This window comes from Photobacterium sp. GB-210 (genome assembly GCF_003026075.1).
GTDB lineage: Bacteria > Pseudomonadota > Gammaproteobacteria > Enterobacterales > Vibrionaceae > Photobacterium.
Genome location: NZ_PYNU01000013.1, coordinates 1 through 103839 on the forward strand (window position 1 = coordinate 1; position 103839 = coordinate 103839).

The window sequence follows — 103839 nt, forward strand, 5'->3', positions numbered from 1 at the left end:
ATTCATCATAAAATGATGAATGAATTGACTGTGCTGATACTTACGTATCAATTGGTCACTAGTATCATTGATAAATCTTTCGACTTAACTTTTCAACGAGTGCCCACACAGATTGCATGGTCAAATTATTAAAGAACAATACTGATTTGGTTGCTAGCCAATGGCTTGCTCCGTGTCAGTGAGGTCGCATTATAGGGAGATTTTATGTCCTGACAAGCCCCTGAAATAAAAAAAATACACGACTGGTCAACATTCAACCAAAAAAATATTAATTCGTATAAAAAACAAAAAAGCACGTAGTGTAATACGTGCTTTTATTTATCCTACGAACCTTAAATACGTTTAATTTGGCTTATATTTGTCATCGATTACGGTTTTAGAACCGAAACTATGATCTTTTTTAACTGCTGATTTCGTTTCTTTTTTTACGTCATTGTCGATCCAATACACGCCTAAATCGCGTAGGCCACCATGCGTAAATAACATTTGTGTTTTTTTCTGCATTGGCTGTTCTGGATATTTCATCCAACGCCAGTACGCTTCGCGTGTATAGGGAGCCATTAATCCAGGTATTACGACTGTTGCATCGTGAACAACGGCTTGTATCTGACGGGAGTACCTTTCTTTATCTTGAGTTGATAGCGCATTACGAAAGTTCATAATTAACTGATCCAATTCAGGAGTACTAAAATTAGTAAAGTTATTATTTTGGACTTTCCCTGCATTAGCACTATGAAAATACTCCCAATATTGAGGTTGCGGTGCTGTTCCCATTGAATGGAAAGACACATCATGTTTTTTCTCTAACGCATACTTAAATGCAGAAGAGCCATCAATTAAATTCATTTTAATTTCTAGCCCAGCTAATTTTGCTTGTTCTTTCAAATAAGCCAAACGAGGGGTTACCACTTGGTGGCTATAGGTAAAAGCAAAACTCAACCTTTGCTTTTGGTCATTGAGACGAATGCCATCAGAACCAATAGTTGTAAACCCAGCTTTTTCAAATTCTGCGATCGCTTTGTTTGGTTCAAAAGGTAATGGTTTTAGCTCTTGATTACTAAAGTTACCCTGCCCGACCCCTAATCCATGAGGTTTACGTACAAAATCACCACGCAATACGTTTTTATTTAATCCATCAATATCTAAAGCATATGCAATACCAGTACGAACGTGGATATTATCAAGCATGGGTTTATCGGTATTTAACCAAAAACTTCCAGCCCCAAGTTCAGGCTCGCTGTATCCCCAAAATTTATGAATATAGCCATTTTTAAAAGGCTTGGTATCTGACTTTTCATGCCATAGCTCAGGACGTCCTAAATAAAATATATCTAGGTCACCTTTTTGAAAGTGCTTAAAGGCAATATCGCTATCACGAATGACTTTGATCCTGATTTTTTCTACATTATATCGGCCTTTATAATAGCGATTACCGTATCCCCACCAGTCTTCACCAACATGCTCCATGGTAATGGATTTACCTTTTTTGATCTTACCTACATGATAAGCACCCAGTGTCGGTTCCGCTTTAAAGTTAAAACGGCGCACGAAGTTATCATCAACACCATCGTTATTTTCATCTTTGGTTGGCGTATAAAAATGCTCAGGTCGAGGCTTTAAGCGATGAATACCATATAGCAGATCGGCTTCATCCTTCTCAGTAGCGAAAACAATCTCCAAAGTATGCTCATCCAGCGCAGTGATACGTTCAAAATATTCAGAATAAAATGTGTTGTACCAAGGATCGACAATATCTTTTGAAAGATAAAACGTTAGCATGTAAATATAATCAGATGCTTTGAGAGGCTTCCCATCTGACCATTTGGCTGCTGGATTTAACTTTACATAAATAGTCTTTTTGTCTTCACCAAAGGCCCAATGCGTTGCAAGATCAGGAATATATTTTTGTGTGTCAGGGTGGCGCTGAAGTAATTGCGGTTGCCCATCTAATAGCCAAACACGAAACTCACCGTTACCATCAGGTCCTACGGTTCGAAATGTTTGCGGAAAACTAGAGATATGGGTGCGCAACGTCCCTCCGAATTTTGCATCAGATGACGCAAAAAGAGGCTCGTTATTATTTGTAATCCACTCAACGTTTGAAGGTAACTCCGCCCACGATAAAGTAGGTAATAAGACTGCTGTGGCAGTTAAAATCTGTCTAATCATCGTTCATCCTTGAGCATTGCTTTCAATCACACTTTATTCGACATCATAACGATTAAGCGACGTCAGCTTTTTTTTCGTTATGCCTTTTTCTTTTCCTGTATTTTGGATGGGTGATTGGAATCGCTGATAGTAACGTTTTGGTGTAATCAGCCTGAGGATTCGCATAAATATCTTTTGCTTTCCCCATTTCAACAACTTTTCCGAAATACATCACGACAAGGTTATCTGATATATGTTTAACAACGGATAAATCGTGAGAGATAAAGATCATGGCTAGATTCATCTCTTTTTGTAATTGCAGTAATAAGTTTAAAATTTGCGCCTGTACTGATACATCAAGAGCTGACACGGATTCATCACAAATGAGTAATTTAGGTTTGAGTGCTATCGCCCGTGCAATACCAATGCGTTGACGCTGACCACCAGAAAATTCATGAGGATAGCGATTAACTGAAGATTCCGGTAACCCTACTTTAATCAGCAATTCTTTAACCCACTTTTTTCGCTCTTCAGGGGTGCCTATTTTATGGATAACAAAAGGCTCTTCTAAGATCATGCCAATGGTATGGCGCTGGTTTAGTGACTCCATTGGATCTTGAAAGACAATCTGCATGTCTTTTCGAAGCGGTCTCATTGCCTTAGTAGATAGATCAGTAATGTCTTTACCTTCAAAAAAAATTCGTCCTTCTGTCGGTTCAAACAACTTGAGAATAGTTCGACCTAATGTACTTTTCCCACAACCCGACTCCCCTACAAGGCCAAGTGTTTCACCCTGTGAAACTGAAAAGGAAACGCCATCTACCGCTTTTATAGTGTAGCCTTTTTTGAAAATACCTTTACCTGAAACAAAGTGCTGCTTGAGGTTTTCAATCCTTAAAATCTCTGACATAACATCACCTTAATATTAGACTATGAACGCTGGCTTAACCCTTAAACTCTGGAAACAAGGTGATATCAATCGGTTTGATTTCTATCGGTTGTTTGGGCTCACTATCCAGACTTGGCATCAATCCCATTAAGCGTTCGGTATAAGGGTGTTGAGGGTTATCAAATAGATCAAATATCTCGGCATATTCGACAACCTTTCCCCCATACATAACAGCAACTTCATCACAAATCTCAGCCACAACACCTAAGTCATGCGTAATAAAAATCATGGCCATACCCGTTTCTTCTTGAAGTTCATTCATTAATTCAAGAATAGACGCTTGTACCGTTACATCGAGTGCGGTTGTCGGCTCATCACAAATAAGTATGTCAGGTTTACAGGCCAGCGCCATGGCTATCATGACTCGCTGGCGCATCCCTCCAGATAAATTATGTGGATACTCGTTAAAACGTTTTTCTGGATAAGGGATCTTTACCTTATTTAGCATTTCAACTGAATAGGCAGTCCGCTGCGATTTATCGAGATCAGGACGATGCAGTTCCAACACTTCATTGAGCTGTCGTCCAATGGTATGAACAGGGTTTAACGCCGTCATTGGATCTTGAAAGATGATCGAGATTTTATTGCCACGCATGGCATACATTTCTTCTGCCGGCAAAGTGACCAAATCAGTACCACGGTACAAGATCTGGCCGTTGGTTATTTGCCCATACGGTTTGGGTAATAAACCCATTATGGACATAGAAGTGACACTTTTACCGCAACCAGATTCTCCAACTAACCCTAGCGTTCGGCCTTTATAAACATCAAAATTCACGCCATGAAGAATTTTTACCACGCCATCATCTGTCGAGAACTCAGTCTCTAAATCACGTACGCTTAAAATGATCTCATCTTGCATCATTCACTCCTACGTTATGGCTTATAGCTATCATCGATAATGACTACAGGATCAAAAGATTCCCCTTTTTTCATTGCTGTTTTGGTTTCTTTTTTCACATCAGAATTAATCCAGAATGTTCCCAATGTTAGATACCCACCATTAGAGAAAACATAATCCGTATCTTTCGTCATGACTGGCGAAGGGAATTGCATCCAACGCCAATAAGCTTCACGTGTGAAAGGAGCCATGTAGCCCGGTACTATTACATAGGCATCTGAAACCATTTTCTGAATATCATGGGAAATACTTTGTTTTTTCTTAGTATCAAATTCGGCAATAAAGGCAGCGATCTTTTTATCCATTTCAGGAGAACGATAATTAGTATGGTTATTGGTTTGAGGCTTTGCGTTTACCGAGTGTAAATATTCCCAGTAAGCAGGAATTTTACCGCCCCCCATCGTCAGATAAGCCAATTCATGTTTCTTTTCTAAGATATATTTGAACGCAGATGAACCATCAATTAGATTCAGTGTTAACTCTAACCCTGCCTGTTTTGCCTGCTCTTTTAAATATGCGAGACGAGGCGTTCGTGCTGGGCGACTATAAGTAACAGCAAACGACAAACGTTGACCTTCATCATTCATACGAATGCCATCAGCACCTACTGTTGAAAAACCGGCCTTTTCAAAGTAAATAATGGCTTTTTCTGGTTCAAACGTCGGTGGAGTTCGGGTAGGACTGTCGAAACCACCATGCCCCGTACCTAGACCATGCGGCTTACGAAGGTAATCACCACGTAATACATTTTTGATCAAACCATCATAGTCGGTTGCATAGGTAATTCCCTTACGGATATTCAAATCATCCAGTAAAGGCTTCGCAGTATTCATCCACAACCCACCAGCGCCCTGAACCGCTTCGTTGTAACCCCATAACTTATGGACGTAACCATTTTGATAAGCTTTTGTATTAGACTTTTCATGCCATAATTCAGGCTGAGCAAGAATGAATGAGTCTAAATCCCCTTTTTCGAAGTGTTTTTTAGCAATATCTTGATCGCGGATCACTTTAATACGGATCTTATCGACGTTATAACGATTTTTATAATAGCGATTGTTGTATCCCCACCACTCATCACCGACATGTTTAAAGGTAATGCTTTTCCCTTTTTTAACTTTATCTACGTAATAAGGCCCTGTTGTTGGCTCTGTCTTAAAGTTGTATTTACGAACAAAGTTATCGTCCATACCATCATTATTTTCATCCTTTACTGATGCAAAATAATGAGCCGGACGGGGCTGTACACCATTACTTGGAAGAGACAACATGTAAAGTAATTCATCATCACTCTTCGCTACTTTTGAGGTAATAACAATGGTGTAATCATCAATTTTTTCAACATTTTCTATATGGTTGATAAAAAAATCATTATACCAAGGGTCAATGATATCTTTCGAACGGTAGTACTTAAGCATGAAGAGGTAATCCTCTGCTGTTACTTTTTTTCCGTCACTCCAACGTGCATTAGGATCTAGTTTGAAATACACCGATTTATGATCATCACCAAATGCCCATTCAGTTGCTAATTGCGGGATCCACTCACCAGTGGTCGGATGAAGTTGGACTAACTTTGGTGCTTCATCCATAAAATATTGGCGAAGTCCTGAGTTAGCATCAGGCCCAACACTACGTAAAGTTTGAGGGAAGCTACGCATAAACGTACGGTATGTACCGCCACGCTGAGCATCTGGAGAGGCAAATAAAGGCTCATCAAGATTAGTTACCCATGTCATATCCGACGGTAACTGAGCCGCAAATGTATTGGGACTGATTGCTGCCATTGAAAGCGCTATCAAAGTAAGCGCACTGTATTTATTATTTTTCATATAACATCCTTGTTTCGCTATGCGACTAAACGTAACGAGTAAATCGTTTTGGGTCAAAAGCGGCACGAATGGCTTCGCCAATAAAGGTAACCATCACTAACACCAACACGATTGATGTTACAACTGAGGTCACAATCCATGGAGAGTCAAGGTTAGATTTTCCTTGCTGTAGTAACTCTCCCCAGCTTGGGGTTGGGGGCATTAAACCTAACCCTAAATAATCTAATGCCGTTAACGCGGTGATGTTTGCCGCAATGGTAAACGGAGCTAATGTCACGATCATTACCATCGTATTAGGTAGTATGTGGTTAAATAAAATCCTACCCGTTGAAGCGCCTAAAGCTTTAGCTGCCATAACATATTCACGTGCAGACTCTTTATAAGTCATGGTACGCATATACCAGGTCATCCCCATCCAACCAAATAAAACGTTGATGGCAACAAACAAAGTAAAGGTTGGCTGAGTGATCGAAACTAAAATCATAATCACATAAAGGAAAGGCACCATTGACCAGATTTCAATTAAACGTTGGACGAATAAATCGAACTTTCCACCAAAAAAACCCATCGCGCATCCTACTGCAGTGCCAATCGCATAAGAAATGGCCATGGTTAATAATGCAAATCCCATAGCGATACGAAAGCCGTATACCAAACGCGCTAAGATATCTCGACCAATAATGTCAGTACCTAAATAGTGTTTATTCTCGAAGTTTGGTGGGTTTGGCGGATAGTCGCCGGAAAAGTCCTGCTCATAGGCATTCCATGGTACTAAAGGCATAATGACAAAATTGTCTCCGCCCTCTTCTTCAAACGTTTTTTGAAGTAAACGGTAATCCGCCTCACTTGCTGTACCTTGACCAAAGTCCTGACCCAGTCGTACATCGGAAAACACAGGGAAACTATAATTCCCATTGTATTTCACGATCAGCGCTTTATTGTTAATGAGTAGCTCGGCAAATAATGACAGCGTGAGTAATACTGCTAAAATAATGAATGACCAATAACCTCGTTTAATCTCTTTAAAACGTTTGATCTTCTTTTGTGTTAATGGATTAATTTTCAACATATTAGGCTCCAAACTTCACGCGAGGGTCGACCAAAGCAACACAGATATCTGACAAGATATTTCCAACCAATAACATTGCAGCATTAACAGCAACAATCCCCATAACGACGGGGTAATCACGCTCCATGATCGACTCGTAGCCTAATAAACCAATACCATCAATATTGAAAATAACTTCAATAAGAAAAGATCCCGTCATAAAAAATAATAAGGAATTACCAAAGTGACTCGCAATCGGAATTAAACTGTTGCGTAAAGCATGCTTTCTTACCGCACGCTTAAAAGGTAATCCTTTCGCGATCGCTGTTCGGATATAATCTGACGACAAATTCTCCATTAGATTATTTTTCATCGTCATCGTTAACGTTGCAAAATCACCAATCAAATAACAAATTAATGGTAGAATCGCGTGCCACATGATGTCTTTAAAACGCTCGAAAAAGGTTTCATAATCTTCATAGTCATCACTAACAAAGCCCCCCATTGGTGTCCATTCCAAGTGATAACTAAATAAAGTGATGAGTAGTACACCAACAACATAACCGGGTAAGGCATAGCCGACGAAGATGAGAATAGAAGAGGAGGAATCAAACACCGAACCATGTTTCAGTGCTTTGTAGTAGCCAAGAGGAATAGAAATAAAGTAACTAATAAAGAACGTCATACCGCCATAAAATAATGAAACAGGTAATCGCTCTGCAATCATTTCAGAAACTGGTTCGTAATATCGGGTAGACTCACCTAAGTCTAACTGCACGAGGCGAAACAACCATTCTGAATACGCTTCCATCACGGGTTTATCTAGCCCATAAAACGCATTAAGTTCAGCCATTTGCTCTTCCGATAAAGCAGAATTTCCGCCAGCAGAAGACATAGCTGCACCACCATCACCTTGTGCTTGCATATTTGCCAACATACGCTCGACAGGACCTCCTGGCACAAAGCGAGTAATAGCAAAAATTAAAACCGTAATACCAAGAAAAGTAGGGATCACAAGCGCCATTCGGCGTAAAAAGTACGAAAACATGTCTTAACTGACTCCCTGTTAATTCATGCTGGTGATGATATACCAGCGATAATAATTTACATTTTAGTAACTTCACATTTAATGCACTGGTTCATCCTGAACAAGCAACATCACTCACCAACAGCATGTCTTACTATAAATATCCAACATAAATACAATGAATTACGAATAGCTTCAACCCAACGCTATAATCTTGTGCCATAAATGCCCCGAAAAGCACAAAACACAAAATGGAAACAAAAAAACAACATTTATCTGCTATTTAATCCATTTACATTCAGGATTAGGCACTTCTTCCCTTGTGAATATTACAAAAATATTGCATTTTTATGCATTTATTCTTATTCCTTAATCGGTCACATAGAGCATTAACCTAAAGAGTGGTCTAACCACAGCCCTATTATTCCGGCAACAACAGATCCTCTCGCTAAGAATCAACTAACTAACAAATGCATAAATAATCATTTAGCCAATATTGGTAACTTGTGCTACCTAAAAAATAAAAAGCAGTTCATTTAACTGGCTTTACTTGATATAGAAGGATATTGAGTCAATATTAAAATAACCACAATCAGGCAAATAAAATAGCACTAAAAGCCAGCTACTGATCTAATAATTAGAATTAAACACCAAATAAAATAAAAAATATGGATTTTATACCGTTTTGGGGTTTGGTGAATAATTCATCCTACTGGTTTGACTTCATATTTTCGCTTCGGTTATACCATTAATAACGTTAACAACCAGTTAACAGAAAAATAATTTATACCTAGGAAGATAATGGAGCGCATGGATGTATAAAAAAAATACAGCGTTGTCGGTTGCCGTCAGCCTAGCGCTAGGCTCATTGAGCGTAGCCCCTATGGTCGCCTATGCCGAAGAAGAAGTTGAAAAGCTTCAAAAAATGAAAGTAACGGGTTCACGTATTTCTCGTGTTGATATGGAAGAAGCGGAACCGGTTCAAGTACTTTCCTCTGATTATATTGAAAATACGGGATTAGTTTCACTTGGCGATGTCTTAAACCAAATACCAGGAGTTGGTGGCACAGTTCAGAGCTCTTCTGTCAACAATGGTAGTAATGGTGCAGCAACAGTTAACCTAAGAGGACTAGAAGCTAAACGTACTTTAGTTCTTGTTAACGGTCGTCGTATGGTAAATGGTGGTACAGGTGCAAATGCTTCTGTTGACCTTAATATGATCCCAACCGCGATGGTTGAACGTATCGAAGTGCTAAAAAATGGTGCATCGTCTGTTTACGGTTCTGATGCTGTTGCTGGTGTTGTTAACATTATCACTAAGCAAGACTACGAAGGCTTTGAAGTTAATGTAAAGCAAGGGGCAACCTCAAAAGGTGATGGTCAAGTCACTGATGTTAGTTTACTTGCAGGTTCTTCAAGTGATCGCGGTAATATCACTTTCTCTGCTGGCTACTCTGAAGAAAAGAAAATCATGGCGGGTGACCGAGGGTTTTCTAATACAGACATCATGCATGACGGTCTAGGTGGTACATACGTAGGTGGTAGTTCTGCTACACCATGGGGTTACTACGATGGAAAAACATTTGGTCCAGAAGGTGGCAGTTCGCTGCGTGATTTTTCTGCACCCGATGATTTATACAACTACGCGCCAGATAACTACTTAAAACGCCCATCGGAACGTATGTACCTAGCAACACAAGGAAATTACTTGGTTGCTGAAAATGACATTTTAGGTCCAGTGACGGCAAGTTTTGAAGCGCTTTATTCAAATTCAAAGTCAAACTACCTTCTTGCTGCTGAACCTATTTTTGGTGCATTCCAAGGGTATGGCCCAATCTCTGCTGACAATGAGTTTAATCCAACAGGTGCTGATATTACTGACTGGCGTCGACGTATGGTTGAAACCGGTGGTCGAAATCGCTCATTTGAATCAGATACAGCGCGCTTTGTATTCGCTTTAGACGGTGAATTTTCTAACGGTTGGATGTGGGATACTAGCTTTAACTGGGGTAAAACCAAAACTAACCAGCTTGAAAGCAACGTATTCATGAAAGATCGCGTTTCTAACGCTGTCGGCGCATCAGCAAACGGTCAATGTTTAGACAGCGATGGCACTGTTATTGCCGGCTGTGTACCGATGAATGTATTCGGTGAAGTTAGCCAAGCCGCTTTAGACTATGCGACATTCACTCGCCAAGATTCAGGGTATAACCAGCAACAAATTTTCGACTTTAATGTTACTGGCGATCTTTTTGAACACGAAATGGGTACCGTCGCCTTTGCGGCAGGTTATCAAACGCGTACTGAAAAAGGTGGCTCTCAACCAGATGCATTGGTCGTGCTTGGTAATGCTAGTGGTAACGCAGAATCGCCAACTGAAGGTTCATACAGTGTCGACTCTTTCTACGGTGAATTACTGATCCCTATCCTTTCAGATGTCACATTAGCTGATTACCTTGAAGCAAAAGTATCGGCTCGACATGATAAGTACTCATCGTTTGGTGGGGAAACAACGATGGGTTATAGCTTCTTGTACCAGCCAGTTGAAGATGTCCTGTTCCGAGGCACGTACAGTGAAGTATTTAAAGCACCGTCAATCGCTGAACTTTATGGTGGTTCAGCAGAAAGTGCGGATGTCTTAACGGATCCTACCGGTCAAGACTCAAGTGGACGATCTCAGTTCCCTGTATTCTATGGTTCTAATGAAGAGCTTAAACCAGAAGAGGGCCACACAGCTTCTCTTGGTTTAGTGTATTCACCATCATTTGTTGATGGACTATCAACCACTGTCGACTACTGGCAAATTGAGTTAGAAAACTTAATCGATAATATCGATCCTCAATTAATGCTTGATGAGTGTGCAACGTCAGGAAAGTACTGTGACAAGATCACTCGTTTTGCTAATGGTGATATTAAAGCTATCGATGCGCGTTTAACTAACGTCGGTAATTTGAAAACTGACGGTCTAGATGTAAATGTCCGTTACGCCTATGACTTTGACCCTATGGTACTGAGTCTAAACTGGGAAAATACATACGTTTTAAACTACGAACTGACTCAGTCTGATGGCACAGTTGAAGATTACAACGGTAAATTCATCAGTGATTCGATAGGTCTATTCTCAAAATTCCGTTCAACACTAAATGTTGGTCTAGCACAAGATGCATGGCGTGCTAACTGGACGACGCGTCTGATTGATGGTGTTGATTACGAACTACCAGGTACTGATAAAGAAACATATGACTTTAGCGTTCCAACCGTTGTTTACCACGATATAAGCGCTGCATATGCCTTTGATAATGGTATTACGCTATCTGGTGGTGTGAATAACTTATTTGATAAAGAGCCACCACTCATTCTAGATACCATCTCTGCTAACACAGATACAACAACCTATGATGTTGGCGGTCGATACTTCTACGCTAACCTAAACTTCAAATTTTAAAGTAACTAACTGATTAAGTTACTAATAAATTATAAATTTCCGGCACGATATATCGTGCCGGCCTTCCCCCTGACTGACAAGCCACACAAACAAGGATGTATCAATGAAATTAAAAACATTCGGTGTGAATGCCATCACCGCAGCCTTGCTCACTTTTAGTGGTGCAACTTTGGCATCAAATGCAGATGCTGTTATTTCAGCTCAAGCGAAAGCCGATAAATCAGCCCAAGTCTCGCAAAATAAAATCGATAAATATGCTGATAGTGCAGATGCGATGTTAGCCGAATACAAAGGCCTGCTTCGTCAAATTGACAGTATGACGGTCTATAACAAGCAAATTGAACGCATGGTGCTATCTCAACAAGAAGAGCTTAATTCACTCAACAATCAAATTGCTCAGATAGATCAAACAGCAACAGAGGTTGTGCCGTTGACGCTAAAAATGGTGACGGCTCTCGATGAATTTATCGCTCTAGACCTTCCATTCCAGCAAGAAAACCGTGAAAAACGCATTAATGAATTGAAGCGAATGATGGACCGCGCAGATGTCACTACATCTGAAAAGTTCCGTAAAGTGATGGAAGCATACCAAATTGAAGAAGGCTTCTCGCGCTCGATTGAGTCTTACAAAGCAAGCTTAGATCGCGATGGTGAAACCGTTACTTATGACTTTTTACGCATCGGTCGTACCGCCCTTCTTTATCAATCACCAGATGGTGGAGAAACAGGGATGTGGAATCAACAATCGGGCAAATGGGAAACTCTGCCAGAGAGTTACCGCATTGCTGTTCAACAAGGTATTCGAATTGCTAAGAAACAAGCACCACCAGCACTGATTAAGCTACCTGTATTCACTGGGGAGGATAAATAATGAAAGGATTCAAATCATTAGCAGCAGTTTTACTCGCCAGCCTTTTTATGGTCTCAAGCGCACAAGCTGAAGCACCTAAAAATCTTAATGAGCTTCTAAAAAGTGTTAAGTCTGAAAGTATTGTTGAGTCAAAAGAAAACAAAGCCCGTGAAGCTGAGTTTCTTTCAGATAAAAATAAACAGGCCGCATTATTACAACAAGCAAAAGCAAAATTACAAGCAGCAACCGAGCAAGGTGATCAATTAAAAGCCACTTTTGATGACAACGACAAACAATTAACAGAGTTAACAGAAACCCTGCGCGTGCGCTCTGGTACCTTAGGTGAAATGTTTGGTGTTGTTCGCCAATATGCGGGTGAATTTAAAGGACTCTTTCACGCGTCACAAAATGCAGTTCAGTTTCCTGAGCGCGATGCTTTACTGACAAAATTAGCTGAGAGTAAAGAGCTACCTTCAACTGAAGAGCTAGAGTCTTTTTGGCACACTATTTTACAGCAAATCATTGTATCAGGCGAAACGTCTACGACACCGGCAACCGTAGTGTATGGCGAAGGTAAAGAAGCAACGACTGACGTAACACTGCTTGGTGAGTTCAATGCTATTGCTGACGGTAAGTATGTTACATACGTACCTGAAACACAGAAATTTGAAGAGCTATCGCGCCAACCTGCTAACAATATTACGACATTAGTATCAGGTTTCGAGGCCAATAAAGACACTTACCAACCACTTTTCATTGACCCATCTCGTGGTGTCATTCTTTCACTACTGGTACAAAGCCCAACTGTTAAAGAACGAGTAGAGCAAGGTGGAATTGTTGGTTATGTCATCCTTGGTATGGGTGCGATTGGTGCATTAATTGCGCTAGTTTGTTACCTACGACTACTGATTATTGGCAACAAAATGCGTAAACAAGAAAAATCAGACACGCCGCTGAAAAATAACCCATTAGGTGAGGTGATTGAAGCCTACCAAGATCACAAAGGTGACAACCTTGAAGATCTTGAAGCCAAGTTGGATGAAATCATTCTACGAAACGCACCTCGTATCGAACGCTTTGTTGGCTCAATTAAATTGTTCGCCTCTGTCGCCCCACTACTTGGCCTACTGGGTACCGTAATGGGTATGATTGGTACTTTCCAAGCTATCACGCTATTTGGTACAGGCGATCCAAAACTGATGGCTGGCGGTATTTCTGAAGCCCTAGTAACCACAATGTTAGGTCTGGTTGTCGCAATCCCACTCCTGTTCCTATACACCTTGGTACACAGTAAGAGCCGTCGCTTGATCCAAACACTTGAAGAGCAGAGTGCAGGCTTTATCGCTCGTTACCAGGAAAAGCTACACAAAGCCCAAGATTAAGGAGGCGTTATGTGGTGGTTAATTGAAGAACTGGAGTCAATAAGACGCTTTCTAGGTATGGGTGGTGATGTCCTCATCGCCATCTTTATACTCAGTTTTATGCTTTGGATTGTTCTCCTTGAACGTTGGTTTTACTTCATCGCTGTTGCACCCAAAGCCGCGAAAAGTGCACTTAACAATTGGATGACAAGAAAAGATCACAACAGTTGGAATGCAAAAGCTATTCGTCAAGAAATTATATCGAAACAAGATATTGAAAATAAACGTGGCTTACCCGTTATCAAAGTATTGATAGCACTCTGCCCACTACTCGGTTTACTCGGGACGGTAGTTGGTATGATCCAAGTTTTTGATATTTTGGCCGTCGTTGGAACCGGGAGTCCTCGTGCTATGGCATCGGGTATTTCAAAAGCAACAATCCCAACACTTGCTGGCATGGTGGCATCGTTATCTGGACTATTTTTTAGTACCCGCCTTGATCATCAAGCAAAAATGACGACACAGAAGCTAGAAGACCAACTTAAGCATATTGCCTAAATTCAAAGGATTGAGAGGTATAGGTCATGAAAAGACGCTATAGCAGTGATAGCAGCGATGAAGCAGCTATCGATATGACACCCATGCTCGACATCGTATTTATCATGTTGATTTTCTTTATCGTTACAACATCGTTTGTAAAAGAAGCGGGTATCGAAGTCAGTCGACCAAGTGCAAATTCCGCGCAAGTGGTTAAGAAAGGTAACATCATGGTTGCCGTTGGTGCCGCAGGTGATGTTTGGGTCGATAAACGCCGTATTGAAGTTGATGCAGTGCGAGCCAATATTGAACGTCTACGTGCTGAAAGCCCTGATGGAGCGGTAGTCATTCAAGCCGATCAAGAAGCCAATGCTGGCGTGGTTGTAAAAGTCATGGATCAAATAAAAATGGCAGGTGTTGAAAATATCTCCATTGCCGCAACCAATAAGGATTAAGCCTATGCGGTATTTGGTCTCTATTGCACTGGCGCTCGTTGTCTCCCTCGGGTTGTTCTGGGGGATGGACAAGCTAGTAAATAAAGAGCGCCACGAGCTGACGTCGGATGAAGATCTTCGTATGGTTGACTTCATCCACGTTAAACAAAATGAAAAAATACAGGAGAAGAAACGCGAATTGCCAAAACCTCCGCCACCACCAAAACGCCCGCCACCGCCACCAGAAATGAAGGTAACGGCAACGGTAAAACCGGTGATGGAACAAATGCCAATGGACACGCCACAGTTAAATTTACCCGTTAATGTAACTGGTGGTTCCGTGCTAGGGCATTATTCTCAAGGCGGTGGTGCACAAGCGGTTGGTGGTAACAATGGTCCAATTCCACTAGCAACATTTCAGCCTCAAATGCCTCGAAAGGCTGCACGTTCAGGGCTTGAAAAAGGGGTCGTGTTACTCGAGTTTGTGGTTAATGAGCGCGGCGCGGTTGAAAACGTAAAAGTTCTCAAAGAAACACCTCGTAAGCTTGGCTTAGGCAAAGCTGCGAAAAAAACTGTTTCTAAATGGACCTTTAAGCCCAAAATGGTTGATGGTAAACCAGCGAGTGCGAAGATGTCTCAAGAGATCGAGTTCTCAACCAATTAAGGAGTCAAACATGATGAAATCAATAAAACACATGCTGGCTTCTCTCACGCTTGCTGCGGGTGTGCTCTCTGCACCCGCAGTAGCCAATGAGAACCCGCAACTTTCAGATCGTACTTTTCGTACTGTGAACAAAGTTCAAGAACTCATTGCAGAGGAAAAGTACAACGAGGCCATTAGCAAACTAAATAAATCGTTAAGTAGTTCAAATAAGAAGAAGTATGACCGTGCCGTGTTATTGCAACAAATGGGGTTTCTTTACTCTTTAAAAGATAATTACCCGAAGGCTGCCAAATATTTTGCTGACGCATTGAAAATGGATGCGCTACCAGTACCGGTGGCACAACAAGTTCGTTATAGCTTGGCACAGTTATATTTAGCAGAAGAGCAATACAAAAACTCGGTCAACACCATGAATACATGGTTTAAAGTTGCTAAAACGACCAAAGAAAAACCACCCGCGCATGCTTACATCACACTGGCAAGTGCTTATGTTCAAATGGGAAATTATAGAAACGCAATTGCACCTACAAAAAAAGCGATCTCAATGACGAAATCGCCGAATGAATCGTGGTACTTATTGCTAGTTTCATCCCATTACGAATTAAAGCAATACAAAAGTGTTGCGAGTGTCCTGAAAACCTTAACGAATAAGTATCCAAAGAAAAAACGTTATTGGATGCAACTATCTGGGGTTTATATGGAGCTCAACCAGAATAAAAATGCGCTAGCGACTCTTGAAGCTGCTTACAAATTAGGTTTGTTAGAGGGAGAAAAAGAACACCTTCGCTTAGTAAACTTTATGGCATACCAAGGTATTCCCCACAGAGCAGCGAAGATAATGGCGCAAGAAATGGCAAATAATAACATTGCTCGTACTCATGCAAATATTGAGAAGCAAGCCAGTTTTTATCATCAGGCAAAAGAGCTAGATGAAGCCATCAGTACCTATAAGCAAGCTTTTAAAATTGCACCTTCAGGTAAACAACAAATCCGTATCGTTAAATTAATGATACAGGATAAGCAATTTAAGCAAGCAACTGCTTTTGCTAACAGTTCATCCAACGCTAAACGCGATGAAAAGGCTGAACTCGCTTACCTTAGGGGCATGGCTTACTTTGAATTAGATCAGCATCAAAATGCTTTAAAGGCGATGAAAACAGCTGCGCAGTCATCTTCGATGAAAAGCAGTGCTGAGCCATGGATTGCATTTTTAGAAGACCAAAGCTAAAGGTACCATCACCTTTCACTGTCGTGATCTTGTGTGAGTCAGTCACACTGTTTGGGGAAGTATTTATTACTTCCCCTTTTTTATCTCGTTAAGCACCGCATTTTGTGTGTCTGATAATGTTTGTTTCAACGTCTTAGCATTTTCTTGCTCAATGACAGCAACGACATTTACTTGCTGATCTGCAATTTGATGAAATTGAGAGAGATACCAATCACCACTTTCATCTGGTTCATTCGCATTAGTACTAAACGAGCTCACAACACTTATTGAAATTACAGCCGTTTTTATAGCATTAATAAGTACACGCCACATCATGAATAAATCCCCCTAAGAGCATTATTAATCAATTCATTCTGTAATCTGCAGAAATTGTACCAATCTTAAAAATGTTATTATTTCTAATGTTTTTGACAAAAAACGGGCTCAGTTAGTCTAACTCACTAAGCTAAATCGTTAACTTTTCGTTAAAACGACCAGTTATAGAGACAAAAAAGGCCGTTTAATAACGACCTTTATATAAGCACTCATTTCTATTGAATAGCTAACCACTCTGGTACATCAGCAATACTGTCTAACACCACGTTTGCTAACGCTTCACCTTCATCCGTGATCGGCTTACCTGTACGTACGAGCACTTTTAAAGCAACATCAGCAGCTGTGGCTGCTTTCATGTCATCCGCTTTATCACCAATCATCACAGATTGCGACATATCGATTTTCAAGAAATCGCGAGCTGAAATAAACATACCTGGTTTGGGTTTACGGCAATCACAATCTTGCAAGTAATCACCCTGCCCTTTTGTTGCATGGTGCGGGCAGTAGTAAATACCATCAAACTCAACGCCATTATCAACAAAATTCCAGTCCATCCACTCTGTTAATGAAGTAAATTCATCTTCACTAAACATACCGCGAGCGATACCTGATTGGTTAGTCACCAATACGAGTAGATAACCCATTTCTTTGAATTTTTTACATGCTTCAAATACCCCGTCAATGTATTCGAAATCATCAACGGTATGGACATAGCCGTGATCAACATTAATCACGCCATCACGGTCAATAAAGACTGCAGGTTTGGCCAAAAGGATAGCCCTCTTAAATCATAAATTTTTTAGATTATGGCACGAGTTAATAATGAAGAGTACTCGTTATTGATTAACGCTCACAACATAGCCGTTTGGACGTCTAGATGTAAAAATAGCTATTGACAGCTTTTATAATAGAACATAGCATCATAATTTCAGGTTGATTACTTATTTAACCCTAATAAAACAAATAACCATAAATTTATACAATAGTTTTTCAAGATCATACAATAGTTTTATCTAGGAGCAGGACGTTCAATGATAGAAATAAAGCAACTCAATAAAGTCTTCTATCAAGGCGATAAGGCTATAAACGCATTAAGCGATATAAACCTTACAATTAAGCAAGGTACTATCTTTGGGGTTATTGGCTCATCCGGTGCAGGGAAAAGTACCCTCATTCGTTGTGTTAATTTGTTAGAGCGCCCTTCTAATGGTCAAGTGATTGTCGATGGTATCGATCTTACTACTCTATCGAACCAAAAACTCACTTTGGCTCGTCGTAAAATAGGCATGATTTTCCAACATTTTAATCTCCTTTCATCTCGCACAGTTTTTGATAATGTTGCTTTGCCTCTTGAATTAGCCAATACCAATAAAGCGATAATAAAAACAAAAGTGACAGAGTTACTGGCTTTAGTCGGTCTTGAAGATAAACACCAAAGCTACCCAGCAAATTTAAGTGGTGGACAAAAGCAACGTGTCGCGATTGCTCGTGCGTTAGCCTCTGATCCCAAAGTGTTACTCTGTGATGAAGCCACCAGTGCATTAGATCCTGCCACCACGCATTCGATTCTGGAGCTACTGCAAGAAATTAACCGAAAGCTAAACCTAACTATTTTGCTTATTACCCATGAAATGGATGTCGTGAAGCGTATCTGTAGTGAGGTCGCAATTATTGGTGACGGTAAATTAGTTGAACAGGGATCAGTCGGTGATATTTTCTCACACCCCAACACCGAATTAGCCAAAGACTTTATTCGTTCAACATTGGATTTGTCGATTCCAGCTGATTACCAAGCTCGTATGACGCCAGCACAAGTTGAAAACTCATACCCTCTTATTCGTTTAGAGTTCACCGGTGCTTCTGTTGATGCGCCACTGATCAGCCAAGTAACACGTAAGTTTGGTTTAGATATCAGTATTCTCAGCTCGGATATGGATTATGCGGGAGGAGTAAAATTTGGACTGATGTTAGCAGAGTTTTTTGGTGATCAAGACTCTGTTGAGAATGCGGTCAATTTTCTACGTCAAAATAAAGTAAATGTTGAGGTGCTTGGCTATGTCGCTTAATGATTTAACCCTGTGGTGGCAACAAAATACCCGCCTGATTGATTTACTGATTGAAGCATTAGGACAAACACTAACCATGGTGTTTGTATCAGGGCTAATTGGTTTTGTTATTGGTATTCCTTTGGGTGTCACCCTTCACTTAACGAAGAAAAATGGCTTATTAGAAAATACCGTTGTTAATAACATCCTTGGCATTATCGTTAATATTGGCCGCTCTATTCCTTTTATTATTCTGCTGGTTGCGATCATTCCATTTACCCGATTTGTCGTAGGTAGCTCAATTGGTACTGCTGCGGCGATAGTTCCTCTTGCTGTAGGAGCAATTCCTTTTATTGCTCGTTTAGTTGAAGGGGCATTGTTAGAAATTCCATCAGGCCTTGTGGAAGCAGCACAATCTATGGGAGCAACACCACTACAGATCATTAAGAAAGTGCTATTACCAGAAGCATTACCAGGCATCATCAATGCGGTAACGATCACCCTTGTTACCTTAGTCAGTTATTCCGCGATGGCGGGTACGGTTGGCGGTGGCGGTTTAGGTGATGTCGGTATTCGTTATGGCTACCAACGTTTCGATGGCACCGTCATGGCTATCACAGTCGTCGTTCTAATAGTACTGGTCCAAATTATTCAATCTGTCGGTGATTACCTCGTAAAACGTGTTGATCATCGATAATCAAAACACTTTAAGGAAAACCCCATTTTAAGGAGAAGTTGTATGGCGTTTAATCTAAAACATGTTTTTGCTCTTGCAGGTGTTGCTGCAGCCCTATCACTAACAGGCTGTAGTGAAAAAGAAGCCGTAGTTGATAATAGCAAGGTAAAAATTGGCGTCATGGCAGGAGCCGAAGAGCAAGTTGCTGAAGTTGCTGCAAAACAAGCAAAAGAAAAATATGGCTTGGATGTAGAATTAGTTTCTTTTACTGATTACGTATCACCGAATGCGGCATTAGAAGAAGGCTCTATTGATGCTAATGCTTTCCAACACAAACCATATCTTGATCAGCAAATTAAAGATCGCGGTTACAAGTTTGCGGTAGCGGGGAATACTTTTGTTTACCCAATCGCAGGTTACTCAAACTCAATCAAATCTGTTGATGAGCTAAAAGATGGCGATAAAGTGGCAGTACCAAACGATCCTACCAACCTTGGTCGTTCACTCTTACTTCTTCAACAGCAAGGCCTAATTAAACTAAAAGACGGTTCAGGTTTAACTGCTACAGTATTAGATATTGTTGAAAACCCGAAAAACTTAAAGATTGTTGAGCTAGAAGCAGCACAATTACCACGCTCTTTAGATGATGTGGCACTGGCTGTTATTAATACCACTTACGCAAGTAGCATTAACTTAACGCCTGAGCGCGACGGTGTGTTTGTAGAAGATAAAGAATCACCATATGTCAACCTGATTGTGTCTCGTGCAGATAATGTGAATGCGGAAAACGTGAAGAAATTTGTTCAAGCGTACCAATCTGAAGATGTATATAACTCTGCGAAAAATATCTTTAATGGTGGTGTGGTAAAAGGTTGGTAATCCCTCCTTTCTACTAACCATGTACTTATCGGGTAGGTCTCAGCACCTACCCTTTTTTATGCTATATTCTTAGCTCTTTTGGCTTCTTAATTGGCTTCATTCCATGTCTTATAACATCGAACCTATCGGCATTATCCACTCTCCCTATAAAGAAAAATTTGCTGTTCCTCGGCAGCCTGGGTTAGTGCCAAGTGCGCGTTCTGAAATTGTTTTACAAGGTGCTGCAAATTCATTAGAAGCGGTAAGAGGCATAGAGCAATTTAGTCATTTGTGGTTATTATTTTTGTTTGATCAGAATTTAGATGCCGGATGGCGCCCAACCGTTAGACCGCCTCGATTGGGCGGTAATGAACGTATTGGTGTGTTTGCCAGCCGTGCCACATTCCGCCCTAATGGGATTGGCATGTCTGCGGTCGAATTAAAAGGCATTCGCCATGAAAACGGTAATGTGATCATTGAACTCGGTGGTGTTGATCTCGTTGATGGTACGCCTATTATCGATATTAAGCCTTATATCCCTTATTCAGACAGCTTGCCACAAGCACAAGGTGGATTTGCTTCTAACACACCGGATCTAATGCCCGTGTGTTTTAGTGAAACAGCGCTCAATCAACTACCAGCAAAAAACAAAAGCTATTATCAAACCGTGATCTGTGAAATTTTAGCGCAAGATCCACGTCCTGCTTATAAGAAAGGTAAGCCGGATCTAAAACAATATGCGGTGCATTTATTTGATTTTAATGTTCACTTCTCAGTAACAGAGCAACAAATAACCGTTAATCAGATCGAGAAAGTTAATCAATAGCAGATCTTATACAGTTATCTTTGGCGAATAGCGTGTAGGCTGGTAAGATATTCGGCTATCGTCAGATCACTGACGGGCGGGATTTATCCCTTCTTTTTTAATCTAATTAATCAACGGATACCATCAATGCGTACCAGTAATTATCTTCTTTCTACTCTGAAGGAGACTCCAAACGACGCAGAAGTTATTAGCCACCAGCTAATGCTACGTGCAGGTATGATCCGTAAGCTGGCTTCAGGTCTATACACCTGGCTACCTACAGGTCTGCGTGTACTGCGTAAGGTCGAAAACATCGTTCGCCAAGAAATCGACAATGCAGGCGCAATCGAAACCTTGATGCCCGTTGTTCAGCCGTTTGAACTATGGGAAGAAACAGGTCGCTCTGAGAAAATGGGCCCTGAACTACTTCGCTTTACTGACCGCCATACTCGTCCGTTTGTGCTTAGCCCAACAGCAGAAGAAGTGATCACAAGCCTAGTACGCAACGAAGTAAGCTCTTACAAGCAACTTCCGTTGAACCTGTACCAAATCCAAACTAAATTCCGTGACGAGCGTCGTCCACGTTTCGGCGTAATGCGTGCACGTGAATTCTGCATGATGGATGCTTACAGCTTTGACATTGACAAAGAAGGTCTACAAAAGTCTTACGATGCAATGCACGACGCTTACTGTAAAGCGTTCGATCGCATGGGTCTTGAGTACCGTCCAGTATGGGCCGACTCTGGCGCAATCGGTGGTAATGGCTCTCAGGAGTTCCACGTATTAGCAGAAAGCGGCGAAGACTTAATTGCATTCTCAACTGAATCTGACTACGCAGCAAACATCGAAAAAGCAGAAGCACTAGCCCCTGCTCACGATCGTGCAGCACCAACAGTGGAACTGTCTGTTATCGATACACCTAATGCGAAAACTATCGATGAGTTAGTTGAGCAACACGGTATTGCTATCGAGAAAACGATCAAGACGCTATTTGTTAAAGCTTCTGATGAAATCGATGCGCCTATCGTAGCGCTATTGGTTCGTGGTGATCACGAATTAAACGAAATTAAAGCTGAAAACCTAGACTGGGTTGCTTCTCCACTTGAAATGGCAACTGAAGAAGAAATTCGCCAGTTCGTTAACGCAGGTCCTGGCTCACTTGGTCCTGTCGGTCTTGAGCTTCCATTTATCGTTGACCGTACTGTTGCTGTAATGAGCGATTTTGCTGCAGGCGCAAACATCGATGGTAAACACCATGTTGGTATCAACTGGGGCCGTGACGTTGAGCTAGATCGCGTTGAAGATCTACGTAATGTAGTTGAAGGTGATCCAAGCCCATGTGGCCAAGGTACATTGATGCTAAAACGTGGTATCGAAGTGGGTCACATCTTCCAGCTGGGTAATACATACTCTGAGAAGATGAACTGTGGCGTGCTAGATGCTAACGGTAAAAACACCATTCTAGAAATGGGTTGTTACGGTATTGGTGTATCACGTGTTGTGGCATCAGCTATCGAACAGAACCATGACGAAAACGGCATTATCTGGCCAGATGCGCTTGCACCATTCCACGTTTCTATTGTTCCTATGAACATGGCGAAATCAGAAGAAGTAAAAGAAGCGGCAGAGAAGCTATATGCCGATCTAACTGCTGCTGGTATTGAAGTACTGTTTGATGATCGTAAAGAACGCCCAGGAGTCATGTTTGCAGATCACGAACTACTAGGTATTCCACATACTATCGTTATTGGTAACCGTAGCCTTGAAAACGGTGAGATGGAATATAAAAACCGTCGCACAGGTATCAAAGAAGCCGTTGCTGTAAATGATGTTGTTGCGTTTATTAAGCAAAAAATGGCTTAAGTAAAAAGCTAATAACATATTGAAAAAGCTGTCGTTATGGCAGCTTTTTTTCTATTCTTTATTTTAAAAAAACATTTTACTCACTCCCATTTTTTTATGTAACAGTAAATATCCGTTACAATCTTGCCGTTATCATTGATCTGCTCAAAATATGCCCTATAGTGACAAATCAAATAGTTATTGATCTTGTCGTAATGGAACAGGCTTTATTTAATCGATCTCATTCCTCACCTTCCCCTAAGCTAAAGCAAAAACCTTTAGCTGCGGATCAACGTCTGTTGATCCTGCAAAAACTTCAAGGGAAGCTGGAGATCCAAGCGTTATTTCAACCTCTCTGCCGAGAGCTAGATAAACAAATTGATATCGCTCGTTTAGTCTGGACCCTTGATGAAACTACAACATTGATCCGCCAAGGAAAACCGACACCTCATCAAAACAGCTTTGCTTTACGCTTTGGTGATAACTCTTTAGGCTCACTTCATTACTCCACTCTTTATCCGTTAGATAACGACGAAATAAGCCTATTACATACCTACCACCGTTTATTTGCAGGCCCTCTATTTAATGCGATTGAATATCAAAAAGTAAAACATATGGCACTGAAAGATAAACTTTCAGGGCTATGTAATAGAATGTGTTTTGAGCAAGATATTCATCATGCTATTGCGATGAGCGAAAAACGAGATGTGGAGTTGGTGCTGTTTATTTGTGACTTAGATAATTTTAAACAAGTGAATGATAACTTTGGTCATCTTGATGGCGACAAAGTCATTAAAGATTTTGCTAATGCACTGAAGTTTGCAACGCGCACTTCAGATCGTTGTTATCGCATTGGAGGTGATGAATTTATTATTTTACTTCAACCTGCCAGTGCTCGCTCTGAAATAAAAGTGGTATCACGGATCAACCAATATATTCAACAAAGCCCTATCTTGGGTATCTTAAATATTGGATTTTCTTATGGCACAGCGACCTTTAATAAAGGTGATTCTATGCTGTCTTTAATTGAACGTGCCGATCGTAAACTTTATCATCACAAGCGTAATAAATAATCATCTCGTTGCGCTAAGCACCATAAATCCTACGTTTTTATTTTATTTAACGCTATGATGATCCACGTTAATAGTGAGTATATTCGAAGTGAGCCCCTACATTCTCTTCGAATACTTTCTAGAAAGGATGAATGATGCAAATTTATCAATGCTGTGAGCTTATCCGAGCAACTTACGCGCAAATTGGTAGTGGTGATCAAGGTTATATTCCTGCGGCTATTAGCTGTGCAATTAAAACCTTCAATGATATTGCCGAAGATACTAATTTACCGCTTGAAGTCCGTGAGCGTGCAGCGTTTGCTGCAGCAAACTTATTAATCAGTGATCATGAGGACAAATAATGGATTTAGCTAAATTTGAAAGCATGGATCCCATCATGTTAATGAGTATTGTCAACATGAAGATCCGTGATGACTTTCAAGATCTCGATGAACTCGTTAAATTCTACGAGATTGATCGCCAAAAGCTGATCGATAAACTTGCAAGTGCTGGCTTTGAATACTTGCCTGAAGTTAAACAATTTCGCTAAACAAAAAACGGAAGCTTAAAGCTTCCGTTTTATTTTTAGGTTAAACCCGTATTAGCCTTTAAAGATCGGCAGTAAATTTGCCATCGCCATAATGTGGAAGATTGCGGTCACCACACCAAAGCCAATCACAACATATACCGTCACATTACCGCCAGGCACAACAAACCCATCTTTCTTTTCTTTGCATTGACGAGTCTTTTTCGCTAATAAAGCAGGAATAATACACGCCCAAATCGTTGCAGCAGCACCGGCTAAACCAATCGCAGACAAGAAACCCAGTGGTGCAAATAATGAAAGGATCAGCGGTGGTAAGAAAGTGATAGCCCACGTCTTCAAGCGTCCTTGTTTTGAATCTTCAAAGCCAAATAAATCGGCCAAATAATCAAAAACCCCCAAACCAACTCCGATAAACGAAGAAACAACAGCGGCAATCGAAAAAATACGGATTGCTTGTTTAATGCTGTTTGAGTCAATAACGCTATCAAGTGCTTGCGTTAAAGCATCAATACCACCACCAGCCGAAACCACAGGACCAAATGCATCACGAGGTAAGTTGCCAAAAATACAAATCACCCACACTAAATAGAAACCTAACGCGATAAATGTGCCACCTAGAATCGCATTTTTAGCTTGGTATTCATCGCGGTAATAGTCGCGCATTGTGCTCACCGAATGGTGGTAACCAAAAGAAGTTAATGCTATAGGTAATAGTGCTAACGCATAAGGAGAATAGCTGGCATGTAAGTGAGTTGTATCCAGTAAAACAGGAACTTTGATATGCGTCGCTAGTCCTGAAATTCCAATTAAGAAACTCACCAACATAAAAACAATCAGTAAAATAGAAATACGATCAACCGCACGCGTTGAGTGCAGAACAAAGGTTGAACTGATTGCGACAAATAAAATAGAAGCTAACTTACTATCAACCCCTAATATATTACTAAAAATCATACCTGATGATGAAATATAGGCATAAAGCAAAATACCACCAACAAAGTATAATGACAGATTATTAATAATATTAATTTTAGTATTAAGTACATCTTTTGTGATGGTATTAAAAGACACTTTAAAATCATAATGCTTAAGCGCTTCTAATAATAACCAGCCTGATAATGTCATCATAACCATGGTTAAAGATATTGCAATAACGCTCCAGAATGTCCATGCACCCGCCCCAGCACTCGGTAAACCTAACATGCCCGCGCCTACACAAACGCTTGCAATAATACACGCTCCGCCAAGTGTCGATGGTTTGCTCATTTCTTTCCCTTCCAACTATCGTATCAGTAGACTAGTACACTAATACCTTTTGTATTTTATCGCAATAAAAAGTTACTAAGCAGGCTAAAAAAACAACATAATAAAAATTAGCTATATATCCTTCTTCACAAAACATGATTTAAAAGCATAAAAAACACCGTAATAAATAATATATTACGGTGCAAAGTAAATAATATTTCGATGAAAGATAGGGTGCTTGAACTTACTAGGAAAATAATGCCCTATTTGTCTTTTTTAAGAATTAAGAGCAATCGTAATATCATGACCAGAAAACTCAGAGACGACAAAATACCCCGCTACAGCAGCAAGTTTATCGCCATAAAAGATAAGAGGCGTACGGCTGCGTAACCAACTTGGCACATTATATTCTTGATAAAGTTTTTTTAATTTTCTGCTGCCACATCGCCCTACAGGTTTTATAGCATCACCTTGATAGTGAAAGCGCACGGTTATAGACTCATCAGATTCAGGCTGTCTTAATAAAGGATAATCACCCTCTTGACTTAAAACCAGCGTCCCTAAGTTTTGCGGTAGCTGGCAAGGAGAATCTAAATCAATATTGTTTTTCCACTGGCTAATATCATCCCACTGCCGCAGTAAATATAACTTCTTTTGATAGCGACGCAGTTCAACATTTGCCCAACACAGTTTAGGATTCGCATCTTCTTTTGCCTGAACTACGTTAAACCAAATCTGTTCAAGCTGTGCTAACGATGGCATTAAGACTGATTGTTTTTTTAACCATTGACGAATTAACGCCATACCGACACGTTGAGTCACATCAGAAGCAAGCAGTAAGCTACCATCAGCTTGGATCGCTTGAGCAAGTTGGGTGGCTAATAACTCAGCTAGTAATGCTTCTTGCTCACCGCACAATGCGCTACTTCGTGCGACTGATTTATGAATACTTGGCCAACGTTCAACTAGACGAGGCGTTATTTGGTGGCGAATAAAATTGCGATCATAACGCTCATCTTGGTTGCTTTCATCTTCAACCCAAGAGAGTTTGTGCTTCAATCCGTATTGCTCAATATCAGCACGAGTAATATTGAGTAATGGTCTTAAATGCATCCCTTTAGCAAAAGGGAGTATCATCGGCATCGCTGCTAATCCAGCAGGGCCACTCCCGCGCTTTAATGCCAATAGAAAAGTTTCAATCTGATCGTCACTGTGTTGAGCGGTTAATAGCATGTCCCCGATGTTGACGTGTTGCGCTAAAATGTTATACCGCGCTTCTCGTGCAGCTTGCTCAAGGCTAATTCGGTTTCCTGTTAGCACTTTTACACGTTCAACATCACAACTAATGCCGGCACTTTTAGCCCAAACCACACACTTATCAGCCCATATATCAGCATTCGTGCTTAATCCATGATGTACATAAACGGCATGACAGCTATATTCTGGATTTTGTGTAATAAATCGCGCCATTAAATCAAGCAATACACGAGAATCGAGCCCACCACTAAAGGCAAGAACAAACCGTTTACTTGCAGGGAGATGAGTCAATAATTGACGACAAAAAGCAGAATACAACATAAGATCTTTCAACATTAAGAGAAAACTATAGTCTATCGCAGCCTATCAAAGCACTAAATGGGAAAAACAAAAAAGGCCAGCTTAATTGCTGACCTTTTACTAAACGTTACACCAACTTTTTAGCAGTAACCATAACTCATTAGACGCTGATAACGACGTTCAAGTAACGTCTCAGTATCTAATTCATCCAGTTCAGCCAATGTTGCCTTAAGTTGTGCTTTTAATGTATTTGCCATTAGTAACACATTACGGTGAGCGCCACCCAGTGGCTCTTCAATGATGTTATCAATCAGCTCCAACTCTTTTAAGCGAGGAGCTGTCATACCCATTGCTTCAGCCGCTTGCGGGGCTTTGTCTGAATCACGCCATAAGATTGATGCACAACCTTCAGGTGAAATAACAGAGTAGGTTGAGTATTGCAGCATATTAACGCAATCACCCACACCGATCGCTAATGCGCCGCCAGAGCCGCCTTCACCCACCACATTACAGATAACAGGCACTTTCAAGCCAGACATAACTTTTAGGTTCATCGCGATAGCTTCTGATTGACCACGCTCTTCAGCGCCGACACCAGGATATGCACCAGCTGTATCAATGAAGGTAATCACAGGCATATTAAAGCGCTCTGCCATTTTCATTAAACGTAATGCTTTACGGTAACCTTCTGGTTTAGGCATGCCAAAGTTACGCTTCACCTTCTCAGTCGTACCACGGCCTTTTTGATGACCAATCACCATAACAGGACGGCCATCAATACGGGCAATACCACCGACTAACGCTTTATCATCAGCAAACGCGCGATCGCCTGCCAATTCATCAAACTCTTCGAACATGTGCTCGACATAATCAAAAGTATATGGGCGCTGAGGATGGCGTGCGAGTTGCGCAACCTGCCATGCACCAAGATCACCAAAGATTTTCTTGGTAAGCTCTAGGCTTTTCTTTTCTAGTTGCTCAATTTCTTTTTCTAGATCAACCGAATTAGACTCATCACGACGAGATACATCACGTAATGCTTCAATTTTTGCTTCTAGCTCTGCAATCGGTTGTTCAAACTCGAGGAAGTTCAGGCTCATACCACTTAAAATCCTTTTGCTTATGATGATGATAGGGACTTAACTACCCTATCATAAACATTAAGCGCATTTAATTAAACTCAAGCTCGACCTGCTTATCACCTAGGAGTGTTTTTAGATCCGATATTAATTGATCGGCTGGCGTTATTCGCCATTCTGTTCCTAAAGTGAGTTTGGCACGGGCATTCGAGCGCTGATAGTACACATTAACAGGCACAGTACCTGCTCTGTGTGGTTCCAACACTTGGCTGAAACGGGCAAAAAACTGCTCATCAATCTGCTGTTCTGTTACAGATATAGCAAGACCACGGAGATGCTTTTCTCTCGCTTCTGATATATCGAGCACTTCACGTGCAGACATTCTAAGGCCACCATTGAAATCATCAAAGCTGACCTGTCCTGATATCACCACAATTTTATCTTTTTCAAGCAGATCAATATAACGATCTAAGGCATCAGAGAATAGCATGACTTCCATTCGACCTGAACGATCATCAAGCGTCATTAAACCAATTCTGGTCCCACGTTTGGTTGTCATTACACGGGCGGCAATAACAAGCCCAGCAACAGACGCTACCTTATCACGTCCTGTTTGCTGCGCATCTTTTAAACGCCATGTGGTGTAATGTTTTAATTCTGAGAGATACGCATTTATAGGGTGACCTGTTAGGTATAAGCCTAATGTTTCACGCTCCCCTTCCAACCAGACTTTATCTGGTGCTTCAGGGATATTAGCATACTTATTCTCAACTTCTTCAGGGGCGGCCGTTAATACGCCAAACATGTCGGCTTGACCAAAGGCTTCGGCTTGGTGGTGCTGACTCGCGGCTTTTATCGCATCATCTAAAGTTGCCAGCATCGCTGCACGATTAGGCCCTAAACGATCCATCGCACCCGACTTAATCAGTTTCTCTAAGACACGTTTATTGACTTTTTTAGTATCAATACGGGCACAGAAATCAAATAAATCTTTAAAGTGGCCACCTTTTTCACGGGCACTAATAATATTTTCAATCGGGCCTTCACCGACCCCTTTTACCGCACCGATACCGTAAACAACGGCACCGTCTTCATCAACATTAAAACGATATAGACCTTTATTAACATCCGGCGGCAGCAGCTTTAGCTTCATACGGTGACATTCGTCAACCAAGCTAATGATCTTGTCCGTATTATCCATGTCGGCTGTCATTACCGCAGCCATAAATTCGGCAGGGTAATGTGCTTTTAACCATAAGGTTTGATAAGACACCAATGCATAGGCGGCTGAGTGCGATTTGTTAAATCCGTAACCGGCAAATTTCTCTACCAAGTCAAAGATTTTCATTGATAGCTCGCCATCGACGCCATTTTTTATCGAGCCCTCTTCGAACACCGCTCGCTGTTTCGCCATTTCTTCAGGCTTTTTCTTACCCATCGCACGACGCAGCATATCCGCGCCGCCAAGGGTATAACCCGCCAGCACCTGCGCGATCTGCATTACCTGTTCTTGGTACAAGATAATGCCGTAAGTCGGATCGAGAATTTCTTTTAATGACTCGTGTTGCCATTTTTCATCAGGATAAGACACCGCTTCTCGACCATGTTTACGGTCAATAAAGTTATCTACCATGCCTGATTGCAACGGGCCGGGACGGAATAGTGCCACCAGAGCGATCATATCTTCAAAACAGTCGGGTTGAAGACGTTTGATCAGATCTTTCATACCACGGGATTCGAGCTGGAATACCGCAGTTGATTCTGAGCGCTGCAACATCGCAAAGGATTTAGGATCATCCATTGGAATCGCGGCGATATTTATAGGCTCTTTGCCTTGTTCAACCAAACGTGGGTTAATTAGCGCTAATGCCCAGTCAATAATGGTTAATGTACGTAGACCTAAGAAGTCGAATTTAACTAACCCCGCAGTTTCAACATCATTTTTATCAAACTGAGTAACGGGGTTATTACCCTCTGCATCACAATATAAGGGAGCAAAGTCGGTGATGGTTGTTGGCGAGATAACCACACCACCAGCGTGTTTACCTGCGTTACGCGTTACCCCTTCAAGAATGCGACACATATCAATCAAGTCGCGAACTTCTTCATCCGCATCATAGGCTTGACCTAATTGAGGTTCGGCATCAAACGCTTTGGCGAGTGTCATCCCAGGCTCTGCTGGCACTAACTTTGAAATGCGATCAACAAAACCATACGGGTGACCTAGCACACGACCAACATCGCGGATAACCGCTTTGGCTGCCATAGTACCGAACGTAATAATCTGTGATACCGCATCACGACCATACATTTCAGCCACGTGATCGATAACCAAATCACGCTTATCCATACAGAAATCGATATCGAAATCGGGCATGGAAACACGTTCAGGGTTCAAGAATCGCTCGAAAAGTAAGTCAAACTCCAGCGGATCTAGATCGGTGATTTTCAGCGCATAAGCAACCAATGAGCCCGCACCTGAACCACGGCCTGGGCCTACTGGTACATCGTTATCTTTCGACCACTGAATGAATTCCATTACGATCAAGAAGTAACCAGGGAATCCCATTTGGTTAACAACTTTTAATTCGATATCTAGACGCTCATCATATTCAGGACGACGAGCAGCACGCACTTCTGGATCGGGAAATAAAAATTCTAAACGTTCTTCGAGTCCTTCTTTGGATTTAACAATCAAGAAGTCCTCAATTGTCATATCACCCGTTGGGAAATTAGGTAAGAAATACTCACCTAATCGAACGGTTACGTTACAACGCTTTGCGATTTCAACTGAGTTTTGAAGTGCTTCTGGGATATCAGCAAATAACTCGCACATTTCTTCTTCACTACGAAGATACTGCTGTGCGCTATAAAGTTTCGGACGGTTGGGATCGACAAGGGTATAGCCATCATGAATAGCAACGCGAATTTCATGTGCGTCAAACTGATCGGCAGTGAGTAAACGAACATCATTGGTAGCGACAACAGGTAAATCGGCTTTTTCTGCCAGCTCAATCGCAAAGTGAAGGTAGGCTTCTTCATCAGCACGCCCTGTACGTACTAATTCCAAATAGTAACTATCTGGGAAATGGGTTTGATAAAAAGCAACTAAGCTATCAACCATGTTCTGGTTGCCTTTTAATAAAGCTTTACCCACGTCACCATTTTTACCACCGGATAGGATAATAAGCCCTTCACGGTGATTCACGAGCCACTCTTTATCAATAACAGGCTGATGCTGTACATGACCTCGTTGGTAGGCTTCAGAAATCAATAACGTAAGATTTTTATAACCTTCATTATTGGCAGCAAGAATGGTGAGTTCAAATAGTTCATCGCCCATCTCTGCTGACTGTACTTTGAAATCAGCACCGATAATTGGCTTTATTCCGGCATCATGAGCAGCAAAGTAAAACTTCACTAAACCACATAGGTTAGTAAAGTCTGTCATTGCGAGTGCAGGCATACCAAGTTCTGATGCCTTTTTAACGATTGGCTTTACTTTCGCCAAACCGTCAATCATCGAATAATCACTATGAACACGAAGGTGGATAAAACGTGGTTCTGCCATGACAACCTAATTTATTACGTAACTTAATTATGAAAATTATACCTGAAACAAGGTATGAGAGGTATTGAGCAAACAAAAAAATGGCATAGCGAATAGCTATGCCATTAGTCTGTAAAAAGAAAAATCGTTTAGTCTAACCCCAATACTCGCTTTACGGGTTTAAAGCTCTTACGATGCTGCTCTATTGCGCCATATTGCTCTAATGCTTCAAAGTGTGCTTTGGTTGGATAACCTTTATGTTTAGCAAAACCGTATTGCGGAAACTCAGCATCTAATATTTCCATTTCACGATCACGGGTCACTTTAGCAAGAATGGACGCGGCACTGATCTCTGCAACACGTAAATCCCCTTTCACCACAGCCTGTGCCGCCATCGGTAATTCAGGTACTTTGTTACCATCAATAAGTACGTAATCTGGCTGTACACTTAAGCCTGCTACTGCGCGCTGCATCGCAACCATCGTTGCTTGCAAGATATTCAACTTATCAATTTCGTCCGCTTCACAACGACCTAATGACCAAGACAACGCTTTTTCTTTGATTTCATCAAACAACAAATTGCGTTTTTTTTCGGTCAATTTTTTAGAATCCGTTAAACCTTCAATGGGATTATTCGGATCTAAAATCACAGCCGCAGTCACCACTGCGCCAACTAATGGCCCACGACCAACTTCATCCACCCCAGCAATACAAGTTGCTTGCGGGTAAACAAATGGTTCAAACTCTTTTTTCTCAGCCATTTTACGCTCTATCAATCAAGGCAAGGACGGCATTTGCTGCTTGCTCATCAGCATTACAACGAATGGTTTTATGCATCTGCTCAAATTTCAACATCAGCTCAGAAGTGTCACCATATAGCATTTTATCCACTTCGTGATAGAGCTTCTCTGGCGTGCAATCTTCTTGCAAAAGCTCGGTGACCAACTCTTCATCTGCGAGAATATTTGGCAATGAAACATACTTAGTTTTAAGCATTTTCTTAGCCAGCCACGCCGTTAATGGTTTCACTTTATAGCCCACCACCATCGGACGCTTCACTAACATACATTCTAATGCAACTGTACCCGATGCGAGCAATACAGCATCTGAAGCAATCATTACATTACGAGCAGTATCATCCACCAGCACGAAATCAAGATCCGGTGCCGTTTGTTGCCACGCTTGCTCAAATTGTGCTCGACGTTTTTGATTAACCAGTGCAACGACAAAACCTAAATCAGGATGTTTAGCCTTAAGCTTTTTACACGTTTCGATAAACGGTGGCGCGAGCATTTCCATTTCGCTACCTCGGCTACCGGGTAATACCGCAAGCCATCGTTTATCAGGATCTAAGCCTAATAATGTTTGTGCAGCACCTTGGTCGGTTTGCAATGGAATAGCATCTGCCATGGTGTGCCCGACGAACTCACAAGGCACATTAAACTTATCGTAAAACGCTTTTTCGAATGGCAAGAAAGCAAGCACAAGGTTGGTGGCAGCTTCGATTTTAAAGATACGCTTTTGGCGCCATGCCCATACCGATGGGCTGACATAATGCACGGTTTTAATACCGCTTTCTTTTAAATCTTTTTCTAGGCGTAAGTTAAAATCAGGGGCATCTATACCAACAAAAACGTCTGGCGGGTTATCGCTAAAGTATTTAACAAGCTCTGCTTTGACCTTAAATAAGCGAGGTAAGCGACCTAATACTTCAACAATCCCCATCACCGCGAGCTCTTCCATATCAAACAGCGCTTCACAGCCTTCTGCCTGCATACGAGGACCTGCAACACCAACAAATTCAGCATCTGGGTATTTGGCTTTAACAGCTTTAATAAAACCTGCACCTAAAATATCGCCGGAGATTTCTCCGGCGACAATTCCTATTCGAAGTGGCTTCGTCATTAGCGAATAATACCGCGTGTCGAGTTTTCAAATAGTTTCAGGAATAAGCCAATTGAAGGATAATCTTTACTCATTTCTTCAAGTACAGGTTTTACTTCAGCTAGCGTTTTACCTGAACGGTAAATTTCTTTATATGCACGACGAATAGCATGTAATTCTGGTTTTTCAAAACCACGACGCTTTAAGCCTTCGATATTAATACCGAACGGTTTCGCATGGTTACCTTGCGCCATTACAAATGGTGGCACATCTTGAACAACAATAGAGCCGCCGCCGATAAAACTATGTGCGCCGACAGTACAGAATTGGTGTACTGGCGATAGTGCAGAAATAATCGCGTAATCTTCAACTGTTACGTGACCTGCTAATGTCGCGTTATTGCCCATGATAATGTTATCGCCCACAACACAATCATGCGCAATATGTACATTGACACAGAAAAGGTTATCACTACCTACGATAGTCACACCTTTATCTTGTACTGTGCCGCGATGCATTTGAACACTTTCACGGATCACATTGCGATCACCAATCACAAGACGTGTTGCTTCGCCTTGATATTTCTTATCTTGGCACTCTTCACCGATCACGGCGAATGGGAATATACGGTTGTCTTTACCGATCACCGTTGGACCTTTAATCACAACGTGTGACATCACTTCAGTGCCTTCACCAATTTCAACATCAGTGGCAATATAAGTGAAGGGACCAACTTTGACATTAGCGCCAATCTTTACACCGTCTTCAATCACTGCTGACGGATGAATTTGTGCGGTTTCATGGATCATGAGAATACTCGTCGTGCACATTTAAGTTCAGCTGAACATACCACTTCGCCGTCAACTGTTGCTACGCCATTAAATAGCGCAATACCGCGACGCTCTTTGATAAATTCAACATCTAAAATAAGCTGATCACCAGGACCTACAGGCTTACGAAACTTTGCTTTATCGATACTTGCAAAGTAGTACAGTTCATTTTCAGCAGGCGCACCAAAGGTTTTAAATGCAAGTAGACCTGTTGCTTGTGCCATCGCTTCTAAAATCATTACACCTGGAAATACCGGCATATTAGGGAAATGACCAGTAAATTGAGGCTCATTGACAGAAACATTTTTGATTGCTGTTAACGTTTTGCCTTCATCATAATTAGTAACACGGTCAATCATTAAGAAAGGATAACGATGAGGAAGCAGTTCCTGAATTTCTGTGATGTTTAGCGTCTTATTTTCGCTGGTCAAAACTAAATACCTGTATTAGAAAGAATAAAATAATATTCAATATCAATGCAAAACGGCCTACACAAGGTAGGCACATCAATTAAACGTAAAAACTTACTTACCTTTCGCTGCGAGTTCTTTTTCAACAGCTTTTAAACGTTTGTTCATATCATCAATACGATGAACACGCGTTGCAGTTTTACGCCATTCGCGGTTTGTTTGTAATGGAATACCTGAAGAGTACATGCCTTTTTCTTCAATACTTCGCATTACCATGCCCATACCAGTGATGGTTACACCATCAGCAATGTTGATATGGCCATTTAATACTGATGCACCACCAATAATACAATATTTACCAATTTTGGTGCTACCAGCGATAATTGTACCACCCGCCATCGCTGTACCATATCCGATCTGCACGTTATGGGCGATTTGCATTTGGTTATCAATGATCACATTGTCTTCAATAATGGTGTCATCGAGTGCACCACGGTCAATCGTCGTACATGAACCAATTTCAACACGATTACCAATACGCACAGAGCCCAATTGAGGGATTTTTACCCACTCACCTTTATCATTAGCGTAACCGAAGCCATCAGCACCAATAACCGTGCTTGATTGCACTAAACAATCGCTACCTAACTTTACATTGTGGTAGATAGTGACATTGGCCCATAATTTAGTGTTATCACCAATGACCACATTTTTACCGATAAAACAACCTGCACCAATTTGCACGTTATTACCTAAGGTAACACCCGCTTCAATCACTGCGTTATGGCCAATAGCAACGTTATGACCAAGCGTAGCCGTTGGATCTACAAATGCAGATGCCGCTATCTCGGTTGCTGCTGCTGGCGTTGTATCTAATAGTTGTGCAACTAATGCGTAGCTTAAGTAAGGATCTTTTACAACCAGTGCATTACCTTGGAAGAATTCGACATCCGCTTCTCGTAGCATTACTGCATCAGCCTTGCAATCAGTAAGTTGCTTACGGTATTTGCTATCAGAAAGGAACGTTATTTGACCTTCCACTGCCTTGCTCATCCCAGCAATAGAATGAATTTCCACCGAGCCGTCGCCTTGAAGCTCTGCACCTAATTTTTCAGCTAGTTTAGCAAGTGTGATTGCAGCCATATTTACCTTATACCTATTGTAACAACAGCCACAAAAGTGGCTGTTAGATACACTAAAAACTGGTATATCGTGAAAATAACGATATACCAATCATTATTGCTTCATATTACTGATTATTTTACCGCAGCAATCACTTTAGAAGAAAGATCATCTTTCTTATTTGCGAATAAAACAGCTTGTGCATCTAGCACGATGTTATAACCGTTTTTCTCTGCTACTGTATCAATCGCTGTACGGATTTTCTTAACAAGCTTCTGCTCTTCTTCCATACCACGACGGCGTTGATCTTCAGCAAGTGCTTGTGCTTTTAGTTTGTAATCAGAATCAAGTTGAGCAAGCTCACGTTGAAGCTTTTGACGTTGATCTGAACTCATTAGTTCACCATCACGCTTCAATTTATCAATCTTGGTCTTCATCTTAGTTTCGATAGAACGTAGAGCCGCAACACGACCACTGAATTCTTTCTTTAACTTCTCTTGAACCTTGTAACGCTGAGCTAACTCAGACATTGCTTGACCAGTAGATACGTAACCAATTTTTTGAGCAGCTTCCGCTGCATTTGCGTACATAGACGAAGATAGAATTACCAAGCCAAGACTTGCTGCTTTAATCCATTGTTTCAAAAGTTCTCTCCTCAAAATTAGAATGTCTGACCAATAGTGAATGTGAAGAATTCCTCATCATCCCCTTCATATTTCTTGATTGGTTTCGCAATCGAGAATACAAGTGGACCCATTGGCGACATCCACTGTAAAGCTGCACCGGCAGAAGCGCGGATCATACCTGGATCTGAGTAATTTGCCAGTTTTTGACCATCGCTGCTCTTATAATTCAGGTTATATTCTGTATCCCAAACAGAACCAGCATCAACAAAGAAACTGGTACGGATTTGGTTTTTCAACTCACCAGAAGCAAATGGCGTTGGAACAATTAGCTCCATACTTGCAAGCGCAATGGCATTACCACCTGCTGCATCATCAGTACCTGTCGCACAGTTGTTATTACCTTGACCATTAACGCCACAACCACCAACAAATACCGCTTTTGGACCTACAGTATTTGAACGGAAACCACGAATTGAACTAAAGCCACCGGCATAGAAGTTTTCATAGAATGGCATTAGCTGATCGCTACCATTATCCGTTTTACCGTAGCCATTACCGTAACCCAACTTACCACGTAGTAATAAGCTAAAGTCTTGGCTCTCTGTTAATGGTATGTATTGACGAACGTTGTACTGCGCTTTGAAGTACTGTGAGTCAGAACCAGGAATTGTCATCTTAAATGAGAAGTCTTGGCGGTTACCAGAGGTTGGGAAGTAACCTCGGTTTAAGTTGTTGCGTGTCCAGCCAAATGTCCAACTAAAATCATCAAGGGTGATCGCACTATCGCTATCGAGATCAAAGCCATGAATCTTTTTAAACTGCTGAATTTGGTAATAATCTTGAGTGTTCGAAATCTTATTGTGATCGTAACCCAAACTAAAGTTAAAGTAGTTCAACTCATTAAATGGGAAGCCCCACGTTAAGCTTGTACCGTAGCTTTGGTTGGTGTAATCCGAGATATTGGCATCAGAAGCTTTAAACTCGTTATAGTAAATCTTACCACCCAAGCTTACGTTATTTATCGTGAAGTAAGGATCATTGTACTCAAGACTGATATTTTTCGAATAATCGTTCGTCATCGCATTGATACCAAAACGATTACCCGTACCTAAGAAGTTATCTTGAGTTAAACCGGCTTGGAAACTAATACCTGATTCAGTACCGTAACCAACACCAAAGTTAACACTACCAGAATTGGCTTCTTTCACGTTGTACTTAATGTCAACCTGATCATCAGAACCAGGTACTCGTACCGTTTGTACATCAACATTTTCAAAGAAGCCCGTTCGGTTTAAACGTGCTTTACCTGTTTCAATCTTCTTCGCATTTAACCAAGTACCTTCCATTTGACGCATTTCACGGCGTAAAACTTCATCTTTAGTATTGGTATTACCACGGAACTCGATATTACGAACGTAAATACGTTTGCCTTGTTCAACATTAACAACCAATGATACTTCATTGGTCTTATCATCAAACTCAGGGTATGTCGTTACTTTCGGGTAAGCGTAACCTTCTTCACCAAGCTTACGCTTAATCGCTTCTTCTAGCGATGTAACTGCAGCGCCGTTATATACAGAGCCATTCTTAAATGTTACCAGCTTATCGAACTCAGCAACGCGACCTGCAACATCACCACGGAACTGTACATTCTTAACTTTATATTGATGCCCTTCATGGATTTTAAGAGTGATATACACGCCTTTTTTATCCGGAGAAATAGACACTTGTGTATCATCAAGTCGATATTTCAAATAACCATTATTCAAGTATTGAGAGCGCAGTGTTTCTAAATCACCTTGTAATACTTGTTTCTGATATTTTTCATTCGCCATGAAGTTCCACCAAGGCACATCGTCCTTTAGTTTAAACTTGCTGCGTAATTCGTCATCACTGAAAACATGGTTACCTAAAATGTTAATCTGCTTAATTTTTGCAGACACACCTTCAGTGAAAACAAATTTAATATCAGCACGATTACGAGGCAGAGGCGTAACAACAGCTTCTACCGTTGCGTTGTATTTACCAACACTGTAATAGAAATCCTCTAGCCCTTTTTCAATTTTTCGTAACGTCGTACGATCAAGCGCTTCACCCACTCGCAAACCTGATGCTTCTAAATTTTCTTTTAGCTGCTCAGCTTTGATTGCTTTGTTACCTGAGAAAGTAATATCAGCAATAGTAGGACGCTCTGTTACATCGATCTGAAGCGTATTGCCGTCACGATATACTCGAATATTTTCAAAGTTGCCTGAAGAATAAAGTGATTTTATTAGTTCTGAAATATCCTGTTGATCAACAGTATCTCCAACGCGGACAGGCATTTTTAACAATGCCGCACCTAACGTAACACGCTGAAGTCCTTCAAAACGAATGTTATCAACTACAAATTTATCTTCCGCACTATGCGCAACGCTACTGGTTAAAAGCAGCGATGCGACCAACAGTTTTTTAATCGCCATTACTGTTCTGATTATTCCTTGCTAAAAACGCATTATTAAAGACGGGTAAAATCATTGAATAGCGCAACGGCCATTAACGCAACCAAAACGGCTGATCCCACTCTATAGCCAATATCCTGAATTCGTTCTGACACAGGACGACGGGTTACAGCTTCAATGGCGAAAAACATTAAATGTCCTCCATCCAACACCGGAAGCGGTAACAAATTAACTATACCTAAATTGACACTTATCAGTGCTAAAAATCCAAGAAAGTAGACCAGACCAAAGTCGGCGGTCATTCCTGCACCTTTTGCAATGGATATCGGTCCACTGAGGTTTTTAATTGCAACATCACCTGTAAACAGTTTAGTGACCATATCAAAAGTTAGCGTCACTAATTGCTTAGTTTTTTCTGTTGCTTTAACCGCAGCTTCAATTGGACCAAACTGCAAGTTTACTTTATAAGATTCAGGCCACGGTTCAATCGCAGGTGCTAATCCTACATAGCCAACTTGATTACCATCTGGTTCAACCTTGCTACGAGGAACTAATGATAACATCACTGGTTCATCATCTCGCAACACTTCAACTGAAAGCGGTTGCTCAGGGTGCGTACGCACCGCATCAACAAACTGCTGCCATTCAGTTACAGGTTTTTTATCAATTGCTACAATCTTATCATTTAATTTAAATCCTGCATCTACTGCAGCACTATTATCAACCAATTGCGCGACATTTAACGTAATTTTAGGCCGATAAGGCGTAATACCTAATGTTTTTAGTACTTGCTGAGACTCAGGATCATAAGACCAATGAGATAGATCTAAAGTGCGCGTCACGATGACATTACTGTCAGGCTCTGTCGCTGTGATCACCATGCTCTTATCACCAATATGAGAAACCATTGCCATATTGGCTGATTCCCAATCTGATGTTTCGATTCCTGAAATAGATTTAAGTTCCATTCCAGGTGTAATTCCTGCTTGTGCCGCGATCGATTGTGGAGCCACTTCACCAATAAACGGCTTTAATGCAGGAACCCCAATAAGATACACAACCCAATATGCAAAAATAGCAAAAATAAAGTTAGCAAAAGGACCCGCAGCAACAATTGCACTTCGTTGCCAAAGTTTTTTGTTATTAAACGCCATATGACGCTTTTCTGCAGGCACTTCTTCTACCCGCTCATCAAGCATTTTTACATAGCCGCCCAGCGGGATCATTGCCAATGTATATTCTGTTCCGTCTTTTCCTTTACGACGAAAAAGTGCCTTACCGAAACCAATCGAAAAGCGTTCAACATATACACCACAACGGCGAGCAACCCAAAAGTGACCAAATTCATGGACAGCAATCAATATTCCTAGAGCAACTAAAAAAGCACTTAAATTGCGGATAAATTCAATCATGCAAATTCCTTGGTGATGACATCTGAAGCAAGTTGACGAGCTTGTTTATCTATTTCCATTACCTCTGCAATATTGTGAGGTTCAACAAGCACGGCTATTTCTAGCACTTTTTGGTTCACTTTAGCAATATCTGTGAAGCAAATTTCACCTGCTAAAAATGCCGCAACAGCCATTTCATTAGCAGCATTCAAAGTCGTTGTTGCCGCTTGCCCTTGATAGCACGCATCAATAGCGAGCTTTAAACATGGATAACGATCAAAGTCTGGTTTCATAAAAGTAAATTCACCAATTTGACTAAAATCAAGCGGAGCAACGCCTGCATCGACACGCTCTGGGTATGCCATTGCACAAGCAATCGGCGTACACATATCGGGTAACCCCATTTGTGCAATAACAGAACCATCTTTATATTGCACCATTGAGTGAATAACAGACTGCGGATGAATAATGACATCCATTTGCTCACGACTGGCATTAAATAACCAGCGTGCTTCAATATACTCTAGACCTTTATTCATCATTGTGGCTGAATCCACAGAGATTTTTGGTCCCATTGACCAATTAGGATGAGCAATCGCCATCGCTGGTGTCACATTATCTAACTCTGCAATATCAGTGTATCGAAACGGACCACCAGACCCCGTCAATAGCACTTTACTCACGCCTGATGCTGATAAATCACAACGTCCCATACACTGCTGAATATTGGTCGGCAACGATTGAAAAATTGCATTATGCTCACTATCAACAGGTAATAATTCAGCGCCATACTGTTCACAAGCATCAATGAACATTTGCCCAGTCATCACCAGCGCTTCTTTATTAGCAAGTAAAATACGTTTACCTTTTTTCACTGCAGCCATTGTTGGTAATAAACCCGCTGCGCCAACAATCGCCGCCATTACAGTGTCGGCATCATCAAGTGCTGCGACTTCACAAACACCTTGCTCACCACTAAGCACTGTTGTAGCAATTTCTTGCTGCTTTAATAAGGTCGCCAATTCTGCTGCAGCCTTACTATCAAACATTGCGACAAATTTCGGTTGCCATTGCTGACAAAGCGCAAACATTTTTTCAACATTTGAACCAGCAGCAAGTGCTACTACTTCAAATAGCTCAGGGTTTTTAGCAACGACATTTAAAGTACTGCTACCTATTGAGCCCGTCGCTCCTAGGATCGTTAACTTACGCATAAAATCACTTACATTTACAAAAAAGGCAGCGTAATGGCTGCCTTAGAAAAGAGGTGGCTTACATTAACCAAAGATAAAGTAATGCAAAAACAGGTATTGCTGCGGTTAAGCTATCAATACGATCTAATATGCCACCATGTCCGGGTAATATGTTACCGCTATCTTTAACGCCAGAAGCACGTTTAAACATGCTTTCAACTAAATCACCAAGCACAGAGATGACAACAGTAATAATAGCTATCGATAACAAGCTTGAAATTGAGACAAACGGGATAGAAAGAAGTTGGGCCATTAGCCAAGTAATAATAACAGCTAAAATTACCCCACCGACTAAACCTTCAATCGTTTTATTTGGGCTAACGGCTGGCGCCATTTTATGCTTACCAAAACGCTTACCTGAAAAGTATGCGCCAGTATCTGCAGACCAAACTAAGAAACAAACCAATAGAACAAGTTTAGCACCATGATACGAATCGATGCTGTAATCTACAGCACGTAACATTAAAATACTCCAAAAAAACGGGAGCAGTGTTAACAAGCCAAAAATCTGTTTAACAAAAGAATTAGATGCCCATAACTTATCAGTTTTAGGATATGTAATGGCTAATATAGATGCAATTAGCCACCATATTCCGCCTACTAATAACATGCCATGTAACCCATTACTCATCGCCGAAAGAGACGCTGTATCTACTGGTAATAACACTAGGCTAGCACCTAATGCAATCACAGGTAGAATCATTGCACGGATGCGAGATGATGTATTAATAAACTGTGTCCATTCCCAAAAACCCAATAATGTTATTGCCGCAATGGCTGCCACAAAGGCTGGAAATGGTAAGAAAAAGATCCCCGCAATAACAAGTGGTGCGAGGATTAATGCGGTAATAATTCGTTGCTTTAGCAAACTGCGTCCTCTATATAATTATTGTATAGGCAAAGGCCATATTTACTGTAAATAATAACGCCAACACACATCACTGTGCATTGGCGAAAAGTAATAACTCTTATTTTAACAATGCTTGTATTTGTTCGCCAGTACAGCCAAAACGGCGTTCACGAGTCACGAACCAAGCAACAGCATTCAATAAACTTGATTCATCAAAATCAGGCCAGTGCTCTTCTGTGAAAAATAACTCCGCATAAGCTACCTGCCATAACATAAAGTTACTAATTCGGCACTCACCACTGGTACGGATCAATAGATCAACCTCTGGTAACCCATACGTTGAGAGCCCTGACTCTAAATCTTGTTCCGTTACGGTTGCGAGATCAAGTTCATTATCAATCGCCTGCTGAGCTAGCTTTTTAGCCGCTTCTAAAATATCCCATTGCCCGCCGTAATTTGCTGCAATGTTCAATACCATACCGGTATTGTCAGCGGTTAATTCCTCTGCCGCTGAAATTTTATCTTGTAAGCGCTGACTAAAACGACGCTTATCACCAATAATACGTAATTGAATATTATTCTTATGTAATCTTTTTACTTCACGACTTAATACCGTCATGAAGAGCTCCATCAATAGTGAAACCTCCGCCTCGGGACGACGCCAGTTTTCACTACTAAAAGCAAATAGTGTCAAAGCTTTTATACCAAGACGATTAGCAGTAGAGACTGTTTTTCGCACGGCTTCTACGCCAGCCTTGTGACCAAACACCCGAGCTTTGCCTTTGGCTTTTGCCCAACGACCATTACCATCCATAATCACAGCAATGTGTTTAGGAAGACAATCTGCCGAAAGCCCAGCCTCGATTGAATGCTCTGCCATCTCTATCCCTCAAAAAAAAGGCGCTGTGCTGCACGCACAGCGCCTCTAGCCATTTAAAACCTAACGAATATAGTTTTAAACTTCCATTAACTCTTTTTCTTTTACTTCAAGAACTGCATCGATATTCTTAATAGCATCGTCGGTTAATTTCTGAATTTCATCTTGTGCACGACGATCATCGTCTTCAGAAATTTCTTTATCTTTTAGTAGACCTTTAACCGTTGCATTTGCATCGCGACGAATGTTACGAACAGCAACACGGCCTTGCTCTGCTTCTGCACGTACAATCTTAACAAGATCGCGACGACGCTCTTCTGTAAGTGGTGGAAGAGGAACACGGATCACAGTACCTGCAGACATTGGGTTTAGACCCAAATCCGACATCATGATCGCTTTTTCTACTTTTGGTGCTAGTTCACGGTCAAATACAGTGATAGCAAGAGTACGAGCATCTTCAGCAACCACGTTTGCCACTTGGTTTAACGGAGTGTTCGCACCGTAGTACTCAACATGAATCGTATCAAGTAGGCTTGGGTGAGCACGACCTGTACGGATTTTTACTAGTTGATTTCGTAGTGCATCAACACTTTTTTCCATGCGCACTTGCGCGTCTTGTTTGATTTCGTTAATCACGATAAATACCCTTGATAATTCGGTCACAGTAAAAAAGTAATCGTACTTTTTTCAATTAATCAGTTGCCCACTTTTGCTTAAGCGCTAGTGATTAGCGTACCTTCTTGCTCACCCATCACTACGCGACGTAGTGCGCCTGGTTTATTCATATTAAAGACACGAATTGGCATATTGTGGTCACGAGCAAGTGTAAAGGCCGCTAAATCCATTACCTTTAATTCTTTTTCAAGTACATCTTGGTAGCTTAGCTTATCACAAAGTACTGCATCTGGGTTCTTAACTGGATCATCTGTGTAAACACCATCCACTTTGGTCGCTTTTAGTACAACATCAGCTTCAATTTCGATACCACGTAAACATGCTGCAGAATCAGTAGTAAAGAATGGGTTACCAGTACCTGCAGAGAAAATCACGACACGGCCCTGGCGTAACTGGCTAATTGCATCAGCCCAGTTGTAGTTATCACAAACACCATTGAGAGGAATAGCAGACATCACTCGAGCGTTCACATAGGCACGATGCAAAGAATCACGCATTGCTAAGCCGTTCATTACAGTTGCTAGCATACCCATGTGGTCGCCCACAACTCGGTTCATACCTGCTTCTGCAAGGCCAGCACCACGGAATAAGTTACCACCACCAATAACTAGGCCTACTTGAACACCCAGTTCAACGAGTTCTTTGATTTCTTGAGCCATACGGTCAAGAACTTGTGCGTCAATGCCGAAACCTTCTTCGCCTTGTAGTGCTTCACCACTTAGCTTAAGCAAAATTCGTTGATAAGTTGGTTTTGGGTTTGTGGTCATGTGTTTTACCTTCCAGGCTAACTTGAGATATGGAGTTGTAAAAAGACCGCAGCCTTGGCTACGGTCTTTGGCATTCTTATAAAGAAGGATTAACCCTTCTGAACAGCTGCTACTTCTTCTGCAAAGCTCATTTCTTGAGCTTTCTCGATACCTTCACCAACTTCTAGACGAATGAAGTTAGTTACTGTAGCACCAGTTTCTTTCAGTACTTCACCAACAGTTTTCTTTGGTTCCATGATGAAAGCTTGACCAGTTAGAGAAACTTCGCCAGTGAACTTCTTCATGCGGCCTTCAACCATCTTTTCAGCGATTTCTTTAGGCTTGCCTTCGTTCATTGCGATTTCAACTTGAACTTCACGCTCTTTAGCAACTACGTCTGCTGGTACGTCAGATGGGTTAACGTATTCAGGCTTAGATGCAGCAACGTGCATTGCGATGTGCTTTAATGTTTCTTCGTCGCCGTTACCAGCAACAACAACAGCGATACGAGCACCGTGAGTGTAAGCAGAAACTTTCTCGCCTTCGATGTAATCTACACGACGGATAGAGATGTTCTCACCAATCTTAGCAACTAACGCGATACGTGCTTCTTCAAATTGTGCTTGAAGCTCTTCGATAGACGCATGGTTCGCAAGTGCTGCATCAGCAACTTCGTTAGCGAATGCTAGGAAGCTACCGTCTTTAGCAACGAAGTCAGTTTGGCAGTTAACTTCAACAAGAGCAGCTTTACCAGCAGCTTCTTTGATGATGATAGTACCTTCAGCTGCTACGTTACCTGCTTTCTTAGCAGCTTTTGCAGCACCGCTCTTACGCATGTTTTCGATCGCTAGCTCGATATCAGCATTAGCTTCTACAAGCGCTTTTTTACAATCCATCATACCTGCGCCAGTACGCTCGCGCAGTTCTTTAACTAGGGCAGCTGTAACTGTTGCCATTGTCATAATCCTCAGATTTAATTCTTCGAGTAAAAATCAGGGGCCCTATCGGCCCCTGGTAACCATTCTTAGTTTACACAAGGTAACTTAAGAGGCTCGGTAAGTAACAAGTACTTATTAAGCTTCAGCTACGAAACCGTCTTCTTCAGCTTGAACAGCGATATCTTGGTTACGAGCTTCTTTAACAGTTTGAGCTACAGCACCAGTGTAAAGCTGGATCGCACGGATTGCGTCATCGTTACCTGGGATAACGAAGTCAACGCCGTCTGGATCAGAGTTAGTATCAACAACAGCAAATACTGGGATACCTAGGTTGTTAGCTTCTTTGATTGCGATGTGCTCACAGTCAGCGCCGATTACGAACATTGCGTCTGGTAGGCCGCCCATGTTCTTAATACCACCTAGTGACTTCTCAAGCTTTTCCATTTCACGAGTACGCATTAGCGCTTCTTTCTTGGTTAGCTTGTCGAAAGTACCATCAGTAGATTGAGCTTCAAGATCTTTAAGACGCTTGATTGATTGACGAACAGTTTTCCAGTTAGTCAACATACCACCCAACCAACGGTTGTTTACGTAGTACTGATCACAGCTGATTGCTGCTTCTTTGATTGATTCGCTAGCTGCGCGCTTAGTACCAACGAAAAGAACTTTACCCTTACGAGCTGCAATTTTTTCAATTTCAGCTAGTGCTGCATTGAACATTGGTACAGTTTTTTCTAGGTTGATGATGTGTACACGGTTACGAGCGCCGAAAATGAATGGCTTCATTTTTGGGTTCCAGTAACGAGTTTGGTGACCAAAGTGTACACCAGCCTGAAGCATGTCGCGCATTGATACAGTTGCCATTGAATAATCCTCTATGGGGTTAGGCGTCCACATATCCCATCTTAAAACCGACCCGATAATAACTATATAAAGCTATTGTTACCTTATTAGGTAACCGAGCACCCCGGCAGATGTGTCGATATGTGTGAATAATAAAATAAGTATGTGTGACTCAATCAAGTCGCACCTTCGTATCTAATATTAGTGCTTACGCAAAAACATAGGTTATCGAAAGAAACAAAATTACCGATCACGGCGCGCTTTATACCACATATTTAGGCGCTAAATCTAGTCAAATCTGGTTATGAGAATGAATCTTATCTTTCCATTAGCCCTAAGCGACTGGTAATATAGTGTTATAGCAAAACATACAAATAGAGACGATTATATGAGCATTAAGATCAAAACGGCTGAAGAAATTGAAAAAATGCGCGTTGCGGGCCGTTTGGCTGCTGAAGTGCTAGAAATGATCGAACCCCACGTTAAAGCTGGTGTAACTACAGAAGAGCTTGACCGTATTTGTCATGACTACATCACTAAAGATCAGCAAGCTATTCCAGCACCACTGAATTATCATGGTTTTCCAAAATCAATCTGTACTTCAATTAACCACGTAGTCTGTCATGGTATTCCAGCACTAACTGATGAAGAAGTACCAGAAGCAAATGGCAAGTACATTAAGCCTGCAGTGCTAAAAGATGGTGACATTATTAATATCGACGTAACCGTTATTAAAGATGGTTACCATGGCGATACATCAAAAATGTTTGAAGTAGGTGAAGTATCACTTGAAGACAAGCGTCTATGTCGAGTGGCACAAGAAAGCCTTTACTTAGCCATTAAAAAAGTAAAACCAGGTGCTCGTGTCGGTGATATTGGTACCGCTATTCAGAAGTTTATCAAATCTGGTAATAGCCGTTTCTCTATTGTTAAAGATTACTGTGGTCACGGTATCGGAAATGAGTTCCACGAAGAACCACAAGTAGTTCACTACAAAAACAGCGATCGTACCGTACTAAAAGAAGGCATGTGTTTCACTATCGAGCCAATGATCAACGCCGGTAAATTCGGTTGTGAATCTGATGATCAAGACGGTTGGACTGTTTACACTGTCGATGGTAAGAAATCAGCACAGTGGGAACATACCCTGCTAGTGACAAAAGATGGTTGTGAAATTTTAACACTTCGTACAGAAGAGACACTTCCACGCGTTATGCATAACGCATAACATACCGACTTCGTTAACACGATCATAAAAACCGACCTTCTGTGTCGGTTTTTTTCTCCCTATACATGTTGTTCCTCACTGGTAGTCGTTATAGTAAAGATAAGATTTAGCAATAGCACGGACTGCCATGACAGATACCCTCTCTCTTCAACTTGATCGTTACCTTGATCAAGACATCACCCTCGATAATTTACGTAATGCATTAACCACCTTTGCAGAACAACAAAAAGAAAGTTTTTTTCAGCATGTCCCTATTGCCGATCTAGTTACCGCTCGCAGTAACTATATAGATCAACTACTACAACGTTTATGGCATTTTTATGGATTTTCACAGCAATCAGATTTAGCTTTTGTTGCCGTCGGTGGTTATGGTCGTGGTGAGCTTCATCCCCTTTCGGATGTCGATATTTTAATTTTAAGTGAACAACCCATTAGCGATGAGATTGGCACAAAAGTCAGTGAATTTATTACGCTACTGTGGGATCTTCGATTAGAAGTAGGACAAAGTGTCCGTACTGTTGCTGAATGTATTGATGTAGGCAAAAATGACCTAACCGTTGCAACAAACTTAACCGAAGCCCGTTATTTATGCGGTAATAAAGGCACCTATAATCACCTTATTGAATCCCTTAATGATGGCGCATTCTGGCCAAGTCATACGTTTTATAAAGCCAAGTTAGAAGAACAAAAAAAACGCCACGCTCGTTATCACGATACCACCTATAATTTAGAACCTGATATAAAATCTAGCCCTGGCGGACTGCGAGATATTCATACCTTAAGTTGGGTTGCACGCCGACATTTTGGCGCCACCAGCTTATTTGAAATGAGTCGCCATGGTTTTTTAACTGATGCTGAGTATCGTGAACTGGTTGAATGTCAAAATGAGCTGTGGCGAATTCGCTTTGCATTACATATCGAACTTCGTCGTTATGATAATCGCCTTACTTTTGATCATCAGGCATCAGTGGCTAACAACTTAGGTTATCAAGGTGAAGGTAATCGCCATGTTGAAATGATGATGAAAGAGTTCTACCGTACGCTTCGTCGAGTAGCCGAACTCAATAAAATGCTACTACAGCTATTTGAACAAGCGATTATTACTCAACCAAAAGATACCGTGCCCACGGTACTTGATGAAGACTTTCAAATTAGGGGGCATTTAATTGAAGCCACCAAGCCAGCGCTATTCCAAGCTCGCCCTGAAACTATTTTAGATATGTTCCTTCATGTTGCTAAAAACTCTGAGATTGAAGGTATTGCAGCGCCAACACTGCGTCAACTTCGCACCGCCCGTCGGCGACTGAATCTCTTCCTAATTGAAATCCCAACCGCTCGTGAAAAGTTCATGGAGTTGGTCCGACAACCCAACGCCTTGCAAAAAGCCTTTCGCTTGATGCATCGTCACGGCGTGTTATCCGCTTATCTACCGCAATGGAGCCACATTGTTGGCCAAATGCAATTTGATTTATTCCACGTTTATACCGTCGATGAACACAGTATTCGTGTGATCAAAAACCTGAATAAATTTAGCGACCCAGAAAATCAACAACGTCACCCGATTTGCTGTGAGATCTATCCCCGCATAGTTAAGAAAGAATTATTAATTCTAGCGGCTATTTTTCACGATATCGCCAAAGGTCGAAAAGGCGATCACTCTGAACTCGGTGCTGTCGATGCCTATGAATTTTGTATCCAACATGGGCTATCACGACCAGAAGCAAATATTGTTTCATGGTTAGTTAAAAAACACCTCCTCATGTCAGTAACCGCACAACGTCGCGATATTTACGATCCCGAAGTGGTCACTGAATTTGCTAAAGAAGTGCGAGATGAAGAACGTCTGGACTATTTAGTCTGCTTAACCGTTGCTGATATCTGTGCCACGAACCAAGACTTATGGAACAGTTGGAAGCGCACTCTCCTCTCCGAGCTTTACCACTCAACCCAAAAAGCATTACGTCGCGGTTTAGAAAATACACCGGATGTGCGTGACCGTATTCGTCACAATCAACAATTAGCCTCTGCTATGCTACGTAGTAAAGGTTTTCAGCCACGTGAAATTGAAGTGTTATGGCAACGCTTTAAAGCTGATTACTTTCTTCGCCATACCCACAAACAACTGGCGTGGCATGCTGAAGCATTACTCACGCACGATCATGACAAACCGCTCATCTTACTCAGTAAAAAAGCAACCCGTGGCGGTACTGAGGTATTCGTGTATAGCAAAGATAAAGCCAAGCTTTTTGCTATCGTCGTTTCAGAGCTAGATAAAAAGAACTTAAGTGTCCATGACGCGCAAATAATGAATAGTAAAGATGGTTACACACTTGATACCTTTATGGTGTTAGATCCTAACGGTAAAGCAATCAATGAAAACCGTCATACCACTATTCGACGCACGTTAACCAAAGCGTTAACCGTAATGAAATCTGAACGAAAAATCCGTCGAGCACCACGTAAGCTATTACACTTTAATGTAAAAACTAAAGTCAGTTTTCTACCGACCAAAACAGGCAAGAAAACGATGATGGAATTAGTTGCGTTAGACATGCCAGGATTATTAGCCAAAGTGGGAGCTGTATTTGCCGAACACAATATTAGTTTGCAAGCGGCAAAAATAACCACGATTGGTGAGCGCGCTGAGGACTTCTTTATTCTGGTTAATGATCAAGGTTGTAATCTTAGCGTTGAGCAGCAAGAAGTATTGGAAGCGTCGCTAATACGCACAATCAATCAACACGCATAACCGATAACGTATTAGGGTAAAAATAACAAAGCCTGCAATTACTGCAGGCTTTCTCTTTTATATCTGTGCAATAAAGGTGTCAAACCAACCTTTAGCGACATCTAACGGCTCAAAATGGATGCCCGCATCAATATCAAGGCGATCTTGTACAGGTTTAGCGCCTAACTCCACTAATAACGCATCAAATTGACGCCCAGCACCACAAAAGCGATCTTCACCATAGCTTGAATCCCCTAACGCTATCACACCAAATTGCTGTTGAGGTAAAAGAGGGAATTGATCTTGCAGTGCAACATAAAGCGGTAACAAGTTTTCAGGGATCTCACCCTGTCCCGTTGTCGATGAAATGATCAGTACATTATCATCTTTGTAATCAAGAAAATCATCTAGCGTGGGGTCAAAATAGACCTGCGTTTCAATTGACGTCGCACTCTCTGCTAATGCTTCTGCCAGATCTTCCGCACCACCATAAACAGATCCGATAAAAATACCTAATCGAGCCATAATGCCCTCCATTGCCACTATAAACTATCACCAATGTGGCAATGATAAGCTTAAAAATCAAGCACTATGATCCGATATAATTAAACTTCAATTAGTCTCGCACTAATAGATTGGGGGACCAATTAAACGCAGTCATGACTTTACGCCACGTCTCATCAATATCTGCACGAATATCAATAGAATCACCTGTGATCGGGTGATCAAATTGTAATCTTGATGCATGCAGCATTAAACGGTGACAATCATAATGTTCACGGAACATACGGTTATGGCGTCCATCACCATGATTTACATCACCAATAATATGATGACTTAAATGATGCATATGTCGACGTAGCTGGTGCTTCCGCCCAGTTTCTGGTTTCATTTCAACTAAACAATAGCGACTGGTTGAGTAGCGCCCTACCGCAATATCTGTTTCAACCGTTGCTAATGGCTCGTAAGCCGTTACAGCTGGTTGTGCTTCTTTCTCTTCTGATGCATTTTTATCAGCGATCTTATCAAGCTCAACCTTCAACGGATAATCGAGCACTGCCGCTTCTTTTATCCAACCACGCACCACGGCATGATACGTTTTATGCATATCGCGCCCAGCAAAAAGTGGCATCATTTGTGATGCAATCTCACTGGATAATCCAAACAACAAAACACCCGATGTTGGGCGATCTAAACGATGTAATGGAAAGACATGCTGGCCAATTTGATCTCGCAATGTTTGCATCACAAAAACAGTCTCATGACTATCTAGCCATGAACGGTGAACCAACATACCGGCAGGCTTGTTAACCGCAATCAAATAGTCATCGCGATATAAAATTTCAAGTTCCATTACATTCACTCAGTGTTGTTTAAATAGTAAATCTAGCTGACGTGTGACCGATAAAATATCGTTAACACCTACTTTTTCTTTCATTGCTTCTTCAATATAAGGACTAATCTCAAACTGTGCTGGTAACGGTAATTGTAAAGCAATCAGTTGTCCGAATTTGGGAATAAAAATCCATTGTAACCATTGGTGGCAATCTAATGTATCAATTGCAAATGGTTCAGTGCTTGTAAGTAACTGCTCATCAGGAGGCGTTAACTGCCAATGAGAATGTTGACGTAGTACCAACTCTAATTCTTCAAGTAAACGTTGACTATGATGATATTTATCCATCTTCCCCCCTGATAGTAAGCCGCGCAGAATAGCACTTGAAACGAGATGCCCCAAGTAATTCAAGCGTCTTAGCATCGCGGTTATGAAACCTTTAGCCTACCCAAAATAAATCCTTTAGTTAATAGGTATGCTTGGCTCACCGCAAAAGTTATACTGACTTTCTGACTTAGGAGCACAGATATGACCATGGATAAATTTCATACCCTGACCCAATTACTTGATAATGCAGGCTGCCAATACAACATTTTTGATCTCGGCCGCCGTGTGAATGAAATTGATGTTTCACAATTTAAAGCTGTCGAAGAAAATCGCCAGCCTTATCCATGGCCATTACAGCAACATGCGCATTTAGCTATTTCTTTTTGGCAACCTCAACATACACCGTGGATCTGGTTTCTTCGATTACCACTCGATGAGCGTGGCTTATTAAAACAAGCAGCTGTTGGTGATTTTATTAAGTATGTGATTGAAGCGATGGGCGCAACACTTAATAGCGAGCCGACTGAAGAAGAACAAGAAAAGCTAGCGGCTAATCCTTACACGTTTAAACCCACCGATGACAAGATGGCTATTTTTCACGCCCAGATCCGTCATCAATTGGATTTACCAGCAAGCCAATATTACGAACATGCTCAGCAATATTTATCCGGTAAATTAGATTGGCAACAGTGGCAAGGTGTTGGTTTACAAGGCATTGCCGATATTTGTGCGCGAATGAAGCAAGAAAATAATGCTACCTTTATTCGTAAAGCAATTGCAAACCTTCCTATGACGCCACTTTATGCCCTGCTTGGCTGCTTAGAGCACTGTACATTACCTGATCCTTTAAGTACTCGTATCAGTGAACATTTAAGTGCTGAAATCAATAGCCAAGATCCGGATCTATTTTTAGTTTCAGCGTTGATCCGTGCAATATCTGGCAGTGATAGCAAAGTCTTAAACCCTGCTCTTGAAAGTATTTTAGCCCAACCTGAATTGTGTCACCGCGAAGTGTTAATCGCTATTGCTGGTCGATGCTGGTCGGGGCTATTAACAACAGACAACGCTGCAAGATTTTTATTACGCCTTGCTGAGACAAACGATCAAGCACTGTTCAATCAATTATTTGCAGATTTAGTTATGCTTCCTGTATTACGCGGCACCATGCTTCAAGTATTACATGGTCAAGCTGAACCTGCTTTAGTCGCCGCGATTGAGAAATTACAGCAACATGCTCGTGGGCAATAAGAGAATAGGAATAAAAATTTGGACAATTTATTCGGAATACTGCTTATCGCTATCATCGGTTTTTTATTTTGGCAGCAAAGACGACAAACAGAGCTAGCGCAATATTTTATAGAGCAACGCTGTAAAAATATGGGACTGCAATTACTGAGCTTTGCGAGAGGAACACATAAAATCAAAGATCATCGTGGAGAATGGGGATGGCGTACTATCTTTGTCTTTGAGTTCTCTGCCGACGGGCATGATGCCTATCAAGGTTATTTAGAAATGAAGCGACTTAGAGCAAGCCATTTTTATATTCCCCCTCATCGTCTTCCTGAGGGTGAAGAGTATTAATTTTTTATAGTGATAAAAAGAACGGGCGCAACTTTCGTTGCGCCCTATGGCTTTACATGCAGCATTCCCGCTACTATGGTGCTCCTTGCCATCAATCCTTGATATACTTAAATCCCCAGTGTAGCTCCAAACTCTATCCTAGAGTTGCTCTTCGGTAGTTCCTTGACCCATCAATATTCCAATATTGACTCTCTCTTCCGTCCTGGAGGTGTCCTTTACTTCATCCTAAAGCTGTTCCTGACTTCATCAATGAAGATTAATCCCTACTCAATCCTAGAGTGTTCCACTCACTCCATCCTAGAGCGCTGTCCCTAAACTTCATCCTGAAGTGTTCCATGTCATCCAGACCAGTAAATATCCTATTTACCTCACTACATCCTGTAGTTTTCCCTGCACAATCCTTGTTAGATAGCTCCGCTATCTATCCTCATCCTGAGGTAGCTAATCCTTAGCTGTTCCGTTTCCTAATGCCGTTCCCTTTCGACAAGGTAGATATTACTAGATTAGTAATCATGAACAACATATATATAGATTATGAAAAATAAAGACTCTTTATTAAATCGCCAACCGCCAATCTAACTAATTGATCTTAAATAATAATCTATTTCCAATTACTATTTTTACGATTAAAAAAAAGAATTAATCCCACAGTGATGTAAGAGATCTCTTACAAAGTGAATAGATAAAAAGCGATGAAGCATAAAAATAAAGACAAAATAGAGAGAAGAGAGGCGTTGAATGTGAGATTAACGCATTAAAAGAAGTATAAAAAAGAGATATGAAAAGTTAGAAAGGCATAAAAAAGAGCGGGCGCGACTTTCGTCGCGCCCTTAGGTCTTACTTGCAGCATTCCCGCTACTATAGTGCTCCCTGCCTCATTCCTTTGACTGCCGATTCCTTCAGCATTGTCCTTGCGCTTCGTCCTGAAGTTGTTCCTTTGGTTATCCTAACCCGTCACCACATCCTGTTATGACTCTCTTCTCCTTCCTGGAGGTGTCCTTTACTTCGTCCTGAAGTGTTCCTTTTGTCATCCTGACTGGTAAACATCCTGCTTACCGAACTCTATCCTAGAGTGTTCCCTTCACAGTCCTTGTTTGATAAACCATCCTAGCTTATCAACCTCTCATCCTGAGACCACTACATCCTGTAGTATATTCCTGTTCCGTTCCGTCAGTTCCTTCCGACACCATTAATATTACGCCAATCACCTTAATAAACACAGACACCGAAATACATTTATTTTCTATTAAAAATAAACCAAACAGTCACAAAAAAATAAGGTAATAATAATCATACACTTAACAGCATAAGGAAGACATCAAACACTGCTTAAACGACAGATATCCTACGCCTTTGTAAGAGATCTCGCACAACGAAACAAGAGATTAACGACATAAAAACTGAAATATTCTTTTATATTTAATCTTTTTACGCATAAATCGACATATACGTTACGCTATAAAAACAACTTTCAGTATAAATAGGAGGAAAAGGAACAAAGATATTTTCCTTTAAACAAAAAGAGAGGGCGTGACTTTCGCCACGCCCTTAGGTCTTACTTGCAGCATTCCCGCTACTATAGTGCTCCCTGCCTCATTCCTTTGACTGCCGATTCCTTCAGCATTGTCCTTGCGCTTCGTCCTGAAGTTGTTCCTTTGGTTATCCTAACCCGTCACCACATCCTGTTATGACTCTCTTCTCCTTCCTGGAGGTGTCCTTTACTTCGTCCTGAAGTGTTCCTTTTGTCATCCTGACTGGTAAACATCCTGCTTACCGAACTCTATCCTAGAGTGTTCCCTTCACAGTCCTTGTTTGATAAACCATCCTAGCCTATCAACCTCTCATCCTGAGACCACTACATCCTGTAGTATATTCCTGTTCCGTTCCGTCAGTTCCTTCCGACACCAATAAGATTACGCGATTTGCTTTTTTAAACAATAAAGCGCTAGCAATTATTTATAAAATATTTTTTGATAAAATAAACATCAATAAATAAGACATTTAAAATCAATAAGATAGTAAGTTAAGTAACGATAAGTGTTATGTTTGTAGGATTGTTTTCTCACGCTGTTGTAAGCGATCTCTCACAACAGGAATAGTAAAAAAGACAGTTTGAATACACTATACTTTGCTTAATATCTCGGTCATGATTATGAGGAAGCGATGATGGAACAATTTCAGCACAATTTATCTCATTTATTCAGCCAATTAGGACTTAATAATTCAGATGAGTTTATACAATCATTTATCATCCAACATCAGCTAGCCCAACATCAGAATATTGCTGAAGCACCTTTTTTCTCAGTTATACAACGTCGATTTATAAAGGAATGCCAAGAACAAGATGCTGACTGGTGCGAAGTGATTGATCAACTTGATGCTTTACTGAGAAAGTAAATGCGTTGTTATATGTAGGATACTTAAAACAATGTCGACAATTACCCAAGAATTAGAAAACGCAATTAATTCTTTAATCTCAGAGGGAAAAGAGCCTTCTGTTGCATTAATAAAGTCACGATTAGCGAGCCCTCTACCGATCCCGGTTATTATCAAAGCGCTTCAAGCATGGAAAAAAAATGCCAAAGTGCCAACGATTGAAAAGCAAACCAAAGCGCTCACCGCTGATGAACGTATCACTCAACTCGAACAACAAATCATCACACTTTCAACTCGCTTAGCTAAATTAGAAGCTCAGCAATAATAACAAGGCTCCTTTGATCAAATCAGGAGCCTTTTATATTATTGATAGTTCCACGATAAGTTTGAAACTAATCGACATTTATCGCACTTGAAATGAAATAAACCATGTAAAGGATCCTCTACACGCCAATCATTATCACATTTAGGACATGTTCGGTTTATTTCACTCTCGAGACTTTCTCCACCCACACGATAGAGGTAGTAATAAGTAGGGATCTGGGTTGTTGATTCGATCTGTTCACGTAATTTCTCACCACGAGAAAATAGTTCACTATCAACCTCACCAATTTCATCTAGTGCCACTTTTATTGCAGGTTGGCTCTTATTTGCCATCTGAATTTCATCAAAGGCTTGCCATTCTGTTTGCCATTTAACCAGTGCTTTATAATCACCATCAAGATGGGCGCCTGTCTGATAGAGTGGGATCGGCAATAATGAATCACCACTACGTAACGGCGAACATGTATGTACATAAGTTGTATAAAGCACTTGCCATGATGGCTTACTCTGCTCAGCTGCCGCTTCTGAGTTTAAATCAACACCTAACACTTTTATTTTTGGTGTCAGTAAACAAGCATCACTCAACTTTTCAATGCAACGTGTCACTTGTTCACTATTGTACTTGGGATGCAGACTGTCTTTTTCAGGGCATACGGCACGTACACGAAAAATCCCATCATCAATCGTAATCGGAAACTCACGTCCTAGCACTTGACCGTTATAACGTAAATCATCCATTAATCCATTAATGGCACGATCCACACGTGATAGCGTTGTATTATCAAAACACTCAAACTGTAACTCTACAACGTACACTATTTATTCCTCTATTATTACGGGGGTTAACTGAGTTAAGAACTCTTCAACATTAACCGCTAACACTTCACGAATATCTTTACCTAGCGTTTCTCGTAAGACATTCCCCGTTAAATTACAGATAGAGATCACTTCAAACTCAGCTTCTAATGCGGCAATAAAGACGGTTGGCTTTAGCTTTAAACGGCGTTGTGTCACTAAGTGGCCTAAAATATTTTGTTGTAAACGATCTATATCATCTTCATTAAAAGCTTGTAGTAAATCCAACTCAATATCACCAAATTTTGCCTGCATATCACCACTAAACTGTGAGCAGTAAAACGCATGAATATCGTCATGCAATGTCAGTTCAATGCCTTTTTCAACCCCATCTAAACGCCCCATTGGGGTTCTTAGTTCAGGTTTCCATGTCACAGCATCGCCAGAGTCATGAACAACGCAAGGTGAATCTAAGCCAACAAGATCCTGACTTTCTGGAAAACCGCGATCTGCATCACACCATGCTTGCAAATAACGAGAAGAAAAATCAGATAAAGCACAGGTAACTGGATGATTCATTCGCAACCTCATTAAAGATTCAGTAAACTTTAGACTTGAAAACCGTTTTTACGGACTATCAATTCTAATCCAAGAGTGTCATAGACAGTATGAGTAAATATAAAGACGCTAAAGAATTAGCTGGTTTAACCCTTGGTAAAACCACAGAGTATAAAGATCAGTACGACCCATCGCTACTACAAGCAGTGCCGAGAAGCCTAAACCGTACTGATCTCAATATTAGTGATGATGCACTCCCTTTCACTGGCTATGATATTTGGACGTTGTACGAATTGTCATGGTTAAATAGCAAAGGTCTACCACAAGTTGCCATTGGTGAAGTACGTCTACCAGCTTCAAGTCCAAACTTGATTGAATCTAAATCTTTCAAGCTTTACCTTAATAGCTTTAATCAAACACGATTTGAAAGTTGGCAAGGTATCGCAGACACACTGCAGATTGATCTGTCACGTTGTGTAGGTGCTGATGTTGATGTCACGATTCAACCGTTAGAAGATTTTAGCGAACAACCTATCGTGAACTTCTTTGGTACTTGTATTGATGATCAAGATATCGAAATTGAGGATTATGACTTCAACCCTGCACTACTTGAAAATGGTGTCGAGGAGGAAGAAGTAGAAGAAATCCTACATAGCCATTTATTAAAATCAAACTGTCTGATCACCAACCAGCCTGATTGGGGCAGTGTTCGTATTGCTTATAAAGGCAAACGTATTAATCGTGAAAAATTGCTACGTTATGTCGTTTCGTTCCGTAATCACAATGAATTCCATGAGCAATGTGTTGAGCGTATTTTCAGTGATATTATGAAATACTGTAAACCCGAATTATTGACGGTATATGCACGTTATACACGCCGTGGTGGCTTAGATATTAACCCTTATCGTACCAATATGGGTAAATCACCTAGCGACAACTTCCGTCTCGCTCGCCAGTAATTAGACTCTGTTAGCGAAATCAACATTAAGTCCAGCAAAAAACCTGTCTTTGCTGGACTTGATGCCTTAAGCCAGTAAAATCAACCCTATTCTTTTTTTGTTGTATTGGGATGATATGTTTTTTCGCCGTTTGCTTTGCACTGCTCTCTTTGTGTTCTCAATTTCTTTCAGCCTGCAAGCAAAAACCTACACCGTCCCGATGCTTTCTGAAGCTAACAGCTTGCTACTTAGTCAGCCTGAGCGAGCACTTTCTATCACCCAAAAATACCTTAGCCAACGTCGCTTAAGTAAACCTCAAGACCCAGCTAGAGTGCATATCAATGAAGAAAGTGATCATACTATCCGAACACCATTAAATACGGTGAATGCACTCCAAATTCAAGCTAAAGCGCTCTCGATTTTGCAGCGTTCAGAACAAGCTATTGGTGTTATCAAAAAAGCTGAAAAAATCGCAACTGAACATCACCTTATTTATCCTTTATATGAAAGCCAGTTATTGCTAGCTACATTCTATTGGGAAAACCTTCGCAATAGCACTACTGCATTAAAAATGCTCGATAATATTGATACTGAAAGTCGTAAAGCTCCCTCACTCAAGCTAACGAAGCAACTTCAAGTCCTTAAATATCGTTCATTAATGTTACGTGCCAACATTGAATCAAGTATTGGTGCTGATGAAAAAGCAGAAAAACTGTATATCAAAGCCAAAGGTTATTTAGTGGCATTAGATGATCAAGACGAGCTCATTAATTACCAATTGAAACTGGGGCAACATTATTTAAAGCATCACCACTATGATATGGCACTCGATCGTCTACTTAGTGGTTATTGGCTAGCGGTAGAAACGGATGATCAAGGACAAATAGCCCAAGCTAACTATTATTTAGCTGAATTATTTGATGAACGAAAAGTGTTTGATAAAGCACTCGATCATGCCACCCAAGCGGGGGAGTTTTTCGAGCGCTATAAGCGCAGTCAGCAACTAGCTAAGACATTAACATTAATTGCTTCTATTTATGAACAACAAGGGCGTTATAACTTAGCGCTGGTTCACTATTTCAACGCGCTAGATCAAGAAAACCAACTTGACCACGATGTTCGCTCCGCACGGTTACGTCTAAATATTGCTCGCGTGTATTTGCATTTATACAACTACACCAAAGCAGAAGCTTATATCGTACAGGCACGTAACTTAGCGCTACAAACCGGTAATGAAAACATTGTAGCTGAAAGCCAAATATTACAAGGTCAATTAGAGCTTGCTGAAAACAAACTCGATGATGCGGTAACCTCTCTTCAAGCAGGTTTAATTTCAGCCAGTCGTATTGGCGCGGTCAAATTACAACTCCTGGGTGAATCCATTCTTTCTGAGGCCTTTGAAAAACAAAATGATTACTACAACGCGTTATTAAGTCAGCGCCGCTATGAACAGTTATATGCTGGCCAACAAGAAAGTATTGCAAGAAGTAATGTTGAAGTATTTAAACAACAACAAAAAATGATGGAACGCTCGCTTAAGCTTGAAGAGATGGAGCGTGAACAATTTGAAAGTGAAAAAGCCTTATATAAACAGCAAAAAATTACCATGGTTTTAATTGGGGTTTTAGCCTTTATGCTTCTGCTATTACTTCGCCGCCAACATCTGAATAAACAACTTAAGCAACAACTAGCGCAACTGCGAACGGATTATTATACCCATCCCCGTAGTGGTCTACGTAATTTACGGATGCTCAATGCACGTTTAGCAAATTCACTTCAGCAAAGTAGTGCTAACTTTGAGCAGTGGCACTTAGGTGAAATCATCAATGAACCGCTAAGTGACCGATTACGCTTTGCGTTATTTGAAGTCTCTTGTTTAAAGCGAATTTACTTAGAGCAAGGCTATAAGCAAGGCTTAGATGCCGAAAAGGCCTTTGGTTTGTATTTACAAGAACAAGTGTTAGAACCGGCGAGGATCTATCACTTCTCCGATGCCATGTTCTTATATATAGAGCCGAACGCACGGTTAAGTTGCGATCCTAAACAATTAGCTGATTCATTACAGCAACTTGTTGATAACTATGCGCTTAAAAACAATCTCAATAATGATATTCAAATCGGTATGGCAGAGTACCCATTCTTGCCCCGCGCTTATACGGCGATTAATGATCAAGAGCTTATTGATATCTTATTGATGGCAGTCAATGCGGGAGTGAAAATGAATGACAGCGAACCGGGTAGCCATTGGGTACATTTATGCGCTATCGATGCCGCACCGGCAGCCAGCTTTGTCTGTGGTGACATTCGTCGATCTTGCATTGAAGGCATTGATAAAGGGCTGGTGAAAGTACGAAGCTCATCCAAATCCGATATTATCTGGAATAATGATCACAGTACTGACATAAATGTAAGTTAAGTTACTCAAGCTTTTTTTTTTAATGTCGAAAATAGTTGAGATACGTGTAAATTTAAGGGATTGAGGTAATAAACGCTCAATGAAGAAGATAGATATTAATGCTAATGATGAATACGTAATCCTGTGACAGATATTAATTCGGTTGTTTCTGAAGTGAGTAACTTGAAGCAACGCTTAGATCAAGCTCAACTTTCTTATCGTGATGCCTCTTTAAAATCACGCCGTGAAATCGTGATCTTAAAACGCCTCATCACACGATTAGTTATCGCTTGTAAAGGAATAAATTCTGAACTCGATGAGCGTTTAGAAAGTATTCGTCACGAGTTAGAACAACCGACAGATATCAGTAAACTTATCCCTCGCTTAGCTGTTATTGAACGTTTAGTTAATCAACAAGCTGATATTGTTCATAAACAGAATCTACGTTTAAATCAAAAAATTCATCAAGCGGGAGAAACGCTTTCTCGCCACCGTGATTTACCTGTTCAGTTACGACGTGATCTACGCGCCGTACTGAACCATGACTCAGGTGTTTTACTCGACAACCATCGCCGTATTTTACGTTTGTTAGAACTTTATGAGCGAACGATAAAACTAGGTTCTGCGACCAAAGTTACCCATCCAGCAGACGTTGTAGAAAAGTCGACGCATCATCTAGAGCTAGTTGCCGAGTTACAACATCTTATTACTGAAATAGATTTTAACGGTGAGCATGGTAATCAGCTGATTGAGATCAAATCTCAACTTAACAACGAGCTTGATACTCAACAACTGACAAAAATTCAGTTCCAAGTATTGCGTTTGATATTAGATGCCACGTTGTATGAACGCCAAGCTTCACAAAGCTTTCTTAATAATATTAATAGTGACTTAGCCGAACTGCACAAAGATACCCATCAAACTGCAGACAAATCGCACATATTACATCAACACAGAAGCGAGTTGGATAACGAATTATCACAGGTTACCCAACAACTAAAAATAAGCTTATCTGATAACGCCAACCTTGAAGATAAACGTCCAACGCTTCATGCTGCTGCAAACGAGATAGACAGCATTGTTGAAAGAAATATCGCACTTCAAGAACGAGAGCGAGCACTGATTGAGCAACAGCAACATAACGAAAAACAAATTCAACAGTTGATCCAACAAACCCATAATTATCGTCAACGTCTGCATGATCAAGAACAAAGCATGCTACGAGACTCATTAACTCTAGCCTATAACCGTAATGCATTTATGGATCGTATTGAGCATGAATATCACAACTGGAAACGTTATGAATATGCACTACCTGTTGCGCTTATTGATGTTGATAGTTTCGGTGAGATCAACAATAAATTTGGTCACCTTGCTGGTGATAAAGCATTAAAAATTATCGCTAAAAAAATTCAACAATGTTTATCTGACACGGATTATTTAGCACGTTTTAGCAGCGATGAATTTATGCTTATCATGCCAGATTGTGATGAACAAACTCGCAATAAAAAGCTTGCTAATATTCGAGAGGCTATCAGCCAACTCCCCTTCCGATTTAAAGACCAAAACCTGTCTATTTCGGTCTCTATCGGCGCGACCTTATTTGAAGGTAATGATGACCATCATGTTGTTATCGAGCGAACCGTAAAAGCATTAGCAAGCGCAAAAAGTGCTGGCACTAATCGCTTAATTTGGATCTCTTAAAACGCTAAGCAAACACTTTTGCTTAAATACCTTTCTTAAAACGTAATATGATAGTGAAAACAGACGTCTGATTTTTTTTATTAACATCTAGTCAAATGCATATTCACTGTGTATGGTAATAAAAACAAACACTATTTTAGTGCTTCCTCCAAACACCTTCTATCGTAGATACCTGATGGGGGAATAACCTCAAAATCATCAACATACTCTGCTTGATTTTCGCATATAGCAAGAACCAAACTGAGCTTTCATTGTTTCCAGGGAGGTTACTATGATCACACATATCAGTCCTGTTGGGGCTATGTCCCTGCTTTCCCAAATAGAAGTTGATAGCTTAAAAGCAACCGCTTCCAGTGACTTATACCGCCTATATCGTAACTGTTCACTGGCAGTACTGAATTCCGGTAGCCATACCGATAACTCAAAAGAGCTATTAGAAAAAAACAAAGATTTTGATATCAACCTAAAACGTCGCGAACGTGGTATCAAGTTAGAGTTGGTCAACCCACCTGAGCATGCGTTTGTAGATGGAAAGATCATTACGGGTATTCAAGAGCATATGTTCTCAGTATTGCGCGATATTATTTATGTCGATATGCATGTTGCTCGTCGTAACGATATAGATCTTAGTAGTGCGCCACACATCACTGATTTTGTCTTTAGCTTATTGCGTAATGCTCGTACCCTTCATGCTGGTGAAGATCCCAATATTGTTGTTTGTTGGGGCGGTCACTCTATCAACCCTACTGAATACCAATACACCCGTGAAGTGGGTAATGAACTTGGTCTTCGTGAGCTCAATGTCTGTACCGGTTGTGGGCCTGGCGCAATGGAAGGGCCAATGAAAGGCGCTGCTATCGGTCATGCGAAGCAACGTTATGGCAGCAGTCGTTTTATAGGGTTAACGGAACCCTCAATTATTGCCGCAGAGCCACCAAACCCAATCGTTAATGAATTAGTCATTCTGCCTGATATTGAGAAGCGCCTAGAAGCTTTTGTTCGCGTTGGACACGGTATTATTATTTTCCCGGGCGGCGCTGGTACTGCGGAAGAATTGCTCTATATTCTAGGGGTGCTGATGCAGCCTGAAAATGCCGAACAACCGATGCCGGTAGTATTAACAGGGCCGAAAGAAAGTGAAGATTACTTCCGTACGCTTGATGATTTTATTCAGAATACTTTAGGCGAAGAAGCAACCAAGCATTATCAGATCATCATTGACGATCCTGAACAAGTCGCAAAAGTTATGAAAACCGCCATGACCAAGGTTAAAGAACATCGTCGAGAAATCGGAGATGCTTACTGCTTTAATTGGTCACTCAAGATCCCTGAAGAATTTCAGATGCCTTTTGCCCCCACTCATGAAGCAATGGCAAATTTGGATCTGCATATGGATCAACCCGTTGATAAACTGGCAGCCAACCTTCGCCGAGCTTTCTCTGGCATTGTCGCAGGTAACGTTAAAGAAGAAGGTATTCATGAAATTGAACGCCATGGCCGCTTCAAAATTGATGGTGATAAATATTTAATGGATCGGATGGATAAGCTGTTACAGGATTTCGTTAAACAGCAACGAATGAAGTTACCCGGCAGTAAATATGAGCCTTGTTATGAAATTATAACAGCCGATAAAGCAACAAAATAATCACAACATCGATGATTATAATTGCGTACAATAAGGAGCTTTAGTGCTCCTTTTTATTTACAAAGAATTTGTTTATGGCTATCCACCTTGTTGTTATTGATGCTCTTAATCTCATTCGTCGTGTTCATGCGGCTCGTCCCGGTGAACCTGATGTAAAAGCGACAGCTGAGACTTGTTGTCGAGCACTGAAAAAAATCATCAAGATCAGCCAACCAACCCATATTGTGGCAGTATTCGATCATCATGGTGATGATCGTGGCTGGCGAGCTGAGCTTCTTCCTCACTACAAAGAAGGAAGAAAACCCATGCCTGATGAGCTCATGACGGGGATGGATATTATTCAAGATGCTTTTATGGAGATAGGGATTGATTCACTGCTCTCTGATGGTGATGAAGCCGATGATCTCGTCGCCACCCTTGCGCTTAAAGTCGCCTCTCGTGGTGAGCAAGTCACCATCATTTCAACGGATAAAGGTTACTGCCAGTTATTACAACCGACGCTGCGCATTCGTGATTACTTCCAAGAACGCTGGCTCGATAGTGCTTTTATTGAAAAGGAATATGGCGTAGCGCCAGATAAGCTAACGGATTATTGGGGACTTGCTGGGATAAGTTCGAGTAAGATCCCAGGTGTTGCAGGTATCGGTCCTAAAGCCGCTGTAGAGTTACTCAACCTATACCCAACGCTAGAAACTATTTTGGCAGCAAATGATCTGCCTGCTAAATGGAAAAAGAAAATTGATGGTCACCACGATGTGGCACTTGCAAGTAAAGCGGTATCAAGTTTAAAAACTGATTTAGAGTTAGGTTTTAACCTACAAGATATTCGTTATATCATGCCACAATAAATAAAACATACTAAATATCATAAGCTATCATATTAATAATATGTGATAGCTTATGATTAAAGAATTATTATTCTTTACCCAGCTTTTCTCTAAGAGAGATAATTTTATCATTGATACTTTTGCTAGGTTTAATCTTATTATATGATTTTAATATTTCGTAATTTTTCTTTAAAAGAAAATTTGATATTAATGTACTTGAAAATTCAAGTAACCCTTTAATATTTTTTTTATTTATATAGCTGGGTAGATTAATATACTCAGCATTACTTTTATTTAAAATAGTTAGATATGAAAAGTCGGTTCTAAAAGTAATCTTATTTATATCTCTACCTGCTCTAATAGATATTAAAGGGTAAGTCACAGGTATATTGTGAATTCCTTTCCTTACCCAGTTTGCAATTATTATACTCAGTATTGCTTGTTCAGGTGTAGAGTGGTGAAATTGCGAATCTAACTCACCATACTGTTTACCGTTTATCCACTCTTCGTTACTACACGCGTCAAGCCACTCTTGTAACAACTGTATGGAGGCTTCCGATTTTCTTATTACAATAAACGCAGCCTGCAGTGCAGGGTATTCATATGAAAAAAAGTTATCCTCTCCGAGTTCTCTAATAATATTTGTTTTAGTTAATTCTCGGTTTTTTATTAAAGAATCATGATGAGGAATAAAAAAATCAAACCCACATAATGTTAAACATTGCTCCGCAATATTTTTAATATCATTATAATTAGATAGCTTTCTATATTTAAGAATATTAGAATCACGGTAAATTAAGATATCACCTTCATTCATCCTTTCCATTTCAAGCAATAAAATAAGTGGACGCCAAGCACAAAAACCAATTTTAGACATTCCAGGGTTTTGAGAGACTAAACCAGAACTATCATATTCTCTTACATAACCTTCAAATCCAAGATCTCTTAACTTTTTAGGCGTGTAGTAACTAATATTATCAACATGATCTTTCGCGGCATCTAGCACTAACTGCTTATTTTCACATAAGTCTAAAGCATTATCATTGGGAGCACCCTCTGAATAAAAAAAGACTAAATTTGTTTTATGTGAGGTTTCTTTGGTCATAAATATCCCCAATAAAAGATAAGCCAAGCAAAATTGGCTTATCTTTTGAATCTATTTTAGTGTGGAGAGCGTGTATCTAGACGCTGAATGTGAACCGTAATCTCTTCGCGATCATGGTATAAATGCTTAGCCTGTAGCTTGAACTTCACACCATTTTGAATAAGAAATACTTTCAGGTTTTCAATATCTTGAAGCACTTCATCATAACGACCTTTCATAGGTAGTTTTAAGTTAAAGATCGCTTCTTTTGCCCACGCTTTAATTAACCACTCACCCATTAAGTGAGCCACACGCGCTGGCTTTTCAATCATGTCACAAACAATCCACGTAACATTTTTACGTGCTGGCTCAAATTTAAAACCATCAACGGCATGGTATTTAACTTGACCTGTATCCATCAAGCTTTGTGCCATTGCGCCATTATCAATCGCGTGAACGAACATCGAGCGTTTCACCAATTGATATGTCCAACCACCAGGACAAGCACCTAAATCAACCCCCCACATACCTGGCGCTAAACGCTCATCCCACTCGTGGCGAGGAATAAATACGTGAAATGCTTCTTCTAATTTCAACGTTGAGCGACTTGGCGCATCTGCTGGGAATTTTAAGCGGGGAATGCCCATAAAGAACTGTGAGTTATTCGATGTATATGAATAACCTACAAAACAACAACCCGGTGCGACGAAACACACATGTAGCACAGGCTTTTTGTTGTTATCTTTCGCGTATAAAATCTCACGCTTACGCATTGCTTGACGAAGTGGCACCGTAAACTTACGACAGAATTTTAATAACTCTTTCGCTTCATTGGTATCAGGTGTTTCAACACGGAGATCACCACAACGTGGGAAGTCATCACCAATCACTTCTAAGATCGGAGAAATACGATCATCAGCCGGTAAATCCGTTAACATCTGTGATGCCGCAAACATTTGACGTGCGAAGATTAACTGTGAAAATGGTTGTAGCTGAATAAATTTATCCGCATCACCTGCTTGATAAAATTCAAATAACACATAACCTGAATTGTTTTTTACCCGAGGGAAACCAAACAATTCCAGCGTATTTGCTTTGTCTTGAACTTCACCTGCACATTCTTTTTCAAAGCCAGGACGACAATACAATAAAACATGATTCACGTTGGAACCCTCAAGCTGAACGCCAGGCTGCTACTGCAAGCATTACCCAGCCAATAATAAAACATACTCCGCCCATCGGTGTGATGGGACCAAACCACTTAATGCCTGTTAATGCCAATGCATATAAACTGCCACTAAAACAGATTATACCAAGGGTGAAAAACAGAGCGGCGTATGATACAGCTTTTGAAGACAAAAAGCGTGTCAATATTCCACAACCCAATAACGCGAATGTATGCCACGCTTGATATTGTACGCCAGTCTTAAATACATCGAGTAAATAAGGCGATAAATGCTGCTTTAAGCCGTGTGCAGCAAATGCCCCTAACCCCACCGTTAATGCACCACTCATTGCCGCGACAAAGAGCATCCAACGCGTTCGGTTTTGTAATGGTTCAGTCACCACAGCACTCCTTAATAAACCGCGCTAATCGCTCAATGGCCGTTGCTATATTGTTAGCTTCCGTAAAACCAGAGGCTTTTCGCGGTTTAAAACTATGATCACCGTCAGGAAGAAACGCAACCTCGACATTGGGAGAAAACGCCCATTGTGCTATTTCTGCTTTAGTACCAAACGTATCTCGCTCACCTTGTAGGATCAATGTGGGTACCGTAATCGACGCCAAATGATCACCACGAAAATTTTCAGGTTTCCCCGGTGGATGAAAAGGAAAACCTAAACACACTACGCCTTTCACCTTCGCTGCGCAGTTTTCTACATCCGGGCTTTGAGCGGCAACCTCTGTTGCCATAATACTCGCCATTCTACCGCCCATTGATTTACCGCCAATGACTAACGAACTGCCTGCAAAGGTTTCGATATGACGTTGAAAATCAATCAACAGTTTTGGTTGGCGATCAGGCGGTCGCTTTTTACCATCTTCAGCACGTATAACCATATATGGAAAATTAAACCGTACTACCCGAATATCTTGCAGCGCTAAACCTTCAGCGACTGCCATCATAAAAGCATGATCCATTCCCGCCCCTGCACCATGAGCAAACAAAAATGTTGCTACAGCGATACCTGATTTAGGTTCGTTAATTATGTATTCACTGGCTAAGTTCGACATCAGGCATATCCTCTTGTTCACGACGTGCTTTGGCTAACACCCAATCTCTAAATATTTGAATTCGCCCAGTATCAGCTTGGCGCTCTTGGCAAACAAAATAGAACGCGTTTTTACTCACTAACACTTCATCAAATGGACACACCAAGCGCCCAGCTTCTAATTCTGGTTGCGCTAATACATTATTTCCCAGCGCAATTCCCTGGCCATGAGCCGCAGCTTGTAGCACCATGGTTGAGTGACTAAAAATAGGCCCTTGGTTAACGTTAACCCCTTGCACGTCATAATGACGAACATAATTCTTCCACTCTTTTCGAGAAGTATCGTGTAATAAGGTGTGTAGCTTTAAATCATCTAATGTGCGCAGCGGTTTCGCCCCTGTCAGCAGCATTGGCGAACAAACAGGCATCATGAACTCTTGATATAATTTATCGGCACGCAGGCCAGACCAATTACCTCGACCATAGTAAATCGCCACATCGACATCGTCGGTGAGCGACCCTTCATCTAAATCGACCGCCTTAATACGCACGTCAATATCAGGGTGTTGTTCATTAAAATCGGTTAAACGTGGTACCAACCATTGGATGGCAAAACTAGGAGGTAAACTAATGGTTAATGCACCTTTAGCACCTCGTTCCAAGACCTTATCAGTCGCATCAGATATCGCTGAAAAGATATCTTTTATATCGAGAAAGTAGCCCTGTCCTTCCTCTGTTAGCAATAGAGAACGATTACGACGGCGGAATAACTTTAAGCCTAGAAATTCTTCTAACGCTTTAATTTGATGACTAACTGCGGCTTGAGTAACAAATAATTCTTCAGCAGCACGAGTAAAACTCAAGTGTCTTGCTGCCGCCTCAAACACCTTTAATGAGTTGAGCGGAGGTAAACGTCTAGACATACTTTTCTCGACTATTTAATGCATTAGTTTTTTTAATCCTGAACATTATAAATTGTCCATTGTTCAACTACTAGAGAAACCCTATTATCTCTACGCAATATTGATTTAATCCTCTGTTCTTTGCCCTCTGGCTAACCAGCTTAATCAATATTGCGTGTTGTGTTTGCATATTATCCGAATCCTTTCGGACGGATGGAATAACCATCCTTTATTTCCTGTATTTTTGACTATAAAGTCAAAGCTATTTTTAGCACTGCGCCCCAACGCAGTGCTATTTTTTTATCAATATAAAGCCATCAATACTTGCTCTCTGACTTATTTATTAGCATGATCCTTCGTTCAATCTTAGCTATGTGAACAACCATGACCTCTCAATTTGATATCTCAACTATTTTGGCTCAATTCCCTGCCTTGCAACACACAGATGGTGAATTACCGCCAGTGTACCTAGACAGCGCAGCAACCGCACAAAAGCCAGCCGTGGTTATTGATACAATCACTGAGTACTATCGTGGTTATAATGCCAATGTGCATCGTGGCAGTCATAGCCTCACAGCAAATGCGACGCTGCGCTTTGAACAAGCAAGAGAAACCGTACAACACTTCATTGGCGCAGCGCACAGCAAAGAAATTATTTGGACACGTGGCGCAACAGAAGCATTAAATTTAATTGCTCAAACTTATGCCCGCGCAAATCTAACGGCAGGAGATGAAATTCTAGTCAGTGAATTAGAGCATCACGCCAATATCGTGCCATGGCAAATGATAGCGGCAGAAACCGGTGCACGCGTCATTAAAATCCCGATGCGCGATGACTGTACTTTAGATCTAGATGCGTTTTATTCGCTCCTATCGGATAAAACAAAAATCGTCGCAGTCGCCCACATTACCAATGTTACGGGTACCCGTAACCCAATTGAAGAAATCATTCACGCAGCTCACCAGCACAACGCCATTGCTGTAATTGATGGCGCACAAGGTATTGCTCATGAAGATATCGATGTCACTGCACTTGATGCTGACTTCTATGTGTTCTCAGGCCATAAAATTTATGCCCCGGCTGGTATTGGCGTTCTTTATGGCAAGCAAGCGCTACTTGAAGCAATGCCACCTTGGCACGGCGGCGGTAAAATGGTGGAAAAAGTCTCTTTTGAAGGTACAACTTTCGCTGCACTACCGGGTAAATTTGAAGCTGGCACCCCAAATGTAGCGGGATGTTTAGCGTTAGCCGCAGCAATTAATTGGCTCAAGAAACTAGATAGACAAGGCGCTGAAGTACATATTGAAAACTTGCGCCACAAAGCCATCGAAGGCATTAAAAATATTGATGGCTTACGTATTATAGGATTACAACCGAAGGCAAGTTTATTCTCTTTTGTGGTTGATGGGGTGCACCATCAAGATATTGCGACCCTATTAGATCAACAAAATATCGCGCTGCGTGCTGGTCACCACTGTGCACATCCCATGCTTGATGCACTAGGCTTAACAGGAACATTACGCGTATCATTAGCGCTTTATAACACCGAGCAAGATGTAGAGCGCTTTATCACTGCACTACATAAAGCTTGTGATTTACTTTAATGCGGTTATCTGGATTGAATACTATGACTGAACTTACACTTCCCCATCACCCTTTCGGCACCGACATTTCAGATACAGACATTGTGGCTCAAATGCAAAACGCTTCAGGCTGGGAAGATCGCTACCGTACTGTCATTCAGCTAGGTAAGAAACTGCCGGTAATGGCAGAAGAAGACAAAGATGAGCAGTTAAAAGTCAGTGGTTGTGAATCGCAAGTTTGGCTTCGCCACCAGCAAGTTGGCGATCACTTTTATTTTCAAGCTGATTCTGACGCGCGTATTGTTCGCGGCTTAATAACACTCGTACTTGCCGCTTATCACGGTAAAACGCGTACAGAGATCAGTGAATTTGATATTGATGGCTACTTTGATTCACTCGGTTTAATTGCCCATTTGAGTCCGTCTCGTGGCAATGGGTTAAAAGCGATTGTTGAGCAAATAAAACAACTCGCACGCTAAACAAGATTTATCAGTCCTAGAAATAGCACAGCAACAAAAAAGGCAGATCATATGATCTGCCTTTTTCATGTCACTGCCTATCGATTACTGTTTATGTTTTTCGATAAGCTTACGTAATATTTGTGATACCGCGACAAAACCAAACGTTGCAGTCACAACGGTTGCCGCGCCAAAACCACTCGCGCAATCCATACGCTTGGGCCCTTCTGCTGTCGCTTTTACTGCACACACAGAGCCGTCGGCTTGTGGGTACTTCAGTTGCTCTGTTGAAAATACGCAATCAATACCAAACTTACGTTTTGGGTTTTTAGGGAAGTTATGATGACGACGCAAGGTATCACGTAACTTCTTCGCCAATGGATCTTGGATTGTCTTGGTCAAATCAGCGATCTGAATTTGTGTTGGGTCCATTTGACCGCCAGCACCACCTGTGGTGATCACCTTAATTTTATTACTCTTACAGTATGACAGCAGTGCCGCTTTTGGCTTCATGCTATCTATTGCATCGAGCACGTAATCAAAATCTTTTGACAAGTATTCAGCTTGATTTTCAGGTGTGATGAAATCGTCAATCAAATTGACCTTACATTCAGGATTGATTAGGTGAATACGCTCAGCCATCACTTCAATTTTGCTTTTACCTACCGTCCCTGTCATGGCATGAATTTGACGATTAATATTCGTCACACACACATCATCCATATCAATCAGGGTAAGCTCACCAATACCTGAACGCGCTAACGCTTCTGCCGCCCATGAACCTACACCACCAATACCAATCACACACACGTGTGCAGCACGAAGAATGTCTACTTCGCTATTGCCGTATAAACGACGTGTGCCGCCAAAACGTTGGTTATAACTGTCGGATGCTGGGGTATCAAGTTCGCGCATAGTATTTCTTCACTGATCTGATGGATAAAGAAAGAGTGCGTTTTTATACGCACTCTTAATAGGATTGTCCAGTTGTTAGCATCACTCAAACTTGTTGGAAATGCTTTCTAACAGTACCAAACTATGGCTTAAGCCAAGGGTCTTGTGTTGCAGTTCCTTCTAAGCCTAAACGCCATACACGACCAAAGTGCTTGTAGTGACCCGCATCAGTGCCTGCTTGCTTACCCATACCATGGTAAAGATCGAGGTGGTTTTTCTTCACAGCACCACCCGTGTCTAACGCAAGTAACAGGCGTAAAACGTGTTTACCCGTCCAGTTACCTTGAGCATCAAGCTCGGGTACTTCTGCAAGCAACGCAGAGCCCATAGGAATATATTTTCGATCTGCCGCTACAGCAGCATTAGCAAGCAACGGAATCCCCGCGCTACCCTTAACATCTAACGTTTTCGTTGGTTTAAAGAAAACAAATGATGGATTTTGCTCTAATAGTTCACGCACTTCAGCATCACTATGGGTAGATACCCACTCTTGAATGGCTTTCAGTGACATTTTTTCTTTCGGCACTTCACCACGATCAATCAATACTCGACCAATACTCACATAACGGTGACCATTTTTACCGTTATAACCAAAGTATTCTAATTGATCATTGTCTTCATAATGCACAAAGCCACTGCCTTGAACTTCCATCATGAAAATATCTAGCATGGATTTGCTGTAACCTAACTCCAAGCCCTTGCCTTTTAACGCACCATTGTAAATTTCAGCACGAGATGGACAACGACCATTACACTTAGGCATTGCATATACAGGGTAACGGAACTCTGCATTTGGTGTATGACGAAGTTCAATAACAGGTGAATAATAACCAGTAAACATTACGTTACCTTTATTATCACCACCGCCCATTTGCGCCGCTTCAATACCGTAACTAGCCAGTTTACTTGGATCACCACCCGCACTGATCCACTTTTCTAGTTGCTTGTATAACGGGCCATATTTGCGTGCCATTGAGGGAGAACGTGTGACTACCATTTCAGCTTGGGGAGCAAAGGTTGTGTAATCGCGCTGCTTATCTGACTTAATGGTTGAAACACGATTTAATACATGTGGAAAATAGTTACCAAGATATTGGTGAGCTAATGGATTTTTTTGAATAGCGGTTTGTTCATTGGTTGATTGTGCATCATTATTCGATGCGCAACCAACTAAACCAAACATAATAATAGCGATTGCTGCTTTACGTAACACGATAGATAAGCCTATAAAATTTTAAAATGCGAGATACAGCTAATATGGTAGATATATGTGAATGAAGGCAATAGTAGCAAATCAATAACAATATAACGCAATAATCTTAAGTCATATTTATATCTAAATGTCATTGCAGTGCTTACATTTTCATTCAACGAATATAGATATTTATATTATTAATGATTCATCCAGTGTCATATTATTGTCACATACAAGCGATTTAATAAAATCGTCACAAAAAATAAACAACTCACAAACTAATAATAAAAATAACGCACTCATAAGGATATAAAGAGATGCAATCACCACTTAAAGTTGGCAAAGATACCTTGTTAGATCCCAATGCTATTGAATACCAGTGGATCAGAAATTTAACTAGCGAAGGAGTCCCTCAACACCAAATTAACCACGTGATCCAGCATTGTCTTGGCGGTACGCCACAGATAGCTGATCTCTTGAGACAAATAGCACTCAAACAAAGTTCCATCCATGAGCTACTAAAACTGATCTAATTAAGTAGTAATGGTGTGCGTACAAATGTAGAAATGTAATGTGCAGGCTGCTGACGAATAAAGTTATTATCATGATAAAGATAAGAGTAATGCTGTTCACCTAATTGATAGCTCAATGTTTGACCATCCCAGCAATACTGTGTCGTCACTAGCCTTCCATCACGATAAATACCCAGCGGGCGGATCTCAAAACTTTCTGCCACATATTGCGCGACATCATGCTCTTTCCAATAGCCATATATGGCTTCAGATGAAGGGGACTTTAGCCAAGAAGATAATGCTGCTTTAGATACAAACAGGCCAGTGAGTGCTAAACCAGCGACTAATAGCAAGATCAAAATAATTGTTTGTGAATGTTTTGTCATCAGATAATAAGTACTGACTTTAGATGATTGTACTTTATCCAATTATCACCTCCACAAAAACTACTAATACAATTTAAACTAACAGATTGTTCGCAATGTTAATTAAAGATCACCGCCATAACATCTTGTAAATACTATCACTTAAATACTGTACAAATTGACAAATTAATTTACTTTATCCATATAAATTTTTTGTACATGGATGTCAGATAGTGAAAAGACGTAGTACACCGCTGGTTAAAGGATTCAGACAATCAGCTCCCTACCTAAATGCGCATGTTGGAAAAACCATGGTGATCATGGTAGGTGGAGAGGCATTTGCCGATCCCAATTTCGATAATATCGTCAATGATATCGCACTACTTAATAGCCTAGGCATTCAAATCGTTATTGTCTACGGTGCTCGCCCACAAATCAGTACATTACTGGCAGAGCAAGATTGTCATTCTCCTTATCATAAAGGGATCCGTATTACCGATGAACGAGCATTAGAAATTGCCAAGCAAGCAGCGGGACAACTTCAGTTAGATATCACCGCTCGCTTTTCAATGGGGATCCATAATACTCCAATGGCTGGCGCGCAGATTAATATCATTAGTGGTAATTTTATTATCGCCCAACCTCTCGGGGTCGATGACGGTGTAGATTATTGTCATAGTGGAAAAATTCGTCGTATTGATACCGATGCGATTAAACGTCAGTTAGAGCAAGGTTCCATTGTACTACTCGGCCCAATCGCGAGTTCAGTAACCGGAGAATGCTTTAACCTCACCTCTGAAGAAGTCGCAACCCAAGTGGCTATCCGCTTAAAAGCCGACAAACTTATTGGTTTCTGCTCAGAGCAAGGAGTCGTGGGCGATAACAATGAAATTATCTCTGAATTACTGCCAAACGAAGCCGATCATATCCATCAAAAACTTGTCGCACAGCGAGCGCAGGACTGTGGTACTGGGCGTTTCTTACGTGGTGCTATTAGTGCTTGTCGAGCTGGCGTTCCTCGCAGCCACCTGATCAGCTACAAAGAAGATGGGGCATTAATTCAAGAGCTTTTTTCTCTTGATGGTATCGGTACCCAAATTGTAATGGCGAGCGCAGAAAAAGTGCGACGCGCCAACATTAACGACATTGGTGGTATTCTGGATCTGATCCAACCATTAGAGCAAGACGGAATTTTAGTTCGACGCTCCCGAGAACAACTCGAGCAAGAAATTACTCAATTTACGATTGTAGAGCGTGACAATTTAATTATCGGCTGTGCTGCGCTTTATCCCTTTCCTGAAGAGAAAATGGCTGAAATGGCTTGTGTCGCGATTCATTCTGACTTTAGGGATGATAATCGCGGTGTATTACTGCTTAATGAGTTATGCCTACAAGCGCGCCAACAAAACCTCGAACACTTATTTGTATTAACCACTCGAAGCTTACACTGGTTCCGCGAACAGGGCTTTTCTGAATGTGATGTAGATAGGCTGCCAATGGCAAAAAAAGCACTTTATAATTACCAAAGAAGATCAAAAATCCTCATCACAAGAATAAAATAATTGACACAAAATTAACAAAATGGTGACTTAAGAGCGTAAAATTGTCTGTGTAGAGTTATTTTACTAAAAACATGCTCAACTAAGATAACGCTACAAACATTATAAAAACACAAATTACTTCAGGTTAAATCAACTTATGATGAGTTTAATATTTCTATTACTTTTGATTGCAATGGTCAGCGCTTTCATTGGTAAAAAAAATGTAGGATATGCATTCTTTGCCGCATCCGTAATTATTGGTTTGTATTGGTTTCATCACCATGCCACTGATTCACTATCGATTTTATTATAGGGGGGAATGATTAATGAATAATAAACATGTAACCCTTCTTAATAGCTTGGGTCTATTAGGTATTACCTTTGTATTATTAATGGGCTCAGTATTACAAGTCGCTTGGAATGAATTACCTTGTCCACTGTGTTTATTGCAGCGTCTTGGTTTTGTTATGGTAATGTTCGGCTTTATGCTTAATGTCGTTTATGGCACTCAGCAACGCCATTATGGTGTGATCTTAGTCGGTGCATTATTTGGTGCAGCGACAGCGCTTCGCCAAGTATCACTACACGTTATCCCTGGCACACCAGGTTTTGGTAGCCCGATCCTTGGTATGCACTACTACACATGGGCATTTGTGATCTTTGCTATGGCTATCGCCGGTGTCGCACTACTTCTCCTACTTTGGAATAAAGAATGGACAAGCGAAAATTATCAAATGAACAAATTTGGTAAGTTTGTTTGTATTCTAGCGATTGTGGCCGTTCTAATTAATGTTATTTCTACATTCCTTGAATGTGGCCCTTACCAATGTCCAGATAACCCTGTTAGTTACTGGTTGTTAGACATGTTTAAGTAATACCTTAAATAACGAACAATAAAAAACGCCAGCACAAATGCTGGCGTTTTTATTGATAGATACAGGTTTACACTAACAATTCAGATAAGCCACTTGCCCGCTCAGTTCTTACTTGCACACTACGACGAATAACGTCTGGTTGAGCGTAAAGATACAATCTCGCTTTTGCACGTGTAATACCGGTATAAATCAACTCTCGAGTTAAGATCGGTGTAAAGTCATTCGGCAACACCATTACGGTATCAGCAAATTCAGATCCTTGTGATTTATGGATAGTCATCGCATACACCACTTCATGCTCTGGAATACGACTAGGCAAGAATCCACGGATCGTACCATCAGGCATCTCAAAATAGACCTTCAAACGACGCACACCATCAACGGCATCCGTTTCTGGCTCTAACATAGTGATACCAATATCACCGTTATATAAACCAACGGCATGATCATTTCGGGTGATCATAATTGGGCGACCTTGATACCACGTATCGTCCCCTGGGTTAATTTTACCGCGGTGAGTTAACTCTTTTTCTATCCGGTAGTTTAACCCTACAACACCAAAATCACCTTCGCGCAATGCACATAACAAGCGCACATTCGCAAACGCATCTAGCACCAATTTAGGCTCACGTTGTGCGGCAATCGCATCTAAATAATCAAAGTAGAAGGTCGTCACCTGATTAATCATCGACTGATAACTGTCAGAAGATAAGGCGTAATGATGAATATCTTTAAAGCCTTGCTGCCAGACTTTTTCCACCAACGCAGGACGACCGCTGTTAATTGCTTTCGCTAACTGACCAATACCAGATTGAGCGTGGAAACGGTAACTCTTTTGTAGCATGCATAAACAATCGGCCACCAAACTTAAGTCGAGTGAGGTGCTATGAAGATCATAGCCCGTCAACTGGCTAAGCACTTGCCCTTGCGTTCCACTATAACCTTGATTAGCAAATGAGCAGATATCACCGAGTACAGCACCCGCTTCAACCGATGCCAACTGATCTCTATCCCCTAATAAAATCAGTTTCGCGCCAGCAGGCATCGCATCGAGCAATCGTGCCATCATAGGTAAATCAACCATTGAGGCTTCATCAACCACTAACACATCAAGGTGTAAGGGATTATCTTTATGATGGCGAAATTCAACGCGTCCCGGAATTGCCCCTAATAAACGGTGGATCGTACTCGATTGCGTCGGAATACGCTCTTTTACTGATGCCTCAACGGGCAATGATTTCACCGCAGAACTAATCGATTCTGTTAAACGTGCTGCCGCCTTACCTGTCGGTGCCACCAGCATAATATTAGGTACATGCTCATCACCGGCTTGCATTACTAATGCCGCAAGTAATTTAGCGACGGTGGTTGTTTTACCCGTACCTGGGCCGCCAGAAATCACTGCAAACTGACGTGTCAATGCCACTGCAGCTGCCACTTTCTGCCAATTTAAGCAGGCATCAAGTGGTATCACCCCATCTAATTGAGAAAGATCTTTTTGCGATGTTGCATTGACTAAAATATGCTCGACTTTCGCCCAATCAACTTGCTCTGGTTTCACCACATCAAGCATGTCACACACTAATCTCTGGCGTGCATCAGCTGTTGTCGCGGTTGATAAGGCTTCATACAAGTAACCGTAAGTCACAGGAAATAAATCATCTAATGCCTGATGCATAACGTTGAGAGCAGTCGTACTAAATCGTACATCCTCTGATCCTGCATTGTTTGCCATCATGAGGATTTTATTGGCAACGGTTTGTTCAAATTGCCAATAACGACTTAGGTACAAACGGCCATGTTCAATAACTAAGGGGGTCGCTTGCACCTTGCCTGTTTGCACGGTCGATACCACCGCAAAATGGCTTAATAGCTCTCCCCATTGTGAAGGCTCAGGCACGCCTTCTAACAACTCAATTGCAACACGTGATGGCAAACTAAACAAACGCTGAGGCGAAAGTGTATCTAGCACTACGCAAACATGTCCCTTACCTAATTCATTACTGGCAAGAGCTGCCACAAGTGCGGCTAAATCAGCTTGATCTGCGGGGCTATGATGCGCGACAAATTTTGCGAACTGATAATCAAGCTGACGCAACACACCTTGTTTGGTTAACGCTTGAAGTCGTTTAAGCATGAGGTAATGCTCCATCAATTAATAAATCCAGCTCTTCTAACAATGCTTGCGATGGTTTCGCATGGAAAATCCCACTGTCACTACCAGCTTGAATGCCACGTAGGAACAAGTAATACACACCACCGAAATGGGTCTCATAGTCGTAGTTTGGAATACGGCTACGCAAGAAACGTTGCAGCGCTAAGGCGTAAATTTGATACTGCAAGTCATAGCGGTGATCGCGCATCGCTTCAACCAACTGCTCACCACGATACACCTGTGGATCATCACCGAGATAATTCGATTTCCAGTCTAATACGTAATATTTACCCTGATGTTCAAACACCAAGTCAATAAAACCTTTAAGCATACCGCTGACCGTACTAAAGCCAAGCTCACCAGCTTTAGCGGAAATAGAATCATGCTTAGCAATGACTTTATTGAGTAGCGGTGATTGCAACATTTCAATCGGGAGTAAAAACTCCATTTCCGTTAAACGTTGTTGTGGTGTTTTTTCTGCCAATCGCAATTGTTCGCCATCTAATGGACAGTGCAAAACATCGTTAATTAATTGCTGTAATACAGGTAGCCACGCTAACTCGTAATGTTCAAGTTGCAATAGCTCCGTCAGTTTAGCGACAGTTTCTGGGCTATCGACAGGACGTGTAAACTCGATTTCTTCAAACACCGTATGTAAAAATGTCCCCGGACGCGCACCGCGAGGGAAAGTGTAAATAGAGTATTCAGGCTCTAATTCCACCTCCGTTTCACTGTTTTCTGGCGTTTCTTTCTGCACAGAATCAATATCAAATCCAGGAAGATCTAAACTGCTATCATGATGCGCTTGATGGCCTTGTTTCACCAAGTTGGAGTAACTGGTCATCCACCAATTACGTTCAATCTGACGCTCAAATTCACGACGATTCAACGCCTCAGTTTGCTCACTTTGTCCTGCCCACTTATCGACAGGTAATACTGGTGGTTCAGCAATAGTGATCGTCGGTTGTGCTTCAGATAACTTAGCCAGTGCTAATTCTAGTGCTGCAACACCGCACTCTTCTCCATTTTGAATTAAATACCCCATCGCTGATTTGTGTAATCCAGTAGGCTCTTTGCTACTGCGGCCATTACGTACTGGTGCCATACCAACAAAACAGCCATAAACTGCACGAGTTAACGCTACATAAATTAAACGTAAATCTTCTGCGAGGCGTTCTTTATCAGCTTTAGAAATAGAATCAGCGTGCTTGGTAATATCTAAAATCGTCACGTTATCGTCTTCATCGTGATACTTCACTTCGCCTTTACTATCGACTTCACGATAGCTACAAACAAACGGCATAAAGACTAAATCGTATTCCAATCCTTTTGATTTGTGGATGGTAACAATCTGCACCAAATTACGTTCGGACTCTAAACGCAAAATTTGCTCATCAGAATTACCGTTTGGCTCAGCTACGTTTTCAGCCAACCAACGTAATAGCGCATAATCACTGTCTAAGGTTTGACTCGCTTCTTGCAGTAATTCACCAATATGAAGTAAGTCAGTTAAACGACGTTCACCGCCTTCTTCCACTAATAAACGCTCAGCAATATTGTTTTTCGCCATCACGCTTCGTAGCATAGGCATCACGCCACGCTTGAGCCATTGTTGACGGTATTGCTTAAAGCTATTTACTGCAATTTCCCACTCATTCTCATCATTATTAAGCGTATCGAGCTCTATTGCGGTTAAAGAAAACAACCCTGATGCCAACGCAGCACGCAATGCGCGATCGTCATCAGGTGTTAGTACCGCTTGTAATAATCGCTGTACATCAGCCGCTTCTGCAGTGGAAAAAACGCTATCACGATTAGATAAATACACACTGGCAATCCCTTGTTTTGCCAGTGCTTCACGCACCAACTTACCTTCTCGTCCTGTACGTACTAACACCGCTATATCACCCGCTTTCACTGGGTGTTGAGTTTCTTTATCTAAAAAGTAGCCTTGTCCTTGTTGTGACTGCTCTAAAATATGCTGAATGTGTGCTGCTGTCGCCGTTGCCATCGTCGACTCATAATCGCCCTTGGTAATAGGCTTACCATCGAGGCTATCTTGCAACCAGAACGTGAGCGCGTGTTGTTGTTCGCCGTTTAGCCACCAGCTACGATCTGGTGCTTTCGGACTATGACCAACAGGGTCAAACGTAATATCTTGATCATAAATAAACGGGCTATTAGGGGTATCAAAGACGCTATTTACCGACGCAATCATATCTGCCGTTGAACGCCAGTTGGTACCTAATGTGTAATGATCTTGAACCTGACGACGGGCTTGAATATAAGTAAAAATATCTGCCCCACGAAACGCATAAATCGCCTGCTTAGGATCACCGATCATAAACAATCCGCATTCAGGGTGATCGTGATACACCGAACTGAAGATACCGTACTGCAAGGGGTCGGTATCTTGGAATTCGTCGATCATCGCAACTGGATATTGGCTGCGGATCTTACTTGCCAGGAGATCATCTTGATCGTTGTCGATCGCAGCGCCTAACTGCGTTAAGAGATCATCAAACGATAACCACCCTTTATGGGCTTTTGCCTGCGCCAGTAAAATACGACAATGTTCAATCGCGTGCGCTAATAAGGGATCGCGTAATGTCGCTGGGTTATCAAGTAAATCTGCAACCGCAACAAATACCGCATGCTGTGGTGCTTCACCTTTCGGGGTTTTAGTGATCAATTCCTGTTGGTGAAACTTCTCTAATTTATCCGGTAAATCATAATTCTCAGTCGGTTGATTAGCCCATTCATTCACTTGAGCGAGCCACGTTGGTAGGCTCTTTTTGGTATAGCTACGTTTATTCACGTCTGAATTGGCAATTAACGCTTCTAAATCAGCGAAGTGCTGTTTCCATAATGCTTTAAATTCATTAATGCGTTCGATATTTTGCTGATGTAACTGCTCTAAACTTACCGTCATAGCCGCTACAGAAAGTTTAACGGGAGCACCTGTTAAACTATTGCCAATATCTTTTAATAGCGCATGCGGCGATGACCATAAATCACGGATCTGACAAGCAAGCGCTCGTGGTAACTGATAGAAATGACTACGCCAGTAATCCGCTACCACCAAGTTCTTCAATTGGCTTTCATCGGTGACAAATTCATTGTTGAAACGACAGCCTGATTCAAACGCGTTTTGAGTCAACATTCGCTGACAAAAACCATGGATGGTATAAATAGCTGCTTCATCCATTTGACGTTCAGCTTGCAGTAAAATATTGGCTGCCGCTTTATGATCGGGATACTCTTGCAGTAACGGGGCTATAACGGGATCGCCACTCACACCACGACTAAACGCTAAACGCGCATCGTGAATACGGCCACGAATACGATCGCGAAGCTCTGCCGTTGCCGCTTCGGTAAAAGTCACCACCAGTATTTGATCAACCGTTAATTCAACAGTATGACGCGTTTCTGCATTACCATGACCGAGTAATAGACGCAGGTATAAACTGGCAATAGTAAATGTTTTGCCCGTACCAGCAGAGGCTTCAATTAAACGTGTACCATGCAATGGAAAGGCCATTGGCTGCAAAATATTGGTTTGCGTTTGTACCGTCATGATTTTACTTGTCCCATATCGTAAAACTCGATCACTCCAATGATCCCTTGAAGCTCAAGGTGATCTTGCTCACATCACTACTGTGATCAAACACTTATAAGCGAATATTGAGCGATCAAATCTTGTTATATTCTAATATTGTGAGAACTTACTCACGGTTTGTATTACAGCGGTTGGTTAGTATCAGCGCCAGAAACTTGGTCACCTCTGGACCGGTGGCCGTACAGCAAGCACCCTACAACTAATAATGATTTGCTGGCGGCCACACTACCCCTTATTCCGGCTTTACTTCTTCACTATTTAATACCGCAGCCTGAAGTACTTTCAGTGCCAACACATAGCTATTCTGTGCAAGTTCATCATTCCAATGTGTCCATACTCGATTGATGTATTCATCCGCGCCTTCACCTGCAAAGAAGTAACCATCGTTAAAACAATCTGCCATTTTGCTGTAGGCTTTCTCGATGGTTTGTTCATCGTCTTTCCAGTTACCTTGCTTATCAACACACGCTTGAATACCTGCATGTGCTGTTTTCGGAAAATACGCTAAAGGTTGATTCAAACCTTGGTAATACAACTCGATAAGCTCTTGTAAATAACCTTGTGCTTTACTCGCTTCGATCGCATTAATGACAAGGTGCTTATCGGTACCAATAATATGTGTTTTCTGGTTCAATTCTGGCTGGCTAATCGCTAAACATAAGTGATCACACCAAGCCGCGAGTAAATCTACCGAGCGCACTTTACCACTACGAAAACGCATTAAACCTGATTGATAGCGCTGTTTCAGCCAACCTTGAAGTAATACGGCATAACCATTTATCGTTAGTGTTATTGCCACTTCCTGATCATCTAATGGCGCATGAATTAATGGCTCAATCTGGCTCACTAACTCACGTACTGCTAGACGACTGGCATCTAAATCAATATCACCAAATGCCGCTACAGGTAACTTGCCCGCTGCTTTTTGCTCTTGGGCAAAATGACTGAAGATCTGATCCGGATCTTTATTGGTCATTTGAGCATCAAGCAATAATGCTAATAGCTCATCTTTAACGTGATAACTTTCAAGATGATTCAGCACAAACGGTTCATCATCTTCCAATAATCCCATTGGCGGCTCAAAGTAGACTTTCAAACGACGGTTAAAGAAATAACGCACCGGTAAACGCCAGAAACGCTGCAACTCAGCAAGCTCTAATACTTGTTGTTGATCATCGGCAATCGGTTCTGGAGGAAGTTCACCTAATTGGAAAGGTTGGCTCGCTTGCCCTTCACGAGCAGCAGCGGGTAGCCATTCAATGGCATAACTGCTATTACTCCCGATAAATGCACTCGGACTAAATGGCACTAAGGGATGGTGCTCAATCAGTTTTTGTTTAATGTTTTCGGCTGATTGATCGACAGGAAGAGATTCATCCCCCTCTAAGCAATAACCTTGCTGACAATATTCCACCAGCTCACTGACTAGCACAGACGCAATTTTTTCTGCGTTGTCTTGAATTGAGCGACCCACGTAGCTGATATATAAGGTTTCTTGCGCTGATAATAATGCTTCAAGGAAAAGATAACGGTCATCATCACGACGAGAACGATCGCCCGCTTTAGTGCGACCATTCATTAAATCAAACCCTTCAGGGGCAATATTTCGAGGGTAAGCACCATCATTCATGCCAAGCAAGCACACCACATCAAAGGGGATCGAACGCATTGGCATTAAGGTACAAAAATTCACTTGTCCAGCAAGGAAGCGTTGGCTTACTCGCTCACCCGATAACTTATCGCGTAAGTATTGAGTTAGCACTGCTGGTGTGATCTCACCTTGATAACCCGCATCATCGAGTTGTTCGTGCAAGCGGTGTAAGTTATCGCGAATAGATTTAAGAACCAGTTCGCCTTCTAATTCCACGGCGAAAAAATCATCCAGCATTTGGTTAAGTGTATCCGCCCACTCTGTCACCAAATGTGGCTGTGCTAACACTTCACGGTAACTAATTAAGCAATCAATAAAGCCAGCTAACTGCCCAGCTAACTCCGCATCAATCCCCTGTACTTGATCGTAAGCAGAAATGCCTTCAAACAAACCAGTATTATGGGGCATGGCATAACCTAACAGCATGCGCTGAATACCAAACAGCCAAGTATTTTGCATCTGCTCAGGAAGATTAAATTGGCTCGATGTATGCTGATCTAAGCCCCAGCGAACTCCCGCTTCTTCGATCCACTGTTTTACTTTCTCAAAGCTTTGGCTATCAAAACCAAACTTATTCATCACCGCAGGCACTTCTAATAGCTCTAACAGTTCTGAAGCATGACAGCGACTATCAGGCAAAGCTAATAAACGTAAAAACGCCAACAATATCGGGTTTTCTTGCTCTGCGGTTCGGTCAGAAATCGAAAATGGAATATAACGATTGCCCGGCGCATTACCAAATACCGCTTGGATGGCGGGGCTGTAGGCATTGATGTCTGCCACCATCACGATCACATCGCGTGGTTTCAGACTAGGGTTTGCCTCAAACATCGCTAACAGCTTGTCGTGAAGCACTTCAACTTCACGCATTGGGCTATGACATGCATGAATAGAGAGTGAGTTATCATCTGCAGCAATTGGGAATTTATGCTCGCTAGAATCTAATTGGGTATCATCTTGGCGATCAACCAAGTTTAAGATGTCAGCTTGAATGGCATGTAATAAAGTATCTGATTCAATATCAACGAAACCGGCATCCACTTCGTTAACTTGCATCTCCGATAACAAATACATGTTATCGCGACCAAGCTTACCCATAGAGGCTAATAAGCTATTACCGACCATGCCATTTTGCATCTCATCATCATAGTGGCTTTCATCGTTGTCTTTTAGTACTTCAATCGTGGCATCAATATCTTGTTGCTCTTCGATATTATGAAGTTTGACCCGCTTACTGGCAGCGAGTCGCGCAAGGTGTTTACGATCGCGAATATCTCCCCAATAATAACGACAAGGGTTAGTAAACATTAAATGCACATCAATATGCTCACCAATAGCAGCAAGTGCATCTAGATAACGTGGGGGTAATGATGAGATACCAAACACAAATAAACGCTGCGGTAAGCCTGCTGCTATTAATGCTTCTTTACCTTGTGATGCGCTGTAGTTTTGTAGTGTTTCAATAAAGTGTTCATACAAGTTGGCACGATGATAAGGCGATTGTCCAAGTGCCAAGGTTTGATCGTACAGTGCTTGCCATAAAATAGGCTGCCAAGGATGCTCATCTTCTAATTCAGCGACCGTTTCCCCCGCTTCCCATTGTTGGATCCACTCAGGGCGATACACTAAATATTGGTCAAAAATATCGGCAATTTTTTCCGCTAACTGATAGCACTTTAAATTGTCGTCATCACCGTCTAAATACCGCTGTAGCGCTTCAAATTCAGGTTGCTCAAACTGTGCTGGTAGCACTTGCATTAACTTCCACGTCATCGCTTCTTTGTTAAATGCACTGCGCTCTGGTACATCAGCGAGGACCTGGGTAAACATCTTCCAAATAAAGGTCGCTGGCAGTGGAAAATCGATATTAGCAGCCACACCCAATGACTTTGCTAATTCCATTTTTAACCATTGCGACATTCCTGGACTTTGTACCAGAATCTGTTCTTTTTCAAATGGATTGGCTAATGGCTTTAGCTTAATAAGCTCCACCAGCAAAGATTTAAGCAAGTCGAGTTGATTTGAATGGTAGACGGTAAACACTAAGGTATCTCACAGCAGGTGATGAATAACTAAATTGTCTACCATGAATTGAACACTGTAAATACATACAGGCAGAAATATTAACAATATTGTCTTAGCCCTAAAACAAAAAAAGCCCGATCTTTCGATCGGGCAACACACAAAACATCAGTGATAGTACAGGCAAATAATCTTAACTCATCTGCCTGTATTACCATCGCTATCAGACATTTTGTGGACAGTGTTCACTGTTATTTTTAAGAAGTCCGAATGGACGATAAAATGCTAAATAACGAATTGCTACATAGCCAATGATAATCGTTGCGATATAAAGCTCAATGGTTGCTAGACCGTGAACTTGTGCCACATAGTGAGCATCAAAGCCGTAATTTTTCATCCACGCTGCAGTTTTAAATAGTGCTGTTGCACCAATTGCCATTGGGAACGTAAAAGCTGCGTAACCTGGGCTGAACTCTAAGCGTAATAAACGGAAGAAAGCTAAGTAAATTACCGCTGTCATCAATACTGCAATACCGGCTAGTAATGCAACCACTACTGGTGATGGGTTTGCCGTTACTGTTAAATAACCTGCGAGTGATAGGCTAGCAGGCGCTGCCATAATCGCAATGGTTGGTTTTGCAGCATCTGGCACTTCATCACGGAACATAAAGCGGTAAATCATCATTGGAAGCATGACTGCGTATGACAACATACCAAAGATTAACAATACGTTTGCTAATGGGTGTAGCTCTGCAATACCTGGGAACGACACATCAGCAACAATAATACCGATTGGCGGTACAAACCAACTTGGCACCATGTGGTGAAGATGGAAGTCACATGCACGGTGGTAAATAAATAGTGTTAAGAAAATAACGTGTAAAATTACCGCGAATAACCAAAGGTAAGCACCTGCTTGCGCTGATACATATAAACCAATCGCTTTTGATACCACCATTAATGCCATCGCAAATGTTGGTACAACACTACCCACTACATGGTGAGATAAATCACCCCATAATAATTTTGGATGGAATATAAATTTTGCAACTAAAACGAGTAGCATCAATGCCGCAATGACTGCACCTGTCATTTGTGCATAACCATGAAGTGTGGCACCATTTTCCCAGCACCATAAAACACTACCAATACCGAGTGCTAAACCTGCCATAGGCGTTGGCGCCCCTGCTACTTTTCTTTTCGTCGTCTTAATCATGTTCTCTCTCCGCCTTTATCTGATAGCTCTTAGCGAATTGTCTGTTGCTTTTGATGTAACTAAGTATATCCAGCTTGATTGTTTTAGAATATCTGAATATATTTAACCACATGTTAAGTTAAACTTAACTAATATTTTAAAGGCGAAATTTTACCGTCATTAATGATAAATAACGACCTTGCACAATGAGTTTTCAACAAAGGATAGTTATGAATATAGCGCTAAAACAATTGAAAGTTTTCGTAACCGTTGCCCAAGAACGTACCATTACCGCAGCCGCAGAAAAGTTATTTCTATCCAAGCCAGCAGTGAGCATGGCATTGTCTGAGCTAGAAAAGCAGCTTGATCATAAACTGTTTGATCGCAACAACAACCGCTTACTGATCAACGAACAAGGTAAGAAACTACTGCCTTTGGCTGACGAACTGTTAGCGCGTTCTAACACTATCGAAAAACTGTTTGATCAAGACGATGTTATTGCTGGTGAGCTAAAAATCGGTTCAAGTGATACTGTAGGCAATCAGCTAACACCTTTTTTAATTCGAGATTTCCGCTCAGCGACCCAACATCCTCACCAAAAACTGTTTATTTCTAACACTGCGCAAGTATGTCAGAAACTCACTGAATTTGAATTAGATGTGGGTTTTGTTGAAGGTAAAGTACAGCACCCGGATCTTATTGTGCAGCCGTGGCTCGAAGATAATATGGTGGTGGCTTGTCATCCTAATCATCCACTGACAAAAATTGAAGCATTACGCTTATCTGATCTGGAAGATTCTGAATGGGTTCTGCGCGAAACAGGCTCTGGCACACGTGAGTTTTTCTTAAATCGCTTAGCGCCACGTTTAGAGCATTGGACGCCAGCTTTTGAGCTAAATACTACAGAAGCGATCATCAATAGTGTTTCCGCAGGACTTGGGATCACCTGTATTTCACAACGTGCGGCATTACATGCAGTTGAAGAAAAGCGCATTGTATTACTGCCAATGCCATTAGATATGCGCCGCCAATATTGGCTGATTTTCCATAAAGAAAAATATCAAAGTCCATTGCTAGAATCTTTTATTCAATTTAGCCAGCAATGGACATTTGATTAACCGTCATACTCGTCTTAAATACATCAGTTAAACACGATTATCACCCACACTGTAAGCAATGATTTGGCTGATCTCAGTTAATGATCGGCCAGATTCTTGTTGCCAATCATTAAATGCATGTTGCGCATTTCGCCATGATTTTAATGTGTCTCGTCCACCATCCACAATATCCGTATGACGCAAATAACTTTCCACATCTTTGGTAAACAAGAAACTGTCTTTACCCATCGCACGTAAACTATAAGCACCAGTTTTGCCGCCTAGACGTTTGCCATGTTTTTTTAAGTACAACCATAAGCCAACGATATCTTGCTCTGGCCACTCGGCAACCATATTGGCAAATGAGCCATGCTCGACTGCTGCACGGTGGATCATATTGGCGTTTTCAGGGATCGTCATTACCTTCTTTAAATCACGAATAATTTCGGGATTTTGCGCTTTACGTTCCCACATTTCCTCAGGCATTAAACCCATTTTTTCAATATTAAAACCAAAAAATACCTCTTCAAAGCCAGCCCATTTATTGCGTACAACCTGCCAGCGAATCCCGCACTGAAAGATTTTTTGAGTTAAACACGCAAGCCACCGATCATCTGTGATCGCTTTTAATTCATTGCAACTAAGTGGCAGTGATAATCGCTGTTCTAATGCGATATCGCCCCCTTTTCTTTCTGCTGCTCTGATGTAAATTTGGTCAAATTTTTCTTTGGTCATCACATTAACACGCTTAGCACTGGACGAAGCTAGTATGCTACTGTATAAACAGCCAGTAAATCAATTTCGGAGAGGATGACCATGGCTGTTATCGTCAAATATGTAGTTGAGCGCAACGGAGAAGAAAAGATGACTTTCACCTCTAAATCCGAAGCCGACGCATACGACAAAATGCTAGATATGGCTGACGAGATGTTTACTTTACTTAGCGAAAGTGAGCTTTTCGAAGATGAAGCCAAGCAAGAAGAACTATCTATGTTCTTAGCGCAAAAGCGTGAAGAAGTATTAATTGCGTTAGGCGCGAAAAAAGCAAAACCAGTAGCAAAAAAGAAGGTCGCAAAACCTGAAGTTGTTGCTGATACCCCAGAGCAAGAAGACGCAGCATAATTTTTAAAATTATCCCGTTCGCTGTTGAAAGCCTCCTCACTGGAGGTTTTTTTATAACTCAGCAATAAAAACTCAATTCTACAGCAAATATCAGCCAGTAATTTGTCCCATCTTAAAGGGCTATTCCCTTCTTTTAAGCCAACAGATTCGTAAAAAAAACATCATTTTGCTCTGATTTTTCTTTCGGCTCTTCTATATCTTACCAAGTGTCTTTATTATGGTTTTATTAATCGGGAGTTATCTGCTCGTTGCAAATGATTTCTCGGGCTTATCTTGATGTTCCACCTTACTGTAAGGTGTATTTAACATCACATTTTTTGTAATGGAGAACAGGTAACCATGTCTAGCTTTTCACTTGCCCTAGGTACAGCCACTAAAAACCGTGATGGAAAAATCATCGAAGCGTTTTTCCCAACCCCAACGCTTCACCCATCAGAACAATTAGTAAAAGATATTGCGACGATTGTTGGCTACCGTGGCGGCAACCAAGCGATTGAAGTAACACCAGAACAATGTGCAGCTATCGCTTCAGCATTTGAAGATGCTGACGATGAAGTAAGTGCACAGTTTGCAGCAAAAGCAACACTGTCTTCTCAGCCGCTTGTTATGGTGATGCTAAAAACAGATCTCGCTCCATCATCTGTTGCTGAAGGTTTCTTAAAGCTGCAACTTATCTCGCACCGTTTAGTGAAGCCTCATGGCGTTGTGCTTGACGGTATCTTCGGCTTACTGCACAACATCGCATGGACAAACAAAGGTCCAATTGATCTTCCTGAACTTGCTGATCGTCAAATGGAAGCCCGTTTAAACGGTGAAACGATCACTGTCGATTGTGTTGATAAATTCCCTAAAATGGTGGACTACGTGGTACCAACAGGTGTTCGTATTGCTGATACATCTCGTGTACGCCTTGGCGCACACGTGGGTGAAGGTACGACAGTTATGCACGAAGGTTTCATCAACTTTAACGCAGGTACTACTGGCGTAAGTATGGTCGAAGGCCGTATCTCTGCAGGTGTTGTTGTGGGTGATGGCTCTGATATCGGTGGTGGTGCATCTATCATGGGTACCCTTTCTGGTGGTGGTAAAGTAGTGGTTTCTATCGGTGAAAACAGCCTACTAGGTGCCAACGCGGGTCTTGGTTTCCCTATGGGGGATCGTTGTACTATCGAATCTGGTCTATATGTAACTGCTGGCTCTAAAGTACAAATGCTTGATGCTAACGGTAAGCCTGTAGAAGTGGTTAAAGCGCGCGATCTTGCTGGTAAGCCTGATCTACTGTTCCGTCGTAACTCTATGACAGGTCAAATCGAATGTCTAACCAACAAAACTGCGATTGAGCTAAACAGCGAATTACACAGCAATAACTAATTTTATTGTTGATAGATAATCGATAAAAAAAAGCGGCTCACTATTTTAGTGAGCCGCTTTTTTATAAAAGATTAATACTTATTTTTCTGGTTTAGTGTTATCTACTTTCTTTTTAATAATATAAATAAACGGATTATTAAAAGAAAATTTACTACCTTGAGTCGTTAGTCGACGATCTTTCATCGCCCCTAGTACTTCTTTCTGCGCTTTAATTAAAGCAAAAAATCGCAGCATGATAAAACCTATAAGTACCGGTAAAAAAATTGAACCAGCCTCATTAGATTTCAAAATAAAACTAATAGCTAACCAGCCAGCAATCATTGCTAATAACAAATAAAAAGGGGCGGTCTTCAGTTCTATACGTATTTCAGAGTCCGTTTCACTGCGTTGAAAAAAGAATTTCACTATATTATCCATCTATTAAATCCTTAAACTTAGAATCTCATAGACCGATTAATGCTATCAAGTAAATTTATTTGTTCTATTTCTAATAATCGCTCATTTAATTTAGATAAGCATAAAAAACAACCAGTTATACTCTTTTTATTCATTAAAACAACATTAATATTTGCAACTTAAAGTATTTTTTTTAGGAATGTTAAATGCAAATGCTTGATGCTACTTTTCTTGCCATTAGGTAACACCTGTCTCCATATAACGTTTATTAAAATGTTATACGCCTACAAGGACACCTAACCCACGCATGTTAAATATGGAAATATAAGTAGGTTTTTATGGCTAGTAACGACAAAATAAATAAAGGGAGGATCGGCGTATTTGCCTTAGCAATGTTAAACATTGTTGCCGTGGTGAGTTTACGTGGTCTTCCTGCTGAAGCGGAATATGGTTTAAGTTCAATCTTTTATTATATTTTTGCTGCGGTTGTTTTTCTTATTCCTGTATCACTGGTTGCCGCAGAGCTCGCAACAGGTTGGTCGGAAAAAGGTGGTATCTTCCGCTGGGTAGGTGAAGCATTTGGTCCAAAACTGGCGCTTGTTGCTATTTTTATGTTGTGGATTGAGGTGACCGTTTGGTTCCCAACAGCACTAACATTCGGTTCTGTTTCCCTTGCTTTTATGGGACCTAACCATACCTTTGACCAAGCCCTATCAGAAAATAAATTCTTCGTACTTGCCATTGTTCTCGCTATTTATTGGATAGCCACTTTCATTGCTCTACGTGGTACTGAAGCTTTCTCTAAAGTCGCTAAGTGGGGCGGTTTAATTGGTACTGTTATTCCTGGTATCGTATTAATTGTATTAGGCTTTTCTTATTTCTTCGCCGGTAATACGCCACAAATTCAATTAGGCTGGGATAAACTCATTCCTGACTTCTCTAACTTTAATAATGTTGTTCTTGCTGCCAGCATCTTCTTGTTCTACGCCGGTATGGAAATGAACGCTATTCACGTTAAAGAAGTTGATGATGCGCCACGTAACTACCCTATCGCGATCGGTATTGCTGCACTTGGTACGGTATGTGTATTCGTACTCGGTACATTAGCGATTGCGTTTGTTATTCCTCAAAAAGACATTAGCTTAACTCAAAGCTTACTTGTTACTTACGATGACATGTTCGCTTGGGCTGGTATTAGCTGGGCTGCGCCTGTCATGGCTGGTTGTTTAGCTCTAGGTGTACTAGCGGGGGTTGTTGGTTGGGTTGCTGGTCCTTCTTCAGCGCTACTTGTAGTGGCAAAAGGCGGTTACTTACCTCGTTTTTGGCAATACACAAACAAACACGGCATGGCATCACATATCATGTTGATGCAAGGTCTACTTGTTACTGCTCTATCAGTCGTATTTGTGGTACTTCCTTCTGTACAAGCGGCTTATCAGATCTTAAGTCAGCTTACAGTGATCTTATATCTTGTGATGTACCTATTAATGTTTGCTGCTGCCATTCACTTACGTTATAGCCAACCAAACCGCCCACGTGCATTCAAAATCCCAGGGGGTAATGGTGGTATGTGGTTTGTTGGTGGCGTAGGTTTTGTTGGCTCTTTAACTGCCTTCATCTTCTCATTCATTCCACCCGGTCAGATCTCTGTCGGTAGCCCTCAAGAATACGTAGGTATCTTAGTTGTGCTAACCATCATCTTTGTATCTGTTCCGCTATTTATCTACAAAGCCCGTAAACCTCACTGGAAAGATCCAGCAATTACAGACTTTGCGCCATTCACTTGGGAAATTGAAAACGTTCATCCAGGTGTAATTAACCCATCAGACAAAGTTACTCACACATTGAATCAGTAAGGAAATGAATATGTCGTGTTGTAAAAAAGATGTCGCTGCCGTTATGCAACAAGCGTTTGATTTGCATAAAGACAACAAAGATGGCGCTAATGCTTCTTACATCCCGTTCCTAGCATCGGTTCCATCAGATTTATGTGGATTGGCTTTCGTCTCTGTTACTGGCGACGTCATTAAAATCCAAGATGTTGACTACAAATATGCCATTGAATCTATCTCAAAGATCATGACATTAGGGTTAGCACTAGAACAATCAGGTGCAGATGCAATTCACAGTAAAATCGGTGCTGAACCAACAGGTTTGCCGTTTAATTCAGTGATGGCGCTTGAACTCCATAACGGTAAGCCACTAACACCGCTTGTCAATGCAGGTGCAATGGCAACGGTAAGCCTAATTGAAGCTGATGATAAAGAACAACGCTGGCAGAAAATTCTGGCGTTTCAATCAGCGCTAGCTGGCGAAAACATTGAGCTTTCAGAGGATGTTAATCAGTCAGAGCAAACAACCAACGCCCATAATCGCGCAATTGCTTTGTTACTAGAATCATCAAACCGTATCTACTCTGATCCACTTGAAGCGTGTGATGTTTACACTCGTCAGTGTTCGACGCTATTCAATACTGTTGAATTGGCAACGGTAGGTGCCACTTATGCTAATGGCGGTAAAAACCCAATTTCAGGACAACAGCTTGTTAGCCCTGAAAATGCCTCTCATATCTTAGCTGAAATGATGATGGAAGGGCTTTACGACACATCGGGCGACTGGGCTTATGATGTTGGTTTACCAGGAAAAAGTGGTGTTGGTGGTGGTTTAGTTACCATTATTCCAAACGTAGGTGCACTCGCTGCATTCTCACCTCGTATCGACCAATTTGGTAATAGCGTACGCGGACAATTAATGATCAAACATGTCGCTCAAACTATGGGCTGGAACTTGTTTAACAGTAAGCAACACTAAGGTAGGAAGAAAATTATGGCTCTTCATGAAGTAACACGTAAAACTGGTAATGATCCAATCTATGGCTCAGATACTATTCATAACGTTGCGGCAACTACCAAGCTACCACAGCAAGAACAAGCACCTAACGTGATCTATCAAATGATCCGTGACGAACTTTATCTTGATGGTAATGCACGTCAAAACCTTGCCACCTTCTGCCAAACATGGGAAGAAGATGAAGTGCACAAATTAATGGATCTATCCATTGATAAGAACATGATTGATAAAGATGAATACCCTCAGTCTGCTGAAATAGAAGGTCGCTGTGTTCATATTTTAGCGGATTTATGGAATTCACCAGAATCAGTAACTACCGTCGGTACTTCAACTACAGGCTCTAGTGAAGCATGTATGTTAGGTGGTTTGGCTGCCCTATGGCGCTGGCGTGAAAAGCGTCGTGCTCTTGGTCAACCAACCGATAAACCAAACATGGTTTGTGGTCCAGTCCAAGTTTGTTGGGAAAAATTTGCCCGCTACTGGGACATTGAAATGCGTGAAACAAAAATGGCTGATGGTCATTACTGTATGACGCCAGAAGACATGTTAGAGCTTGTCGATGCAAACACTATCATGGTGGTACCGACTTTCGGTCAAACTTTCACCGGTTTATACGAAACAGTAAAACCGTTATCTGATGCACTAGATACTTACGAACATGATACTGGTAACTCTATCGATATCCACGTTGACGGTGCAAGTGGCGCAATGCTAGCACCATTTTGTGCTCCAGAAATTGATCCTTGGGACTTCCGTTTAGAGCGTGTTAAATCAATAAGTACTTCTGGCCATAAATTCGGTCTAGCACCTTTAGGCTGTGGTTGGGTTGTATGGCGTAGTAAAGAAGATTTACCTGAAGGCTTAGTATTCCATGTTAACTACTTAGGTGGTGACATGCCGACTTTCGCCTTGAATTTCTCTCGCCCTGCAGGACAAATCATTGCGCAATACTACAACTTCCTACGTTTAGGTTATGAAGGCTACAAACGTATTCATGATGCAAGTTACGATGTATGCGAATACCTCGTCAAAGAGTTAAACAAATTTAATCTGTTTGAATTCTTGTTTGACGGTAACCGTGAAAAAGGTATTCCAGCAATTTCATGGCGCTTAAAAAATGATGCTGATGTTTCATTTAGCCTATATGACTTAGCAGATCGTCTACGGACTCGTGGCTGGTTAGTGCCTGCTTATAGCTTACCTGCAAACGCGCAAGATCTTGTGGTACAACGTATCTTAGTTAAACAAGGTCTAACGATTGATTTAGCTAATTTATTGATTGCTGACTTTAAACGTTCAATTGATTTTCTAAATACACATGCACAAGCTAAATGCACTGCTGAAGATGTAAAAACATTTGATCATAGTGGTCGCTAATTATATTTACATCTATTTTAAATAAAGGCTGGTTTTGCCAGCCTTTATTTAACTAATATTAATAAACCAAAATCGCCTACTATTATTAATCGCCAAATTCTCTTTAATATTATCAAAGTAACCTTTCAATCGCCCCTTCAGCTTATCTGCAGATAAAAACAAATAAAAAGAGTCTTAATAAATAATTTAAACCCTCCCATAAAATAACCTAAAAACAGTCACTAAAAACAGTCACTAAAAACAGTCACTAAAAACAGTCACTAAAAACAGTCACTAAAAACAGTCACTAAAAACAGTCACTAAAAAATTAATAATAGACCACTAGAAAAATATTACCAAACATAATTCCAATAATACTTCTCATATCATAAAGTTAACTTTAATTATTGATATATAATCCACAAATATAAACAATAATAATTATCCACCTTAATTTACGTACTACTCTATTGATGTTTTTTCTCACATATAATTACAACATGAATTAATTTTTCATATTGTAATATTAGTTTAATGCACTAAATATAAGTTGGTTAACAATGACAAATTCAATTAAAACGAAAAAAGGGGGGATCAGCATTTTCGCTCTCGCAATGTTAAACATTGTTGCAGTAGTGAGTTTGCGCGGTCTTCCAGCAGAAGCTGAATACGGATTAAGCTCCATTTTTTATTATATTTTTGCCGCCGTAGTATTTCTGGTTCCTGTATCATTAGTTGCCGCTGAGCTTGCGACAGGTTGGTCTGAAAAAGGCGGTGTATTCCGCTGGGTCGGCGAAGCTTTTGGAGCTCGAATAGCGTTAGTTGCGATCTTCATGCTATGGATTGAAGTGACTGTTTGGTTTCCAACCGCATTAACTTTTGGCTCTGTTTCACTTGCATTTATGGGTCCAGATAAATCATGGGATCAAGCATTATCTCAAAATAAATTCTTCGTACTAGGAATAGTATTAGCCATTTATTGGCTCGCAACTTTCATCGCTTTACGCGGCACTGCAGCCTTTTCTAAAGTGGCTAAATGGGGCGGGTTAATTGGTACTGTTATTCCTGGTATCGTATTAATTATTTTAGGTTTCTCTTACCTATTCTTCTCAGGTAAGCCACCACAAATTCAACTTTCTTGGCACGATATTATTCCTGACTTTTCTAACTTTAATAACGTAGTTTTAGCGGCAAGTATCTTCTTATTCTATGCCGGTATGGAAATGAACGCGATTCACGTTAAAGAAGTTGATAATGCGCCGCGTAACTACCCAATTGCGATTGCGATTGCTGCGATTGGTACTGTCTGTGTATTCGTACTTGGCACGCTGGCAATTGCATTTGTTATTCCACAACAAGACATCAGCTTAACTCAAAGTTTATTAGTCGCTTACAATGATATGTTTGCTTGGGCTGGCATCAGCTGGGCTGCGCCAATTATGGCAGCTTGTTTAGCGCTAGGTGTACTTGCTGGAGTTGTTGGCTGGGTTGCAGGTCCTTCATCGGCATTACTTGTGGTTGCTAAAGGTGGTTATTTACCACGCTTTTGGCAATACACCAACAAAAATGGTATGGCAACCCATATCATGATGGCACAAGCGTTCTTAGTGACCATGATTTCTACTGTGTTTGTAGTATTACCTTCAGTTCAAGCTGCTTATCAAATTCTAAGTCAATTAACGGTCGTTCTTTACCTCATCATGTACTTATTAATGTTTGCTGCAGCGATTCATTTACGCTACAGCCAACCTAATCGCCCTCGTCCATACAAAATCCCTGGTGGTGATATGGGAATGTGGATCATAGCTGGTGTTGGCTTTTCTGGTTCACTATTAGCATTCATCTTCTCTTTCATTCCACCAAGTCAAATTTCAGTCGGTAGCCCTGAAGAATACATTGGCTTCTTAGTGGTACTAACGGTGATATTTGTAGCTGTTCCATTATTCATCTACAAAGCCCGTAAACCGCACTGGAAAGATCCAACAGTCTCAGACTTTGCACCCTTTACTTGGGAAATAGAAGATACTCATCCAGGTGTGATCAATCCATCAGACAAAGTAACTCATACATTAAATCAATAAGAGTTAAGGATGCGTCAAATGCCACCACTAAATGAAAAGCTTGCTGTCATTATGCAGCAAGCACTGAATGAAGCAAAAACGAATAACGACGGCGAAAACGCCTCATATATTCCGTTTCTTGCATCAGTACCGTCAGAACTTACAGGCTTAGCCTTTGTGTCTGTTACTGGCGAGATTATTCAATTACAAGACTGTGATTATAAATTTGCTATTGAATCTATCTCAAAAATTATGACGCTTGGATTAGTTCTTGAACAATCAGGCGCCGATGCGCTGCACAGTAAAGTCGGTGCAGAACCAACAGGGATGCCATTTAATTCCGTTTTGGCACTTGAACTCCATAACGGTAAACCCCTAACCCCTCTCGTTAATGCCGGTGCAATGGCAACAGTGAGCTTAGTTAAAGCGACAGATAAAGAGCAACGCTGGCAGCAGATTTTGAACTTTCAATCCCTGCTAGCAAACAGCGAAATATCGCTCTCTGACGAAGTCAATCAGTCTGAACAAACGACCAATACTCATAACCGTGCTATCGCATTGTTATTAGAATCATCTGGGCGTATGTATTCAGAGCCACTTGAAGCGTGTGATGTTTATACACGCCAATGTTCTACCCTCTTTAATACGGTAGAACTTGCCACCGTAGGCGCAACACTGGCCAATGGTGGTAAAAACCCATGCTCAGGTCAACAGGTGATTGACCCTCAAAACATTCCCCACATTCTCGCAGAGATGGTAATGGAAGGGCTTTACGATACTTCTGGTGATTGGGCATATGATGTCGGTTTACCAGCAAAGAGTGGCGTTGGCGGCGGTTTAGTAACGGTTATTCCAAACGTAGGTGCACTGGCTGCATTCTCGCCACGACTAGACCCATTTGGTAACAGTATCCGTGGTCAACAAATGATTAAGCATGTTACTCAAGCAATGGCTTGGAACTTATTTAGCAGTAAGCAACACTAAGGTAGGGAAAAATTATGGCTCTTCATGAAGTAAACCGTAAAACAGGTAATGATCCAATCTATGGCTCAGATACTATTCATAACGTTGCGGCAACGACCAAACTACCACAGCAAGAACAAGCACCTAAAGTGATCTATCAAATGATCCGTGATGAACTTTACCTAGATGGTAATGCACGTCAAAATCTTGCGACCTTCTGCCAAACATGGGAAGAAGATGAAGTGCATAAATTAATGGATCTATCCATTGATAAGAACATGATTGATAAAGATGAATACCCTCAATCTGCTGAAATTGAAGGTCGTTGTGTTCATATGTTAGCGGATTTATGGAATGCACCTGATTCTGTTACAACAGTCGGAACTTCAACCACAGGTTCAAGTGAAGCCTGTATGCTAGGTGGTTTGGCTGCCCTATGGCGCTGGCGTGAAAAACGTCGTGCTCTTGGTCAACCAACCGATAAACCAAACATGGTCTGTGGCCCTGTCCAAGTTTGTTGGGAAAAATTTGCCCGCTACTGGGACGTTGAAATGCGCGAAACTAAAATGGACGACGGTCATTATTTTATGACCCCAGAAGACATGTTAGAACTCGTTGATGATAACACTATTATGGTGGTACCGACTTTCGGTCAAACTTTCACCGGTTTATACGAAACAGTAAAACCGTTATCTGATGCACTAGATACTTACGAGCATGACACTGGTAACTCGATTGATATCCACGTTGACGGCGCAAGCGGCGCAATGCTAGCCCCATTTTGTGCCACAGAAATTGAACCTTGGGATTTCCGCTTAGAGCGGGTTAAATCAATCAGTACTTCTGGCCACAAGTTTGGTTTATCGCCATTAGGCGTTGGCTGGGTTGTATGGCGTAGCAAAGAAGATTTACCTGAAGGCTTAGTATTCCATGTTAACTACTTAGGTGGTGACATGCCGACTTTCGCCTTGAATTTCTCTCGTCCAGCAGGACAAATCATTGCACAATACTACAACTTTCTACGTTTAGGTTATGAAGGTTACAAACGTATTCATGATGCAAGTTACGATGTGTGCGAATACCTCGTTAAAGAGTTAAACAAATTTGATCTGTTTGAGTTCTTGTTTGACGGCAATCGTGAAAAAGGTATTCCAGCCATTTCATGGCGCTTAAAAAATAATGCTAACGTTTCATTTAGCTTATATGACTTAGCGGATCGCCTACGTACTCGAGGCTGGTTAGTACCTGCTTATAGCTTGCCTGCAAACGCGAAAGATATTGTGGTACAACGTATCTTAGTTAAACAAGGCTTTACAGTAGACCTTGCTAGCTTATTAATTGCTGACTTCCAACGCTCGCTTGATTTTTTAAACTCTCATCCGACAGCGCAGTGTACAGCTGATGATACACAAAACTTTGATCATAGCGGTCGCTGATACCAATGAAAGCAAAGGTTAGTTTAATACTGACCTTTGCTATTATTGAAAACACTAACTTCACTATTTGCTCTCCCATTTAATATCTAACATGCTAATATTTTTCAATTAATAATAAAATCAATCACCACACTATAGGCGCTTAAATGTTTATTCACACGATTGAAATTATTTGTATTATTGCCTTCGCATTAAGTGCCGTGATCAGTGAATCTAATAAAGGTAAAGATATCGTCAGCATCATGGTGATTGGATGGGTAACAGCACTCGGAGGCGGAACCGTAAGAGATATTATACTATCCACAAATCAGGTTTTTTGGATAAGAGATCCATCCTATTTTTGGACAGCATTACTCAGCTCTTTTATAGGTTTTTTCCTTGCTCCACATTTACGACACGTAAAAGTCGAACGTATTATTGTAACTCTGGATGCGATTGGTATTTCCATGTTCTCAGTGTTAGTCACTAAAGATCTGACCGCTCAACATTATGCGCCCTATGTTGCGATCACTATGGGGATGATCACTGCGGTATTTGGTGGCGTACTACGTGACATTCTCACCAACCGTCCAACCATGTTTAACAATACGGAGTTTTATGCCAGTCCCGTTATTATCGGCTGTTACTTATATATTCTCCAAACTGAGCACCACATTAACCCAGATGTCGCAACCTTGAGCAGTATTATCTTTATTATTGCTTTACGCATGTACATTGTAATAAAGAAAAAAAAATTCCCCGATTTTTTATTGCTTAAATAATTCATTTTCTAGTGATGCACTTGCCATAGATCGCTTGCCCAGCAAGGCAAAAAGCAGCCCTATGAGAGACGTAATAAATATAATGGCTGTAAGTGAGTAATAATTATCAAGATTAAGCTGCCATGCGATAAAAATAAAAATCGCTGAGAATAACATTTGTCCGCCACCAGAGAGCGCACTTACTGTTCCTAATTGATTACTGTAAGGTACCAATAATAAGGATTGGGAACAGGGATAAATAAGCGCTTGAGCAACAGCCACACCAATAAAGCCAATTGTTAGCGTTAATAGTGACATTGGTTGTGATAAAAAGATCATAACCACACTCAATTGAATAACAGGAGCAATAAAAACAATATGGTGCGTACCGTAAGACTTCCTCAATATAAAGCATAATGTACTTGCAAGTAAAAACGCCACTGCAGGAATAATAGACCAATAAGCATAATTTTCTGAAGTAATATGTAATTGTGATTCTAAAATAAATGGCGCTAATGAACCGGTAAATATGACAAGTGCCCAGTTAACCCAACCGATCATCGCATAAGAAAGAAAGTATCTATCTTTTAGCAAGGAGCCATAATATTGAAATATAGGAATAAATGAAATAGAGACACGAGGTGTAGATAATGTTTCAGGCAAATAGAAAAATAAAATGAGAAAACCTAGAACGGTATAGATAAACAAGCAAATAAAAACCGCAAACCAACCAAAATGGTGATTCACTAACCCTCCCATAATCGGTGAAAATATAGGAGTAAAAGCAGAAATAATAGATAGTCCCGTCATTGCTGATAAAAAGAATTTATTTTTATAGCTATCATGTAGCATTGAACGTGCAATAACTGATTCACACCCTCCACCAACACCTTGAATAAAGCGTCCTATAATCAAAATAGAAAAGTCATGGTGAAAAGTTAAGATAACTCCTAAACCAAGGATAGATATCAACAAACCTATTAATAATACATGACGCCGCCCATAAACATAAGATAACGGCCCATAGAATAATTGTGATGGACCATATCCGATCAAATAACTAACAATCAGTCCTTCCGCAAGATTTTGATTAATTTTAAAATCAAGATGGATCCAAGGTAACAAAGGAAAGACTAAGCCTAAACTAAGCTGACCGATGCTAACTATTAATATAGCGAGAAATAGGATATTCCAGTTCTCTTTAATAACACCTTTGACTTGATCGGCTAAAAGGATTTCTGTTGAATTATTCATTCCAACAAGCCCACTCAGTGATGATAATAATTAACCGCGTTATTTTAGTCCTCATTTTAAAGTGATTTATATTTACTTAATCAATTTAAGTTTCTTATTTTAGTCCTTTATTAAAAAATAAAACCAGCTATTTCCATCCATATGCTAAATCAACAACATCCGATCCATTCAATATTTTACTATTAGCTTACATTTAAATCACAACGCTCTGTCATTAAACAGGAACTAATCAGGAGAATAGACTTCATAAAATTAAGGAGAGATATAATGAAAAAACATATGATTGTGGGTCTAAGTGCACTGGTTGCTATTTCAAGCTTATCGTTAACAGGGTGTAATGAAAAATCTCACGCTAGCGAACCAACAGAAGCAAAAGTTTTATCAGTAAAAGCCGTCACTAAAACAGTAACAACACCACACCAAGTCTGTGAGCAAGTTGCTGTGACTCATAAAGTCGCTCCTAAAGACGAAAATAAAGTGTTAGGTACGCTTGCCGGTGCTGTTGCCGGTGGTGTACTAGGACACCAAGTTGGTGGTGGTAACGGTAAGAAAGTCGCAACAGTAGCTGGTGCAGTAGCCGGTGGCGTTGCTGGTAATATGGCTCAAGGTAAATACCAAGAAGGCCATACAACAACAACAATGGAAAAACGTTGTCACACAGAAAATAGCAAAACAGAACAAACCATTGGCTATGATGTAACCTACCAACTAGGCGATGACAAAGACACAATTCGTATGGATAAAAAACCAACTGGCGATACGCTAGCGGTTAAAAACGGTAAAGTTGTTATCTAATCTATAGTCACAATAAGAATATTCTAAGCCCTGCTAGTAATAGCGGGGCTTTTTTATTTAATAATGGTAGGTTCCACACCTAATACCAGCGCATCCCAGCGTGACCAGCAGTTAAGCTTCTCAATTTTAAATCTTAACCAAACAAACTACCCCACTATCATATTCATTTCTTACAAACGAAAAAAAGCCCTAGTCTTTCGACTAGGGCTTAATATAAGTGGCGGAGCGGACGGGACTCGAACCCGCGCCCCCCGGCGTGACAGGCCGGTAAGCCCTCCAATAAAGAGCCTAACCAACTGAACTACCACTCACTCAAATACATTTAACTCATTTATTCCAAATGTAAAAAAGCCCCAGTCTTTCGACTAGGGCTTAATATAAGTGGCGGAGCGGACGGGACTCGAACCCGCGACCCCCGGCGTGACAGGCCGGT

Annotated in this window: 90 protein-coding genes; 43 read left to right on the plus strand and 47 right to left on the minus strand. The window is 41.1% G+C overall.

Features of this window, described 5'->3' with window-relative positions; all coding sequences use genetic code 11:
• Positions 1–342: 342 nt before the first annotated feature.
• Genes C9J38_RS14380 through C9J38_RS14405 form a run of 6 tightly spaced genes read right to left on the minus strand, consistent with a single transcriptional unit; the run spans position 343 to position 7923 of the window.
• A complete protein-coding gene (locus tag C9J38_RS14380) occupies positions 343–2169 on the minus strand; it encodes an extracellular solute-binding protein (protein WP_107207689.1) in 1827 nt (608 codons plus the stop codon).
• 52 nt (positions 2170–2221) lie between these two features.
• Entirely contained in the window at positions 2222–3058 is an 837-nt protein-coding gene (locus C9J38_RS14385) for an ABC transporter ATP-binding protein (RefSeq protein ID WP_107207690.1), read from the minus strand.
• A gap of 34 nt (positions 3059–3092) precedes the next feature.
• On the minus strand, positions 3093–3959 hold the full coding sequence (locus C9J38_RS14390; protein WP_107207691.1) for an ABC transporter ATP-binding protein: 867 nt from the start codon (positions 3957–3959) through the stop codon (positions 3093–3095).
• Between the two features lie 14 nt (positions 3960–3973).
• On the minus strand, positions 3974–5827 hold the full coding sequence (locus C9J38_RS14395) for an extracellular solute-binding protein (protein ID WP_107207692.1): 1854 nt from the start codon (positions 5825–5827) through the stop codon (positions 3974–3976).
• 25 nt (positions 5828–5852) lie between these two features.
• Positions 5853–6896, minus strand: coding sequence for an ABC transporter permease (locus C9J38_RS14400; RefSeq protein WP_107207693.1), 1044 nt, complete (start codon positions 6894–6896; stop codon positions 5853–5855).
• Position 6897: 1 nt separating this feature from the next.
• Positions 6898–7923 (minus strand): ABC transporter permease subunit, encoded by a 1026-nt coding sequence (locus tag C9J38_RS14405; protein WP_107207694.1) that lies wholly within the window; start codon positions 7921–7923, stop codon positions 6898–6900.
• Between the two features lie 793 nt (positions 7924–8716).
• Here C9J38_RS14405 and C9J38_RS14410 point away from each other — a divergent pair.
• The 7 genes from C9J38_RS14410 (at position 8717) to C9J38_RS14440 (ending at position 16421) form a co-directional block, all read left to right on the plus strand.
• Positions 8717–11347 (plus strand): TonB-dependent receptor, encoded by a 2631-nt coding sequence (locus tag C9J38_RS14410; protein ID WP_107207695.1) that lies wholly within the window; start codon positions 8717–8719, stop codon positions 11345–11347.
• A 103-nt stretch (positions 11348–11450) separates the two neighbouring features.
• Positions 11451–12218: a DUF3450 domain-containing protein gene (locus tag C9J38_RS14415; protein ID WP_107207696.1), complete on the plus strand. Its 768-nt coding sequence runs from the start codon at positions 11451–11453 to the stop codon at positions 12216–12218.
• Entirely contained in the window at positions 12218–13579 is a 1362-nt protein-coding gene (locus C9J38_RS14420; protein WP_107207697.1) for a MotA/TolQ/ExbB proton channel family protein, read from the plus strand. The genes C9J38_RS14415 and C9J38_RS14420 overlap by 1 nt, the downstream gene beginning before the upstream one ends.
• Before the next feature lie 9 nt (positions 13580–13588).
• Entirely contained in the window at positions 13589–14116 is a 528-nt protein-coding gene (locus tag C9J38_RS14425; RefSeq protein WP_107207698.1) for a MotA/TolQ/ExbB proton channel family protein, read from the plus strand.
• Positions 14117–14142: 26 nt separating this feature from the next.
• Positions 14143–14550, plus strand: a complete 408-nt coding sequence (locus tag C9J38_RS14430) for a biopolymer transporter ExbD (RefSeq protein WP_107207699.1) — start codon at positions 14143–14145, stop codon at positions 14548–14550.
• A 4-nt stretch (positions 14551–14554) separates the two neighbouring features.
• Complete coding sequence (locus C9J38_RS14435) at positions 14555–15193, plus strand: energy transducer TonB (protein ID WP_107207700.1); 639 nt, start codon at positions 14555–14557, stop codon at positions 15191–15193.
• 13 nt (positions 15194–15206) lie between these two features.
• Positions 15207–16421 carry a lipopolysaccharide assembly protein LapB gene (locus tag C9J38_RS14440; RefSeq protein WP_107207759.1) on the plus strand — a complete coding sequence of 405 codons (1215 nt, stop codon included), beginning with the start codon at positions 15207–15209 and terminating at the stop codon, positions 16419–16421.
• A 66-nt stretch (positions 16422–16487) separates the two neighbouring features.
• On the opposite strand, the gene C9J38_RS14445 is transcribed toward C9J38_RS14440, so the two are convergent.
• The gene (locus C9J38_RS14445) at positions 16488–16736 is read right to left on the minus strand and encodes a hypothetical protein (RefSeq protein WP_107207701.1); all 249 of its coding nucleotides are present in this window, start codon (positions 16734–16736) and stop codon (positions 16488–16490) included.
• 215 nt (positions 16737–16951) lie between these two features.
• Positions 16952–17506: a D-glycero-beta-D-manno-heptose 1,7-bisphosphate 7-phosphatase gene (gene gmhB, locus C9J38_RS14450; protein ID WP_107207702.1), complete on the minus strand. Its 555-nt coding sequence runs from the start codon at positions 17504–17506 to the stop codon at positions 16952–16954.
• A gap of 261 nt (positions 17507–17767) precedes the next feature.
• Here gmhB and metN point away from each other — a divergent pair, with 261 nt between their 5' ends.
• The 8 genes from metN to C9J38_RS14490 all read left to right on the plus strand — a co-directional run bounded on the left by metN (position 17768) and on the right by C9J38_RS14490 (position 24564).
• A complete protein-coding gene (metN, locus tag C9J38_RS14455) occupies positions 17768–18802 on the plus strand; it encodes a methionine ABC transporter ATP-binding protein MetN (RefSeq protein ID WP_107207703.1) in 1035 nt (344 codons plus the stop codon).
• A complete protein-coding gene (locus tag C9J38_RS14460) occupies positions 18792–19478 on the plus strand; it encodes a methionine ABC transporter permease (RefSeq protein WP_107207704.1) in 687 nt (228 codons plus the stop codon). Before metN ends, C9J38_RS14460 begins: the two co-directional genes overlap by 11 nt.
• A gap of 42 nt (positions 19479–19520) precedes the next feature.
• On the plus strand, positions 19521–20336 hold the full coding sequence (locus C9J38_RS14465) for a MetQ/NlpA family lipoprotein (RefSeq protein ID WP_107207705.1): 816 nt from the start codon (positions 19521–19523) through the stop codon (positions 20334–20336).
• A 103-nt stretch (positions 20337–20439) separates the two neighbouring features.
• The gene (tsaA, locus tag C9J38_RS14470; RefSeq protein WP_107207706.1) at positions 20440–21141 is read left to right on the plus strand and encodes a tRNA (N6-threonylcarbamoyladenosine(37)-N6)-methyltransferase TrmO; all 702 of its coding nucleotides are present in this window, start codon (positions 20440–20442) and stop codon (positions 21139–21141) included.
• 126 nt (positions 21142–21267) lie between these two features.
• A complete protein-coding gene (locus tag C9J38_RS14475; RefSeq protein ID WP_107207707.1) occupies positions 21268–22983 on the plus strand; it encodes a proline--tRNA ligase in 1716 nt (571 codons plus the stop codon).
• Between the two features lie 194 nt (positions 22984–23177).
• Entirely contained in the window at positions 23178–24035 is an 858-nt protein-coding gene (locus tag C9J38_RS14480) for a GGDEF domain-containing protein (RefSeq protein ID WP_107207708.1), read from the plus strand.
• Positions 24036–24169: 134 nt separating this feature from the next.
• Positions 24170–24376 carry a YaeP family protein gene (locus C9J38_RS14485; protein WP_107207709.1) on the plus strand — a complete coding sequence of 69 codons (207 nt, stop codon included), beginning with the start codon at positions 24170–24172 and terminating at the stop codon, positions 24374–24376.
• Entirely contained in the window at positions 24376–24564 is a 189-nt protein-coding gene (locus C9J38_RS14490; RefSeq protein WP_107207710.1) for a DUF4250 domain-containing protein, read from the plus strand. The genes C9J38_RS14485 and C9J38_RS14490 overlap by 1 nt, the downstream gene beginning before the upstream one ends.
• A gap of 51 nt (positions 24565–24615) precedes the next feature.
• On the opposite strand, the gene C9J38_RS14495 is transcribed toward C9J38_RS14490, so the two are convergent.
• The 19 genes from C9J38_RS14495 to rpsB all read right to left on the minus strand — a co-directional run bounded on the left by C9J38_RS14495 (position 24616) and on the right by rpsB (position 46899).
• Entirely contained in the window at positions 24616–25827 is a 1212-nt protein-coding gene (locus C9J38_RS14495) for an aromatic amino acid transport family protein (RefSeq protein WP_107207711.1), read from the minus strand.
• Positions 25828–26082: 255 nt separating this feature from the next.
• Positions 26083–27399 (minus strand): tRNA lysidine(34) synthetase TilS, encoded by a 1317-nt coding sequence (tilS, locus tag C9J38_RS14500; RefSeq protein ID WP_107207712.1) that lies wholly within the window; start codon positions 27397–27399, stop codon positions 26083–26085.
• A gap of 104 nt (positions 27400–27503) precedes the next feature.
• The gene (gene accA / locus C9J38_RS14505; RefSeq protein ID WP_006647122.1) at positions 27504–28463 is read right to left on the minus strand and encodes an acetyl-CoA carboxylase carboxyl transferase subunit alpha; all 960 of its coding nucleotides are present in this window, start codon (positions 28461–28463) and stop codon (positions 27504–27506) included.
• Positions 28464–28533: 70 nt separating this feature from the next.
• The gene (gene dnaE, locus C9J38_RS14510; RefSeq protein WP_107207713.1) at positions 28534–32013 is read right to left on the minus strand and encodes a DNA polymerase III subunit alpha; all 3480 of its coding nucleotides are present in this window, start codon (positions 32011–32013) and stop codon (positions 28534–28536) included.
• A gap of 128 nt (positions 32014–32141) precedes the next feature.
• On the minus strand, positions 32142–32753 hold the full coding sequence (gene rnhB / locus C9J38_RS14515) for a ribonuclease HII (RefSeq protein WP_107207714.1): 612 nt from the start codon (positions 32751–32753) through the stop codon (positions 32142–32144).
• A gap of 1 nt (position 32754) precedes the next feature.
• Positions 32755–33897 carry a lipid-A-disaccharide synthase gene (gene lpxB / locus C9J38_RS14520; RefSeq protein WP_105060854.1) on the minus strand — a complete coding sequence of 381 codons (1143 nt, stop codon included), beginning with the start codon at positions 33895–33897 and terminating at the stop codon, positions 32755–32757.
• Positions 33897–34685: an acyl-ACP--UDP-N-acetylglucosamine O-acyltransferase gene (lpxA, locus tag C9J38_RS14525; RefSeq protein WP_107207715.1), complete on the minus strand. Its 789-nt coding sequence runs from the start codon at positions 34683–34685 to the stop codon at positions 33897–33899. The genes lpxB and lpxA overlap by 1 nt, the downstream gene beginning before the upstream one ends.
• Positions 34682–35137, minus strand: a complete 456-nt coding sequence (fabZ, locus tag C9J38_RS14530) for a 3-hydroxyacyl-ACP dehydratase FabZ (protein ID WP_005371673.1) — start codon at positions 35135–35137, stop codon at positions 34682–34684. Before fabZ ends, lpxA begins: the two co-directional genes overlap by 4 nt.
• 93 nt (positions 35138–35230) lie before the next feature.
• Positions 35231–36259, minus strand: a complete 1029-nt coding sequence (gene lpxD / locus C9J38_RS14535; RefSeq protein WP_107207716.1) for a UDP-3-O-(3-hydroxymyristoyl)glucosamine N-acyltransferase — start codon at positions 36257–36259, stop codon at positions 35231–35233.
• 113 nt (positions 36260–36372) lie between these two features.
• Positions 36373–36882 carry an OmpH family outer membrane protein gene (locus C9J38_RS14540; protein WP_107207717.1) on the minus strand — a complete coding sequence of 170 codons (510 nt, stop codon included), beginning with the start codon at positions 36880–36882 and terminating at the stop codon, positions 36373–36375.
• A 17-nt stretch (positions 36883–36899) separates the two neighbouring features.
• Positions 36900–39326, minus strand: a complete 2427-nt coding sequence (gene bamA / locus C9J38_RS14545) for an outer membrane protein assembly factor BamA (protein WP_107207718.1) — start codon at positions 39324–39326, stop codon at positions 36900–36902.
• 35 nt (positions 39327–39361) lie between these two features.
• The gene (rseP, locus tag C9J38_RS14550) at positions 39362–40717 is read right to left on the minus strand and encodes a sigma E protease regulator RseP (RefSeq protein WP_107207719.1); all 1356 of its coding nucleotides are present in this window, start codon (positions 40715–40717) and stop codon (positions 39362–39364) included.
• Positions 40714–41910, minus strand: coding sequence for a 1-deoxy-D-xylulose-5-phosphate reductoisomerase (ispC, locus tag C9J38_RS14555; RefSeq protein WP_107207720.1), 1197 nt, complete (start codon positions 41908–41910; stop codon positions 40714–40716). The genes rseP and ispC overlap by 4 nt, the downstream gene beginning before the upstream one ends.
• 58 nt (positions 41911–41968) lie before the next feature.
• Positions 41969–42817 carry a phosphatidate cytidylyltransferase gene (locus tag C9J38_RS14560; protein WP_107207721.1) on the minus strand — a complete coding sequence of 283 codons (849 nt, stop codon included), beginning with the start codon at positions 42815–42817 and terminating at the stop codon, positions 41969–41971.
• A 100-nt stretch (positions 42818–42917) separates the two neighbouring features.
• Positions 42918–43679, minus strand: a complete 762-nt coding sequence (locus C9J38_RS14565) for an isoprenyl transferase (protein WP_107207722.1) — start codon at positions 43677–43679, stop codon at positions 42918–42920.
• Positions 43680–43754: 75 nt separating this feature from the next.
• On the minus strand, positions 43755–44312 hold the full coding sequence (frr, locus tag C9J38_RS14570) for a ribosome recycling factor (protein ID WP_107207723.1): 558 nt from the start codon (positions 44310–44312) through the stop codon (positions 43755–43757).
• Between the two features lie 77 nt (positions 44313–44389).
• Positions 44390–45118, minus strand: a complete 729-nt coding sequence (gene pyrH / locus C9J38_RS14575; RefSeq protein WP_005371658.1) for a UMP kinase — start codon at positions 45116–45118, stop codon at positions 44390–44392.
• A gap of 89 nt (positions 45119–45207) precedes the next feature.
• Positions 45208–46053: a translation elongation factor Ts gene (gene tsf, locus C9J38_RS14580; protein WP_107207724.1), complete on the minus strand. Its 846-nt coding sequence runs from the start codon at positions 46051–46053 to the stop codon at positions 45208–45210.
• Positions 46054–46170: 117 nt separating this feature from the next.
• The gene (rpsB, locus tag C9J38_RS14585; protein ID WP_005371655.1) at positions 46171–46899 is read right to left on the minus strand and encodes a 30S ribosomal protein S2; all 729 of its coding nucleotides are present in this window, start codon (positions 46897–46899) and stop codon (positions 46171–46173) included.
• A gap of 367 nt (positions 46900–47266) precedes the next feature.
• On the opposite strand from rpsB, the gene map reads away from it, so the two are divergent.
• The gene (gene map / locus C9J38_RS14590; protein ID WP_107207725.1) at positions 47267–48106 is read left to right on the plus strand and encodes a type I methionyl aminopeptidase; all 840 of its coding nucleotides are present in this window, start codon (positions 47267–47269) and stop codon (positions 48104–48106) included.
• A gap of 127 nt (positions 48107–48233) precedes the next feature.
• Complete coding sequence (gene glnD / locus C9J38_RS14595; RefSeq protein WP_107207726.1) at positions 48234–50855, plus strand: bifunctional uridylyltransferase/uridylyl-removing protein GlnD; 2622 nt, start codon at positions 48234–48236, stop codon at positions 50853–50855.
• Positions 50856–50912: 57 nt separating this feature from the next.
• Here the strand turns inward: glnD and C9J38_RS14600 are convergent, their stop codons facing one another.
• The 3 genes from C9J38_RS14600 to C9J38_RS14610 form a co-directional block, all read right to left on the minus strand.
• Positions 50913–51359: a flavodoxin gene (locus C9J38_RS14600; protein ID WP_107207727.1), complete on the minus strand. Its 447-nt coding sequence runs from the start codon at positions 51357–51359 to the stop codon at positions 50913–50915.
• A gap of 91 nt (positions 51360–51450) precedes the next feature.
• Positions 51451–52188 (minus strand): tRNA pseudouridine(65) synthase TruC, encoded by a 738-nt coding sequence (gene truC, locus C9J38_RS14605; protein WP_105060867.1) that lies wholly within the window; start codon positions 52186–52188, stop codon positions 51451–51453.
• A 9-nt stretch (positions 52189–52197) separates the two neighbouring features.
• On the minus strand, positions 52198–52518 hold the full coding sequence (locus C9J38_RS14610; protein ID WP_105060868.1) for a YqcC family protein: 321 nt from the start codon (positions 52516–52518) through the stop codon (positions 52198–52200).
• Positions 52519–52704: 186 nt separating this feature from the next.
• Here C9J38_RS14610 and C9J38_RS14615 point away from each other — a divergent pair, with 186 nt between their 5' ends.
• From C9J38_RS14615 to C9J38_RS14640, 4 genes are all read left to right on the plus strand, one after another.
• On the plus strand, positions 52705–53745 hold the full coding sequence (locus tag C9J38_RS14615) for a DUF3549 family protein (RefSeq protein WP_198038459.1): 1041 nt from the start codon (positions 52705–52707) through the stop codon (positions 53743–53745).
• An 18-nt stretch (positions 53746–53763) separates the two neighbouring features.
• The gene (locus C9J38_RS14620; protein WP_107207728.1) at positions 53764–54078 is read left to right on the plus strand and encodes a DUF3301 domain-containing protein; all 315 of its coding nucleotides are present in this window, start codon (positions 53764–53766) and stop codon (positions 54076–54078) included.
• A gap of 2166 nt (positions 54079–56244) precedes the next feature.
• Positions 56245–56475, plus strand: a complete 231-nt coding sequence (locus tag C9J38_RS14635) for a DUF2789 domain-containing protein (RefSeq protein ID WP_005371635.1) — start codon at positions 56245–56247, stop codon at positions 56473–56475.
• 31 nt (positions 56476–56506) lie between these two features.
• Positions 56507–56779 (plus strand): hypothetical protein, encoded by a 273-nt coding sequence (locus tag C9J38_RS14640; RefSeq protein WP_107207729.1) that lies wholly within the window; start codon positions 56507–56509, stop codon positions 56777–56779.
• Positions 56780–56817: 38 nt separating this feature from the next.
• Here C9J38_RS14640 and C9J38_RS14645 read toward each other — a convergent pair whose 3' ends face one another.
• Positions 56818–57594, minus strand: a complete 777-nt coding sequence (locus C9J38_RS14645; protein WP_107207730.1) for a Zn-ribbon-containing protein — start codon at positions 57592–57594, stop codon at positions 56818–56820.
• A gap of 3 nt (positions 57595–57597) precedes the next feature.
• On the minus strand, positions 57598–58152 hold the full coding sequence (gene syd / locus C9J38_RS14650; protein WP_107207731.1) for a SecY-interacting protein: 555 nt from the start codon (positions 58150–58152) through the stop codon (positions 57598–57600).
• Positions 58153–58241: 89 nt separating this feature from the next.
• Between syd and queF the strand changes: the two genes are divergently transcribed.
• The 5 genes from queF (at position 58242) to xni (ending at position 65661) form a co-directional block, all read left to right on the plus strand.
• Complete coding sequence (gene queF, locus C9J38_RS14655; protein ID WP_107207732.1) at positions 58242–59090, plus strand: NADPH-dependent 7-cyano-7-deazaguanine reductase QueF; 849 nt, start codon at positions 58242–58244, stop codon at positions 59088–59090.
• A gap of 115 nt (positions 59091–59205) precedes the next feature.
• Entirely contained in the window at positions 59206–61485 is a 2280-nt protein-coding gene (locus C9J38_RS14660; protein ID WP_107207733.1) for a tetratricopeptide repeat protein, read from the plus strand.
• A gap of 123 nt (positions 61486–61608) precedes the next feature.
• Positions 61609–63168 (plus strand): GGDEF domain-containing protein, encoded by a 1560-nt coding sequence (locus C9J38_RS14665; protein ID WP_107207734.1) that lies wholly within the window; start codon positions 61609–61611, stop codon positions 63166–63168.
• Between the two features lie 271 nt (positions 63169–63439).
• The gene (gene ppnN, locus C9J38_RS14670) at positions 63440–64813 is read left to right on the plus strand and encodes a nucleotide 5'-monophosphate nucleosidase PpnN (RefSeq protein WP_107207735.1); all 1374 of its coding nucleotides are present in this window, start codon (positions 63440–63442) and stop codon (positions 64811–64813) included.
• Positions 64814–64887: 74 nt separating this feature from the next.
• On the plus strand, positions 64888–65661 hold the full coding sequence (xni, locus tag C9J38_RS14675; RefSeq protein ID WP_107207736.1) for a flap endonuclease Xni: 774 nt from the start codon (positions 64888–64890) through the stop codon (positions 65659–65661).
• Between the two features lie 67 nt (positions 65662–65728).
• On the opposite strand, the gene C9J38_RS14680 is transcribed toward xni, so the two are convergent.
• From C9J38_RS14680 to C9J38_RS14700, 5 genes are read right to left on the minus strand one after another with little or no spacing between them, the layout of a single operon-like run.
• The gene (locus C9J38_RS14680; protein WP_107207737.1) at positions 65729–66745 is read right to left on the minus strand and encodes a hypothetical protein; all 1017 of its coding nucleotides are present in this window, start codon (positions 66743–66745) and stop codon (positions 65729–65731) included.
• A gap of 56 nt (positions 66746–66801) precedes the next feature.
• Positions 66802–67887: a 23S rRNA (cytidine(2498)-2'-O)-methyltransferase RlmM gene (rlmM, locus tag C9J38_RS14685; RefSeq protein WP_107207738.1), complete on the minus strand. Its 1086-nt coding sequence runs from the start codon at positions 67885–67887 to the stop codon at positions 66802–66804.
• A gap of 10 nt (positions 67888–67897) precedes the next feature.
• Positions 67898–68257: a DUF423 domain-containing protein gene (locus C9J38_RS14690; RefSeq protein ID WP_039872794.1), complete on the minus strand. Its 360-nt coding sequence runs from the start codon at positions 68255–68257 to the stop codon at positions 67898–67900.
• 25 nt (positions 68258–68282) lie between these two features.
• Positions 68283–68960, minus strand: a complete 678-nt coding sequence (locus tag C9J38_RS14695) for an alpha/beta family hydrolase (protein WP_107207739.1) — start codon at positions 68958–68960, stop codon at positions 68283–68285.
• Positions 68941–69861 carry a transcriptional regulator GcvA gene (locus C9J38_RS14700; protein WP_005371607.1) on the minus strand — a complete coding sequence of 307 codons (921 nt, stop codon included), beginning with the start codon at positions 69859–69861 and terminating at the stop codon, positions 68941–68943. The genes C9J38_RS14695 and C9J38_RS14700 overlap by 20 nt, the downstream gene beginning before the upstream one ends.
• Before the next feature lie 363 nt (positions 69862–70224).
• Between C9J38_RS14700 and csdA the strand changes: the two genes are divergently transcribed.
• The gene (gene csdA, locus C9J38_RS14705) at positions 70225–71445 is read left to right on the plus strand and encodes a cysteine desulfurase CsdA (RefSeq protein ID WP_107207740.1); all 1221 of its coding nucleotides are present in this window, start codon (positions 70225–70227) and stop codon (positions 71443–71445) included.
• 23 nt (positions 71446–71468) lie between these two features.
• On the plus strand, positions 71469–71903 hold the full coding sequence (csdE, locus tag C9J38_RS14710) for a cysteine desulfurase sulfur acceptor subunit CsdE (protein WP_105060883.1): 435 nt from the start codon (positions 71469–71471) through the stop codon (positions 71901–71903).
• A gap of 84 nt (positions 71904–71987) precedes the next feature.
• Here the strand turns inward: csdE and tcdA are convergent, their stop codons facing one another.
• Together tcdA and mltA are read right to left on the minus strand one after the other, a co-directional pair.
• On the minus strand, positions 71988–72797 hold the full coding sequence (gene tcdA / locus C9J38_RS14715) for a tRNA cyclic N6-threonylcarbamoyladenosine(37) synthase TcdA (RefSeq protein WP_045084836.1): 810 nt from the start codon (positions 72795–72797) through the stop codon (positions 71988–71990).
• A 121-nt stretch (positions 72798–72918) separates the two neighbouring features.
• A complete protein-coding gene (gene mltA, locus C9J38_RS14720; RefSeq protein WP_107207741.1) occupies positions 72919–74049 on the minus strand; it encodes a murein transglycosylase A in 1131 nt (376 codons plus the stop codon).
• Positions 74050–74348: 299 nt separating this feature from the next.
• Here mltA and C9J38_RS14725 point away from each other — a divergent pair, with 299 nt between their 5' ends.
• On the plus strand, positions 74349–74564 hold the full coding sequence (locus tag C9J38_RS14725; protein ID WP_005371580.1) for a hypothetical protein: 216 nt from the start codon (positions 74349–74351) through the stop codon (positions 74562–74564).
• Here the strand turns inward: C9J38_RS14725 and C9J38_RS14730 are convergent.
• Complete coding sequence (locus C9J38_RS14730) at positions 74561–74971, minus strand: DUF2850 domain-containing protein (protein WP_107207742.1); 411 nt, start codon at positions 74969–74971, stop codon at positions 74561–74563. The two genes, C9J38_RS14725 and C9J38_RS14730, sit on opposite strands and share 4 nt — an antisense overlap.
• Before the next feature lie 170 nt (positions 74972–75141).
• Between C9J38_RS14730 and argA the strand changes: the two genes are divergently transcribed.
• The 3 genes from argA (at position 75142) to C9J38_RS14740 (ending at position 77324) form a co-directional block, all read left to right on the plus strand.
• A complete protein-coding gene (gene argA, locus C9J38_RS14735; RefSeq protein WP_107207743.1) occupies positions 75142–76470 on the plus strand; it encodes an amino-acid N-acetyltransferase in 1329 nt (442 codons plus the stop codon).
• A 136-nt stretch (positions 76471–76606) separates the two neighbouring features.
• The gene (locus C9J38_RS22050; RefSeq protein ID WP_005371575.1) at positions 76607–76762 is read left to right on the plus strand and encodes a DUF5993 family protein; all 156 of its coding nucleotides are present in this window, start codon (positions 76607–76609) and stop codon (positions 76760–76762) included.
• Positions 76763–76775: 13 nt separating this feature from the next.
• Positions 76776–77324 (plus strand): disulfide bond formation protein B, encoded by a 549-nt coding sequence (locus tag C9J38_RS14740; RefSeq protein ID WP_005371573.1) that lies wholly within the window; start codon positions 76776–76778, stop codon positions 77322–77324.
• A gap of 67 nt (positions 77325–77391) precedes the next feature.
• On the opposite strand, the gene recD is transcribed toward C9J38_RS14740, so the two are convergent.
• The 4 genes from recD to C9J38_RS14760 all read right to left on the minus strand — a co-directional run bounded on the left by recD (position 77392) and on the right by C9J38_RS14760 (position 87987).
• Positions 77392–79461, minus strand: a complete 2070-nt coding sequence (recD, locus tag C9J38_RS14745) for an exodeoxyribonuclease V subunit alpha (RefSeq protein ID WP_107207744.1) — start codon at positions 79459–79461, stop codon at positions 77392–77394.
• Positions 79454–83056, minus strand: a complete 3603-nt coding sequence (gene recB / locus C9J38_RS14750) for an exodeoxyribonuclease V subunit beta (RefSeq protein WP_107207745.1) — start codon at positions 83054–83056, stop codon at positions 79454–79456. The genes recD and recB overlap by 8 nt, the downstream gene beginning before the upstream one ends.
• 274 nt (positions 83057–83330) lie before the next feature.
• A complete protein-coding gene (gene recC, locus C9J38_RS14755; protein ID WP_107207746.1) occupies positions 83331–86792 on the minus strand; it encodes an exodeoxyribonuclease V subunit gamma in 3462 nt (1153 codons plus the stop codon).
• Between the two features lie 202 nt (positions 86793–86994).
• Positions 86995–87987: a TDT family transporter gene (locus C9J38_RS14760; protein ID WP_107207747.1), complete on the minus strand. Its 993-nt coding sequence runs from the start codon at positions 87985–87987 to the stop codon at positions 86995–86997.
• Between the two features lie 203 nt (positions 87988–88190).
• Between C9J38_RS14760 and C9J38_RS14765 the strand changes: the two genes are divergently transcribed.
• Positions 88191–89084: a LysR substrate-binding domain-containing protein gene (locus C9J38_RS14765; protein ID WP_199195422.1), complete on the plus strand. Its 894-nt coding sequence runs from the start codon at positions 88191–88193 to the stop codon at positions 89082–89084.
• A 27-nt stretch (positions 89085–89111) separates the two neighbouring features.
• Here C9J38_RS14765 and C9J38_RS14770 read toward each other — a convergent pair whose 3' ends face one another.
• Positions 89112–89798, minus strand: a complete 687-nt coding sequence (locus C9J38_RS14770; protein WP_107207749.1) for a DNA-3-methyladenine glycosylase I — start codon at positions 89796–89798, stop codon at positions 89112–89114.
• Positions 89799–89879: 81 nt separating this feature from the next.
• On the opposite strand from C9J38_RS14770, the gene C9J38_RS14775 reads away from it, so the two are divergent.
• Both C9J38_RS14775 and dapD read left to right on the plus strand, forming a co-directional pair.
• Positions 89880–90185, plus strand: a complete 306-nt coding sequence (locus C9J38_RS14775) for a YebG family protein (RefSeq protein ID WP_107207750.1) — start codon at positions 89880–89882, stop codon at positions 90183–90185.
• 339 nt (positions 90186–90524) lie between these two features.
• Entirely contained in the window at positions 90525–91556 is a 1032-nt protein-coding gene (gene dapD, locus C9J38_RS14780; RefSeq protein WP_005371559.1) for a 2,3,4,5-tetrahydropyridine-2,6-dicarboxylate N-succinyltransferase, read from the plus strand.
• A 78-nt stretch (positions 91557–91634) separates the two neighbouring features.
• Here the strand turns inward: dapD and C9J38_RS14785 are convergent, their stop codons facing one another.
• Positions 91635–91973: a hypothetical protein gene (locus C9J38_RS14785; RefSeq protein ID WP_107207751.1), complete on the minus strand. Its 339-nt coding sequence runs from the start codon at positions 91971–91973 to the stop codon at positions 91635–91637.
• Positions 91974–92290: 317 nt separating this feature from the next.
• Between C9J38_RS14785 and gadC (C9J38_RS14790) the strand changes: the two genes are divergently transcribed.
• From gadC (C9J38_RS14790) to C9J38_RS14820, 7 genes are all read left to right on the plus strand, one after another.
• On the plus strand, positions 92291–93808 hold the full coding sequence (gene gadC, locus C9J38_RS14790; protein ID WP_107207752.1) for a putative glutamine/gamma-aminobutyrate antiporter GadC: 1518 nt from the start codon (positions 92291–92293) through the stop codon (positions 93806–93808).
• Positions 93809–93818: 10 nt separating this feature from the next.
• Positions 93819–94763: a glutaminase A gene (gene glsA / locus C9J38_RS14795; protein ID WP_107207753.1), complete on the plus strand. Its 945-nt coding sequence runs from the start codon at positions 93819–93821 to the stop codon at positions 94761–94763.
• 15 nt (positions 94764–94778) lie between these two features.
• Positions 94779–96179, plus strand: coding sequence for a glutamate decarboxylase (locus C9J38_RS14800; RefSeq protein ID WP_045084825.1), 1401 nt, complete (start codon positions 94779–94781; stop codon positions 96177–96179).
• Positions 96180–96718: 539 nt separating this feature from the next.
• Positions 96719–98239, plus strand: a complete 1521-nt coding sequence (gene gadC, locus C9J38_RS14805; RefSeq protein ID WP_107207754.1) for a putative glutamine/gamma-aminobutyrate antiporter GadC — start codon at positions 96719–96721, stop codon at positions 98237–98239.
• An 18-nt stretch (positions 98240–98257) separates the two neighbouring features.
• Positions 98258–99202, plus strand: a complete 945-nt coding sequence (gene glsA, locus C9J38_RS14810; protein ID WP_107207760.1) for a glutaminase A — start codon at positions 98258–98260, stop codon at positions 99200–99202.
• A gap of 14 nt (positions 99203–99216) precedes the next feature.
• Positions 99217–100617 carry a glutamate decarboxylase gene (locus C9J38_RS14815; RefSeq protein WP_107207755.1) on the plus strand — a complete coding sequence of 467 codons (1401 nt, stop codon included), beginning with the start codon at positions 99217–99219 and terminating at the stop codon, positions 100615–100617.
• Between the two features lie 146 nt (positions 100618–100763).
• Positions 100764–101378 (plus strand): trimeric intracellular cation channel family protein, encoded by a 615-nt coding sequence (locus tag C9J38_RS14820; protein WP_107207756.1) that lies wholly within the window; start codon positions 100764–100766, stop codon positions 101376–101378.
• On the opposite strand, the gene C9J38_RS14825 is transcribed toward C9J38_RS14820, so the two are convergent.
• Complete coding sequence (locus C9J38_RS14825; RefSeq protein WP_107207757.1) at positions 101364–102611, minus strand: MFS transporter; 1248 nt, start codon at positions 102609–102611, stop codon at positions 101364–101366. The genes C9J38_RS14820 and C9J38_RS14825 overlap by 15 nt on opposite strands.
• 267 nt (positions 102612–102878) lie before the next feature.
• Here C9J38_RS14825 and C9J38_RS14830 point away from each other — a divergent pair, with 267 nt between their 5' ends.
• Positions 102879–103406, plus strand: a complete 528-nt coding sequence (locus C9J38_RS14830) for a glycine zipper 2TM domain-containing protein (protein WP_107207758.1) — start codon at positions 102879–102881, stop codon at positions 103404–103406.
• Positions 103407–103839: the final 433 nt, after the last annotated feature.

Excerpts from the sequence above, each read along its gene's own strand:
- C9J38_RS14380 (WP_107207689.1), bottom strand. The coding sequence starts at position 2,169 with ATGATTAGACAGATTTTAACTGCCACAGCAGTCTTATTACCTACTTTA.
- C9J38_RS14385 (WP_107207690.1), bottom strand. The coding sequence starts at position 3,058 with ATGTCAGAGATTTTAAGGATTGAAAACCTCAAGCAGCACTTTGTTTCA.
- C9J38_RS14390 (WP_107207691.1), bottom strand. The coding sequence starts at position 3,959 with ATGCAAGATGAGATCATTTTAAGCGTACGTGATTTAGAGACTGAGTTC.
- C9J38_RS14395 (WP_107207692.1), bottom strand. The coding sequence starts at position 5,827 with ATGAAAAATAATAAATACAGTGCGCTTACTTTGATAGCGCTTTCAATG.
- C9J38_RS14400 (WP_107207693.1), bottom strand. The coding sequence starts at position 6,896 with ATGTTGAAAATTAATCCATTAACACAAAAGAAGATCAAACGTTTTAAA.
- C9J38_RS14405 (WP_107207694.1), bottom strand. The coding sequence starts at position 7,923 with ATGTTTTCGTACTTTTTACGCCGAATGGCGCTTGTGATCCCTACTTTT.
- C9J38_RS14410 (WP_107207695.1), top strand. The coding sequence starts at position 8,717 with ATGTATAAAAAAAATACAGCGTTGTCGGTTGCCGTCAGCCTAGCGCTA.
- C9J38_RS14415 (WP_107207696.1), top strand. The coding sequence starts at position 11,451 with ATGAAATTAAAAACATTCGGTGTGAATGCCATCACCGCAGCCTTGCTC.
- C9J38_RS14420 (WP_107207697.1), top strand. The coding sequence starts at position 12,218 with ATGAAAGGATTCAAATCATTAGCAGCAGTTTTACTCGCCAGCCTTTTT.
- C9J38_RS14425 (WP_107207698.1), top strand. The coding sequence starts at position 13,589 with ATGTGGTGGTTAATTGAAGAACTGGAGTCAATAAGACGCTTTCTAGGT.
- C9J38_RS14430 (WP_107207699.1), top strand. The coding sequence starts at position 14,143 with ATGAAAAGACGCTATAGCAGTGATAGCAGCGATGAAGCAGCTATCGAT.
- C9J38_RS14435 (WP_107207700.1), top strand. The coding sequence starts at position 14,555 with ATGCGGTATTTGGTCTCTATTGCACTGGCGCTCGTTGTCTCCCTCGGG.
- C9J38_RS14440 (WP_107207759.1), top strand. The coding sequence starts at position 15,207 with ATGAAATCAATAAAACACATGCTGGCTTCTCTCACGCTTGCTGCGGGT.
- C9J38_RS14445 (WP_107207701.1), bottom strand. The coding sequence starts at position 16,736 with ATGATGTGGCGTGTACTTATTAATGCTATAAAAACGGCTGTAATTTCA.
- metN (WP_107207703.1), top strand. The coding sequence starts at position 17,768 with ATGATAGAAATAAAGCAACTCAATAAAGTCTTCTATCAAGGCGATAAG.
- C9J38_RS14460 (WP_107207704.1), top strand. The coding sequence starts at position 18,792 with ATGTCGCTTAATGATTTAACCCTGTGGTGGCAACAAAATACCCGCCTG.
- C9J38_RS14465 (WP_107207705.1), top strand. The coding sequence starts at position 19,521 with ATGGCGTTTAATCTAAAACATGTTTTTGCTCTTGCAGGTGTTGCTGCA.
- tsaA (WP_107207706.1), top strand. The coding sequence starts at position 20,440 with ATGTCTTATAACATCGAACCTATCGGCATTATCCACTCTCCCTATAAA.
- C9J38_RS14475 (WP_107207707.1), top strand. The coding sequence starts at position 21,268 with ATGCGTACCAGTAATTATCTTCTTTCTACTCTGAAGGAGACTCCAAAC.
- C9J38_RS14480 (WP_107207708.1), top strand. The coding sequence starts at position 23,178 with ATGGAACAGGCTTTATTTAATCGATCTCATTCCTCACCTTCCCCTAAG.
- C9J38_RS14485 (WP_107207709.1), top strand. The coding sequence starts at position 24,170 with ATGCAAATTTATCAATGCTGTGAGCTTATCCGAGCAACTTACGCGCAA.
- C9J38_RS14490 (WP_107207710.1), top strand. The coding sequence starts at position 24,376 with ATGGATTTAGCTAAATTTGAAAGCATGGATCCCATCATGTTAATGAGT.
- C9J38_RS14495 (WP_107207711.1), bottom strand. The coding sequence starts at position 25,827 with ATGAGCAAACCATCGACACTTGGCGGAGCGTGTATTATTGCAAGCGTT.
- tilS (WP_107207712.1), bottom strand. The coding sequence starts at position 27,399 with ATGTTGAAAGATCTTATGTTGTATTCTGCTTTTTGTCGTCAATTATTG.
- accA (WP_006647122.1), bottom strand. The coding sequence starts at position 28,463 with ATGAGCCTGAACTTCCTCGAGTTTGAACAACCGATTGCAGAGCTAGAA.
- dnaE (WP_107207713.1), bottom strand. The coding sequence starts at position 32,013 with ATGGCAGAACCACGTTTTATCCACCTTCGTGTTCATAGTGATTATTCG.
- rnhB (WP_107207714.1), bottom strand. The coding sequence starts at position 32,753 with ATGGCTGAGAAAAAAGAGTTTGAACCATTTGTTTACCCGCAAGCAACT.
- lpxB (WP_105060854.1), bottom strand. The coding sequence starts at position 33,897 with ATGACGAAGCCACTTCGAATAGGAATTGTCGCCGGAGAAATCTCCGGC.
- lpxA (WP_107207715.1), bottom strand. The coding sequence starts at position 34,685 with ATGATCCATGAAACCGCACAAATTCATCCGTCAGCAGTGATTGAAGAC.
- lpxD (WP_107207716.1), bottom strand. The coding sequence starts at position 36,259 with ATGGCTGCAATCACACTTGCTAAACTAGCTGAAAAATTAGGTGCAGAG.
- bamA (WP_107207718.1), bottom strand. The coding sequence starts at position 39,326 with ATGGCGATTAAAAAACTGTTGGTCGCATCGCTGCTTTTAACCAGTAGC.
- rseP (WP_107207719.1), bottom strand. The coding sequence starts at position 40,717 with ATGATTGAATTTATCCGCAATTTAAGTGCTTTTTTAGTTGCTCTAGGA.
- ispC (WP_107207720.1), bottom strand. The coding sequence starts at position 41,910 with ATGCGTAAGTTAACGATCCTAGGAGCGACGGGCTCAATAGGTAGCAGT.
- C9J38_RS14565 (WP_107207722.1), bottom strand. The coding sequence starts at position 43,679 with ATGGCAGAGCATTCAATCGAGGCTGGGCTTTCGGCAGATTGTCTTCCT.
- pyrH (WP_005371658.1), bottom strand. The coding sequence starts at position 45,118 with ATGACCACAAACCCAAAACCAACTTATCAACGAATTTTGCTTAAGCTA.
- tsf (WP_107207724.1), bottom strand. The coding sequence starts at position 46,053 with ATGGCAACAGTTACAGCTGCCCTAGTTAAAGAACTGCGCGAGCGTACT.
- rpsB (WP_005371655.1), bottom strand. The coding sequence starts at position 46,899 with ATGGCAACTGTATCAATGCGCGACATGCTTCAGGCTGGTGTACACTTT.
- map (WP_107207725.1), top strand. The coding sequence starts at position 47,267 with ATGAGCATTAAGATCAAAACGGCTGAAGAAATTGAAAAAATGCGCGTT.
- glnD (WP_107207726.1), top strand. The coding sequence starts at position 48,234 with ATGACAGATACCCTCTCTCTTCAACTTGATCGTTACCTTGATCAAGAC.
- C9J38_RS14600 (WP_107207727.1), bottom strand. The coding sequence starts at position 51,359 with ATGGCTCGATTAGGTATTTTTATCGGATCTGTTTATGGTGGTGCGGAA.
- truC (WP_105060867.1), bottom strand. The coding sequence starts at position 52,188 with ATGGAACTTGAAATTTTATATCGCGATGACTATTTGATTGCGGTTAAC.
- C9J38_RS14610 (WP_105060868.1), bottom strand. The coding sequence starts at position 52,518 with ATGGATAAATATCATCATAGTCAACGTTTACTTGAAGAATTAGAGTTG.
- C9J38_RS14615 (WP_198038459.1), top strand. The coding sequence starts at position 52,705 with ATGGATAAATTTCATACCCTGACCCAATTACTTGATAATGCAGGCTGC.
- C9J38_RS14635 (WP_005371635.1), top strand. The coding sequence starts at position 56,245 with ATGGAACAATTTCAGCACAATTTATCTCATTTATTCAGCCAATTAGGA.
- C9J38_RS14640 (WP_107207729.1), top strand. The coding sequence starts at position 56,507 with ATGTCGACAATTACCCAAGAATTAGAAAACGCAATTAATTCTTTAATC.
- syd (WP_107207731.1), bottom strand. The coding sequence starts at position 58,152 with ATGAATCATCCAGTTACCTGTGCTTTATCTGATTTTTCTTCTCGTTAT.
- queF (WP_107207732.1), top strand. The coding sequence starts at position 58,242 with ATGAGTAAATATAAAGACGCTAAAGAATTAGCTGGTTTAACCCTTGGT.
- C9J38_RS14660 (WP_107207733.1), top strand. The coding sequence starts at position 59,206 with ATGTTTTTTCGCCGTTTGCTTTGCACTGCTCTCTTTGTGTTCTCAATT.
- ppnN (WP_107207735.1), top strand. The coding sequence starts at position 63,440 with ATGATCACACATATCAGTCCTGTTGGGGCTATGTCCCTGCTTTCCCAA.
- xni (WP_107207736.1), top strand. The coding sequence starts at position 64,888 with ATGGCTATCCACCTTGTTGTTATTGATGCTCTTAATCTCATTCGTCGT.
- C9J38_RS14680 (WP_107207737.1), bottom strand. The coding sequence starts at position 66,745 with ATGACCAAAGAAACCTCACATAAAACAAATTTAGTCTTTTTTTATTCA.
- C9J38_RS14690 (WP_039872794.1), bottom strand. The coding sequence starts at position 68,257 with ATGCTCTTTGTCGCGGCAATGAGTGGTGCATTAACGGTGGGGTTAGGG.
- C9J38_RS14695 (WP_107207739.1), bottom strand. The coding sequence starts at position 68,960 with ATGTCGAACTTAGCCAGTGAATACATAATTAACGAACCTAAATCAGGT.
- C9J38_RS14700 (WP_005371607.1), bottom strand. The coding sequence starts at position 69,861 with ATGTCTAGACGTTTACCTCCGCTCAACTCATTAAAGGTGTTTGAGGCG.
- csdA (WP_107207740.1), top strand. The coding sequence starts at position 70,225 with ATGACCTCTCAATTTGATATCTCAACTATTTTGGCTCAATTCCCTGCC.
- csdE (WP_105060883.1), top strand. The coding sequence starts at position 71,469 with ATGACTGAACTTACACTTCCCCATCACCCTTTCGGCACCGACATTTCA.
- tcdA (WP_045084836.1), bottom strand. The coding sequence starts at position 72,797 with ATGCGCGAACTTGATACCCCAGCATCCGACAGTTATAACCAACGTTTT.
- C9J38_RS14725 (WP_005371580.1), top strand. The coding sequence starts at position 74,349 with ATGCAATCACCACTTAAAGTTGGCAAAGATACCTTGTTAGATCCCAAT.
- C9J38_RS22050 (WP_005371575.1), top strand. The coding sequence starts at position 76,607 with ATGATGAGTTTAATATTTCTATTACTTTTGATTGCAATGGTCAGCGCT.
- C9J38_RS14740 (WP_005371573.1), top strand. The coding sequence starts at position 76,776 with ATGAATAATAAACATGTAACCCTTCTTAATAGCTTGGGTCTATTAGGT.
- recD (WP_107207744.1), bottom strand. The coding sequence starts at position 79,461 with ATGCTTAAACGACTTCAAGCGTTAACCAAACAAGGTGTGTTGCGTCAG.
- recB (WP_107207745.1), bottom strand. The coding sequence starts at position 83,056 with ATGACGGTACAAACGCAAACCAATATTTTGCAGCCAATGGCCTTTCCA.
- C9J38_RS14760 (WP_107207747.1), bottom strand. The coding sequence starts at position 87,987 with ATGATTAAGACGACGAAAAGAAAAGTAGCAGGGGCGCCAACGCCTATG.
- C9J38_RS14770 (WP_107207749.1), bottom strand. The coding sequence starts at position 89,798 with ATGACCAAAGAAAAATTTGACCAAATTTACATCAGAGCAGCAGAAAGA.
- C9J38_RS14775 (WP_107207750.1), top strand. The coding sequence starts at position 89,880 with ATGGCTGTTATCGTCAAATATGTAGTTGAGCGCAACGGAGAAGAAAAG.
- dapD (WP_005371559.1), top strand. The coding sequence starts at position 90,525 with ATGTCTAGCTTTTCACTTGCCCTAGGTACAGCCACTAAAAACCGTGAT.
- C9J38_RS14785 (WP_107207751.1), bottom strand. The coding sequence starts at position 91,973 with ATGGATAATATAGTGAAATTCTTTTTTCAACGCAGTGAAACGGACTCT.
- gadC (WP_107207752.1), top strand. The coding sequence starts at position 92,291 with ATGGCTAGTAACGACAAAATAAATAAAGGGAGGATCGGCGTATTTGCC.
- glsA (WP_107207753.1), top strand. The coding sequence starts at position 93,819 with ATGTCGTGTTGTAAAAAAGATGTCGCTGCCGTTATGCAACAAGCGTTT.
- C9J38_RS14800 (WP_045084825.1), top strand. The coding sequence starts at position 94,779 with ATGGCTCTTCATGAAGTAACACGTAAAACTGGTAATGATCCAATCTAT.
- gadC (WP_107207754.1), top strand. The coding sequence starts at position 96,719 with ATGACAAATTCAATTAAAACGAAAAAAGGGGGGATCAGCATTTTCGCT.
- glsA (WP_107207760.1), top strand. The coding sequence starts at position 98,258 with ATGCCACCACTAAATGAAAAGCTTGCTGTCATTATGCAGCAAGCACTG.
- C9J38_RS14815 (WP_107207755.1), top strand. The coding sequence starts at position 99,217 with ATGGCTCTTCATGAAGTAAACCGTAAAACAGGTAATGATCCAATCTAT.
- C9J38_RS14820 (WP_107207756.1), top strand. The coding sequence starts at position 100,764 with ATGTTTATTCACACGATTGAAATTATTTGTATTATTGCCTTCGCATTA.
- C9J38_RS14825 (WP_107207757.1), bottom strand. The coding sequence starts at position 102,611 with ATGAATAATTCAACAGAAATCCTTTTAGCCGATCAAGTCAAAGGTGTT.
- C9J38_RS14830 (WP_107207758.1), top strand. The coding sequence starts at position 102,879 with ATGAAAAAACATATGATTGTGGGTCTAAGTGCACTGGTTGCTATTTCA.